This window comes from Vibrio sp. 1-Bac 57 (assembly GCF_037546855.1).
Lineage (GTDB): Bacteria > Pseudomonadota > Gammaproteobacteria > Enterobacterales > Psychromonadaceae > Psychromonas.
Map to the genome: position 1 here is coordinate 1 of NZ_JALAAC010000009.1, position 115,343 is coordinate 115,343.

Genomic DNA, 115,343 nt, shown 5'->3' on the forward strand with positions numbered 1-115,343 from the left:
CTTCCCTCTCAACCTACGAAATTAACACCTCATCACCACTAAGTTCACTTTTTAATACAAAAAAGCATCCTGTTGTAAACTACTTAAGCGCATCAATAAACTGTTCTGTAACTCACTTATAGGACAATAAAACTCACACTGATTTAATTCCACTAACTGCTCAAGTAACCATTGTTCAACCATTTGAATATTCGTCAGATATTCATAGCCAAAGAGTAAAGCGACAGCCCTTTCTTGTTCTTGAATATTTAAGTTTCGACAAAGTATTCGCGCATACTCATAAGTAGACTTTAACAATGCTTTAGTTTTAGCAATTCGCTCCGTCTGTAAATAAGCCAACTTCGCTTCACGATGAAGTATTTCATTATCAATTTGTTGTACTATTGGATGATCTTGGACACTAAGCATTGTCTTCTCCTTGTGTTTCAATATAACGGTCAAAAGCACTACCATCTTGGCGAGTAAGATTCGGCACATAACGCGAATAGACACGAAATAGCATTGTTGTGGTGCTATGGCCCATTTGTTGAGCGATCCACTCTGGTGATTCACCTGCGGCTAATAGTAGAGTCGCAAAAGTGTGACGAGTTTGATAAGGGTTACGATACTTAAACTTCAAACGTTGAAGCATTGGTTCCCAAATAACGCGACTGATGGTCTGATAATTGAAGTGTTTACCATCTTTTTTACAGAAGACAAATGGCCCTAAGTGCTTGGTCATTTTCATCTGTATTTTTAATGCCTCTACAACGCGGTCAGTTAATTGAATGGCACGATTGGACCCATCTGTTTTGGCTTCTGTCATCACTCCTTTTACAAGGCTTTGATCAATGTAGATTTGCTTTTTATCGAAATCGACTTTGTCCCAATGAAGTCCATCTATTTCCCCCGTTCGTAACCCAGTGAAGAACCGCACTGTGTAATAAGGTTTAAAATCCTCTGGTGCTGTTTTAATAAGTCGTTCAACTTCATTCAATGAGAATGGATTCACCTCTGTACGAGGAACTTTTAAGGCTTTTATATTTTTCCAAGGTGTCGTAAACTCATAGCGATCAGCGGCTTCGTTAAGCATCATTCTTAGTGGTGTCATGATATGATTGATACGAGAGGTCGACAGTGTTTTCTTTGTTCGAGTCTGGACTTTGGCGAGAGCAGCTCGAAACGTTAAGATATCTTGTTTTTTGATGACGCTGATCTTCATTTTTCCAAATGCAGGAAGAATGTGAGACTCTAAGATACCTTCGATAGATTCCTTATGGCTTTGACGCCATTCAATGGATTTTTCATTAAACCAAATGACAGAAAACTCTTTTACTGTTGGTGCATCAGCACTGTTGAAATAGTCCGATGCGGTTTGTTTACGTTCGTTTAGATCATTAAATAATTGAACCTTCTGACTATTAGGGAAATATTTGGCATATTGAAAATTCCCTAATAAAATCTCCGCTTCAATCGTTTTTAGTAAACGAGTTAACCGTTTACGATTAGCACTTGTATCATTTAATTGCGTTTGTTCTCGACATCGCTGATTCTGGTATCGGAAGTCTGCAACTAACTTTCCATTTCTTGTATTAATTGTTCCCATATTAACCTCACATTCCAACGATTAATGAATTTGATGAAACCCCATTTAACATCTCTTCTTCGATTCTTTCCCAAAGATATAGAATTTTTCTCCCACCAAATGGTCGAATATAATGAACACCTTCAAACAGAACAGAATCTTTTAACTGCTCACGAATGGTTCTTTGATCATATTTAATTCGTTTTGATAACTCCGAAGTTGTCATATATGTAATATCCATTGTACAATCTCCTAGTAGTTTAATTTGCACATTACAGACTCTAAAAGTCTGCTACAGAACAAATATAGCACAAAAAAAGACCTTTACAACCTTTTTAAGTCTACAGGAGACTTTTAATTACTGGAGAAGACTTTGCTTAAATGTCATTTGTCAAAAATCATGGGAGAACGACGCTTAAAAATGAGTGATGTTTCACGTGATACTGGAATTAATCCAGGCACCATTAGAAGAATATTTAATGAAACAGCGACAAGAGTGGAATTAAATGTTGTTGAAAGTTTATGTGAGTATTTAAAAATTGAGGTTGGAGAACTTTACGAACTCCCAAAGAAAGATTTAGAAAATAATGCAGAAGAAAAAATTTGAAGTCGCTGAGAGATTATTAACCTAGTTAGCATTAAAAATCAGTTTGGACACCAGATGGTCACCGTTTGGTCACCGAACTTTTTTTACTAGGAGCAAAAACAAAAAAACCAAGCACAAGTGCTTGGTTTTTAAGTATAAAACTTGGAGCGGGCAGCGGGAATCGAACCCGCATTATCAGCTTGGAAGGCTGGAGTAATAGCCATTATACGATGCCCGCAAACTGCATCTAGTAGCAAAAGCTACCAAGCAAAAAACAATGCTGTGCATTGTTATCTACTTACTCACTGTGACAAGTGAGATAAAAATATGGTGGAGGGAGGTGGATTCGAACCACCGAAGCTTTCGCGACAGATTTACAATCTGTTCCCTTTGGCCACTCGGGAACCCCTCCAGTACTTAGATGGTGCCGACTACCGGAGTCGAACTGGTGACCTACTGATTACAAGTCAGTTGCTCTACCTACTGAGCTAAGTCGGCGCTGTCTAAGTGCCGCGAATATTAAAGAACTTGAGCACACCTTGCAAGTGTTTCTTAGTAAAAAATTGGAGTTTTTTGATTGTTTGCTTAAAAACAAATCAATTTCTAACATTTAGCCTAATTATTCGCCAAACGTAACGAAATTTCTCCACCAATATACGCTTTCACTTGTTCATCTATTTCCAATAACAAAGCACCTTGATCATTAATTCCTCTGCAAATGCCTTTTTGCACCTTATCAGCCACCAGCAAATTCACTTGTTGGTTAATAAAGCAGTCCAATTCAAACCAACGCGCTAAAAATGGAGCTAGTCCTGTTTCTTCATAGGCATGCAATAGCGTATGCAACTCTTTAATTAATAACCCTGACAGTTTATTACGGTCAACCGGTTGGGTGCTGATGCTATTTAAATCAATCCAAGGCTGATCAATCAATTTACCTTGGGCTGCAGGCATTCTCACATTAATACCAATACCAATCACGGTATGGCAAACATCAGAAGCCTGCGCATTGAGTTCGATTAAGATACCCGCAAGCTTTTTACCTTGATAATAAAGATCGTTAGGCCACTTTAGCCCTACGCCTTGAATTCCTAACTTTTCCAATACATTAACGGTGGCAATACCGACCAGTAAACTTAAACCGGAAGCTTTGTCTATTCCTGCATCTAACCGCCAATACATTGAGAAGTAGAGGTGAGAAGCAAAGGGTGAGATCCACTCTCGTCCTCGTCGTCCTCGTCCAGCTGTTTGATATTCTGCGATACAGGTTTGGCCGTTATTAAGCGAAGAGATTTTATCTAATAAGTATTGGTTGGTTGACTCCAGAATTTGCTCTACATGTACATGCTCTGAGCCACTCACAAGCTTAATAGATTGTTCGTCTAATAATGCTAAGCGGGTGGCACTGCAATAACCTTTTCCAGTGACCTTATAAATATCTAACCCAATCTCTTGCAAGGCTTTGATATAGTTATTAACCGAGGTTCTTGACACCCCTAGTAGCTCACCGATTTTTTCACCGGAATGAAATTCACCGTCAGCTAATAGTGTTAATAACTTATTACCTTGCTCATTTAATTCAGACATTTTGGATCACCTGTTGTAGCGATGTTTCACCCTCGGCATCAATGAAGCGCACTTCATGCTCTAATAGCACCGCAAATTTTTGTAATACTTGCTCTCTGACAAACCATGCTAGTTCAATCACATCCTCTGCCGTTGCTTTTCCATTGTCATTAATAAGCACCAGAGCCTGCTGTAGATGTACTGCAGCGCCACCTACTTTTTTACCTTTTAAACCACATTGGTCTATTAACCAACCTGCCGCTAATTTAACGCTGCCATCGGGTTGTGGATAATGTGGCATATCTGAATGATGGGATAAAAGCTGTTGGCTTAAATGCTCACTGACAATTGGGTTTTTAAAGAAGCTACCGGCATTACCTAATATTTTAGGATCAGGTAATTTTTCGCTACGAATATGGCAGACACTATCAAATATCTGTTTTGCGCTAACTGACTCTTCAGTTTCATTGAGGCCTTGCAACAAACCATAACGACAATGTGCTTGCCATTGCTTAGGTAATTTTAAAGATACTGACGTAATTAAAGCCCGATCTTTTAACTCCCCCTTGAAAATACTATCACGATAGGTGAATAAGCACTGTTCATTGGAGAGTGTGTTGAGGCTGCCGTCAATAAGGTCAATATAATCAACACTGACACAGAAATCTTTAAGCTCAACACCGTAAGCGCCAATGTTTTGTACTGGCGCTGCGCCCACGACTCCCGGTATTAATGCCAGATTTTCTAAGCCATAAATACCTTGTTTGATGGTACTTTCAACTAGTTGATGCCAATCTTCACCTGCACTCACGTTGAGCAGATGATGAGTTTGATCTGCACTATGAGCCACGCCCATTAATTCTACTTTTATCACTAATCCGCTGAAATCGTCACAGAATAAAGTATTACTCCCTCCACCTAATACTAAGATAGGCTTCTCATTAGCACGCATCTCTTTGATCAATGCTAATAATTCGGGTAATTGCGAAAGCTGTTGAAAACGAAAAAGAAGATGCGCATGAGCATCAATTGAAAAGCTGTTAAAAGCCTTGAGTGAGCTGTTTTTTTCAATCATGATAATCCCTTATGGCATTAATATAGTCGCCCCTATTTATGATCTCTTTTTATCGTCACTTTTTATCGTTATTATAAAAATTAAATAGGCCACGGTGAGATAGTTTACCTTATCAATCACTTGAAACAAGTCACTCGGGATTTAGATGGACCTTAACTCACTGCAATTTTGTCAATTACAGAAACACCAAATACCTTTGGTCAATCAATTTTATAAGCAAGTCTATAAAAAAGGGCTTGCGAATAAAAGTGAACAAGTATTTGTTATAAAAAATCAACAAATACTGTGTGCAGCACGGCTAAAAACGGTACAAGGTGCAACACTCTTAACCGGTGTGGCTTGTTTACCTGCACTAAGAGGACAAGGTTTGACAAGTAACTTACTAACCCAATTGCTTAGCGCTCAAATGCAGACTATTTACTGTTTTCCCTATCCACATTTGCAGATATTTTATCAACGACTTGGTTTTCAAACGTTGGATGTATCAACACTACCGGAAAAACTCGGCATACAGTACCAACGTTATAACAGCCGAAAACCTTTACTTTGTATGATTTACGCTGGAAATAACGTTAATAAATCAGCATAACCTTCCTCTGCCATTTTTTCTTTTTCAATAAAGCGTAATGAAGCAGAATTAATACAATAACGTAAACCTGTTGGAGCAGGGCCATCGTCAAACACATGCCCTAGGTGTGAATCAGCTGCCACACTTCTTATTTCAGTGCGTTGTGAAAATAATTTGTTATCTACTTTTTCAGCTAGCTCTGTATCAGCAATCGGTTGTGTAAAACTTGGCCATCCACAGTGTGCATCGAATTTATCTAGTGAACTGAATAAAGGTTCGCCCGATACAATATCCACATAAATACCTTGTGCAGTATTGTCCCAATATAAATTATTAAAAGGAGGCTCAGTGCCCTCCTGTTGCGTCACTTGGTATTGCAGATCGCTTAATTGTTGTTTCAATTCATCTTGTGATGGTTTTTTAAATTCACTCATTATTTTTCCTCTTTGTTCAATGTATTCGATAATACGACTTTATTGACCAGAATAAAATGTTATACCTGTTATCATTCAAGATACAAAAATCAGCAGGTATTGAGATGTTCAAGCTGTGAATATCAAGATGAAGATCTAAAGGCGATAAACACTGCGTGCATTATCTCGGTTATGGTAATAAGCACTTGACGCACAATTTAAAAACCGTAATTATTCATGGCACTATCATATTTCGGGTGAATTGATGACCTTTCTAACTGCACTCCTGCCAAGTTTACTGCTGACGTATAATGCGTACGGGTTGTGAGTGTCTGAATCAATATCAGTTAAACTCTAAAAACCCGTGCACTGCGCGGGTTTTTTTATAGCCACGATAAACCACTATTTATAAGAGGGATTTCTATGTCTGAGCAAGTAATTATTTTCGATACCACTTTACGCGATGGTGAACAGGCGCTAAGTGCAAGCCTTACAGTAAAAGAAAAACTTCAGATTGCCTTTGCGCTTGAGCGTTTAGGGGTGGATATTATGGAGGTAGGTTTTCCTATTTCATCACCTGGTGATTTCGAATCTGTTCAAACCATCGCTAAAGAAATTAAAAATAGTCGCATCTGCGCCCTTTCTCGTGCGTTGCCTAAAGATATTGATGCAGCAGCACAGGCATTAAAAGTTGCTGATGCTTTCCGTATCCACACCTTTATTTCAACCTCTACTATCCATGTAGAAAGTAAATTAAAACGTTCATTTGATGATGTATTAGAGATGGCTGTGAAAGCTGTTAAGTACGCACGTAACTTTACCGATGACGTTGAGTTCTCCTGTGAAGATGCAGGCCGTACACCGATTGATAATTTATGCCGTATGGTTGAGCAAGCCATCAAAGCGGGTGCTAATACAATTAATATTCCAGATACAGTTGGTTACACTTATCCAAGTGAATTTGGCGGTATTATTAAAACCTTATTTGAGCGTGTACCAAATATCGACCAAGCTGTTATTTCTGTACATTGTCACGATGATTTAGGCATGTCGGTGGCGAACTCTATTACCGCCGTTGAAAATGGTGCGCGTCAGATTGAATGTACCATGAATGGTATCGGTGAACGTGCTGGTAACTGTTCATTGGAAGAAGTGGCGATGATTTTACATACACGTAAAGCTAAAATGGGCTACTCAACTAAGATTAATCCCGTTGAAATTGCACGCACTAGCCAATTAGTGAGCCAAATCTGTAATATGCCTATTCAATCTAATAAAGCGATTGTAGGGGCTAATGCCTTTTCTCATTCATCGGGCATTCATCAAGATGGTGTGTTAAAAGCACAGAATACCTATGAAATTATTACCCCTGAAAGCGTAGGTATTTTAACAAATAAATTAAACTTAACTTCTCGCTCTGGCCGCCACGTTATTCAACACCGTATGCAAGAGTTAGGTTACCGCGATACAGATTATGATTTAGAGGAGTTATACACTAGCTTTTTAGCGTTAGCGGATAAAAAAGGCCAAGTGTTTGACTACGATTTAGAAGCGTTAATGTTCTTTAACCAAATCGATAATGAACCTGAGCACTACAAACTTTCAAGCATCAACGTTCAATCTGGCTCTGGCTTAGTGGCGACTGCAACGGTTGTGATGCAAATTGGCGAAGAAAAACGAGTTGTAGAAGCTGCAACGGGTAACGGCCCAATCGATGCTACTTATCAATGTTTAATGCGCATCTCGGGTCTAGACATTAATATGGACTCTTATAAAATTAGCAGTAAAGGTAAAGGCAAAGATGCCTTAGGACAAGTGGATATTGTTGCTTCTTACAAGGAACAAAAATTCCATGGTATTGGTTTATCAACGGATATTATTGAATCTTCTGCCAAGGCATTAGTGCATGTAATGAACCATATTCACCTTGCTAAAGCCGTTGAAGTTAAGAAAAAGCATTTAGCACAAGTATAACCTGATAAAATGAGTTTGATAAAAAGGCAACCAAGTGTTGCCTTTTGCATTATTAAGGACTGAAAAATGAAAATAGTTGTTATTCCGGTTACACCTTATCAACAGAATTGTAGCTTGGTCATTTGTGAAACAACAAAAAAAGCAGCGGTCGTGGATCCCGGTGGTGAAGTAGAACGCATTATCAGCGCGATTAAAAACCATCAAGTGACCGTTGATAAAATTATCTTAACCCATGGGCATTTAGATCACGTGGGCGGCACTGAACCATTAATGCAACGCCTAAATGTACCCGTTATAGGCCCAGAAAAAGAGGATACTTTCTGGTTAGAAACACTCGAACAGCAAAGCCAAATGTTTTCTTTTCCTAAAACAAGCAGTTTTTTACCAACGCAATGGTTACAAGAAGGCGATGTAATTGAAGTAGGCGATATAAAACTCGACGTTTTACATGTACCAGGACACACACCAGGTCATGTCGCTTTATTTGATGCCAACAGCAAGCAAATTATCGTGGGTGATATTTTATTTAATGGATCGATTGGCCGTACTGATTTTCCACGTGGTGATCATGGGCAATTAATCTCAGGCATTAAGCAAAAAATACTCACTTTACCTGAAGAGACAGTGGTTTTTCCTGGGCATGGCCCAACCACTACCATTGGCAGAGAAAAAGTCAGCAATCCATACTTACGTTAGTTTTTACTAAAAAGCGTGAATAAGTATAAAGCGAGTGACACATTTTTTATTACAGTCTCTTCACTCGCTTTATAAACCTTAGCTTTTACATAGGAACAACTTGCCCGTTTACCTTCAGCTCACCTCTATCTAAACTCGAGGCTAGCGTTAACTGCTGATCCTGTTGTTTTAAGATACCACTAGCCATTCCCATTTGTATGAATCCGCCAACATTAGGTTGTTGTGCTAGCTTTTCCGGTAAACTCACATTTAATTCACCGTTGCTATAATCGATTAAAGCCAGTGGGTTATCCATTACTTCGGTGAGACCTGTACCACGCTGAATATTGAGATCAAGGTCAGCATTGACCTCTCCCCAAGGCGTATTTGAACGTAGTGTTTGTAAAGTAACTTTACCTCCTAAGCTCAAAACATGTCCCAATTGCTGCTTAATTAGGTGCGGCCTTTCTAAACTCGATTTTAAGTCTTGTAGCGCTGCCACATTAAGTCCTGATAACAATAGTTTAATATGATTATCAGTAAAGATTTCCTTCCCGTTTTTAAGCTCTTTTATGCGCCAGTCACTTACTGTATTAACTGTTTGTTGCTGTTGACCTATTTCACTTTTCCCTTCTAAACGTACCGATTTAAGATGTAGCTGTTGCTCTGCACGCTGGAAATTAAATTGAGCAAGATGCATCTGGTATTGGTAGTTAAATAAATCAGTATCTTTTACCTGTGAAAAAGTCGCTGATATCGCAATATTATCCGTAGCAAATTTTTCATCATGAATAGCGCCGCTAAATCCAGCCCAATCAATATCAAAAGAACCAGAATCATCTTTTAAATCATATTGATAGTTAAAGAATAACGGTGCGCTATTCAAACTTTCAACCTGATTATTAAATGCCCCTGCAACCAATGTTACTTTTCCTGTGACATTACCTAATAAATTGAGTTCTTCTGTCGAGAATAACCACTGATCAGTTTTGAAGTATTGTGTCAATTTTTGAGCTTGATGCGAATCTAATAACTTAATTTTACTATTCGCGATCGCTTTATATGGGTAATGGCGAATATTAGAATCAATCACGATATATTGCACACCTTGCCCTTCTACTGGGATCCTGATTTTAATTCTCGCATGTGCTGTTAAAAATGATTTCTCATAACTAATCAACTGTACTTGTGTTTGTTTGTTTTGTGACTGTATCACCTGCTTCTCAAATTCAGTTTGTACCATTTCACCAACAAAATAGGTACTCACTAATGAGATAAAAAAAAGTGCAAGTATTGAGATAAATAATTTTTTCATTGTGCCCTTATTAAAAAAATGGCGTCTAGTGAGATCCAAAATCGACCTGCCTAAGGAGTGTATTTACTTCATTATTTATTGAAAACATTGTAGATTACAATAGTTGAATCAAGTTTTTAGTCGATTCGACCAAAATAAATTCAAATTAAAACCACAATGGTATTTTAACCTCTATGCCTTGCACCTGTTCACCTCACGTCTTGCTGATTTTTGCATCTTGAATGGTAACAGGTATATTAATCCATCTATAGGCCTGAACCATTCAGGTCTATGTTCGTCACCTATTTAGTACAATAAGGAAAAAACATGGCTGCTGATAAAATTTCAGAAGAAAAGCATTTAAAAAAAATGAAAGCGGTAAAAGAAAAACAAGATCAAAAAATTGCAGCAGCACAGGAAGAGCGTGGTGTGAGTATCCTCTTAGCAGGCCCAGGTAAAGGTAAAAGTAGTTCTGCTTTTGGTATGTTAGCGCGTTCACTAGGCCATGGCCATAAAGTTGCGGTTGTACAGTTTTTAAAAGGTGCGATGTCTACCGGTGAGGAGAAATTTTTCACCAGCCACGACAATGTGGATTGGTTCACTATGGGTGACGGTTTCACGTGGGAAACTCAAAACAGACAAAAAGATATCGATAGTGCTAAAAAAGCCTGGGACAAGGCGGCTGAATTAATGGCTGATGAACAATATAATTTAGTTATATTAGATGAAATTACTTATATGTTTAAGTATGAATATCTTGAGATTCAACCAACTTTAGATGCGCTAAAAAATCGCCCTAAAAATATGAACGTGGTATTAACAGGCCGTGGTCCAAAGCAAGAATTAATCGATGCAGTTGATACTTATAGTCTTATCCTAGCTGAAAAGCATGCCTTTAAAGATGGCGTTAAAGCACAAGCTGGCATTGAGTGGTAAACACTAAGTGATATAAGAGTAATATAACACCTAGAAAAAGGGCTTGTAAGTGATTCACTTCAAGCCCTTTTTTATTACTCGTTTAAAGCGATTTAACGTTATTTAATACCAGAATGACGTAATAACGCATCAATTGATGGCTCGCGTCCCATAAAGGCTTTAAACAATTCCATTGGTGCTTCGCTACCGCCTTTTTCAAGGATATTAGTTAAAAACGAACGTCCCGTCTCTGCATTAAAAATACCCGTTTCTTCAAAGCGAGAGAAGGCATCTGCCGATAATACCTCAGCCCATTTATAGCTGTAATAACCTGCTGCATACCCCCCAGCAAAGATATGACTAAAACTATGTTGGAATCTATTAAAGTCAGGCGCATCAATGACTGCCACTTTAGAACGTACTTCTGCTAACACTCTTTCAACTTGACCTTTTTCACCCACTTGGTATTGATTATGTAGAATAAAATCAAATAATGAGAACTCAAGCTGACGTACCATTTGCAATGCACTATTATAGTTTTTGGCTTCTAGCATTTTTTGCAATAGATCTGCAGGCAATGTATCACCGGTATCAACATGGCCAGAAATCAAGGCTAACGCTTCAGGTTCCCAACACCAATTCTCTAAAAACTGACTTGGTAACTCGACTGCATCCCAAGGCACACCACTGATGCCCGAGACACCAGATGATTCAACTTTAGTTAACATATGGTGAATACCGTGACCAAATTCATGGAATAACGTAACCACTTCATTGTGTGTAAACAATGCTTCTTGATCACCAACTGGCTTATTAAAGTTACAGGTCAAATAAGCGACAGGCAGTTGCAAGCTACCATCCACTTTACGACGACGCCCACGGCAATCTTGCATCCAAGCACCGCCACGTTTGTGTGCACGCGCGTATAAATCTAAATAGAAACTACCAATATGCTCTTTTTGACGATTAAATATTTTAAAGAAACGCGCATCTTTATGCCAAGTATCAACATCTTTAAACTCTTTGATATTTAAATCAAAGAGACGATGTACAACATCAAATAACCCAGAGACAACTTTGCTCTCAGGGAAGTAAGGGCGTAATTGTTCGTCGGATATGTTGTAACGTTGCTGTTTTAATAACTCAGCGTAATAACTTAAGTCCCACGCTTGTAAATTATCTAATCCGTCTTTTTGTTGTGCAAAAGCAAATACTTGGTCACGCTCTTGTTTCGCCTGCAGTATTGATTTATCCGCCAGCTCTGTTAAAAAATCAATAACTTGAGATGGTTTTTCAGCCATTTTTGTTGCTAAGCTATATTCACCAAAGTCATTAAAATCTAATAATTGAGCAAGTTCATGTCGTAACGATAATATCTGTTCAATATTTTCACTATTATCAAATTCGTTGGCGTTAGGACCTTGATCAGAGGCGCGTGTAGCAAAGGCGGTGTAAACCTCTTTACGTAATTCACGATTTTCTGCATATGACATCACAGCTAAGTAACTTGGAAAATCTAATGTAAATAAATAGCCTTCTAGCTCTTTTTCTTGTGCGGCTTGTTTAGCTGCTGCTATCGCTGTTTTTGGTAGGCCTGCTAGAGTGTCTAGATCAGTAACCAATTTACTCCAAGCGATGGTGGCATCCATTACATTGTTGCTAAAAGAAGATTGTAACTGTGAAAGTTGTTGTTTAATTTCACCGTAACGTTGTTTCTTATCATCACTTAATGCAATACCTGCTAATTTAAAATCACGCAGTTCATTTTCAACTACTTTTTTCTGTTCATCTTTTAATTCAGCAAATTCTGCACTATTGGCTATGCTTAAATAAGCTTCATACAGACCTTGGTGTTGACCGACAAAAGTACCATACTCTGAAAATAGGCCGATACATGCATCATGTGCAGCACGTAACTCATCATTACTAACCACTGCATTCATATGTGACACTGGTGACCATAGTTTTCCAAGATGATCATCTGCTTCATCTAATACGGCTACAAAATTGTCCCAGGTATAAGTATCTAATTCTGCTAACTTTTGTTCGATTAATGCTTTATTATCTGCAATCGTTTGTTTGACAATGGGTTCGATTTCATCAATCTTCAACTGACTGAAAAAAGGAAGGCCATCGGTTTTTGTTAAGCTCGAGTCTTTTGTTATAGTCATAGAATTCATCTTATCTGAGAAGGAACTGATAATATGCGGTCACAAATGATAAAATTCAAGGTATTGAATTCAGGCTAACTGATATTTTTTACCCTCAACAGTAAAATTGCACCGCTCACAGTACGTAGACACTGTCAGATGACGATATAGATGTAACAAATATCGTAGAGTTCTCGACATACATTTAAGCAATGGATTGATATTAATGCCTATAAATAAAATAACTTCTTTAGCAGAGCAGCCTCCTCTTCAAATAAAAAGCAGCTTATCCATTCGTTTACTTTCTTATATTTTAATTTGTAGTACCGCCCTAGCCATTATAATCACCTTGTTACAATTATTATTAGATTATCAACAAGATAGAGCAAAAATAGAAGATAGTATTGAACAGGTCAGATCCAGCTTTATACAGCCGCTCGCGGTTAGCTTATGGAATTTTGATAAAGAACAAATAGATATTCAGAGTAAAGGCATTATGAACTTGCCTTATATACAATACATAAAAGTACAGGAAGTCGTTGGTAATACCGAAGTAGCGATTTCACATCAAGGTACTAGCCAAGAGCACTACGATATTAGTAAAAAGTTTGACCTAATACATCAAGGTCAAGTCGTTGGTACCTTGTTTGTAGCGGCTTCTTTAGACCAAGTTTACGATAATTTAATCGAGAAATCGTTATTGATCCTAGTTGGGCAAACCATTAAAACTATGGTCGTATCCATTTGTATATTAATGATTATTTATTACATGGTTATCCGCCATATTAATAAAATTGCCGTTTATACCCGCAATATTAAACTCAGTGCAAGTAATAGAGATTTAAGATTAGATGGACGCGACCGTTATATTTCATCGAAAAGTGATGAACTAGATGAACTTGTTTATTTACTAAATAAAATGAAAAAACGTATTGTGGCAGAACTCACCGACAAAGAAACAGCCATCAAAGAACTGCAACAAGAGCGAGACTTCTCAGCCACCATAATCAACTCATCAAGTACCATTATTTGCTGTCTAGATGCTAACTTTAAAATATCCACTATAAACCCTGCGGCGGTTATTCTGACGGGATATTCACAGGAAGAGTTAAACCAAAAGAATTGGTTAGATATTTTTGTATCAGAAAGCCGTAAACAAGAGCTACTAGACAAACTTGCAGAGAACGAACCCTTACAGGGTATTGAAATCGAGATGCACGATCAAATGGGTGAAGTTAATACGCTATTATGGACCTTTTCCGCTTTTTATGAAGGCATGGATATTAAGTATTTGATTGGATTCGGTCACGATATCACACCACAAAAACAAGTAGAGCAAGAGATGCTGCTGCTTAATGACCAACTTGAAGAAAAAGTCACTAAACGAACAGCGGCTTTAACCGCCAGTAATAGCCAAATGATCCAAACCGTTGAACAGCTAAAACGCACCCAACAGACATTAGTAGAATCTGAAAAAATGGCTTCTTTAGGTAGTTTGGTTGCCGGTGTCACCCATGAAATTAATACCCCAATTGGTATTAGCGTTACCACTGCAACTGCGCTACAGGAAGAGATTGCTGGTCTAAAAGGCAAACTTGCAGATGGTCAACTTTCAGACTTTTATTTACAAGGTTTGATTGAACGCTTTTCAGAATCGGGTCGGTTATTACACAGCAACTTAAAACGCGCGGCTGATTTGATTAATAGTTTTAAACAAGTGGCTGTGGATCAATCTTCAGAGGCTTGTTATACCTTTAAATTAAAAGAAAATATCGAACAGGTCGTTACTTCGTTAAAGTATAAAATCAAACAAAGCCAAACCACGATTACCATAACCTGTCCTGAAGACCTTGTTATTTATAGTTTCCCCGGAAGTTTTGTACAGATTTATTCTAATTTAATCATTAACTCTCTGATCCATGGTTTTCAGCAATGGGATGATCAACGTCAGATTTTTATTGATATTGAATTGCAGGAAACAACGCTTGTGATCGATTATCGAGATACTGGTAGAGGCATTCCCGAAGACATGACAGAGCGGATCTTTGACCCCTTTGTAACGACTAAAAAAGGATCTGGAGGAAGTGGTTTAGGCACGCATATTGTTTATAATATTGTGACTCAATTGTTTAAAGGAGAAATTGAATATATGCCCTCGTCGCCCGGCGCGCACTTTGTGATGAGAATACCTTATCGAGCTTGTATGAATTCTTAGTCAGTTTGGGTTATATAAAAACGACGATAAAGCACATGAAAACTGCCGAAGATAATCTAACGGCAGTGTTCGGATTTACTTCACTGTATCGAGCTTACTCAGTTATATCAGGTTTTACTCAACTATAGTTGTTGTCTGCTCTGAATCAAGTTCGGTATTTACTTCACTTTCTTCTGCTGTTGCCGTTAGTAAGTCATGCTCGCCATACCATTGCGCTATTTTACGCTCTAATACATCAACACCTAACCCTTTCAAAGATGAGAATAATTCAACTTGCACATCACCTTCAAAATTTTCAGCTTCTTCACGCATTTTTAACAATGTTGCTTTACGTGCGCCCTGTTTTAATTTATCTGCTTTAGTGAGCAACGCTAACACCGGAATATTCGCATCAATAGCCCAAAATATTAGCTGTTGATCTAAATCTTTAAAAGGATGGCGAATATCCATCAATACCACTAAGCCTTTTAGTGATTCTCTTTCTTGCAAGTACTCACCTAGCGATTTTTGCCATTTTAGCTTCATTGCTAACGGTACTTTTGCAAAACCATAACCAGGTAAATCGATCAGCCTTTTACCTTCTTCGATTTCAAATACGTTAATTAATTGCGTACGACCAGGTGTTTTACTGGTTCTTGCTAAACTTTTTTGACGAGTAAGGCGATTTAATGCACTAGATTTACCTGCATTAGAACGACCAGCAAACGCGACCTCGATACCACTTTCCACCGGTAAATGCTTATCTAAATGGCGAATATCAGGTGCACTAATTAAAAAATGTGCTTTTTGAAAATGTATTTTTGGAAATTCCACGATATGCCTCATATGTTTGTGTAGCAAAATTGTTACTTTACTGAAAACTTGTGTAAACTACACAAGCTTTATTTGCGCACATTGTAGCACGCCTGAAATAACAAACTTTAAGAATTAGATTGGATAGTTATGAATAAATTATTAGTAGCAGTCATCGCAGTATTGGGTTTTATTAACGTAGCTCAAGCACAAGGCGATATAGAAGCAGGGAAAACTAAATCAACGACGTGTGTAGCTTGTCACGGCGCTGACGGTAATAGTCCATCAAATCTATATCCAAAAATAGCAGGACAACATGCCTCTTATCTTGTAAAACAATTACAAGAGTTTAAAAGTGGTGATCGTGAAGACCCTATCATGGCAGGTATGGTAGCAGGGCTTTCAGAACAGGATATGGAAGATTTATCAGCCTATTTTGCTTCTCAAACAATGACGCCTGAAACCGTTTCTCCAGAAGTGGCAGAAGCAGCGAAGAAGTTTTACATGGGTGGTGATTTAGATCGCGGTATCCCAGGATGTACAGCTTGTCACGGCCCTAGAGGTAATGGTTTAGAGCTTGCTAAATTCCCTAAAATTTCAGGGCAACATCCAGCTTACTTAAAATCTCAACTTGAAAAATTCCGTAGTAATATTCGTCATAATGCACCCAATGGTATGATGAAAGATATCTCAGCTAAGTTAAGCGATACTGATATCGAATTATTATCTGAATATATTTCAGCATTACATTAATCATTTCTAATTAAATCGCTTAAAAAGGCATATCTTTAGAGATATGCCTTTTTTTATATGCTTTTTTAAGTTTTATAAACCTGCTATTCTGCGCAACACTAACATCCCCCATTTTGGTGCTAATAGCGCCGCTATCATTGATGTTGAAAAATGCTATCCGTAGCCATACATTATGATTGATATAAAAGGTAACTAAACATGTCTCGTACTAAAAAAAGCCGTAGCGCAGGTAACTCTGAGCCTAAATTTGATGGCAGCAGAAAAGAAACGTCATCACAAGCTCAGGCTTCACGTGATAAAAAACGTAAAGATAAATTAAAAGGTAATAAAGCCGGTAACCGTAATGCCGTTGAATCAAAGCAAAGCGCGCAAAAAAATCAGCGACAAGCCAATAACGACAAACGTATTGGCAGTAAAAAACCAATTGCTTTAACAAGTAATGATCAACCCCAAGAAGCTGTTAAGCCAAAGGTTCAATTACAACCCAAAGCGAAAGTCATTAAAAGCACAGTACAACAAGTTCCAGAAGCTCCTAAGTTATCACCGGAAAAAGAACTTTCAGAGCTTGAAAATAATGAACGCTTAAATGATTTATTAGAGCAAATGGAAACGGATCAAGCTTTATCAAAAGAAGACCAAACTTGGGTCGATAAACAGATGAAGCGCCACCAAGAGTTAATGAAGAAATTAGGTTGGATTGATGACCAAGGCGAAGAAGACTTGTTACAGCAATTTGAAGATGCAAGCTCAGCTTTAGATGAATTTAGATAGGCGAAACCCTACATGGACATGATGATGATATTAGCAACCTTAGCGGTTGTGATAGTACTTGCTCTGGCTTTTTATGCTGGCATGTTGCTCAATAAATTAAAAATGCAAAAAGTACAGGCTTTGAAACTTGAGCAACAGCAAGAGTTAACAAAGAAGCAGAAGATTGAAGATAGAAACAATAACATTGTTGAAAGTATTCGCTTTATCGCTAAAGCGACTACACAAAAGCAATGCAATGTATCGGAAGCTGCTATTCGTTTAACGGTATTATTAGAAACATTACAACTGTCAAAACCCATTGATATCGCGGCTACTTACCCAGCTTTGACGGCTATGTATGAAAAAGTAAAAGACATGCCAACCCATGATGAGCGGAAGAGTTATCCAGTAAAAGAAATTAAAATAATGGATATTAAACGCGAATTATTTGAAGTAGAAGTTGAAGAAGATATCATTAAAGAAAGTGCAAAATTAGCAGAGTTTACTATTCTATAGCCTTTACCATTCAAGGTGAGAAGTCACCTAGCCGAGAAATGAATAGACTCTTGGTATAAAGGTGTATCGCTAATGAGCATAGTATAAACAATAACTTAAATATACTTTTTGTCAGATGGACTGATATAACGCAATATAACTCGCTTCAAACGATGCTACTATTGCGTTTCTAACCTACAAAATAATAAAGAGAGTTGAAAATGCAGCAGCTTGTATGGGATCAGGCCCTAATTGAAAAGTATAATTATAGCGGTCCTCGTTATACTTCCTACCCAACAGCGTTGGAATTTTCTGAAAGCTTTGAATATGCGGATTTAATTCAAGCAACGGATACCTATCCCGACCGACCTTTATCTTTATATATCCATATCCCTTTTTGCCATAAACTTTGCTATTTTTGTGGTTGTAATAAAGTGATCACTCGTCACCAAGAAAAAGCAGACAAATACTTAGATTATTTAGAAAAAGAGATAGCAAACCAAGCAGTTCACTTCAAAAATCGCACAGTGAGCCAACTTCACTGGGGCGGTGGCACTCCCACTTTCTTATTACCACCGCAAATTACACGATTAATGACCTTATTACGCACTCATTTTACTTTCTCAGAACAAGCAGAGTTAAGTATTGAGGTTGATCCACGTGAAATTGAATTGAGTACTATCGACCACTTAGCAAAAGAGGGTTTTAATCGTCTTAGTTTAGGGGTTCAAGATTTTAATAAAGACGTTCAAAAAGTGATTAATCGTGAGCAAGATGAAGATTTCATTGAACAACTTTTAACTCGCGCTAAAGAACAAGGTTTTCAATCTACTAATCTCGATATGATTTATGGACTGCCGCTACAAACAAAAGAAACCTTTGCTTTCACGCTAGAGAAAGTCTTAGCCCTAGATCCTGCACGTTTATCCATTTTTAACTATGCACATATGCCAAGTCTTTTTGCGGCACAGCGAAAAATCAATGAAAATGATATGCCAAAACCTGCAGTGAAATTGGCCATGCTACAACATACTATCGAGTTTTTGACCGCATCAGGTTATCAATTTATTGGTATGGACCACTTTGCTAAACCCGATGATGAATTAGCTATCGCGCAGCAAAAAGGTGTTTTACATCGAAATTTTCAAGGATATACCACTCAAGAAGACGCCGATTTATTAGGGTTGGGTGTGTCCGCAATCAGTCAGATTGGCCACTGTTACTCGCAAAACCAGAAGAAGCTTAGTGATTATTATCAACAAGTTGAAGAATTAGGTCATGCACAATGGCGTGGTGTCGCACTGACTCAAGATGATTTAATTCGTCGTGAGGTGATCAAACAATTGATCTGTAATTTTAAATTAAATAAACGTGACATTGAAAAGCAATTTAATATCCAATTTGAAGACTATTTTGCAGAAGATATCATTTTATTACAGACCTTTATCGATGATCAGCTTGTGGTGATTGATACTGAAAAAATTCAAGTTTTATCAACCGGGCAATTATTGATACGTAACATCTGTATGTGTTTTGATGTTTACCTACGCAGTAAAGCACGTCAACAACAGTTCTCGCGTGTCATCTAACCCGCTAACATCTGTGCCAACACAGCCGATTTATTATATTGGTTTAATGTCTGGCACTAGCTTAGATGCCATCGATGTTGCTTTATGCCAGCGCCAAGGAACTCGCTTTGAACAAGTCGCCGGCACCGCGATAGCACTAGCGCCATCATTACGCGAAAAATTACTCACCATCTGTAACGAAAAAAAAGTGACCTTACAGACATTAGGTGAAGTCGATCATCAGTTTGCCTTAGCTTGTGCAGAAGCAGTGCTTGTACTGTTGAAAAGTCACAACATAGAAGCCAGTAATATCGCTGCTATTGGCAGCCATGGCCAAACTATTTTCCACTCTCCCGATACTCAATATGCCTTCACACAACAAATTGGTGATGCCAATTTAATTGCAGCTAAAACACAGATCCCCTGTGTAGCTGATTTCAGAAGAATGGACATGGCTTACGGGGGTCAAGGTGCGCCGTTAGTGCCTGCTTTTCATCAAGCTTTATTTGCACAGGAAAAGCAACAACGTGTGATCCTCAACATTGGTGGCATTGCTAATATTAGTATTCTCAATGGGACTGAACATGCTTTTGGCTATGATACCGGTCCAGGCAATATGTTGATGGATGCATGGATTCATTTACATCATCAACAAGCCTTTGATAAAGAAGCTTGGTTTGCCGTCACAGGTAAAGTTAATCAAAGCTTATTAAGTGCTTTATTAAACGATCCTTACTTTGTATTAAGCGCACCAAAAAGTACTGGCCGAGAAAAATTTAACCTAAACTGGTTACAACAAAAATTAACCTCGCACGTAGTAATTAAAGAAGATGTACAACGTACCCTATTAGAATTTACTGCGGTGACAATTTGTGACCAAATAAAGCAACAAAGTGATGTATGTAATGTTTACGTGTGTGGAGGTGGTGCACTTAACCCATTATTAATGCAGCGTTTAAAAGACTTAATGCCAGGTCATAAAGTACAAACGACACAGGCTTTAGCAATTGATCCTATGTATGTAGAAGCAGTAGCATTTGCTTGGTTAGCTGAACAGCGGATAACAGAAAAGACGGTAACTTTAAAAGCAGTGACTGGTGCACTACGAGATGCCATTTTAGGCTGTGTCTACTTACCTTAAAACCGCCTATCTTAAATACAGCTTAACTTAACAACTTGCTTACCTTAAAAACAGTTCACTTTAACAACTTTTTACATTAACAACTTTCCACCTTAACAACCATGACGCTATAAACGAAGTGCAGGGCGAAGTTATATAGCTATGTAGTTATGTAAATTATGTAGTTATGTAGTTATGTAGTTATGTAGTTATGTAGTTATGTAGTTATGTAGTTATGTAGTTATGTAGTTATGTAGTTATGTAAGTTATGTAGTTATGTAGTTATGTAAGTTATGTAGTTATGTAAGTTATGTAGTTATGTAAGTTATGTAAGTTATGTAAGTTATGTAGTTATGTAAGTTATGTAGTTATGTAGTTATGTAAGTTATGTAGTTATGTAAGTTATGTAGTTAAAGTTTTTTATCTCCTATGCGATTAAAGATCTTTACTGTCTTTCCAGCGATAGAAACTCCAAGCACTTAAATGCGCTAACATCAATAACACTAAGCTACCTAGAAACATGATTAAAGCAACACGTTGCACCGCTTGTAATGCACTAATATCAATCCAATAATAAATGCTTGCTGTCAGCGCCAACAATATAAAATTAATCCACATACATTGCTTACAACGACCTAGTTTTTGCTTAATCAGTGTTGTGGCACAAAATTCACAAGACATTTTTTACCTCTCTTTCAGTGACGTTATTAGTCGATACCCATTAACATCCATCAATGATAGCGAACTAAAATAAGCCCCCCTGTTATAGTTTTTATTCTAACACGTACGCCTAACGGTGAATCTGTATCTTGGTGTAGTTTAAGTATATACTCGTTATCCATTCAAATTTTAGGCGATTATTAATGAAGTACATTGGTGCGCATGTAAGCGCTGCAGGAGGGGTTTTTAACGCCCCAAAAAATGCCCATGATATCGGCGCAACAGCTTTTGCACTATTCACCAAGAACCAACGTCGCTGGGAAGCAAAACCTCTCGATGAAAATACCATTCGCAAATTTAAAGCGGCTTGCAAGCGTTATAACATTAATAGCAATAATATATTACCCCATGACTCATATCTTATTAATCTAGGTCACCCGGAAGCGGAAGCTTTGCAAAAATCTAGAGCTGCTTTCTTAGACGAAATGCAACGCTGTGAACAATTAGGATTAACATTATTAAACTTCCATCCAGGCAGCCATCTTAAAAAAGCGACGCCGGAAGACTGTTTAAAACGTATTGCAGAGTCAATCAATATTGTTCTACAACAAACAACCTCTGTTTCAGCTGTGATTGAAAACACTGCAGGGCAAGGCACAAACTTAGGCTACCGTTTCGAGCAACTTGCAACGATTATTGAGCAAGTAGAAGATAAGCAACGTGTTGGAGTATGCATAGATACTTGCCATACTTTTGCTTCGGGCTATGATTTACGTGGCCACCAAGCAACTGAAGCTACATTTAAAGCTTACTCTGATATTGTCGGATTTGAATATTTACGCGCGATGCATATTAATGACAGTAAAGTCCCTTTTGCTAGCAGAGTTGACCGCCACGCGCCTTTAGGTGCTGGAGAAATTGGTTGGGAATGCTTTGAATTTATTATGAAAGATCGTCGTTTTAACCACATACCATTAGTTTTAGAAACAACTGATGAAAGTTTATGGCCGCAAGAGATAAAGCAGTTAAAACTTTGGGCTGGTTGTATTTAAAAGCTATTTGTTACTTTATAGCATTAAACACTTTGAAACTCATTAAACAGCGATTATGCTACTAAAGTAGCACTAAAATTAAGGAAAGTGATATTTATGTTTCAAACACTAAAAGCGTCGATTCAAACCTATATGACAGAAGAGCAATGTGCCTTTGTCGAACGTGCATATCATTATGCATATGCAGCACATGATGGTGTGAAAAGAGCAAGTGGCGAACCTTATATTACTCACCCCGTTGCAGTGGCTGAAATACTTGCAGCTATGAAATTAGACTATGAGGCTATTTCAGCAGCATTAATGCACGATGTATTAGAAGATACTGATACCACCCATCAAGAACTTTCCGACGCATTTAATCCAAATGTCGCGCAACTGGTTGAAGGTGTTACTAAGCTAGATAAATTTAATTTTGAGAATCGCGAACAAGCACAAGCTGAAAACATCAGAAAAATGTTAATTGCGATGTCTAAAGATTTCCGAGTAATGTTGATAAAACTAGCGGATCGCGTACACAATATGCGTACACTGGATTCACTTCGGTTAGATAAACGTCAACGTATTGCCCAAGAAACCTTTGAAATATTTACACCTATTGCTAACCGCCTTGGTTTACATCACTTAAAAAATGAATTAGAAGAGTTAGCCTTCAAAGCACAAAATTCAGCACGTTATCATGTATTAAAACAAGCAATCACCAAAGCACGTGGTAATCGTAAAGATTTTATTGCCAGTATTTGTGATGAAATTTCTGAGCAACTTGAGTCGATGTCCATTGATGCACAAGTGATTGGGCGAGAAAAACATCTCTATAGTTTGTATAAGAAAATGCGTAAGAAAGGCTGTCAATTCCATGATGTAATGGATGTTTATGCATTTCGTATCATAGTTAAAGATTTAGATACTTGTTATCGTGTTTTAGGGCAAATACACCATTTGTACCAACCTAAATTAGAATATTTTGAAGATTATATTGCGCTGCCTAAAACCAATAGTTATCAATCATTGCATACTACGCTTATTACCCATGAAGGTGTGAATATAGAAATCCAAATTCGTACTGAAGATATGGATGCCGTTGCTAAGCATGGTATTGCAGCTCATTGGAGTTATAAAGAAAGCGCACAAAGTTCTAATATAGCCGCTCAATTACAAACGCGTAATTGGTTCCAAGGTTTAACAGAGCAAGAAGACCAGAATACTAACTCCGTTGTTTTATTAGAAAATATTAAACAAGAGTTAGGTAAAAATGATATTCATGTATTAACGCCACAGGGTAAAATCATTGTTTTACCGGCATTAGCCACCGCGGTTGATTTCGCCTATGCCTTGCATACAAACATAGGTCATCACTGTATTGGTGCAAAAGTGGACAATGAGTACTCATCATTAAGCCAAAAATTAGAAAGCGGACAAACAATTGAAATTATTACCGCTAAAAAGCCTAATCCAAGCCCTGAATGGTTAAATTTCGCAGCTACCCACAGAGCGCGAAACAGTGTGCGTAATTATCTTAAGCAATTACCACAATCAACCACTATTCCAATGGGCAGACGCTTATTAAAACAAGCGCTGAATGCGACCAACTTGACGGATATTCCACAGGAGAATATTGATAAAGTCATTGCCGATCATCATTTAGATGGTTTCAACGATCTATTACATGCTATCGGCAGTGGAAAACTGTTAAGTATTATCATCGCAAGGCGTTTACGTGGTAATGCCGACGAGTTAACTGAGTCTCATCATAAACAGCAAATTAGACAAAGTGCCATTAAGGGCGCTGAAGATATTATGCTGTCCTATGCCAACTGTTGTAAGCCATTGCCAGGCGATCAAATTGTTGCTCATACGAGCTCGGGTAAAGGTTTAGTTGTACATATTAAAAGTTGTCATAATGTAATTGGGTTTGAAAATGAACTAGATAAGTATATTGCTGTCGAATGGGACATGAACTTTATGAATCAATATGAATACTCAAGTGATTTGAGCATTCAAATGGTAAATCATAAAGCAGGTTTAGCAAGAATGTTTAATGTAATTGCCAAGAGTAATGCCAATGTAGTGGACTTACAGACAACTGCAGTCACTAATCAAATTTATTCGATTAATGTGACATTAACAGTTATTAACCGAGTACATTTGTCACGTATTATGCGACAAATTAAGAAACTAACTGGTGTTAAAAGTGTCAAACGAAGCAATAAAAAGTAATAAAAATAGTTAATTTTCAATTATCACCTACTGCGAGTTATAGGCTGCGTTCATTCCAGTAGGTTAGTTGATGTTATATCGTAAAAATTTATACCCACTGGATTACATAATTATGACAACCGTTAAAATGATGATACTAACTGCAAGTATCATGGCGCTTGGAGCTTGCTCTTCTGAGACTCAAATTGAACCACAAAAAGTAAACGTTGAACAACTACAGCATAATTGGAAGTTGACTCACGTTGATAACATTCAATTAGCCACCATTATTAACAGTTCATTACATATAGACAGTGCTAACAAAAGTTCTGGTAATTTAGGTTGTAATCAGTTTTTTGGAATGGCTGAATTTAGCAATAATCAATTACGTATTGGTGATATGGGTAATACACGAAAAATGTGTGAACCATTAAAAAATGATGTAGAGATGGATGTTAGTGAAGTATTAACTCACTGGGCAAATGTTATGATTGATGATGAAACATTAATTATTAGCAATAAAAAGCATTCATTAACTTATCAGCTAGCGGATCCCATCACAGAATAATGAAACATTAAGTAACTTCAATTGCGTGGTCTGTGAGTAATCACAACAGTGCAATTGTTGTCTGTTTTAAAGTCCTATTTTGTTAACCCGATTGACTGCGTGCCATACCGACCAATCGGGAAAAAAGGCGTTTTAGTAACAGAGGGACCGATTCAACTCCTTGCAACTCTACCGCTTCAGCAATTGAAATCCCTAAACCCGGCTTAGAATATTTGTGCACCGCTTTTTCAATCACCTTATTGGTATTTAGTCTCACTAAGTCTTGTTTAGTGTAATTTGCGGCTTTTAGGTAAACCTCTTCAAAACCATTTTCAAAAAATAGATGTTCAATATCATGCGCTGGCAATACGGTTAAACGAGTATGGATAGAATCCGATTCGCCTAACATGTCCTTGACTCGACTTGCATATTTTTGGCCTGCACCATCACCATCGGTTAGCACATGCCATTCAATATTTAAATCTTGTGCTAATTTAATCAGTGGTTTTAAGCCACATTGTGCGAATTCAATAACTTGTATCCCTTCAACTAATAAATGATGTCCGCATAACCTCGCTAAGTCAGTTAACAACCAAGTTTCAGTTTCCCCTTCAACTAATAACCAAGCACGTGCGAATAGACTTTGTGGGCGATTCATTCGCAAATGGAAGGCAATACGCCTTAGGTCATTATTAGAGTAATGTTTACGATTAACGGTATAGCTTTTTATCTTATCCGTTTTGCGCACTAAACGTTGAATGCGACTTAATGGGAAAAATGATAATAACTGTGCAGAATTAGTACTGACTAACTTCTGCATTGGTAACAAGGAAAAGAAACGCCATGTGATAGCTAAATTAACTGGGTGTAAGTTATTTTCAGGCTCTTCTAATAACAAAATAGGCGTCGCCCCACGACGAAATAAATGCTCTCCTCGCTCCTCTAAGAATTGTCCTAATACCAGCAGCAGCATGGCGCGATCTGTTTTATGCCCATCCTTTAATAGATCATTAAAACGCGTTAATGCGTTAAAGGAAAAGCTGTGATCCACATATCTTAGTTTTTCATCATTAGGGTAATTGGGTAAATCACCATAGCGCTTGCATAGATAATGATCAAAAAGATACACAATTGAATCACACCCTTTCTTTAATTCTACTTCGGATAATTGCTGTGACGAACTTGTAATACGCTGAAAAATTCGTTTAATACGCGCTTCAGAACGTGCTCTATGGCTATTTAACAAATGTTTAACTGGTCGGTAAGCTTGACCACTATCATTTTGCTCACTCCCTAATCTTAATACAGGCACAAAAGATATAAATTCATTCACCAAATTATTCAAATCACTTTGTGAGAAGTGTTTACGATGCCCCTCTTGGTCTAAAAAGTGTCTGTCCGTAAAGACTTCCCCGCTACTGTCCACACTCCCGTCTACTTGATAAATAATGTATTTATTTCGATCAGATAATGTTACCCAGGCATCGCTAATACTAGCAAAGTGACGTTGTAAAGATTCTTCAGGGTATTGCTCTTTAAAAGTAAAGATAAGATAAATATGGTTAATGATAGGTAGGTCGGAAATAGGGGGCCGATGAAAATCATCTAAGGTGAAGCGATAACTTTTTTTAGCTCCAGATAAAAATAGAGAGAGTGCTTCGAATAAACTCGATTTACCCCAGCTATTTTCACCTAATAACGCACTCAACTCATGCAAATTAATGGATAAGCGATTAATTCCACGAAACCCCACTACTTCAATGTGTTTCAATAGCATATCGACTCCTAATACCAACCAGAGTAATTAAGTGCTTTATTCTGTTTGTTAAATTTTGAGCACCTACTTAAGACAATCGGTATAAATCAAAAATTTTATGATTCAAAGTATCAGAAACTTACTATAAAACAATTAGTAATAGATCACACAAAAAACACAAAATAATAATCAAATTATTAGTATATCGTCATGAATCTATAAAAAATATCCTTTATACTTACTTCATAACCACTAAAAAATAGTGGATATAAGTTACCGTTATTAGCCTCGTATTGCTTATTAGTTTCTATTATATAGCGTTTTATTTTTTACATATTAAGCGAACGGCAAGTGTAGTGGCTCTGTAATAGGTGATTTCAGTAATAAAAATAATTGAATGTCCAATGAATAGAGGAGTCTACTATGAGCAATCTACATCAACTTAATATTTTACCTGAGCAAAGGACTATCAATTTAATTGCTTCTTACAGCAACGACTTTGAACGTGATAATTTTGATTATCACCAACTTCTGGAGAAACTACATAGCACTATGTCACGCAGCCATTTTATGGATGAGCAAGACAATGCAGCTTGGATGAACCATAGAGGTAATGATTATTTAGCGAATCCAAAACTATTTGCACATGCCCCTTTAACTTATTTATGTGCTTTTTTAAGTGAAATATTTAAAAATAATCAGTTAGATGACATTGAAAAAAACATAGAACCCAATATATTTGAAGCTATTTTAAAGCGTTTAAATGATTTTAAATAACACTTTTCACTTGAATTCAAACTTCAAAGAAGAGTAAAAAAACTGAAAAAGAATAGTGTAATTAAAGGTTCAAAAGGTTCAGAGGTTCAGAGGTAAATTAATTTATAATAAACAGTGCCGTTACTATTATGTTGATCAAAAAAGAATCGAAGCCGTCGTTAGCGATTGGCAAATGATTAAGTAGAAATACACGATAATAGCGGCGCTATTCTGATTTAGTGGTCAGGTTTAAAGTTAATACTTACAGAGTTTACTTAATAAAAGTTACTGGCTTAAAAGCTAAACTTGGATCCAAATAATAAACCCATCTCATTTTTTCAAAAATTAAACACTACCCAATTTGATTTGTTATTAGCCTCAGTTGCATTACACTGACTCTACGATGAACATGTAGAGTAATTATGGATTCCTTAACTCAAATAGCCCTAGGGGCAAGTGTTGCAGCTGCAGTTGGTTTCAAACCTTTTGGACGTAAGGTGCTGCTTGTTGGCGCTATCTTAGGTACACTGCCAGATTTAGATGTGTTAATCAGCTATCAAACGGCTATTGATAACTTTACTTTTCACCGTGGTTTCAGTCACTCCTTGATCGTATTAAGTGCTCTCAGCGTGCTTTTATATAGGCTCGCTTTATACTTTAGACCACAATGGAAAGCCTATAAAAAATCATTATTTCTGACCATATTATTACCTTTAATCACACACCCGTTATTAGATGCATTTACCAGTTATGGCACTCAATTGTGGTGGCCTATCCCGGTACAGCCCACCTCTTGGTCAAGTATTTTTATTATTGATCCTCTTTATACTTTGCCATTATTAATCGCAGTTTTAGGGCTTTGGTTGAAAAAAAATACATTAAAGTGGTACAAAATAAATAGCGTTGTTTTGTGTATTAGTTGCGCTTACTTAATACTAGGCCATGCACAATTTTGGTATTTAAAACAAAAGCTAACTATTGATCCGATAGTTAAAAATAGTCAGGTATTTATCTCACCAACACCCTTTAATATCTTTGTATGGCGGATTATTAGCTATCAAGATGATACATATTATGAAACCTTCAGCAGTGTTTTAAATATTCAAAACACTGAATGGCAAGCCTTTGCAACGGGCCGTTCACTGATCAAGCAGTTTAATTCAACAGAGTTACAACGCTTAGAATGGTTTAGTGATGGATTATTGAGCTTTAGCGAGCGCCAAGGTCGACTGATTGCGACGGACTTACGCATTGGTTTATCACTTTATTACCCATTTTCCTTTAGCATTGCAAAGCGAGAACAGGATCAGAACTGGTTAGTGATTCCATCGCAAAAAATGCCGGAACCAGAGGTGAGTTGGGAAATATTAATGGAAACACTGCAATAGAAAGCTTATTCAGGTGACACAATTAAAGATCTATTTCATGACTATAAAGTAATGATGTTACTGCAAATTATAGCTGATCAACATATTGTTTAATTTCAGCTAAAAAATCTTCTCCATATTTATCTAACTTAATATGGCCAACACCTGTGATTGATAAAAATTGCGAGTCATTAGTGGGCATTAACTCACTCATTTCAGACAAAGAAACGTCACTAAAAATAACATAGGGTGGTAAGTTTGCTTGATCAGCTATCTGCTTCCGTAGATGACGTAATTTAGCAAATAACTTATTATCTGCATTAACAGACACGCTACGTCGCTTTTGTTTGGCAGTGGTTTTCACTAGCTGTAACCTAGGAACAGCAAGCATCAAACTATTCTCTGATTTAAGCACTGAACGAGCAGCTTCTGTTAATTGTAAAGCAGAGCCACGAGTTAAGTTTTGCATCAATAATCCGCAATGGATCAATTGCCTAGCAATACTAAACCAATGTTCGGTTGACTTATCCTTACCAATAGCAAAAGTCGATAATTGATCGTGCCCAAGGCTTTTAACACGTGCAGTTTGCGCACCACGTAAGACTTCAACGACATGTGTGATCCCAAAGTATTGCCCAGTGCGATAAACACAGGATAGTATTTTTTGTGCATCCACCGTTGCATCGTAACTTTGCGGAGGATCTAAACAAATATCACAGTTACCACAGGCTTTAGGGCTGTACTCGCCAAAATAATTTAATACAACTCGACGACGACAGGTTTGTGCTTCCGCAAATGCAACCATTGTATTCAGTTTATGTAACTCAATACGCAGTTGCTCTTGATTTGGATTCTTTTCTAATAAGCTACGAATACGCGCAGGATCTGCTGGGTCATAAAATAACATCGCTTGAGCAGGCAAACCATCTCGCCCTGCTCGCCCTGTTTCTTGATAGTATGACTCAATATTCTTAGGTATTTCATAATGCACAACAAAACGCACATTGGGTTTATCAATACCCATACCAAAAGCAACCGTCGCAACTACGATTTCCACTTCATCTTTAATAAATAAATCTTGTACCGTTTGACGTTCTTCTAAGGGTAATCCAGCATGATAACAACGTGAATTTAATCCCTTTGCAGCTAATTTTTGTGCAATCTCTTCAGTACGCTTACGACTAGTGCAATAAATAATTCCACTTTCGTCTTTATGCTGATCTAAATAATTAAATAATTGTGATAATGGGCGATACTTTTCAATCAATAAATATTCAATATTAGGGCGGTCAAAACTGCGAATTTCTATTAAAGGTTGATTGAGCTGTAGGCGCTGTAAAATATCTTGCTGTGTTGCATGATCAGCCGTGGCAGTTAAAGCAACTAAAGGAGTATTAGGAAAATGCTCTTTAAGATTGCCTAATTGTGCATATTCAGGACGGAAGTCATGCCCCCAAGAAGAGATACAATGGGCTTCATCAATAGCAAATAAATTAATAGGCAAGTGTTGTAGTCGAGCAATAAAATCAGGCCGTAAAAGGCGCTCAGGCGCAACGTATAATAGTTTCAACTGCCCACGATGTAGGGAATTAATAATATCATTTTGTTGTTGATAGGAAAGGCTAGAATTTAAATAGGCCGCTGCAACACCACAAGCTTGTAGGGTATCCACTTGATCTTTCATGAGTGAGATCAAAGGTGATATAACGATGCATATCCCCTCTCTTACTAACGCAGGAATTTGAAAACATAAACTTTTACCACCACCCGTAGGCATCACCACCAACGCATCACGCCCTGCGATCAACTCGTTAATAACGGTTTCTTGGCCATCTCGAAATTGCTTGTAACCAAACACATCAAATAAGACGTCATATGCAGTACTAGTGATACTCTGGCTCAAAATATAGCAACCTATTGATAATCTAAGCGGTGAAACGGGCTCGTATTGTAAATCAGCGCCGACATTATTTCAGCCTAAATTTTCTTATGAGACAAACTAACGTGCTGCAAAGTCCTGAGCAAAAGAATCAACTTTTTCCCAATTGGTTAATTCTATGTCCTGTGTTTTATCCGTACTGCCGCCCGTCATTTTCATAATCAACTGAATTAACAGGGTTTGCCACCAATTATAACGTGAATACAACAGCGCTCCGGCAAACACACCTTTGAACTGTGGTTGCCATTGTGAAAGCTGATCAAATTTTTTCATATAGGCATTATTTTCTGGCACTGCTTTTTCTGGTTTACGTGCTGTTAAACAAACCACAAAAAAAGCATTACATACTGCATCTAATTGCGTTTTATGCTGATTAACGAACTTAATTATATTGGGACGAAAGTTGCCATAACGAATAGAGGCACCGATTAAGACTTTTTGGTACAAAGAAAAATCAATGGTCGGATTATCATCAACATTCAATACAATCACTTCGCCAGTAAGCGTTTGCTTAATACGATTAATTATTTTTAATGTTTGTCCATCGACAGAGGAATAAAGTACTAAAGTTTTGCTTACTACACTACTTTCAGTTTGCTTGGTTTCAGCTTGCTTAGCTTGAGTTTCATTAGACATAAGTTAATTTTTCCAGAATACAGGTGTAAATAACACCAACAATGTAAAGACTTCTAATCGACCAAATAGCATGGCAATAATCATCACCCATTTTGAAGCATCACTAACATCATTAAAATGTACCGCAACTTCACCTAAACCAGGCCCTAGATTATTAAGCATGGCTACCACAGAAGAAAACGCACTCAATTCGTCCATACCTGTCATTAATAATGCCAGCATACAAACAATAAAGACCAATGCATAGGTAGAGAAGAATCCCCACACAGCTTCAACAACACGGTCCGGTAAAGCTTTATCACCTAACTTAATTTTATACACGGCTTTAGGATGCACTAAACGCTTTAATTCACGTTGCCCTTGCAAGTTAAGTAATAATACACGAATCACTTTCAAACCACCGCCCGTGGAACCTGCACATCCTCCAATAAAACTTGAGAAAATAAGTAAAACAGGCAACAACAAAGGCCAATCAGAGAAAGAGGTAGTAGTAAAACCTGCCGTGGTTGAAATTGAAACGGATTGAAATAACGCATGGGAAAAGGTGGTTTCTATACTGTTATAAACATCGTGCCCCATTAACATCCAAAAGCAGATAATAGTTAGAATCACCTGAATAAAGATAAACGCGCGCACTTCAGGGTCGCGTCGATAGACGTCAAAACTGAGTTTTTTTGCAGAGAATACCGTGAAATGTAGTGCGTAGTTAATGCCTGAGATAATTAAGAAAACCACGGTGATGATATTGATCACTTCACTATCGAAGTGGCCCATACTGGCATCGTAAGTAGAAAACCCACCAATAGATACGGTTGAGAAGCTATGGCCAAGCGCATCAAACAAGCTCATACCCGCAATCCAAAATGCCAACATACAAGCAACCGTTAAGCATAAATAAACATACCACAGCGCTTTTGCTGTTTCGGCTATACGGGGGGTCATTTTTGAATCTTTCACTGGCCCCGGTGTTTCTGCTCGGTACAACTGCATGCCACCGATACCTAACATAGGCAGTACCGCAACGGCTAATACAATGATCCCCATGCCACCAAACCATTGCAGCATTTGTCGATAGAATAAAATTGATTTTGGCAAATCATCTAACTGAGCAATAGTGGTTGCGCCGGTGGTGGTTAACCCGGAAAAAGATTCAAAAAAGGCAGTCGCAAGATTCATGTCTACGCTGGAGCTCATTAGAAATGGAATTGCACCGACGCTGCCCAGTGTTGCCCAAAACAACACCACAATTAAGAAACCTTCACGTGCCTTTAATTCACCTTTGTGGCGTCGATTTGGGAGCCAAAAAACAAAGCCGATAAATAAAGTGACAAAAAATGCAGCTAAAAAGTCATTACCGCCACCATCTTGATAGATGAAAGCAACAAACACAGGTGGCAACATGGTCAGGCTGAATAGGCCGATCAACATCGCCACAATCCTGATAATTGAACGAATGGCCACTAGCTAGACCAACTAGTTAGCATTAGTTGAAGTATTAATTTGTTTCGCAATGATCTGTCCCTGCATCGATGATTGTAATTTTTGCTTAAACTGTATTATTTGTTCACTATTGACTTCAATTAATGCCACTACTTCTTGTTGATAATCGACATTAATGATTCTTCCTGAATGCGAAGCTAATATATGCTCTACCGTTGCCATTTGGGCATAGTTGCATTGTAACTTAAATTGTTGGAAAAAACGCTTCTCCATTGTAGGCATGGTTGGGCATAATTGCTGCAAACCATTACTGTAAGCACGTACTAAACCGCCCGTTCCTAATTTAATACCGCCTGAATACCTCACTACGACAGCAACAATTTCCCCTACATTAGTGCCTTGTAAAACAGCAAGCATCGGCTTTCCAGCAGTCCCTTTGGGTTCACCATCATCACTACACCCCATATTAACGCTATCTTTAGGGCTGCCTCCAATATAAGCCCAGCAATGATGACGTGCATCTTTATGCAAGGCTTTTATGTCAGCAAGGTATTGCATCGCAGCAGTCTTACCTTGAGCTGGACTGATGAAAGTTAAAAATCGACTTTTTTTAATTTCTTCTTGAAAAAAGACCGTTTTCTGTAAAATTAAATAGGGTTTATTCACTGTTAACTAAAAGACCTTGTGTTTGCATGTCATAGAACCATCAACAACGGAATAGACATTTTGATAAAGTATTTGTTGTCATAATTTTGTTGTCATAATATTGCAGCTAATATACTAGTGCGCCAGATAATAACTAAGCAGTGCTGTTCACTTGTGAGCGAAATCAGCCAACTCTATAGCATATTCACTTCTACTTCATTGATAAACAAGCTAACAACTCTTCAACTTGCTTAGGTTGTAATGTCTCTCTATCAAGTTGTTGAATAAAAACATTAATCACCTTGGCATCAAACGGTTCAATGCTACTGCCCAATAATCGTTTTTTACTGGCGGCTAATAATGTCTCATCGCTTTGATCAAAATCTGCAAATAACAAACTCAATACACAATGATAACGTAATCGAGTTTCGCTTAAATGCCTACTTAATGTCTGGATAAATGACAGATCGCTAAGCGTGATCACGTCATCGTCAACACGAACAAAGCTATTCTGTTGTAATTGTAGTAAAACACGAGTGACTCGCTGTTTAAGTGTTTCTGTTGAAGGCGCTAGGAAATATTCTGCATCGATAAAGCCTAATAAACTACCTACCAACTCGGTTAATGCGGCACAACTAATTTTATTGTTTTGATTGTTTAATTTAATTAAGCCATAACTCACCAATGAAGGCAGCGCAAATACGTGCACAATGGTATTACGGTAATAAGTTAAATGTGCGCTTTGTTTTTGATCACAACTCACCACATAATTAGACTCTGAAAACTTATTCATGGCTAACGCTTGTTGATAAATGAGTTCAACAGATTGTGTTGGATAAGTAATTCTAGAGTCTTGGCTGGTATTCGCTAATAACTGTTGATGTAATTGCAATAAAGCCAGCATGCGATGTTTACCTAGCTGATGATTAGTGCTTGCCAATAATATAGCTGCGCACAAAGGTAAAGCATTCACTGCCGTTGCTTGATTTATTCCCTGCATCACATTATTGGCCAAGTGGTTAACTTGTGTAGCAAATTGCTGCTCAGTAAGTGCTTGATGTCGCCAATTAGGTTGCTGTTGATCGAGATATTGCTTGAGATTAATAGGCTCTCCAAAGTTAACAAAAGCACGCCCAAAATTACGTAGTTTTTTAACAATACCTAGGACTTGCCACGCACTTTCTTGTTGTTTTTTCTGCCCCGACAACTCTTTCATATAAGTGCTTACTTCCATGATATGGTCATAACCAATATACACAGGCACAATCATCACATTACGTTCAGGTTGGTCTAAAAAGGTTTGTACACTCATTGCGAGTAACCCCGTTTTAGCGGGTAGTAACCGCCCAGTTCGACTGCGCCCTCCTTCGGTAAAGAACTCAATCGGATAGCCTTGTTTAAATAACATCGCAAAATAAGCTTTGAATGCTTTGCCATAGAGAGGATCATCTTTAAAACTACGACGTAAAAAGAACGCACCAGAGCGTCTAAAAATACCACCAGCAGGAAAAAAGTTAAGATTCACACCGGCTGCTACATGTGGTGGTACTAAACCTTCTCCAAACAATAAATAAGATAATAAGAGATAATCCATATGACTGCGGTGACAAGGCATATAAATAATTTCTGCCCCACTCTGTGTTGCATCACGCACCGCTTGTGCATGATTAACTTCGATACCTTGGTAAATACCATTCCAGACTTTAGACAAAATAGATCGGAAAAAACGCAAAAAACGATATGAAAAATTACTACTAATCTCTTCTAAATAAGCATGGCATTGCTGAGTAACCTGCAACTCACTTCGACCACTTTGCAGGGTTTCTTGTTGAATAGTTTGTTGCATCATAGGACTGGCGATAACACGTTTGATCATCGCTTTGCGATTAGGGATTTGAGGCCCACGACTAGAACGATTTTGAGTACTAAAATAGTGCAAGGCTACTCGTGCAAGTTTATGCGCTAAATGTTTTGAGTGTTTGTTTTTTTCTACTAATGATTGAACAGAGATGGGTACATTAAAACGTATTAAATGATCACTACCCGCAGTGAGAATAGACCATGCTTTTTGTAAGCTACTTACATTATGATGCCCCAGAAAAGCTTTTCGTGGATTGCTTTTACCTGGATTTCTACCCCAGAAAAATGTCACTGGTACTAATTGCACATCAAGCTCTGTATCCTGTTGATGCAACGATAATAAATGTTGGTATTGCGCTAAATAAGCAGACTGCTGTTGCTTTAGCGGTTTCTTTTTAAAGAAATACCAATCATGCAGGTAAATAACAGCGGGCAGGGTAATACCATGCAATTGCAAAGGCTGATAAGGGTCGGGTAAAGCTTGCTTAATACAGGCTTTTTGTAGTGCTAATAAATCGCTAGCACTATTTTGTTCCAACACATAAATAATAGGACGAGAGAGGTCTAACTTTAACTCAGTAACAGGGTTTTGTGGCACCACCACACTCTTCACCCAAAAACGACTGATCAGCTTAGACCAAAAAGAGCCTTTAACTAGCACATACTTTCCTTGTTATTGTCCATTATATTGGCTTTAGTTTAACATACAAAGCTAGTGCGTATAGGCGTTGACAAGCATTCTGAGACCGCTGGCAAATGATTCCTCTCAATCAACAGCTAAATGATGACCAAGTGATGTCTATTTGTTAAAGTGTGCGCTTCAATTAATGCACATGAGATTGCTTATTAATGCAAAAAAATACTGGAATAAAGCGAATATTTCTTGCTTTTGGTTATTCACTAAAAGGCATCAAAAGTGCTTTTAAATATGAAGCTGCTTTTCGTCAAGAGGTGTTACTAGCAATTATTTTAATCCCTATTGCCTTATTAGTAGATGTCACTAAAGTAGAGCGCATACTTTTAATTTCGCCAGTGATCTTGGTATTAATATTTGAAATAATTAATTCAGCCATTGAAGCCGTTGTAGATAGAATTGGCAGTGAGTTCCATGAACTTTCTGGGCGCGCTAAAGATATGGGCTCATCAGCTGTCTTAATTGGTTTGTTATTAACCGCATATATTTGGATTGAAATCCTGTTTATTTAACTTACTTCACTCATTAGGATTCTAATATGGCGGATAGACCTGCTTTTACTAAACAAAAAAATAAAACGCATTCACCAATAAAAACGGTTCCCCACTCTTTTGAAGCCGAACAAGCGGTCATTGGCGGTTTATTATTAGACAATGATACTTGGTCAGATGTTTCTGAGCGAGTGGTTGACCGTGACTTTTATACACGTGCACATCGCCTTATTTTTTCAACTATTGAAAAACTAAGCAGCAATGATATTCCCGTAGATATCGTTACACTGTCAGAAAAGCTTGAAGATACACAGGAATTAGAAGGTATTGGAGGCATTGCTTATTTAGCGGAACTATTACAAAACACGCCAAGTGCAGCTAACATCAATAACTATGCAGATATTGTTCGTGAACGCGCCATTGTTAGGGAGTTAATTGGTGTAGCCAATGATATTGCAGAGGCAGGCTATGATACCGAAGGTCGTGATAGTGCAGAGCTGCTAGATTTTGCAGAAACTAAAGTGTTCCAAATTGCAGAGGCTCGAAATAATCAAAATGAAGGCCCGCAAGCGATTAAAGATATCCTCAAAGAAACAGTCGCAAAAATTGATGATTTATGTAAAAACCCTCGCGATGGTATTACCGGGTTGTCCTCTGGTTACAATGATTTAGACCAAATGACCACGGGCTTCCAACCCGGTGATTTAATTATTGTAGCGGCGCGTCCATCAATGGGGAAAACTACCTTTGCCATGAACTTAGCGGAACATGCGGCCCTTAATGCAGACAAGCCAACCATTATTTTCTCATTAGAGATGCCTTCAGATCAGATCATGAATCGTATGTTGGCTTCTTTAGGACGTATAGACCAAGGTAAAATTCGTACCGGCCAATTAGATGAAAACGATTGGGCTTCATTATCTTCTACTATGTCTATTTTATTAGACCGCGGTAAAATGTTTATTGATGATAGCTCTGGTTTAACACCAACGGAATTACGTTCGCGCGCACGTCGTATTGCACGTGACCACGGCGGTGTTAGCATGATCATGGTCGATTATTTACAATTAATGCGTGTCCCTTCTTTGAGTGAAAACCGTACCTTAGAGATTTCAGAAATCTCACGTTCTTTAAAAGCATTAGCCAAAGAGTTACGTTGTCCTGTTATTGCCTTATCTCAGTTAAACCGTGGTCTTGAGCAACGTGCTGATAAGCGCCCTATTAACTCAGACTTACGTGAATCGGGTGCGATTGAGCAAGATGCTGATTTAATTATGTTTATTTATCGAGATGAAGTTTATCACGAAGATAGTGAGCACAAAGGCATTGCAGAAATCATCATTGGTAAGCAACGTAACGGACCAATTGGTAAGGTACGTTTAACGTTCCAAGGGCGTTACTCTCGTTTTGATGATTACACCGGTACTGCTTATCATGGTGATGAATAATAAAAGTTGATAGCGCCCATGACTACTCACTTGAGAAGCTACGGATACTCAAGTGGGATATGACTTACGCTACAATTAACGGCTAACTTAAATAATTTAGAAAAGGACAATGATGGACAAGTTTGATCAACTATTTGACTGCTCAAATAAAAAGTTAAGCTTGTACCGTTTCTCATTACCTTTAAAAAAAACCATTAATTTTAAAGGCCATCATTTAAGCACCCGCGAAGGACTATGGTTAATTGAGCACAGCCCACATGGGCAAGATTATATTGGTGAAGTATCGCCTCTGCCCGGTTTTAGCCAAGAAACACTTGCTGCATGTCAAACGCAACTAATCGATGCCTTACAAGCCGGAACGTTGACCAATCAATGCATAAGCAAGCAACAAGCAAACCATCAACAAGTAGATTTTACAGCGCCTTTTTTACCGAGTGTCAGCTTTGCTTTATTTTGCCTACAGCAACGTATTCCCTGGGCATTACAAACAAGTAATGTAGCGCAAGATATTGCTTTAATGACCATACCTTTATTGCAAGGTAGCCTGAACGAAATTATTAAGCGCTATAGAGAGTTAAATTATCCAGCAACAGTAAAATTGAAAGTAGCGCGTTTATCGGTGGCAGAGGATATTAAAGTCATACAAAGCCTTATTGAACTTAATCCCGCTGTTCAGCTACGCTTAGACGCCAATCAGCAGTGGACTGCAATTCAATATATCGACTTCCTAGATGCGATTGACAGAAAATGTATTGATTATATTGAAGAGCCAACGCTTTCTACTATGGATAATATATCCATTTCAACACAATTTAAGGTCTCCATCGCATTAGATGAGAGCTTATTAATATCCAATCTATTGCCTATCAGCAAATGTATTAAAGCGTTAATCATCAAACCTACATTGATTGGCTATTCTGCTCGTATTCAGGCTTTATTAACGCATGCACAACAGCAACAATTAAGTCTTAGCATGAGCGCGAGTTTTGAATCCCCAATCGCTCTACAGCAACTGGCTTATCTAGCAAAGCAATGGCAACAAAAAACTCAATTAAAGGTAAGCTTAGGCTTAGATACCTTACACGCTTTCCAACCTGAAATAAGTCATGCTATTAAGGATAATTCAGACTTACAAAGATTCATTACATCTCAGGCAATTTGTATATGGCACTCTTAATTAACCACTGCCCCGTTCGCTGGCATGCTATTTATCATAGTCACTGGACTGCGTTGCAATATGATCAGCAATCGATCACCTACCAGCAGTTAGATCAACTATTAAGCGCACTGCAAAGACAATTACTGACACAAATTAACCTAACTACTCCAATTTCAACTTCAACTCCACCGTCAATGGTCAGGCTTGCTTGTATCGCCAGTAATGGTATTGAATTGCTATTAATGCAATTATTATGCGTACGAGCAGGCTGGCTATTTTGTCCGCTAAACCCACGCTTTACCGCTATTGAGTTGTCGCAAAGATTGGCAGTATTAAATACGCCGTACTGTTGGATTGAGAATGAGCAAGATGCAGACTCCCTACCGACCTCGTCACCTCAATTACAAATAGATTTTGAATTGCTGTTATCAAACCTTCATGAGCAGGCTTCACCTTCTATTGCAGTAACTGCAAATATATCCACTTCCGCAATAACGCTCACGCCTTTATTGATTGAACCAGAACAAGCTTGCAATATTATTTTCACTTCTGGTAGCAGCGGTTTTCCTAAAGCGATTGTACATAATTATCGTAATCACTTTTTTAGTGCGCTGGGCTCACAAAGACTGATCCCTCTTGCTTCACAGGATCATAACTTATTGTCCCTACCACTATTTCATATTGGTGGATATGCAACGGTATTACGAACCGTTATTGCAGGAGCATGCATACACTTAACCACTTATCCATTGACTGTTGCCTTATTACAACAACACAGGATCACGCACTTATCCTTAGTTTCAACGCAATTGATCCGCTTATTAGCAGATCCTTTATTTAATGCGAAACAATCTGCCATTAAACATGTTTTATTGGGTGGGAGCGCTTTTTCAGAAGAGCACCTAACAGCGTTAGCTGCACGTGGATTTCACTATCACTTAAGTTACGGCAGTACTGAAATGGCCTCGCAAATTGCCACCTCTGATAACAGTAGTCAGCTACAGGTTTTACCGTATAGAGAAATAAAAACACACCGAGGTGAAATTTATATAACTGGCGAAACACGATTTATTGGGTATTTCCGAGATAATGCAATACATAAAATTGCAGCAGAAGAATGGGTTGCAAGTGGTGACTTGGGCACACTGAAACAACATCAATTATCTATTATAGGACGTAAAGACAGACAATTTATTAGTGGTGGCGAAAATATTCAGCCGGAGGAAATAGAGCGAGTATGTTTACAATATGGTCGTGTTAAACAAGCTTATATTTGTCCCACCAAGGATCAACAATATGGTCAGCGCATTGCGCTCTTTGTTTTATTTTCAGACTCAACTCAATTTGATCTAGATTGTCAGCAACTTAAACATTACCTTGGCCAACAACTGATCGGCTTTAAACAACCCGATCATTATCTTGCTTGGCCTTTGAAATTAGCAAATAACCAAGCATTAAAAGTGCCCAAACAAGTTTTCATAGACAGTTTAAGTAAGCAAGGACTAACCTAGGGTGCGTTTAATACTATGCTCATATACCAATTGTTCTGCATTATTAATCAAAGATAGTAAATCGGGATGACTTTCTTTTTTATACTCAACGATTCCGGTATCAATCACTAAACGACTTTTTCTAATGGAGCTTGAATTAAACTTTCGAACATTATTGTCTAAGCGAGGAAACAGCCCTGTATCGGTAATATGATATTCACTATCTGTCATTAAAATAACAAACTCATCCCCACCAATACGCGCCACTAAATCGGTTTCTCTAAAGGTATCAGTCAATATATTTGCAAAAGACATTAATAATTGATCTCCCTCTGCTTCACCATGGTCTAAATTAATCTTGGTTATACCAACAACATCAATATATAAGGCAAAGAAAGGTTTGTTAGCACGTTGGCTTAAACGGAAATAATTATCTCCGGCACTGACAATACCGCGATGGTTTAATAACCCAGTAAGCTCGTCGGTTAGCATCAATTCATTATTTTTATCTAATAATGATTTATCAACGGTAATATCGCGGGTGATTTCAATAATCCCCTGAATTTGTTTTTCTGTTGAATAATAGGGATGCTGAACAATCTCATAGGTTCGAGCCTCGCCTTTGGCGTTATATTTAATAGTTTCTATACGATGCACTTGCTCTGTATTCTTGGTTTTTAGTATAGGACACACACTTTTATTACATTGTAGGCACGTAAACAGAGTATCACAGTCTGTATCTAGTAAATCATCTACCTTATGACCGCTTAATTGTGCCAACACTTTATTGACAAAAGTAGTGCGTCCTTGAAGATTAAAAATACGCACACCTAATGGTAATAAATCCATAAATTGAGTTTGATCGAATATTGATGATTTTAAAGATTGATTGAGTGATTTACGGTCACTAATATCTTTAATGTAACCAATATAGCCAATCATTTCTCTACTCAATTGCGAATTTGCATAATAGAAAATTTTGGCTCTGTTCCAGAATCATGTTGTCCAATTTTTTCTATGCTTAACTCTTTGTAAATATTGAGATTACGGTTATTTCGAAGATTTTATAACATCTTGTAATTTATAAGATAATAAGGTCGACAACAGTAAAATGGAACAGAGCCAAAATTTTATAGCTTGAAGGATCATTTTCTTTTAATTTCTCGGGCTCTACTTCAATGCATCCACCAGCTTGATTAATATCCGCAATAGATATAGTTAATGCTTCAGGTTCAATGGCTGCACTGTGTTTTTTATCTAATAACTGCGCTCTAGTAACATTAAAGAAACGGTAAAACGCCTTATTAGCAACAATATATTCATTATTAAAACCTTTAACAAAAATAGGGAAAGGTAAACCATCTAAAAAACACTGATAACGCAATTGTAAACGACTCAACGTCATGTACTTTCTAAAGGTATACAGTAATGTTAATAGCACCATCAATAATAGAATAAGTGTGATCGCATATTTGTCAGATTGTGAAAGATACAACTTCATCATTGGAGAAAAAGTGAGTACACCACCTACCGCATAACCACGCGCATCATGAACGGGCATGAAAACAGCAATACCATCTTCTCCTGCAATACGAGTATTGACTGAAAAGCGTTTCAATTGCATTAATTTTGTTTCTTCAGCTAGGCCTAGGCTTTGTTTTAATTGCGCCAAATTAGCCGCACTTAGATCTCCTAATCTAGGGTTTAATTTGTTTTCGTTGATGCCAATATAAAAAGCATCGGAAAAAGCCGTTTCTTGATATAACTTGGCTTTTTGTTGGGTCGATAAGAGTGGTCTTTTTGCTAATAAATATTGCGATTTTACTGCGCTAGTTGACATTAATATTTTTTTCATTGCAGTTAATGGCATAGCGACTTCTACCACGGCGATAAAATTATTCTTGTGATTAAAAACAGGAAAAAAATAACTATACAGGTAACGGCCATTTTTCAATGACAAACCAAACGAGGTTTCTTTATTTTGTAGTACCTTTCTCAAGGCAGTATTGTCGACGTTATTTTTATTGGTTGGTTCTGTAATTTGTTGCAATGTTAACAATGATTCACCATTACTTAGATACACCTGTTGATGTTCAAAATTTTGGCTACTACTACGAAATGAAGGCTGCAATTTTTCATACAAACTTTGTTTAATCGAGGCTAAAACTTGCGGAGCATTTATATTGTTATTTGCCTTTTCTAGTAAAGGTAAGATAGCTTCATTATGATATTGTAAATCATACAATAAGCCAGCATTAGACTTCACTTGAGCTAGTGCAGAGACAAAACTATTGTATACTGCGCGCTCAACTAATTGACGTTGTTGTTTTTGGCTTTGATCATTGGACATGAACATAAAAATAAAAGTGATCAAGATGACAGTGAGTACAACAAAAATAAAGTCGGAAGAGTGAAAACGCTTTGCTCTCAACATTTTAAACCCAAATAAATATACAAAAAATATTAATGAGTATATATCAATTAGACTAGACACTGTTGATATTTTAAGGTTGTTTTTGAAGCGATTAAGCCACTGTGAGGTAATCACTCTTTATCGATAAGCGATAACGGCATCATTACAAAAAAGTAGAAATGCCTAAAAGTATTTCAACATTTTTAGCTAACAGCCTATTAAGTTTAGCCTTGAACAAAAGTAATAATAAAAGAGCAATCAACACAATAAGATTCAAAGACATAATAGGTATTTCTAATATTATTCGTTAGAATCATACCTCCCCGATAGCAGAGAGCAGTTTATGGATATATACAAATTAAAATCTAGCTTTATTCACCCAAGATATTGGTTAGCTTGGCTAGGGATCTTAATTCTCTTTTTATCGTCATTATTACCTTATTCAACAATATTAAATATTGGTAAATACTTAGGGCGACTAGCGATCCCTTTTGCTAAAAAACGTTTTCATACTGCACGTCGTAATATTGAATTATGCTTTCCTGAACTGACACCGGAACAAGTTGATCAGAAAGTAAAAGCGAACTTCGAAAATACGGGTATTGCTTTATTAGAAATGGGCATGGCTTGGTTTTGGCCAAGTTGGCGTGTACGTGGTTTACTAAGTGTGCGAGGCATTGAACATCTACAACAAGCCACCCGACAAGGCAACGGTATTATCTTTTTAGGTGCACATTTTTTAACTTTAGAGATGGGCGCGCGTGCATTAGGCTTGATTCACCCAAGTTATGCGGTGTATAGAAAAAATAGTAACGAAGTTTTAGATTATTGGTTCTACTGGGGACGTATGCGCGAGCATAAAGCGATGCTAGATCGCAAAGATTTTAAAGCGATGTTACGTGTATTAAAAACCGGACAAGCATTATGGTACGCACCCGACCATGATTATGGGCGACACAAAAGCAGTATATTTGCACCATTTTTCGATGTAGAGAGCGCTAACACAGTGTCTGGCACAAGTACTTTAGCGCGTGTTAAAGATAGTGTTGTTATTCCTGTGTTTTTAAAGCGTCTGCCTGGTTCAGAGGGCTATGAATTAATTTTTTATGAAGCGTTAAGTGATTTTCCAAGCCAGGATTTAAAGGCTGACACCACTTATACTAACCAACAGATAGAGCGCATGGTTAGTGAATGTGATGATCAATATATGTGGCTACACCGTCGCTTTAAGACCCGCCCAGAGGGAGAACCTTCGGTGTACCAATATCACTAATAAAGTTTGATTTAATGTGCATTAAAAACACAAACAAAGGCGAGTTGCGTTACAAAGCAGTCTCGCCTTTATTTTTATACCTCTTAGTTTGCCGACTCCGCTGCATCTTGATTTATTTAAAAACATTAGCGGAGCCTAAGCTAGGAACTGACTCAGTCTAAAAAAGCTGTTCCCATACTGCAATTACAGCATTACGGTCTTCAACTAACTGATCTGCCTGTGTAATGCGTTTCTTTTTACCCAAGCTTAAACGATGGGCGGCATCTCGAATATGACAGTAGGCATCAATCAATTGTTTTGCTTGCCGCTCAGTTAATAACCCAAGCTGCTCGCAAGCAGCAAAAATACGCAAATTATCCGACCACTCTGTTAAGCGCTCAGGGAATTCGTTGGCATGAGCTAGCACCAGGTACTGTGCAATAAACTCAATATCGACCATTCCCCCTGGAGACTGCTTAAGATCAAACTCCTGACTTTCAGCACGATTCAAGTGATCCCGCATTTTAGCGCGCATCTCCGATACGTCTTTTTTTAATAACTGTTGGTCTCGCGTTTGACTTAATATTTCTGCCCGTATTTGCGTAAACTCTTTTTGCATAATGCTATCAATAAATACTGGACGGGTGCGAACTAAAGCTTGATGCTCCCATGTCCATGCGTTTTCTTTTAAGTAGCGATGAAACCCAGCCATACCTGCGACAAGTGGCCCAGAATCACCCGATGGGCGTAAACGCATATCTATTTCATACAGAATGCCAGAGTTAGTACGCGAGCTAAATAGGTGAATAATACGTTGTGCTAAACGGAAATAAAATAACTGATTATCGATGCTACGAGTACCATTGGTTACACCTGATATATTAGTATCATGTAGAAATACCACATCGAGATCAGACTCATAACCAAGCTCTAAACCGCCCATTTTACCATAGCCGATCACCGCAAAACCTTTACGGTCAGTGCTCGCAACATTACTCGGTATACCAAATTTTTCAGTAATTTGAGCCCAAGCTATTTGTACCACATACTCAAGAATAGCCTCGCTTAAACAAGTTAAATGATCACTTACCTGAGGTAATTTAATACCCTTTGTAATATCGGCGGTGGCAATATGTAAAAATTGCATCTGTTTAAATTGACGCAACGCTTCCATTTGCTGCTCCATATCCTCTTCAGGAATACGTAGCATAAACTGCTGTAACTCGCTTCTATAATTACTTAACTCCGTTGGATGGTAGAGTTTTTGAGGGTCTAACAACTCATCGAGTAAAATAGGGTGACGAGCTAACTGCGCGGAGACTCGAGGACTAGCTGAACATAATTTTAATAGCTGATTTAGTGCCCCCTCATTTTCATTCAATAACTCCAAATAAGCGGTACGGCGCATAATATTTAAAATCAGATGATGAATACGCTCAAAAAGACTGTCCGGATGAGAAAAGGCACAAGTTAAAGCAATAATTCTTGGTAATAATTTATCAATTGTTGCTTGTCCTCGTGGGCCAATCGGACGGCGACTAATATCTTCTTTTAAAGAAACAATCATTTTTGAAAATGCAACAACCTGCTTATCGGCTTTGCTGCTTGGTTTAATATGTTTACTTAAAATAGGTTCAATTTCTTCACTAGAAAGCTGCAACTCCCACAATTCAACAAACTCTTCCTGCGGTTCATTTTGTTGCTCCTCAGATTCCCCAATAACCCAGTTGAATTCCTTGTGTACGTTTTCCATTACTTGATTTAAGCGCGTATAAAAACTTTCCCAGTCTTCAAATTTCATTACTTTAATTAAGCGTAGCTTATCTAATTCGTTATTCGGTAATGTCTGCGTTTGCTGGTCGCCAATTTGCTGCAATACATTTTCTACTGCGCGTAAAAAATGATATGAATCCAATAAACAAGTAACTCTATCCGCCGGTAAGACCTCTGTTTCTGCAATTACTTTTAAAGTTTGTTGTAACCCTTTGCATTGTAGTTGCAAATCCCTTCCACCATGAATAAGTTGAAAAGCTTGTGCAACAAATTCAATTTCACGGATCCCGCCCATACCCAATTTAATATTATCTTTCAAACCTTTACGGCGTACTTCAGCACTGATCATTGCTTTCATTTTTCGTAATGACTCAATGGCACTAAAATCAATATAACGTCTAAACACAAAGGGCCTAAGCATTCCTTCGAGCTCTTGCTTGTAAATCCCTTCCTTACCTAAAACACGCGCCTTAACCATCGCATAACGTTCCCATTCTCGACCATGAGTTTGGTAATAATCTTCAATAGAGTTAAAGGTTGTCACTAATGGCCCAGACTCACCAAAAGGACGTAAACGCATATCTACACGGTATACAAAACCATCAACGGTTATTTGGTGTAGTGCAGCAATTAAACGCTGCCCTAATTTAGTAAAAAATGCAGAGTTTTCAATAACGCGTCGCCCGCCTTCGGTTTGGCCGCGTTCAGGATAAGAAAAGATAAGATCAATATCAGAAGAGAAGTTGAGTTCTTTACCACCTAACTTACCCATGGCAAAAACATACATTGTTTGTTGCTCACCGGACTCTCCGATTGGCGTACCTTGCTCTTGGCATTGCAACTGATATAACCAATTTAAGCTTTGTAAAATTAACTGATCTGCTAATAACGAAATGTGGATAAAGCTTTCCTGCAAAGTACTTAGATTTAAGAGCTCTCGCCAAGCAATGACCACCATATGCTTACGCCTAAAAAAACGTAATGTTTGGTGTAATTGCGCTTCATTCTCAGTCTCTGACAGAGCGGTTTTTAGCTCTATTATCAATTGCTCAGTGCGATCGGTTGTGGTTAATAAGTTACTTTCAAATAAGCAGGGAATAAGAGTTGGCTGCTTTATTAAAGACTCTGCAACAAAATCACTTAATGCAAAAACGTCATATAATTGCTGAGAGTGATCATCACTTAAGCTCGATAAATCAAAACGTTCACCAAGTTGTTGCATATATTTTTGTGCTACTTCATTTAATAAAGACATACATTGCTCACAATAAGATTCGATAGTTGAGGAAGGCGCTACTCTTATAGAGTTTACCTTCCTTAAAATAAAAAGTGAGGTAAAAAAGCATCATAAGCAGATCCCTAGTCTTAAATGCATGATCCTACGCACAGAATAAAATATTACTAATGACGCACTAAGCACCACTAAAATCAGTCATGACACACAAGAATAACAAACCTGCTCTACATTTTTACAATGATGGTCATTGAAAAGTAATTTTGAAGCACCATTATTATGAGACTAGCAACAATTTAAAACCGATAAGTAGCTGACTAAGATAGTGACAACGAGTAGACTTTAATAACAGCATTCACACCGAGTTAAGTAAAACGACGAAAATAAACGCAGAAATCCATTGACATATAATGGCTTGGCTACTAAATTAATACTCACATGACATTTAATGTCAAACACGGTTAAGGAACACGATGAATATTCATACTATTGCTACCCATTTAAATAAATTAGCAGACGATACCGAAACGGGCTTCAATTTTGACTGTACGCCAATCAATGGTGAAATAGATGTACTACAAGTAGAAATTATTGACCGCGAAGAGATCCCCATTTTTGTTTCTATCAGTGATAACCAAATTTTATGTATTGCCTACTTATGGGGTGAAGATGAAATTAAATCAGAACTTAAAGCAAATATGATGGAAGCAATGTTAGAAATGAACATTCCTATGCCGCTTTCCTCTTTTGCTAAAGTCGAAGACAAATATGTTGTCTTTGGCGCGCTATCAATCAACTCAAGCTTAGAAGATATAGAGCTTGAATTAGTCACTCTCAGCGATAACAGCCTTGAAGTGATCAGTGAAATGGATAGCTACTTAAATTAATTCGGAGTTTAAAAATGAACATATTTAGAAAAATAATCACTGCAGTACGCGGTGGTGCAACAGAAGCTGGTGAAGCAATTGTAGATGCTAACTCGACTAGAATTTTTGCTCAAGAAATTCGTGACTCAGAAAAACATATCACAATTGCCAAGCGTGATTTGACTTCAGTGATGGCTAAACAAATGCAAACAGCTCGTGAATTAGCGCAATTACAAGCCAGCATCAAAGAGCATGAAGGTTATGCAATGCAAGCGCTAAACCAAGGCAATGAAGCATTAGCTATTGAAGTTGCTGAAAAAATAGCAGAACTTGAAAGTAATGCAGCAGATCAACAACAAGCAAATGAAAGCTTCTTAAATAGCATTGATCGCTTAAAAGAATTGATTAAAAAGAGTGAACGTAAGTTAACTGAATACAAACGCCAGTTGACCATGGTAAAAACCACAGAGAGTGTACAAAAAGCAACATCTGCAATCTCAGATAACTTTACTGCAAGCAACTCTAAATTATTAAATGCCAAAGATTCACTAGAACGAATCAAACAAAAACAAGCAATGTTTGATGATAAACTGCAAGCAGCAGAGCAATTAGCCTCTGAAAACTCAGACCAATCATTAAAAAATAAACTGCAAGATGCAGGTATTGGGGCTCAACAAAATAGTGCACAATCGGTATTAGATCGTTTAAAAAATAAATAAATTTTATTTTGAAACATCACTAATACGGTTACTATAACAATAAAGCACGACTTGCTTAGGCAGTCGTGTTTTTTTGCATCTAGCTAACGCTTACATCACATATTTGCTAAAGGATATTTATGCGTTTTTTAAAATCGTTATTTAGTAAACAAGCAACAACACCAACACGTGCTTTGAATCAACCAGATCAGCTATTAATCGGTGATATTTTTTGTTTCGATGATAGTTTTGCATTACCTGAAGTAATGCGTAAGCAACAGCTACAAGTTAACGATGTCATTACCATTGAATTTAAACATCAACATTATGTACAATTGATTGCGCAAGGTAGTAATCAAAAATTGGTTTATCTGAGTTTTCCTAAAAACCCTAAAAATCTTATACAGTGCAGCCTATTATTAACTCGTGCTGAAGTAGAAGCTTTATTTGATATGGATGCTTTTTCTGATATTTTTAATGCTCCTGGCAACGCACGTTTAACACCGACAGCAAAACAACACACTTATGCAGATATGTTAGCCACGGAATATATCCAGCAAGACTTTTCAACATCTGGCTACATTCATCAAGCCGATTATCGGGACAGTAAACCACCACAATATTCTGATCAGGAACATGGTCAAGAATTTGAATATTATTCACTTGAAGGCAATGAAGGTTTACGTAAGATAGAAATCTTTATTTTTGAGAATGGTGATACCGATGTATATTTATCAAGCTTGCGCCCTGCAAGTGATATTGCAGAATTATGGATCAAAGGAGAATAAACATGCCAATTGGTGAATTACCTAAAAAATGGCAGCAATCAGCAAAAGTTGTCAAAGCAGTGCAAATCGCTTTCGATATGGATAGCAAGCTGCAATATAGCATTCGCCGTAGCGCATTAGATGAAGGGATCAGCCCTTCAGAAAAGATCAGAGACTTATTAGAATTAACCACACACAAAAAGCCTAAACGCCCACGTTTAACAGTGAGTTTAAGTGCAGAAGATTATATGCAACTAGGGCAACGCTATAATATTTCATCTGAAAACCAATTAGATATTAAAAAGTGTGTGATCGAGGAGTTAACTAAATTTGCTTCTAACAGTGAATATTTTAAAGAAAAATAAATACAATACTCTTTACCAATCAAAAGGCTTTAGCTACTTGAATGGTAAAGGGTACATCACTACAGAGTAACAATGCTTGTTGGCAAGACCACCGGTTATAGATTTATAACGAGTGACTTTACGCTAAAAATAGAGTTGTCTACAAATAGCCCTATAAAGTATCTAGCAATATTAAACTTTGGTTAAAAGCACCGTATAACCATAAATTTCATCGGTCATATCAGTTACTTCTTTCAATACAACCACAGAGCCTTCTACTGTTTCTTTCACTTGTACCAAACTATTATTGATTTCTTCAGCAACTGTTGCCTGATCCTTAGCAGCAGAGGCTATTTGATAATTTAACTCAGAAATATGACTTACTTTACCAACGATGTCTGAAAGTTTAATACCCGCTTTGGTCACTTCTTTCACGCCAATTTCTGCTTCTTTAACACTACTATCCATTAAACCAACGGCTTGTTGCGCACTCTTTTGTAACTGTTCAATCATTGCTTGGATTTCAACTGTCGCATCTTGTGTGCGTTTAGCAAGGCTACGCACTTCATCAGCCACCACTGCAAAACCGCGTCCATATTCACCCGCGCGTGCAGCTTCAATCGCTGCATTTAAGGCTAATAAGTTGGTTTGGTCAGAAATACTGCGAATAGTATCGACTACACTGCCAATGCTCTCAACCTTACTTTCTACGTTATTAACGGCAATCGCTGAATCATCAATATTTTTAGACAATGAATTGATGGAAGTGATCGTCGCATCAACAGCACTGCGGCCTTCTTCAGCGACATTTGTCGCTTCCAAAGTAGAAGTTGAGGCACTTTCTGCATTACCTTCTACTTCTTTTACGGCAGTCGTCATTTGATTCATCGCCGTCGCTAGTAACTCTATTTGCTCAAACTCTTCGGCTACAGATTCATTAATAACTTCCATGCAGGCACCAAATTGCTCAGTCACTTCATGTAATTGAGTCAAAGTACTAGCTGTACTTTCACCATACTTTGTAGCTTCGGCGATCTGATCATTAGCAACGAGATAAAGCTGAGAGAATGCACCTTCTAATTGCTCTGGTTTTGAGGTGGTAGGGTCTTGAAGGTATCGTTGCAAAACGGCGAGTTGCTTATGATTACAGTGATGTTGCCATACCACGACTAAAACTAATAAAAATACAACAATAAAGGTAGCCACTAAATTAACCACAAAAAACTGATTAATCACTAATATAAACAGTGCACCAAGGAAAAATAGAATAATACCTTTGGTCAGAGGAGATGTATTAACTAATTGTTTTTCTAAGCTATTTAACTGTACTTGTGGCATATATTAACTCAATTCAATAAAAGGAAAATAAAGAGGAATAGTAATCTATCGACTGTCATCGAGAAATATTAGTTGAAATATTATTAAAATCTACTCAATTATAGTTAAAACCAACACATTTGTGATTATTTACCTACTCTTGACTTCTTATTGCGCATAATTGAAATATAAACAGAAAATTTGTATCTATTTCATACAAAAAGACATGGTTTTGAAAAGCACTGAGCGAAGCAATAACTATTTATTGCTTCGCTCAGTTAACCTAAAAATTAAAGAAGGTAATAATGGGAGTCCTTCAAGTTACCTTGAACTCGGGTTAATTATCAGGATCAATCCAATACATTTCGTTTAATAGTGCACGCTGTTTAGACTGCTCAATCGCGCTTAATAAAGAATATTGCTTACGCTTAACCCATTTAAGATATTCATTTTTCGCTTCGCTGTTTTCTTCATCAAGAGCTAACTCATATATAGTATCAAGCATCGATAACTCATGAATCCCCTGATAAATATCTAACCATGGATAACAATACTCAGCAATTCGTTCCGTGCTAAATAAATTACCAAAGCTAAACCCAGTCATTAAGTTTGCCGCTAGCAATCCTTGGTGTGCGAGTAGTTTATCAATACTTAATAAGGGTTCAGAAGATAATGCTATTTTTAATTTAGACCACCCATCGGTTAACGCGGTATCAGAAAATGAAAGTAATGATACTGGCGGCGCATCAGTTTGTGGTGTTTTTTCAAGCTGAATTAACCATTCTGTTAATCCTAAAACAAAGTGGCAATAGCGAGAACTGTGCAACATATTAAAAATATCTTCTTCACTCGGCAGCGCCTGATCAGCTAAGTGTAGTTTTTTCTGTAATTGCTTTAATCTCGGTAATTTTCGAATATAGTAAGCTTTATTCTCTAATAAATTTCTAAAAACTAAACGTTCATCTACCCATGAAAAGCTTCTAGCAAGCCATTGTAGGTCTTCAATCCAAGCACAACCGACAAAAGAAACGCCTGCTTCCTTAAAAAGATGAATATTTTGATGTAAAAACATAATACTTTTTTGCAACTCAACTAAGGCGCTAAAATCACCTCCTTCAAGGTAGCAATTTTCATGATACTGCAAATGTTTTAAACCATGTTGAAAATTTACTGACATCGCTTCTTGTAAATTCATATCATGATTTAAAGTAGAAAAGTCGATTGGTTTAACGACAAAATCAACCCCTTCTGTGAGCATATATCCACGTTGAGCTTTACTTACATTACCTAAACGTACCTGCGGTAATGAGGCAATATCTTGTCCTAAAACAAATAATTTAGATTCATCACCTTTCACTAATTCTAATTCGATTTCACAAATATCAGCTTCGCCTTGCGTCGCAATAATTTTTCCACAATCATAAGCGACTTCAATTAACGTCCCATCTGGCATTTCCAACAACCAATGTAAACGTTTGAAATCAGTACTAAATAAAGGAGATAACTGTGCTTGCAATTGATTTATATTACAATCTTCTGGCCAAATTTTACTGTTAAAGCGGGACAGTTCTGGTTGCAACCCCTCTATTGGTTCATTGTACTCAGGTCGTTGATGCAACCCCCCTATCACTCGACCAGAGGTTTTAATCGTTTGCGTACATTGGTCATCAATTCGACGTACTCTTAATCCCATATCCATGGTTCTTAGTGCACGCAGAGGCGTCTCAAAATAAACGTTGTATAGCATTTGGTTTTTATGAGAAATAACCGTGTATTGACTTATTTTAGCCAATAGTTCATCGGCAAAATGCGCATTAAAAAAGAACTTAATTTCTATCTCTGTTTCCATAATTTATACCTAAAATAGCCCTTCATTTAATAACCAAGATCATTTTTAATCGTAAAATTTTCTCAATTATACTAAATTGATGTTCTATTGTGTGCAAAAGAAAGTTAACATGCGCCGCATATTAGATGTTCTATTTGATCATTATGTGGTTACCAAACCATCAAAAATTAAGGTGAATCATGCCAGTTAATTCGATATTTGGAGTGTTTGCAAAATCTCCAATCAAACCGATCCAATTACACATGGACAAAGTTGCGACTTGTAGCGAATTGCTACTTCCATTTTTTGAAGCATGTTCAAAAAATGATTGGGTAGAAGCAGGAGTTGTGAGAAAGCAAATATCTCAATATGAGAAACAAGCCGATGAGCTGAAACGTGAATTACGTTTAACGCTGCCAAAGGGTTTGTTTATGCCTATTGACCGCGCTGATTTATTAGAGCTAGTTAATCGACAAGATAAAATTGCCAATACAGCAAAAGACATTGCTGGGCGTACTTTTGGGCGCCAATTACAGATCCCTAGTGAAATCTTCGTTGATTTTATGGCTTATGTACAACGTAGCCTAGATGCGATACAGCAAGCAAAAAATGCGATTAATGGGCTAGATGAATTACTTGAAGCGGGCTTTAAAGGTCGTGAAGTGGATATCGTCACTAAAATGATAGAAGTACTTGAAACGATTGAAGATGATACAGATTCATTGCAAATTAAACTTCGTCGTAACTTATTAGCCATTGAAGATAATTACAAACCTGTAGATGTCATGTTTTTATATAAAATTCTCGAATGGGTAGGTAGTCTTGCCGATCACTCAGAATTAATCGGCACCCAGTTAGAACTTATTCTAGCTAGATCGTAGCTCTAAGGACTTTTTATGGAAATTTTAAACACATACGGCAGCATGTTAGTTATATTTGCTGGTGCGGTAGGCTTTTTAATGGCTTGGGGCATCGGGGCAAATGATGTTGCTAATGCAATGGGTACCTCTGTTGGTTCAAAAGCGCTAACCATTAAACAAGCAATAATCATTGCAATGATTTTTGAATTTGCTGGTGCTTACCTAGCAGGCGGAGAAGTAACCTCGACAATCCGTAAAGGGATCATTGATGTCGCTTACTTTATTGACCAACCCGAGTTGCTCGTATTTGGTATGACAGCTGCGCTATTAGCCGCAGGTTTATGGCTAATTATAGCTTCTTACTTCGGCTGGCCAGTATCAACAACGCACTCTATCGTTGGTGCTATTGTTGGCTTTTCTGCTGTTGGTGTCGGTGTTGATAGTGTAACTTGGAGTAAAGTGGTCGGTATTATCGGTAGTTGGATAATCACTCCGCTGATTTCAGGGATTATTGCTTATTTCATTTTTATGAGTTCGCAAAAGCTAATATTTAATACCAAAGATCCTATTGCTAATGCAAAACGTTTTGTTCCTTTTTATATGTTTTTGGCTGGTTTTATCCTGTCATTAGTGACGATTACCAAAGGCCTTAAACATGTTGGGTTACATGTTAGTATTATCGAAGCAATAGTTTCTGCAGTGATCATTGGTTTCCTAGTGGCAATAACTGGCAAATTCTTTGTTAATCGCGTTAAAATTGATCCACAAGCTGATAAACATATGCACTTTGCTAATGTTGAAAAAATATTTGCGGTATTGATGATTGTAACGGCATGTGCGATGGCATTTGCACATGGTTCAAATGATGTTGCAAATGCTATTGGACCTCTTGCAGCGGTAGTAAGTATCGTTGAACATAATGGTCAAATTGCAGCAAAAGCAGAGCTTGCATGGTGGATTTTACCACTTGGTGGTGTTGGTATTGTATTGGGCCTTGCTATCTTTGGTAAGCGCGTGATGGCGACCATCGGCAATGGTATTACACATTTAACACCTAGCCGAGGTTTTGCCGCAGAATTAGCTGCTGCCTCAACGGTTGTAATTGCATCGGGTACCGGTTTACCTATTTCTACTACGCAAACTTTAGTTGGTGCAGTATTGGGTGTAGGTATGGCACGTGGTATCGCGGCATTAAACTTAGGCGTTGTTCGTAATATTGTAATCTCTTGGATAGTGACATTACCTATCGGTGCCGGCTTATCAATTGTATTTTTCTACATATTAAAGAGTATTTTTTCTTAATCGCCGCTCATTAAGTCATGTATTGATCGAAAAAAGAGAGCTTAGGCTCTCTTTTTACTTTTACTGAGCTTTAATAACTTTTAGAATGACCATTCAATTTATTTGCTAAAAAGGTATTTCTTTTGAAATCAATTAAGTTTTTCTTATGTTTGCTGTTCTCTTCAAGCAGTTTTGCAGCCACACAATATGTTAGTGATAATCTTTCAATTTATATGCATTCAGGTCCTAGTCTTGAGTACCGTATTATTGGTACGATCGAAGTCGGCACAGCGGTCAGCACTTTAAAATACAATAGCAAAACAAAATTCATGCAAGTCAAATCTTCGACTGGCAGAGTGGGTTGGGTAAAATCAGGTGAGATTCAAGAGCAACCTCCAGCAAAATCCTTATTACCTGAGCTACAAAAGAAGTATCAAGAAAGCCAAGACAAGTTAAAAACAATTAACGATGATAATAAACAAGCATTAACAGAAAGTGAGCAAGCTATTATCGATAAAGATAGTTTAATCGCTCAGCTTGATAGCGAAAAAAGAGCATTACGCGATACCATTGCTGATTTAGAAGAACGTAATATGGAATTAGATTTATTACAATCGACTAAAGATGAGCGCATTAAGATGGAATGGTTAATGTACGGCGGTAGTGTTTTATTCTTTGGTTTATTAATTGGCTTAATTATTCCGTTTTTACCGCGCCGTAAAAAACGTACTGATAATTGGTAATTCATAACTAATAATCGATAGCAGCTAATCATCACGCTTACTCTTAAAGGCATAAAGAGTAAGCGTTTTGCAGCTAACAAGTCATATCATAAAAACTAAAAGGTTTTAAAAGATAGTGTTTAAAAGTCACTGCAATATTTATTAGACTCTTTTTATTTTTTTATAACAAGTTTATTTAATATGTGGCCAATACTACGCATGAGAAACCAACCAATTTAACCTTTCCAATCCTTTAATGACTCTAGAGTAAAACGCTGTTTTCCTAAACGAAAGACACTCTGTTGAGGCATTATTTCTACCAGTTCAACCGCTCCAACATAATCACCCACTCGCATATCCACACCATTTATACGGATCCAACGATCATTGGCTTTAGTGGAATAAACATGGGAGTCATAACTCATCACAGGGACTTGATATTGGAACTGTGCGGACATTTGTGAAATATCTGACTCAAGAACAGGTTGGTCATTGGCAACTTGGTTCGGTATTGATTGCTGTCCTTGCTCAAGTTCAACAGCTAACGCAAAACGTTGCTGTAAATCACTTGGTACATCCGCTAGTGCAAGGCTATTTTCAACTTCATCACTTATTGGTGTAACAACCTCTAATTTCTCATTCTCTGTGTTTTTTTCTGCAGATATAAAAGTTTGCGTACTCGTCACTGGTACTTTTTTCTGTAACTTTGGTAAAGGTTTAGTTTTGAAATCGATTTCACTAACCGTATTAACAGGCTCTTTTACCTGCTTTGTCTGTGGCTGTTGTAATATTACAGGTGCAACTTGAAGACTAGTTGTTTGTGTAGGAGTTGCGGTCATGGTTACATTATTAGCATTTTCTATCACACGCTCTAGCGGTTTAAATAATAAGTATAAAACCAGCCCTAATAACAAGGCGATCACTAATAAAGCAGCAGCCACGACTAATTTCCAATTCTTATCCGTTGATTTATCTATCAGTAGCGTCTGGGGATGGTGCTTATTTTTTTCTAAAGCTTTTAATATCGTAGACATAATGATCCTATAACAACGATGGAATATTAGGTTCTGATTGTTGCACTAAGAACATCAAGGTACGTCGCCCTACAATGCCGTCAGCAACTAACCCATTATCATTTTGAAATTCAATTACTTGCTCCTTAAGCTTCCAATCAAAGCGCTGTTTATTAGCCACTGTCAGACCAGATAAATTATTTAATTGCGTGCTTAACCAAACAACTCGTTGACTTTTTTCACCAAACTTTAATGGCTTACTAATATCAAAGGGCGTTCTCCATAATAAAGTCAGGCCTCCATTCCAATACTCTTCTAACCATGCTTCGGATACGGATATTTTTTGCTTACCAATTAATACTTCATATTGCGCTTGATCTTGTTGCTGGGTTTTATAAAGCACCGCATATACAATATCTTGATCGCTAGCTAACTTAATCACAGCAGGATAATTTAACTGCTGTAGTTTTTGTAACGAAATATTATCAGAAAAGCATAACAATGAAGCAACTTCTCCCTGTTCACAGCTTGCATCGGCTAAATCAACTTGATAACCCCAAACCGCATATAGGGTTTGCAGCGCATTTGCAAAATAACCTTGGCTTAAGTCTAATTCAGGATAACTATCGAACCAGGTGAAAGTATCACTTTCTGAGTTGAGGTTATCTGTGATTGAAGATTGCAAGGGACTAACTTCTGAGTCTGTTTGCAACGGCTTTACTTTAACTTCTGCTACTTGCATTGATGGTGATGTAGGTGTAGATGAGTTAGAAAAACCGAGCTCACTAAGGGTTTCGATAGCTTGTTGAGGTTGATTAAAATGATGATATATTTTAGGTGCTTGCCAGACCGTGAACCCCGTTAATAGTAATAATAAAACAAAGCGCCAGAACAGCTTCACGGACTCAGTTGCATGACCATCATCTAGACTTAAATCAATTTCTTTTACCGCTAAATCGATCATTTTAGCCGTTACTTTAGGCGAACTTTGGCTATATGCACAGAGCATACTGCGATCACAAATAAGATTAATTAATCGTGGAATGCCTCGGCTATATTTAAATATACGTTTTAGTAATCGTGTTTCAAAAATAGGATAGCTTGCCCCCGCTACATTGAGGCGATGCTGTATATAATATTCACTTTCTTGCAAAGTCAGTGGCAACAAATGATAACGTGCAGTAATGCGTTGTGCTAATTGGCGTAATTGATTTTCTTTCAGTTTTTGTTGTAACTCCGTCTGTCCAATCAAAATAACTTGTAATGGTTTTTTATTGTTTGACTCAATATTAGTTAACAACCTTAATTGCTCTAGCACTGAGAAGCTCAAATGTTGTGCTTCATCAATCAACACAATTGCACTGCGTCCTTTCTCTAAATTGTGCAACATCCAACCACTGATCGCATCAAATAACGTTTTTAAGCTCGCTCTACTCTGTTCATATTCAATATTAAGTTGATCACAAATAGTAGCTAATAACTCAACTTCTGTTTGTGCAGGGTTCAGGATGAAAGCGATATCCGTTTCTGCAGGCATATCCTCTAATAGTGCTCGGCATACCGTGGTTTTACCTGTACCGACTTCTCCTGTTAATAAAACAAAACCACCATTGCCCTGTAAGCCATACATTAAGTGTGCAAGCGCTTCTTTATGGCGATCACTCAAAAATAAAAAGTCGGGATCCGGAGAAATTGAAAATGGTTGTTCTTTTAACGAAAAAAATTCTTGATACATTTTAAACCTTAAACAATGTGTTGAGCCCTATTGACGCAAGATCAGAGAGCTAGCTTGTCTTAATGAATATCATAAACGTTTTATAAAGCCATTACTGCTTCGACATTACTCAAGCTTAACAAGAGTTATATACCCGTTACCAATCGAGATGCTTTATTCAGCGAGATACCTGCTATTATTTTAGAAAGATGATGACAAGCTTCTGCATCTTCAGATAGTTTCAGTATAATAACCAAATAATTCATTAAGGGGGAAACTATGCGTGTATTTTTAGTTGGCGGCGCAGTTAGAGATCAACTATTAGGGCTCGAAGTTAAAGACCGTGACTTCGTGGTAATTAATAGTACCCCAGAGCACATGCTAGCACAGGGTTTCAATCAAGTAGGTAAAGACTTCCCAGTATTTTTACATCCTAAAACAGGAGAAGAATATGCACTGGCAAGAACAGAGCGCAAGCAAGGGATTGGTTATACAGGTTTTAGTTGTTACGCAGGTCAAGATGTCAGTTTAGAAGATGATCTCGCACGACGCGATCTCACGATCAATGCAATAGCTCAATCTACAGATCAACAATTAATTGACCCCTATGGTGGACAACAAGATTTAGAGAGAAAAATATTACGCCATATCAGTCCTGCATTTAGTGAAGATCCCTTAAGAGTATTACGGGTGGCTCGCTTCGCAGCACGTTTCGCTAAACTCGGTTTTAGTATCGCAGAAGAAACACTGCAATTAATGACGAATATTGCTGAAAGTGGTGAGCTACAGAGCTTAAGCCCAGAGCGAATTTGGACCGAAACAGAAAAAGCCTTACAAACCGATAGCCCACAAACATATTTTCAAGTGTTACGAGACTGTGGTGGTTTAGCGGCACTATTTCCTGAAGTTGATAACTTATATGGCGTCCCCGCTCCTAAACGCTGGCACCCAGAGATAGATACCGGAATTCATACCTTAATGGTGGTCGAGCAAGCGGCTCTACTCTCTGATTCTGTTGCCTTTCGGTTTGCTTGTTTAGTGCATGATTTAGGTAAAGCGTTAACTCCCAAGAGTGAATGGCCAAGTCATAAAGGTCATGGTATGAAAGGCTTATCAGTGATCAAAAAATTCTGTAAGCGCTTAAAAGTACCTAATGATTGTCGAGATTTGGCACTGTTAGTTAGCGAACACCACACCAATATCCACAGTGCTTTTGAATTAAGAGCAAGCACTATGGTTGGGATCATGGATAAATGTGATGCATGGCGTAAACCAGAACGATTCCAACAAATGTTACAATGTTGTGTTGCAGACTCAAAAGGACGCACCGGTTTTGAGCTATTACCTTATCCGACAGCCGATTATATGTGGCAAGCATTTCAACAAGCTCTAAAGGTTGATATCCAAGAGATTATCAAAGAAGGGTTTCAAGGGATGGAAATCAGGCACAAACTAAATGAACAGCGTATTCAGCAAGTACAAGCGTTCAAAGAGCAGCACTCACGTTAATTAAACCCGACTAAAGAACAGATAACGCAGTCTTTAGTCGGGGTTTAGTAAAAGTAAAAAGTTACCAAAAGTCGGCCTTTATTAAAAATCACGCTAATACATAAAATAAAGCAGCGCCTAATAATAAACGATAGATAACAAAAGGTAGCATACCGACCTTGTTCAGTAGTATTAAGAAAACATGAATGCATAAAATAGCACTAATAAATGATACACCTGCACCTAATAGTAGTGATGGCCAATCTACGTATTCATCGGATAAAATAAATTTTAATAAATCATAACCCGATGCCATAGAAATGATTGGAATTGACATTAAAAATGAAAAACGAGCCGCTGCATTACGTGTTAAACCTAACATCAAGCCAGCCGTAATAGTAATGCCTGAACGAGATGTACCAGGGATAAGTGCTAATGCTTGCGCAAAACCTAGAAAAATAGCCCCTTTTAATCCCGTTTGATATTCAGTTTTAACTTGTTTCGCTTTACTATCTGCCCACCACAGTAATAAACCGAATAAAATAGTGGTGACCGCTATCACGTAACCGCTACGCAAATACATTTCCACATAATCTTTGCCTAAAAAACCTATTACAGCAGCAGGAATGGTAGCAAGAATAATCCACCATGCTAACTTACTGTCTTGGCTATGATTTTTATTTTTAACTGAATCAACCCAAGCCACGGACATATTGGTCACTTCACGATAAAAATAGATAAGAACTGCCGCTAATGTGCCGATGTTTAATACTAAATCAAAGGCTAAGCCTTGATCTTGCCAGCCAAATAATACCGAAGGTAAAATTAAATGTGCTGAGCTAGAAATAGGTAAAAACTCAGTTAAACCTTGTATTAAGGCTAAGACTACAACTTCTAAAATACTCATTATGTTCTCATTTATTAAAATAGTGATGGTGCTATTAATCGAAAATAGGCGTGGTTACTTCCCATAATTTTTGTTTGTTTTTAGGGTACTGTGACCACAGCTGCTGATAGCTGATAGTCAATATAGGATGCTTTAAAGTAGGTGCTAGTTCAGCTAATGGCTGTAATACAAAGGCATTTTTAGTAATTTCAGCACGTGGGAGATCATTATTTGAGTCAACTTTTTGATCATATAATAATAAATCCAGATCTAAAGTTCTCGGTGCATATTTAATGGCTTTTTCTGGGCGTCCTAATTGTACTTCTATCCGTTTAAGAATTGTTATCACTTCTTTGACGGATAAATCGCTATTAAATTCAGCCACTAAATTATAAAAATTGCCACCGTCAAAGCCCACAGCTTCACTTTCATAAACAGTAGATAATTGCAGGTCTGAAAAATAGGTTTTTAATATTAAAACACCTTCACGAATATTTTCACCACGGTTGATACTTGAACCAATGCCAATAAAAATATGTGCCACTACTTACTGCCGCGTTCTATTTGCACACCTAAGCTTTGAGCATTAGCTAACGCACCAGGTTTATGCAACGTTAACTTAATCCATGGCACTGGAAATGATTGCATAATTAATGCCGCAACACGTTCAGCCATTGTTTCAATTAATTCAAACTGATTTTGCTGAGCAAACTGGGACACACATTCAGAGACACTGAAATAGTTCAGAGCAAGGTTGATATCGTCACTATCGGCAGCAGGACGGTTGTCAAAAGCCATTTCTAAATCAAAATACAGCTTTTGTTGTACTGACTTTTCCCAGCCATATACCCCAATCGTACTAATTACTTGTAGCTGTTTAATAAAAACAATATCCATTTTAAACCCCGTGATGTGTCTGTTTTTTAATCGCTGATGCTTTTTTTTATATCCCTTAACGCGTAAACTCGACACGTTAAATTAAATATTATAATAAGATACTCAAATTTTTATCTTGGTGTCTATTATAATGCGCCACATTTTACCTGATTGGGATTAAATAAGTACCATGATTATACTGGCTACACTTATTTTTAGCATATCTGCTTATTTTATTGGCGGGTTAAATGGCGCAATTTTATTATGTAAAATAAAAGGTTGGCCAGATCCTCGCTCACAGGGCTCGAAAAATCCTGGAGCAACTAATATCCTTCGCCTTCACAGTGCGCAAGCTGCCAGTTTAGTGTTCATTTTCGATCTTTTGAAAGGTGCTTTTCCTGTTTATTTTGCTTATTATCTGGGTATCCCACCTTTTGCTATCGGTTTTATTGGTATTGCGACTTGTTTAGGACATATTTTTCCACCTTATTTTGATTTTAAAGGGGGAAAAGGTGTAGCAACAGGATTAGGCATATTATTACCCTTAGGCATGGACATGACCGGATTAACACTAATTACTTGGCTAATAGTCGTTGCTCTGAGTGGCTACGCATCATTAGCGGCAATCATCACTGCTATTGCTGCTCCTGTCTTTGTCAATTATATTAAACCGGAGTTCACATTACCTGTTCTAATGTTGTCGTGTTTAATTATTGTTAGTCATATCAGTAATATTCGACGGCTACTGACCGGTAATGAAAAGAAAATAGTGAACTGGAAACAATAATATCCATAAAGAGATTGGTAGTTAATGGCAATCTCGTTATAATTAATACTTTAACAACAAGCTAACTTGAATATTAGTTTTTATTAACATTTACAGGAGTTCACGTGATCCTTATTAAACGTCTTAGCCTATTTATTGCTCTTTCATTGAGCCTATTTAGTGCACCAAGCTTTACACAAGATCTATCTGAAGAAGCGATTGCAAATCGTGTCGCCCCGATTGGTGACGTTTATATTGATGGTGAAATTGAAACTGCAAGTGCAGGGAACGATTCAAGTGAACCAGCAGGCCCTCGATCAGGTGAGAAAATTTACAATACATACTGTGTCGCATGTCATGCTACTGGTGCCGCTGGCGCACCTATCAAAGGTAACGCTGATGCATGGCAGCCTCGTGTTGCACAGGGTGAAGAAACTTTAATTACCCATGCAATACAAGGGTTTAATGCGATGCCTGCTCGAGGCACTTGTAGCGACTGTAGCGATGATGAAATCGCTTCAACAGTTAAGTTTTTAATTAAAGATTTATATTAATCAACTAATTAAACTGCTCCTTCAATAAAAAAGCGAATTGATATTCGCTTTTTTTGTTTTTATTTTATGAAAAGGAAATAGATTATGCGTTTATTGCACACTATGTTGCGTGTAGGTGATTTACAAAAGTCATTGGATTTCTATCAACAAGTATTGGATATGAAATTATTACGCCAATCCGAAAATGCTGAGTATAAATACACTCTTGCTTTCTTAGGTTACGGTGATGAGCTTAATACAACGGTTATCGAACTAACTTATAACTGGGGAACAGAGAGCTATGACTTAGGCAATGCTTACGGTCATATTGCTATCGAAACGGATGATATTTACCAAACTTGTGAAAAAATAAAAAGTTTAGGTGGTGTGATAACTCGTGAGCCTGGCCCAGTGAAAGGTGGTACAACAGTGATTGCATTCGTGAAAGACCCGGACGGTTATATGATTGAATTGATCAATAAAAAAGATGCAGGTAAAGGTTTGGGTGAATCCTCACTTTAAATTGCCATTTTTGACTAATTGAAAGCAAAAAGGCTGATTTTTAAATCAGCCTTTTATAACTATTAGCATTCAAGATATAAGCATTAGTCACTTATTTTGGTAAGAAACCCACTTTGTCATAAACTTTTGCAAGTGTTTCTGCGGCACGTTGACGTGCTTTTTCAGCGCCTACTCTTGCCATTGCTTGTAATGCCTGTTCATCTGCACGTAATGCTTTAAAACGTGATTGAATTGGCTCAAGTAATGTCACAACAGCATCCGCGGTATCAGATTTTAAATGCCCATACATTTTATCTTCATACTCCGGGATCAAGCTTTCTATACTTTTACCCGTAGAACATGACAGTAAGGTCAGTAGGTTAGACACGCCAGGTTTTTCAACTGTATCGAAATAGATACGTGCTTTTTCATCTGAGTCTGTTGCTGCACTTTTTATTTTTTTCATGATCTTTTTAGGATCTTCTAATAATGCAATAAAGTTCTTTTCATTATCATCGGACTTAGACATTTTTTTAGTCGGTTCTTGTAAACTCATAATGCGCGCTCCATGCTCTGGAATCGCAGGTTCAGGCACAACAAACGTATCGCCATAGGCATTATTAAAGCGGGAAGCAATATCTCGCGCTAGCTCAAGGTGTTGTTTTTGATCACTGCCTACAGGTACACTTTGTGGACCATATAAAAGAATATCCGCAGCCATTAATACAGGATAAGAGAATAATCCGGCAGTAATATTACTAACATTTCGCTGTGATTTTTCTTTGAATTGCGTCATGCGATTCAATTCACCCATTTGCGTATAGCAATTCAAAATCCATGCAAGCTCTGCATGCTCAGGGACTTGTGACTGAATAAACATAGTGCTTCTTTGTGGATCAATGCCCACTGCTTGGTACATTGCTAATCCATCATAGATAGCACTACGCAATGCTTTAGGGTCTTGACGTACAGTGATAGCATGCAAATCAACAAGGCAAAATAAGCAATCATGAGTTTCTTGCATAGCAACCCATTGACGTAGAGCGCCCATATAGTTGCCAATAGTTAAGCCACCTGAAGGCTGACAGCCACTTAATACAACTGGTTTAGTCATCTTTAATTTCCTTCATTACGTTTATAGTAATGTTAATAATTCATCGAAATGATTAATAATATAATCAGGGTTAATATCTGCGATGGGTTCACCATAGTTATAACCGTATGTTAGTGCGATTGTTTTTATCTTTGCATTTTGCCCAGCTAAAATATCATTACGTGAATCACCCACCATCACCGCTTGAGATAATGGTACATTAAAATATTCACAGGCATGGAATATTTGCATTGGGTCAGGTTTGTTTTTACTTAAGGTATCACCACCCAGTAGTAAATCAAAGCAACGATTAATCCCAAAGTAAGCCAGTAATTTAGGTAAAAATTGCTCCGCTTTGTTAGTGATTAACGCAATTTTGTAGCCTTTATCTTGGAGTGAAAATAAAGTGCTTCGAACCGCAGGATATAACCCAGATTCGGTATTTAAAAATTGCTGGTAATACTCTTCAAAAATAGACACTGCTTGGGTTAATTCAGCTTCAGAGCTTGCTTTACCTTGTACATGCAGCAAGCTACGCTCAACCATTTTAGGAATGCCATCACCAACCCACGTTTTAACCAATAGATCATTAACGTGAGGTAAAGCTAAGTCATCTAACATTGCATTTAATGCTAAACGTAAATCTGGCACACTGTTCACGAGAGTGCCATCAAGATCAAAGCAAATTATTTTAATATCAGTTAATTGAGACATAATAAAATTTCACTATTTTGCTTGTGCTAATTGCTCACGCATTTCGTCAATCACAGCTTTATAATCAGGTTGGTTAAAAATAGCTGAACCGGCAACAAACATATCAGCACCCGCTTCTGCGATCTCTTTAATATTGTCAGTTTTAACACCACCATCCACTTGTAAGCGAATATCGCGTCCACTTTGATCGATCAATTTTCGTACTTGACGTAATTTTTCAAGTGTATGGGGAATAAATGATTGTCCGCCAAAACCAGGGTTTACAGACATTAATAACACTACGTCTAATTTATCCATAACATGTGTTAATTCTTCTAAAGAGGTTGCAGGGTTTAATACTAACCCAGCTTTACAACCGTAAGATTTGATAAGTTGTAATGAGCGATCCACATGTTTTGATGCTTCAGGATGGAAAGTGATAATAGAGGCACCCGCTTCAGCAAACTGAACAATCATACTGTCTACTGGTTCAACCATTAGATGAACATCGATAGGTGCTGTGATCCCAAAATCACGTAATGCTTTACATACCATTGGACCGATCGTTAAGTTGGGTACGTAATGGTTGTCCATTACGTCAAAATGCACAACATCTGCACCATCATCAAGTACTTTTTGAACGTCATCACCTAAACGCGCAAAGTCTGCAGATAAAATTGAAGGTGCAATTAAATAATCAGTCATGGTAGTGCTTCCCTAAATAGAAATGAGCTAAATAATGAGTGCATTATTCTACCTAAGGCAGCTCTAACACACTAATTTTTATTTCCTATGTGGCGACTAAATAAGTTATTTTTGAAGTTTGTCTCTAGGATCCATTTTTAGCGGGGAAAAAGGCAAATAACTCTGCAACAGGTTTACGATCTGTAGACTTACTACTGATCGTTCGCGATACAAAAATTTTGTCACAATCAGCCTCTCTGTATAACTCTTGCGTTAACGTCGTATCATGATTACTCAATAATACTGCCGCTTTACTTTCCCGCGCCAATTTTGCTAGTTGAGCTTGATCATCTAAGCTAAAACCTTGCGTTGCATAACTAGTAAAAGAGGCACTTTTACTTAAAGGTACATAGGGAGGATCACAGTACAGCACGTCGCTATCACGTAAATACAAAAAGAGTTTTTGGTAGGGTTTACAGGTAAACGTAGCTTTTTTTGCTTTTTCAGAAAAAAATAATAACTCAGCCTCTGGAAAATAAGGTTGCTTATAACGTCCAAAAGGTACATTAAAACCACCACTTTTATTATAACGACATAAGCCATTGTAACCATGACGATTCATGTATAAGAATAATAATGAACGTAGATATACATCCTGACTGCAATTAAATTTATTTCGTAATTCATAATACACAGCCTCTTGATTATATTCAGGCTGAAAATAGACTTTTGCATCACGAATAAACTGCTTAGGTTTACGCTTAATAATCTTATACATTTCAATGAGATCAGGATTGATATCATTGAGTATATACTCATCATAATCACTGTTTAAAAACACAGAACCTGCACCAACAAAAGGCTCAATTAGGCGCTTTGCTGCAGGTAAGCGAGCATTAATTTGCTCCGTTAATGTGTATTTTCCACCAGCCCACTTTAAAAAAGCTCTATTTTTTTTATTCATTATTTAACCGCAAATCATTGTGTACTACTTGCCATTTTTTAACCCAAGAAGGCATGTTTCTAAATGCATTGGGTAAGTTTTTAGCCGCTAATTGGGCAGACTTTACTGAGTCATAATCACCATAAATAATGACATACCAAGGTTTCGCCTGACGAACTGTCTGATAGATATATATATTTTCCAACGATGAACGATATTGGTTTTGAAATTCAATTAAATATTCACGAGAAGCCATACCTGATAGTTGTAACGTGTAATGACTAGCATCCTTTGCAAACAGAGTATCTGAGTCGGTAAACAAGCTCTCTTGCTTAAAACTTGTGCTGATATTATTGACTGGTTGTACCGCGGTTTCTGCTGCAGCGGTATTTATATTCACTGGTAATTGCTCTGCGATACTTAACGGCAGAGCTTTACTCTCAAGCTCATTGTCGTTGACTAAATCTTCGCTGCTAGCGTCTGCAACTGTTTCAATAGTATCTTGTTTATCTAATACTGTTTCTTGTGCCGTAGTTGCAGTTTGCTCACTGTTTAACAGAGCCTTGGAGTCATTTAGATTATCTGTAATTGTTTCATTTTCAACTAGATTATTTTCGTTATCAACCGGAAGCCTTAACAATAACGGAACTTGTTGTTCATTCTCTGTTTGATTAACTTTACCGGTAGATGCTTCAACGCTAGTTTCAGTGGTAATTGAGGGAGCAGTTAAAGGAGTAGATGAATCATCCTCAAGCAATACTTGTTCATTTACATCGGCATCTTTTGCTTCAATCGCAACGGACAATTCTAATAGTTGTTGTCCAGAAATCACCACTCGCTTCTCTGTTGCATCAGATAAACCCACCTGGCTTTGGTTGTCGATAACATCAAGATCGAGATCTGCCCATGAAGCCGCTAGTTTTTCTGGTCCTTCATTTAGCGGAGCTTGAGTATCTGCAGCAGCAGTTTTTGAGTCTTCATTGTCTTCCTCGCTATCTTCTACAGCATTTACTTCAGAGCTATTGTGCTCTTCGGGCATTCCTTCTACTTCCTTAATTTCTTCTAAGGCAATATAAGTGCTATCAATTGGCGCCTGTGCATTTTCAGCTTCCGAGAGTGATTTGTTGGGAATAAATTTTGGGTATAAGTAAACTGCAATAGCACTCACAATAGCGACTAAAAAAAGCATCAAGGCAATAGCAGGTAATCGTGTTTGAACCCATGAAGTAGTAATAGGCTTTAACAACCCTTGGCTTAAATCATCAGCTAGTTTAATTATTTTTTGTGGATTGCCATTACATAACCTAAGTTGTTGATTTAGTGCGTCTTGATGTTGAAGTTTTGCATGGTAGTCGACTTGTTGAAAGTTATGTTGTAATAATGCATTCGCCTCCTGTGTGTTAAGCACTGGCAGCGTTAATTCAACGTGGTTTAAAAAGTCTTTGGTTCGACTGGCTAGATGTGTATCTATATAGTCTAAATACTGCTCTGTAGCTGCTTGTTCAGTAAGTAACAGGACATTAAGTGTATTGTCTTGGGCAAGGCTGTTATCTGAAAATAGCTCGCATAATTCGGCGATAAAGTCAGTAGGTAAATGATCTGCATTATCAATAATAATGAGTCTATTAAGGGACCGGTTTTCAGCCTGTTGTAAACGTAAAATACTATCCAACAACTTATCTTCTGCATTGAATAATGCTTTATCAAATAATTGAGAAATTATTTGCTGACGCAATTTAGCAGCTGTTGGCTCATTAACCAATGAAACATAAACCTGTTTTAAATCAGTAGGTAATGTATTAGATAAGTTTTCTGTCAGTGTGCTTTTCCCAGCGCCAGCTTCGCCAGACACAAAGATAAGAGAAGAAGATAAGTAAATCAGATGTTGCAGCCTTTCTATCAGCTGCAACTGAGAAGGGAGCGAAATTAATGTCCTTTCGACCATGATTGATTATGATTCTATAACGTCACGAAGAACAACATCACTCACATTATCAAATAATGCACTAGTACCGATTGATGTCGGCAGCACTAAACGTAATTGCCCGTTAAGGACTTTTTTATCCAGTTGCATATGCTCTGCAAAATGTTGGTATTGCATTTCAGGTGGTGCGGCTAATGGTAAATCAAAGGCTTCAATAAGATCAATGATTTGCTCTACTTCTGTATGTTCGATTAAGCCTAAAACATAAGAAGTTTCCGCAGCTAACACCATTCCCACAGCAACAGCTTCACCATGTAACCAGTTGCCATAACCTTGCTCAGCTTCAATGGCATGACCAAAAGTATGGCCAAGATTTAATAGCGCTCGTATACCGTGTTCTTTTTCATCTAAGGCCACTACTTCTGCTTTAATCGCACAACAACGTTTAATCATATAAGTGATGGCTGTTGCATCAAGTGACTTAATCGCTTCAATATTGTTTTCTAACCAAATAAAGAAGTCTTGATCGTAAATAATGCCATATTTAATCACTTCGGCCATGCCCGCCGCAAACTCACGTGCAGGTAGTGTTTTTAAACATTCAATATCAATTACAACAGCTTGTGGTTGATAGAAAGCCCCAATCATGTTTTTACCTAGAGGATGATTAACAGCTGTTTTACCGCCCACAGATGAATCAACTTGTGATAACAAAGTGGTTGGAATTTGTATAAAAGCAATACCACGCTGATAACATGCAGCAGCAAAACCTGCCATATCTCCAATAACACCGCCACCTAATGCAACAATAGTAGTATCTCGAGCATGTTTTTTTGCTAACAGCTCACTTAATATCGTCTCAAATGTGCTCAGATTTTTATATTGCTCGCCATCAGGTAAAATGACTTCATCTATTTGATAATCTTTTAATGTGTTTTTACACGCTTCTAAATAAAGCGGAGCAACCACATCATTAGTCACAATCATGACCTTTTTACCGCTAATAGCACTACTAAACAATGAAGTATCAGCTAATAAGTCTGGTCCAATAGAGATAGGGTAACTACGATCACCTAGATCAACGAGTAATTTTTCCATTAAAAATCCAATAAAGCGATAATTTGACTTGCAACAACTTTTGCACTTTGCTCGTCAGTTTCGATAACATAATCTGCAGCTTCTTCATACAGTGTGTTGCGATTTTCTGCCAATGTTTCCAGTACTGATTGAGGATCATCTGTTTGTAAAAGAGGTCTACGTTTATCTTTTAACGTTCTTGCTAACTGTTTTTGCACGCTTGTTTTTAAATAAACGACAATGCCACGAGCAGATAGGTGAGTTCTGTTTTCTTGACGAATAACCGCTCCACCGCCTGTCGCTAAAACAATGCCATGCTTTTTAGTTAGTTCATCTAACATTTCTTGCTCGCGGTTTCTAAAACCTTCTTCACCTTCCACGTCAAATACCCAGGCAATATCTGCGCCGGTTTTACGTTCAATTTCACTATCTGAATCAAGAAAGTCTAAGTGCAGCATTTGTGCTAGTTGACGGCCAATTGTGCTTTTACCAGCCCCCATTGGGCCAATTAGAAATATATTACGCTGTTCTGCCATGTTGAATGTTTACTCAAGTGGTTGATTACTGGGAAGCCCCTTAAAAATTAAAGAGAAGTGCCTTATTATCGCAATTGTTAATAAGGTATTGCAAGCCATAAAAAAATAAGCCTGAAGATAAACCTCAGGCTGATAGTAAATATCGGTATCTAATTAATATTTTGTTTGCATTACAATACGCGGTGTAACAAAAATTAATAACTCAGCTTTCTTATTATCCTGGCTAGTGCTTCTAAAGAAATAACCTAAGTAAGGAATATCTCCTAAAAAAGGAACTTTCTTAGTCGAAGATGTAACTTCTTGCTGGTAAATACCTCCCAATACTAAGGTTTCCCCATTATCAACTAATACCTGAGTTGCAATTTCTTGGGTGTTGATTGAAACGACTTCACCTGTACCCGTAGAGATAGTGTCCCCAACAGAGTCTTGAGTGATCACCAAATCCAAGATGAGTTTATTATCGGGTGTAATTTGTGGCGTCACTTCTAAGCTGAGTACCGCTTTTTTGAAGCTCACCGAGGTAGCGCCTGACGACGATGATTCCACATAAGGCACTTCGGTACCCTGTTCAATATAAGCCGTTTGTTGATTTAACGTGGTAATACGTGGACTAGCAATGATTTCCGCTTTATTTTCTTGCTCTAATGCTGATAGCTCTAAATCCAAAATATCGCCATTTGCAAACCTAGCGACTTGAAACGCAATAGAACCGGCAACCGATGCTGAAGGCAGATTAACGTTTAAACGATCATTAACATCACCCGTTGTGCCTCCTTCAATACCAGCAATAGTTCCTGAAGTAGATAGCGTAGTACTAGATGAAGGATCCGTTGCATTGCCTGAAACTCCCCATTGAATACCTAAATCTTCCCCTACGGAATCACTCACGGTGACCATGCGCGCTTCGATAACAACTTGGCGCACAGCAATATCCAATACTTCAACCATTTCTTTGACTGAATCAATCACGGATGCAGTATCTTTAATTAATAACGTATTGGTACGTGCATCAATACTGACATTACCACGTTCAGAAAGCAGGCTTGCGCTATTGCCCGATAACATAGCCGCGATATCCGATGCTTTTGCATAATTAATTTGAATAAATTCTGAATATAAAGGAGCTAAATCTTCTACTTGTTTATTAGTTTCTAGTTGTTCACGCTCTTTAGCGGCTAATTCAGTGGCAGGTGCGATCATCAGCACGTTACCGTCCATGCGTTTACCTAAACCTCTTACTTTTAAGATGATGTCTAAAGCTTGCTCCCAAGGAACGTCATCAAGACGTAATGTGATATTACCGCTTACAGAGTCCGTGATCACCAAGTTAAGGCCATTAAAGTCAGCAATCAACTGTAATACCGTACGTACAGGAATATCTTGGAAGTTAAGCGAAATAGCTTTTCCTTCGTAAACGGTTTCTTTTTTATCTTTTGGTTTTTCAGATACTTCAATCATAAATAATGTATCTAACTGATCGTAGCGGTAGTTGTACTCGTCTTTGATATTAAAAACAAACCGTGTTTTACCGTCTTCTCTGAAGGTTTCGACCTTCTCTACGATTGTAGAGAAATCAACCACATCCATTATGTATAATAATTCGTTAGGAATATAAGTACTTTGAAACTCTGCAATTAACTGTTGATCACGGCGTCTAATATCCACAGCAACACTTGAGTTATCTAAATAAACAAACAGTTTACCTTGACCTTCTGAACCACGTTTAAAATCGATATCTGAAATAGTGTTAACATAACCCTTAGGTTTCTCAACTGCTACTGTGGCTGACTTTTCTTTAGCAGATTTAGTGACAGTATTTTGCGAGGTTTGAACACCTGTATTTTGTAAAATCGCAGCAGCAATGCTTGCTTCTGATTGCGTTGTGATCGATTTTTGTACCGCATCACCAAAACGAACCGTCAAATAATTCCCCTGTTGAAAAATACGATATGGTAATAATCCTTCAAGGTTAATCACTAAACGTAGGCCGCCTGAGGTTCGACTAGTTTCAACATCATTGATACCGTTTTTATTGATAGCGACAGGATTCTTCTCAAGCACTGAACTCGCATTTTTAATATCAATAACCAATTTATTTGGGCGATAATGAAGCTTATCTACGTAGTTATTAATCAACGCATTAAACCCAAATTTTAGTTCTAACCTGCCATCAGTCATCGGGTTGACATCAAGCTTATTAAGTTGTGGCTCGGCAGCCGCAATAGAAGACAACAAAAACAATGTAAGTCCAATACATGACAGCATTGTTTGTTTAATATTTCTAAATTTCATGATTTAAATTTCATCCCTGATTAAATTCATTCTGACTGTAAAGTAAGCTGAGTAATACGTTCTTGCCAACAACCGCTGCTATCTGATGCTAGCTCTAATAAATCAATTTGTGAGGAGGTCACTTTTAATACTTTCCCATGATTTAATCCTAAATAATATCCAGGTTTAACTCTATGTATTTCATTGCCTGAAACTTGTACCAATGCCCACAGTTGATCATTAATCTCTAAGGTCCCTCGCATTCTCATATTGCTAAGAGAGAACATTTCTAATGCCTCTTTCTTGCGCTCAAAGTTAGGTTGAGGACAACTTTTAGGTGTATTTCTGACTTCTGTAGCAACTTCAGCTTGAGGCTGAGAAAAAGGGCTTCTGGCTTCTTCCTGAGTGTAAGTCAGCGTATCAATTTTTTTCAACACTGGAATGTCATCATTTAGCGGATAGACTTTAGATTTGCTATCAGCAACAAACACCTCTAGATCATCAACCTGTACATCAACACAAGCAAACAAAGAAAAGCTCATTAATAAAGGTAATAATTTTTTCACTAAGGCTCCTCTTTATAACGATAGCTTTTAGCAACTATCTCTAACAGTAGAGTATTTTTATCATTATGTTTTAAACGCAAGTTATCCAATATCACAATACGAGGAAGTGCTGCAATATCCGCTGAAAATTTACCTAATTGTTCATAAGTACCTACCACTTTAATACTAATCGGCACTTCTTCAGCAAGCTCTAATTGCTTTTTAACTCCCCAATTTAAACTATTAAATTGAAGACCATTATTGGAACCAATAAAGCTAATATCATCTAACAAGCTTGCAAGTTCTTTTTTACTCGGTAGCTTATTCACTAAGCCATCCAAAATCACTTCGATCTCTTTCATTTGTTCGCGATAGGCTTCAAGATTTGAAGAAATCGCCGCTTTAACAGTAAATTCTTTTTTAAGTGCAATTTCTTTTGCTTCTACTTGTGCCAATTTTTTTAGTTGATCATCAATGACGTAATAATAGAAGCCACCAACGAAAAGAATACAAACGATTAAAATGGTAATTGCTTTATGTAGATTAGGCCAACTGCCGATAGTTTCTAAATCCAACTCATTAATATTCATTATTTTAATCCTTTTTCAGGAAGAACAATAAAATTCATGGCAAACTTATAAAGCTTAATCGGTTTATCAGGACCACTAACAATAGAAGGCAATGATGCATCGCCTAACCAACCAGAATTATCAACATTTCGGACCATATTGCTAACTCGACCATTAGACTCAGTAAGACCTTTCACATCGATACGTCCATCTTTAAAGGTCACTGAATCAACATAAACACCCGCGGGAGTCACTACGGGCAAGGTATTAAAAAAACGCGTGATCAAATTACGACGCTCCTCCAATTCTTGAATCAAATTAATACGTCGCACTAATTCTGCTTTTTCTTTTTTAATGTTACGTATTTCTGCAATACGGCGATCTAAAATAATTGTCTGAGTTTGTAAAAATTGGTTACGTGAATTCTGTGCTCCAATTAACTCATCAACATATATTTTACCTAAATAACATATACTTAATGTAACTAGACAACACATGCCTAGCAATACAAAGAAGGCTATTTTTTTCTTCCTTTTGTACTCTTCACGCCAGGGTAATAAGTTTATATTTGACACTATATAACTCCTCTTAATGCCAAACCTAGCGCCATCATATACTTACTACCTGATTGCGTTAATGCTCCTTTATCAGCCTTGTTTTTGAATTCAAAACCTAGATAAGGATCTGCAACTTCCACTTCAATATCTAATTCAGCTCTTAACTGCTCGACTAACTCAGGCATTAACACACCTCCTCCAGTTAATATTAACTTAGTAATAGCAACGTTATTAGGAGAGTTAGTAAACATACGCAAATCAAAGCGAAGGTGATTGACCGTCATACTCACAAACGGAGCGATGACATCAGATTGGCAATCGACGGGTAAATCATTTTCTAATTTTGCTTTTTCTGCATCCTGAAATGAAAGTGTATAACGATCCGCAATCATTTGGGTACACACTGCACCACCATGATTTTTGTTACGAGTAAAAATAACATTACCTTGGTATAAAACACTCAACATCATTTGTGAGGTACCAATATCTACGACAGCAATACCATGATTATAATCTTCAGGAGTAAATACTAATTCAGAGGCTCGAGCAAGAGCATGGCTTGCCACATCAACAATAGTAGTAGTTAAGCCGCTTTCATCAACACACTGTGCCTGTGATAAAACACGCTCTTTTCGAGCTGCACTGACCAGAATATCATTTAAAGCACTATCCGCTTCATTAGGTCCCATTATTTCAAAATCTATAAATATTTCATCTAATGGGAAAGGAATAATGGTTTCTGCTTCTAATTCAATACGCGCTTCTAAATCTAATTCATTTAAATCGGAACTCATGGTTATAACTTTTGTCATAACATCTGCGCCCATTACTGCAATGGCTGCATTTTTATAATTACTAGGAAAGGATTTTCTTAAACGTTTAATAATTAAGGTTACTTTATCAATATCTTCTAAGCGGTTATCAACAATCAATCCTTTTGGGACAGCAGCTTCTGCGGCACCATCAATTTGATAGGTTCCTTGCCCCTTAGAGAGTGCGATAGCTTTGATTGAATGTGAGCCAAAATCAATGCCAATGACACCGCTAGGACCTAGTCTTTTAAATCCAGAGAACATAACTTCCTTGCTGCAGTAAGTGCTAATAAAATAGTTAATTGAAATAAAATATGAGCTTGAGTCTCAATTAGATAACGTTCAAATTGAATAAGTCTCAGTTCCCTCTTTAACTCATGATTTATAACTATATACTACATATCCAATATATCTAATATTAAATAAAAAAAGTGACATGCTCACAACATAGATGGAATGATTCGAATATGATGAAATGGATAAAGCGACTTTTCATAGTAGCTATTTTCTTGGGTGTTATAGGTGTTGCTGCGATAACATTTATCTACTTCCAACTAAAAGCAGATTTACCAGATGTAACAAGTATTCAAGAAATCCCTTTGCAAGTACCAATGAAAGTACTCAGCAAAGACGGTGAACTGATCTCTCAATTTGGTGAGAAAAGACGTATCCCGTTAATACGTAAAGAGATACCAGATCAACTTGTTAATGCCTTTATTGCCACCGAAGATAGTCGTTTTTATCAACATATTGGTATGGATCCGATTGGTATCATGCGTGCAGCTAGTGTTTATATATTATCTGGCAGCGCAAAGCAGGGGGCGAGTACAATCACCCAGCAAGTGGCACGAAACTTTTTCTTAACCAATGAAAAAACTATTTTGCGTAAAGTCCGTGAAATATTCCTTGCCATACAGATAGAACAAATATTAACCAAAGATGAAATTTTAATGCTATATCTCAATAAGATAGCATTAGGACATCGTTCATTTGGTGTGGGCGCAGCTGCCCAAGTTTATTTTGGTAAAACAGTTTCAGAATTAACGCTTTCTGAGATGGCTGTATTAGCAGGCCTTCCCAAGGCGCCTTCACGTTTAAACCCTATCTATTCAGTTGAAAACGCAACGGAACGTCGCAACATTGTTTTACTGCGTATGTTAGATGAAAACTATATTACTCAAGAAGAGTATCAAAGTGCACGTGATGAAGTTGTTTTAAGCCGCTACCATGGTGCAGAAATTACGCTATCAGCACACTACGTTGCTGAAATTGCACGTAATAAATTAATTGAGTTATACGGAGAAGAGCGAAGCTATAACGAAGGCTTCAATGTATACACCACGATCACTAAAAAAACACAGCAAGCCGCAAATAAAGCAGTCATGGAAAACCTGCATAATTACGACATGCGCCATGGTTACCGTGGTGCAACTAAGGTGTTATGGACTGAAGATGAAACTCCGTGGACAACAGAAAAGATAGAGGAAGCACTAGCACAAGAAGCCAGCGATGTTGATTTAAAACCAGCGGTAGTCGTTGCTGTTAATGACAAAAGTATTGATGTCATCATCAAAGGTGATAAGGAAAAAGTATCAACCATTGATTGGGACGGTTTAAGTTGGGCTCGCTCATTTAGATCCGATTCAAGACAGGGTAATCCTCCCAAAAAAGCAAAAGACATTGTCAGCGTAGGTGAGCAAATTTTGACTCGAGAAGTCGATATTGAAGTCAAAGACAAAAAACAAACGACTTCCGTGAAACAATTACAACTATCACAATACCCTGCAGTGAGTGCTGCCTTTGTTTCGCTAAACCCTCAAGATGGCGCAATTACATCACTAGTCGGCGGTTTTAGTTTTGCGCAAAGTAAATTTAATCGTGCGCTTCAGGCTAAACGTCAGGTTGGTTCTAATATCAAACCATTTATTTACTCTGCCGCCCTTGATAACGGCTACACCTTAGCGACTTTAGTAAATGACACACCAATTAATGAATGGAGTGGAAATGAAGCTTGGCGTCCAAAAAATTCACCAAATATTTATTTAGGTCCCATTAGATTGCGTCGAGCATTAGGACAATCAAAAAACGTTGTATCAGTTCGATTAGTGCAAGACTTAGGTATTGATAAAATTATTGATCAACTCACTAAATTTGGCTTTAAACCAGAAGACATGCCAAGAAGTAACTCTATTGCACTGGGATCAGCATCAATGACACCGTTAGAATTAGCTACGGGTTATGCAATCATTGCTAATGGCGGATACAAGATTGAACCTTATGTGATTGAACGTATTGAAGATGCATACGGCACTGTTTTATACCAAGCAGAACCTAAAATTGTTTGTCCAGAATGCATTAAAACATACCAAGGTAAAGCAGAAAAAACAGATCCCTTAGCGATTGAAACAATGATAGACGGTGATGCTAAGGTGTGTGTTATTGCGGCAGTCGATGAAACACAAATAGCACCTTCAGCGATCTCTCCTGCTACTGCATTTTTAACCCGTGAACTATTGCGTACCGCAGTTTGGGGTGGTGGCGACTGGGCGCATAAGACTCGTTGGAATGGCACCGGGGCACGAGCAGGAAAAGCAGTTAAGCGCCAAGATATGGGCGGCAAAACAGGTACCACCAATGACTCCAAAGATGCTTGGTTCTCTGGCTTTGTTGGTAATAGTGTTGCCACTTCATGGGTTGGTTTCGATGACTTTAATCGTGAATTAGGTCGTGCAGCTTACAATAGCAACTTAGGTAAAAGTCAATCTTCAGGCGGTGAGTATGGATCAAGCACTGCCTTGCCAGCCTGGAATGCATTTATGGTTGAAACCATGGCAGGAGAGCCAACTTTTTCACCTCCACGACCAGATAATATTGTTAACGCGCGAATAGATAGAGCAACAGGGTTCCTATCGACGGTCACTGATCACACAACACTGATTGAATACTTTAAATCAGGCACAGTGCCTATTTACTATGCACCTGAGCAAAGTAATTACAATCAAAGTAGTGACTCTTCAACAGAAGGATATGATGAAGAGCTATTTTAATAGCTGATAGTGAGGTTGAAAAAACTCCTGAAATTCAGTAATAGTTGAAAAGCTTTGCATCGCTTGTGCGGGCTTTTCACTATCCGGTTTGTTAATACCGACTAGATATTCAACACCAGCAGACTGAGCAGCAACTAAAATTTTCTCGCTATCATCAATAAAAATGGAGCGAGAAAAGTCTGTATTGAGTTGCTTCTTTACTGCTTCCCAAAAAAATGCACTTTCTTTTTCATGGCCGATTTCATGGCTAGAAATAGCGAGGTCAACATGAGACAACAGTTGCGTTTGTTGATCTTTCAGCGCAATACCACTTGGATGAGCATTGGTTAAGATAACAATTTTCTTACCTAATTTTTTTAACTTTTTCAAAAACCAAAGCGTATCTTCTCGCCATTTAATCTTATGCTTATTAGCATGTTGTAAATGATGGATATCCAAGCCTAAGGTTTCAGTCCAATAATCATAGCTGTACCAAGATAACGTTCCCCACACGGCTTTGTATTGGTCAAAAACATAAGTAGTGGCTTGTTCAATAGATAAACGATGCAATAATGCATATTGGCTGGGTACAAACTCTAGCCAAAAGTGAGAGTCATAATGTAAATCTAATAATGTACCATCCATGTCTAGTAAGACTAAATCTACATCTTTCTCTAAAAACATATTATTCCTAATGCAGTGTACTCAAAGTAAAATAGATTAAATGAATACAGTATCGTAAATAAGATAAGCATTGTAAGATAACATTTATATTAACTAATGATAGTCATGGGGTCTCTATGAGCAATTCTTTACCAACCTTACCTGAAATATTACATAAAAGTGTTGTCGCTTGTAGTCGATTTTTCAAGATAGAAACATTACAGCTTAAATTTAGTAATGGTGAACAGCGTGAGTTCGAACGTATGAAGGGAGGTAATCAAGGAGCCGTATTAGTGGTGCCTTTTTATGATAAAGATACCTTGCTGTTAATACGAGAATATGCGGCTGGAACACATAGCTACGAGCTAGGTTTCCCAAAAGGCTTGATTGACCCAGGCGAAAGCGATCTAGAAGCTGCGAATAGAGAATTAAAAGAAGAGGTCGGCTTTGGGGCTAAAAATTTCACTGCATTGAAAAAAGTAGTGATGGCTCCTAGCTACTTTAGTAGTACGATGACTTTATTTATGGCTGAAAATTTATATCCTGAAAGTTTACCAGGTGATGAGCCTGAGCCTTTAGAAGTGATAAAATGGCCAATCGCCAAAGCAGATGAATTATTAGCACGGGATGATTTTCAAGAAGCGCGTAGCATTAGTGCGTTATTGCTAGTGATGAAAAACCATCGTTAACTTAATCACCATATATAGTTTCAAAAAAGTACTAATTCGTGAGTAGTAAAATATAACTACTCACACTTTTCTTTCCCTTTTAAAACAATCGATTCAAACCGTTTAATGCTGCAACTCGATACGCTTCAGCCATGGTTGGATAATTGAACGTCGTATTAGCAAAATATTCAATCGTATTACCAGGGCCTTCTTGCTCCATAATAGCTTGACCGATATGAATAATCTCTGCAGCTCGCTCACCAAAACAATGAATACCTAATATTTCTTTAGTATCGCGATGAAATAGGATCTTCAAACTACCCACATCTGAACCAAGAATCTGAGAGCGGGCTAAATCTTTGAATTGTGCGCGCCCTACTTCATAAGGCACTTTTTGTTGCGTCAAAATTTGTTCTGTTTTACCCACTGAACTGATTTCAGGAATAGTATAAATACCAGTAGGAATATCTTTGATCAGTTTTCTTTTTCCTTCACGGGTAATAATTAAATTAGCCGCTATTCGACCTTGATCATAAGCTGCACTGGCTAAACTAGGGTAACCAATAACATCACCTACAGCATAAATATTATCCACAGATGTTTGATAGTTTTCATTAATAGCTAGTTGCCCACGACCATCTGGTTTTAAACCAATTGCTTCTAAGTTTAATAGGTCAGTATTACCTGTACGCCCATTTGCATAGAGTAAGCAGTCTGCCTTCATTTTTTTACCTGATTTAAAATGAATAACGACCCCTTCTGAAGAATGTTCAACTTTTTGATATTCCTCATCATGACGTAAAATCATGCCAGAATTTCTGAAGTGATAAGACAATGCATCTGACATTTCAGCATCTAAAAACGATAACAACCTATCCCGAGTGTTAACCAAGTCAGTTTTAACACCCAACCCTCTAAAAATAGAAGCATATTCACAGCCAATAACACCTGCGCCATAAATGACAATATGTTGTGGTTGATAATCTAGAGAAAGAATTGTGTCACTGTCATAAACATTCGGAGAATTAAAGTCGATATCAGCAGGATGATATGGTCGAGATCCAGTCGCGATAATAATATCTTGTGCTGTGATCGTTTCTAGGGAGCCATCTACACTTTTAATTCGAATCGAATGATTATCAATAAAAGATGCTTCACCAAAATGTAAAGTGCAATTATTACGATTATAGAAACTACTACGCATTTTAACTTGTTTACTGATCACTTGTTCCGTATGACGTAATACATCAGCAAAAGTAAATGACTGTTTTTGAGGATAATTATTTGTAAATAAGGCGTTGTTTTTAAGCTCAATCAGCTGTGTAACACTATGGCGAAGTGCTTTTGATGGTATGGTTCCCCAGTGTGTACACCCCCCACCTATATCACGATATTTTTCAATCACAGCGACACGTTTACCAGCTTTAGCAAGCTTCATCGCTGAGCCTTCTCCGCCTGGTCCGGTGCCAATAACAATTGCATCATAATCATAACTTACAGGTACTTTTTTTGGATTTTTTGGTGTAGACATGACTCAACCTTCAGTGATAAATAATAGTGATATTAACAATCTAACAGTATTTGTCACACATTCCTGTAACAAAGCGTGCTCTCTAAGGGTATTAAACATACATTATAAATATGAAAATATCTTTAACTTCTCACATCGTTACAAAAAAGGAGAAATAGAGGTTAGTTCATGTTATTTTTAGGTTTTAAATTTAAATTAATAGATAGGAGTTAGTGTAATGCAAGATAGTAATATCTCAGTAAAATGGTTAATTCATGCTTTTTTAATAGGGTTGTCCATTAACGCATGTTTTTCTATTTTAACAATCTCACAAATAACATTTTCACTGTTTCCATTTTTTACGCTGTACTTTGCAACGAGCCGCTTTTACCAGCTGTATATTAGTGAAGCAGATAATGAAGCCAGTGTTCGTCCGGCATGGGCAGCCTTTTTTATTGGTTTATTCTCCTACGCAGCTTTTATTGGAGCATTACACCCAGAACTAGGATCAAATTTCATCTCCATCACTATTACTTTAATTCTAGCTATCTGGTTAATGTATAAAATGATGTTTGGTGATAAGCATTACCCTGCATAAGGACAATACTGATAGTAAATTTTAAATTAACCTAACTGGTTATAAATCAATAATATGGTGGATTTGATCAACACCTTGTATTTGGTGTTGCGCAATTCCCTCATTTTCTAGATGATATTAAATCACCCTTTAGGGTGATTAGTGTTACTCTTTAGAAGGGCAAATAATGGATTATACTACCCGCAATATTCCCGCTTCAAAGCAAATAGCTTTAGTTGCACATGATGATATGAAATATCAGCTAATTAAATGGGTTGCTAAACGCGCAGAGCAATTAAAACAACATCATATATTCTCTACTGGCACGACGGGCACTTTGTTGGCAAAACAAACAGGCTTACCTATTGAATGTCTTTTATCAGGACCAATGGGTGGGGATCAGCAGTTAGGTGCTAAGCTTGCGGAAGGTAAAATTGACTTACTTATTTTCTTTTGGGATCCAATGAGTTCAGTCCCCCACGAACCAGATGTAAAAGCATTATTACGTTTGGCGGCGGTATGGAACATTCCAATGGCAACTAATATATCAACCGCAGATTTTATCATTGACTCATATTATATGGATAAAATTTATACAACACGTATCCCTGACTATCAAAAATATTTAATTCGACGCACACAATAAAGTTTGGAGTTCATCTTGCAAAGCTTAACTGACATTTATATCTACCCGATCAAGTCCACTAAGGGCATTCAATTACCGCAAGCATTAGTGGAAGAAAAAGGTTTAGAAAATGATCGGCGCTACATGTTAGTTGACATGCAAGGACAGTTTATTACAGGTCGAACACATCCTCAATTAACGCAAATCAGTATTGAATTTTCTAAAAAAGGCTTATTTGTTAGCGCACCCGATCAACCTAGTTTCTATATTCAACAGGAGCAGTTTTCGGAGCAATCATTAGCGGTTGAGATTTGGGCAGATACAGTACAAGCGCAACACTGTCATAGCGATTATGATCAATGGTTTTCAAATTTTTTGAAACAACCGTGTCAGCTTGTTTACTTTGCTGATAGCAGTGTACGCTGTGTTAAAAACAAGCAAACACAGGTTGGTTTTGCTGACGGTTACCCGCTATTACTCATTAATCAAGCCTCCGTCGAGCAACTTAATACACTGCTTGATAACCCAGTCAGTGCATTGCATTTTCGCCCTAATATATTAATCAAGGGAGATAGTGCCTTCGTTGAAGATAGCTGGTCTCGTATTAAAATTGGAGAAGTAGAGTTTGAGGTAAGTAAACCCTGCTCTCGCTGTATTTTTACTAATGTAGATCCTAAAACTGGCAAAGCAGACCTTGAACAACCTCTTAAAACATTATCACAATACAGGTTCCACCAAGGTAACATCGACTTTGGCCAAAACTTAATTCCTTTAAACCAAGGAATTATTCGTAGTGGAGATCAAGTTCAAGTTATAGCTTCACAGCAAGCGCCAATTTATGAGTCGATGTTAGCAACTGAAGAAAGTAATAAAAAAGCACTACAGATAAACTTTGCAAATACCGGCTTAGAAGTCACAGGCGATAATCAGCAGTTGCTATTAAATCAAGCAGAACAGGCTGGAATTAATATTCCCTATTCGTGCAGAGGTGGCAAATGTGGACGTTGCAAAACAAAATTATTATCCGGGGAAGTTGATGTATTAAATGACCAAGGTTTATTTAAAGAAGAAATAGAAGCAGGTTATATATTAGCCTGTAGCTGTATACCCTTATCAAATATTAGTATTGATCACTAAGGATAAATACTTAGATACTCACTGAAATGCTTATCAATGAACATTAAATGATTCATGGTAACTAACAACATGAATCATTTTTTAATAGAACTAAATAGTTGCATCAACCGGGCAGCCACTATGAAATCTAAAGTCTTCATCTGGCGAGGTAATTAACTGCCCTTCTAGCTGGCCAAAATATTCAATTCGATCACTAATATCTTTCCCCGCTATTTGCTCTGCTAATACTAAATAATCTTGATAATGACGTGCTTCCGAACGAAGTAAAGAAACATAGAATTTATTTAAGATAGGGTCTAAGTGAGGTGCTATTTTAGCAAACCGCTCGCAGGATCTGGCTTCAATATATGCACTGCAGATAAGTTTATCAATCAGCATATTAGGCTCATGTGTTGTGACATGGCTTAATAGCTCTTTGGCATAACGACTTGAGCCAATAAAACCAAAAGTAATATCGCGTGCGTGCATTATCTCCACTACTTGATAGAAATGATGTAACTCTTCTTTGATCAACAAGATCATTTTATCAATTAAATCCTGTCCATAAAGCGTATTACCTTTTGCGACAATTTTTTTAGATAAACTATTGTTGGCTAATGCTTTCCAATCACCTTGTTTACGATATACAAAATCATTATAAGGGGTCAGCCAAGCCATCAGAGCATCACCGCTTTGTTTGTCTACCGCATAACGGCGAATCAATAACATCGCCGTCTGCGCAGCTTTTAACTCGCAAATCATATGATCAATTAATAGCGCAGATTGATTCTCCACCAGTTTTGCTTTATCTATCCAAGCTTGTGGTGTCTGCGTATGAAGGAATTCTTTTATCGGCGCTAATAATTGCTCATCTACGAGCATCTAATAACGCTCAAATAGTTTTAATAACGCATCGCTATTATCCGGCGCAAAGTTTTCTTCTTGCTCTTTACCGTACACACTATCAGCAAGCTTCTGCTTACGAGATTGCAACGCTAACACACGCTCCTCAACTGTTTGCTCACAAATCAGTTTATACACAAACACAGGCTTATCTTGGCCAATACGATATGCTCGGTCAGTGGCTTGGTTTTCTACCGCAGGATTCCACCATGGGTCATAATGAATAACCGTATCAGCAGCGGTTAAGTTAAGGCCAACACCACCAGCTTTCAAGGAGATCAGGAAGACTGGCACATCACCACCTTGGAACTTCTCGATAATTTCACTACGGTTACGGGTTTGCCCTGTTAATTTAACAAAATCAATACCGGTTTCCTGCAAGGCTTCTTCAATCAAGCCTAACATTTGTGCAAATTGTGAGAAGATAAGAATACGTCTGCCCTCTTCTACCATTTCAGGCACAATTTCCATTAAGAAATCTAACTTAGCTGAACTTTTTATTTGCTGAGCATGCTCTAATTTTACTAAACGAGGATCACAACAAGCCTGACGTAATTTCAATAATGCATCTAAAAATTCAATACGACTTCTTGCCATACCTTTTTCACGCAGTAAATCACGTACTTTTGCTTCCATCGTTATACGAATGCTTTCATACAGAGTACGTTGATCGTTTTGTAGTGCAATTGTATGGATGATTTCTGTTTTAGCAGGTAACTCTTTAGCCACCTCATCCTTGGTGCGTCGCAATAAGAAAGGTCTAGTTTTTTGAATTAACCATTGTTGAATTTGATGATTCCCCTCACCTTCAATGCCTTTACGGTATACACGATTAAAGGTGCTGTAAGAACCTAAGAAACCAGGCATCAAGAAATCAAACAAAGACCATAATTCGCCAAGATGATTTTCCATTGGCGTACCCGTTAAACACAGGCGCTGTTTAGCATCAATTTGTTTAATACTCTTAGTCATTTTAGCAAGTGGATTTTTAATGGTTTGCGCTTCATCCAAGATAAGATCAGAGAATGAAAATTCAGCAAACTCTTTAAAATCACGAGCAATCAAAGGATAAGTAGTGATCACTAAATCATAGTTATTAATATCTTTAAAAAATTGATGACGACTAACGCCATGCAAGACTAATACTTTCAAATCTGGAGTGAATTTAGTCGCTTCATTTAACCAGTTACCGACTAAGGAAGTAGGACAAATCACCATCGCAGGTAACGACAACAACTGCTGTTGTTTTTTGTATAATAAGTAAGCTAACGTTTGTACCGTTTTACCCAAGCCCATATCATCGGCTAACACACCAGAAAACCCATATTCATTCAAGAACATAAGCCAGTTTAAACCTTCCTTCTGATAGTCTCGTAAGTCGGCAGCTAGTCCCTGCGGAGCAGGTACGTCTTGAATGCCGCTAAAGTTAGCTAATTTTTTAGCTAACGCTTGCACATGTTCACCACCAACCCAACGATTAATTTCAGGAAGTTGTGCTAATAACGCAGCCTGATTTTGAGGTAAATTTATTTTACTGTCGTTAACTTCACCTAGCTCTTGCAAAATAGATAAAATAGGTTGAATAGATTCGCGTTTAACACGCAGTGGACGACCATTACCTTGCGCTAATAAGATATCGTAATCATTCTGCTGCCAGTCTTCATTACTACGCAACCACTCTAATAACAACGGTAATAGTTCAATACGCTTGCCTTCCACTTCAATGGAAACACCTAAGTCAAACCAGTTACCTTTTTCATCAATATCAATATCGATGCTATCAACTTGCTGACTTTGTAATGCTAAGTCCTTAGCAATATCAAACTGCCAGCCTAAGACTTCTAAGCGAGCTTTATGTGCTGTTAATAGTGATAACCACTGAAACTCTTGAGAACCTCCTAATTCAGGTGGCAAAATACCTTGGGTATCCTTACTAACCGCATATTTAGGGTCATACATATACACATCAAGCAAACATAATTCATTAAATTCATTTAAAGCAGCTAACTCTGCGTCAATATCTCTTGTAACACTGACAATTTGCCCTTTGTGCATATATTGATTACGTTGTTTATCTTCTAAGATGCTTGGTGTTAATAACAACACGCCATATTTAAAATACAAACGTCCTAAAAATAGACTTTGTCCTTTAATCTGTTGTACATCTAATTTAAAGATAACCTGTAAGGTCTCATCAATATGCTGAATGTCGTAATGCTGCGGGTTAGGCAATACATCTTGTGCAAAACCCAGTGATACTTCTTGAGTAAAGTGCGCACACTGTTCTTCACCTAATGGTGGAGTTTGTAACAGAGAAAGTAACCAATCACGATTAAAGTGGGTATCAAGTAGGCCAAATTGATGACTATCAAGGTCATAAAAATAAGGTTTAGGTGTTGGGATCAACAGCCAGTTTTCACTGCCTTCAAGGTTGACCATTAACTGTTTCAAGCCATCTTCTACCGTTAACCATTCCAGCGTTACCGGACGAGAAGCTGATAATGTTATTTTTTGGTCAAGGTGCTCCCAGAAGCATCGACCAGTTTCTAGTATTTTTTGTAAAGCTAATAAGTCGAGATCAGTTTTGATATAGGTTTTGCCTAACTTAGTCGCTCGTCCTTCTTTAGTGAGCAATAAACGTAAGATTTCAACATCTTCATCCTCTACCCATTTAAAGCTTTCCATCCAGCTTTCGTTGTCAGCAACAGACACTAAGTCTTTTTCACTAAAAACATGAGTATTTTCACTTTTCAAAAAGCGCACGCTGCCATATTCAACTTTGATATAACGGTGTTCATGATTGAGGACTTTTTTATCAAACGAAAAGCGGAAGTATCCTTGATAAGCAGAGGCACGTACTTTTTCTGGTTGCCCTACTTTACCGTTTAACATTTCATACCAAGTTTGATAGCTGTTTTCGATATTATAATTCGGCGTATCGGCTTGGTAAGCTAACAGTAAAGCAACAGCGTGCTTACAATTCCACCCAACTGGGCAAGAACAAGTGCTGTGAATAATATAACCGCCTTTATTAGACGGTTTAATGGATGCTTTAGTCTTATAAGGCGTGTCATTGGTCCCTTTGACCAATCCAACAAGTGAATTACTCGATTCATCGTAATCGCACGCTAATACACGACTTTCTTTAAAATAGAGGGTACCTCGGTCAATAATATTACGACCAAAACTTGTTGATATATCTTGCTGAGTCACTTTAGGCATCGGAAAAAACCATCTAAAAAACGGATCGTTAATGATAAAGAGATAGTGAGCAGAAATAAAGGACTAATAATGGAATTACATAATTCCTGCGATTAACACCTTCATTTATTTACTAAAAAACACAATTATAGTAGGTTATACAAAAATATTTATTTATCATCAATATTAACTAAACTAGATCATCATATAATTATAAGAGATAAAAATTAATTGATAAAAAATAAAGCCCTCAATCCACTGTATTTTTTTGTTATCGCATATATAGCCTTACAAGCGTGGATGTTTCCTACTGTTTATAAAATAGACTTTTATGATATATTCTTTAAATCTGTTATTGCTATTACGCTATTCTTATTATTGATTCAATTAAATAAAGTTAAGCATAATCGTGACGTACACAAATACTTAATGAGCGGATTTTTCTTTCTTTTTGTCACTCTACTAACAACAACCCTCGATGAAATATTTACTCAACCTTGGTTGTTAAAAGTCTTATTCAAAGATATAGCACAAATGATCGGCTTTATATTAGTGTCTATAGGCATTAACACTTGGATAATACAAAATAGCGATCAAAGCTCTAAATTAAAACAGTTATCAGAGACTGACGAATTAACCAACTTATACACGCGACGCCATTTTAATGAGCTACTCTCTAATGTACTTGTTACCCAACGTGTAGAAAAAGAATCCTTCTCTGTTTTATTAATTAATATCGACAATTTTAAACTTATTAATGAGCAACATACCCAGACAGGGGGTGATGTAGTCCTCAAAAAGCTTGCTAATAAGCTGACCGACTGTATCCGTAAAACCGATACCGTTGCGCGCTGGGGCGGAGAGGAGTTTATTATATTATTAAACAACAGTAATGACGTCATTGCTAAGCAAGTCGCTGAGATGATCCGTGCTAAAAGTGAGTTATTATGTGTTGAATATAACAAAGACATTATTAATATCACTGTCAGTATTGGGGTAGCAACTTACCAAAATGAAGTGAAAAGCAGTGCATTAATTAACCGAGTAGAGCAATGTTTATCAGAAGCGAAAAAAAGCGGGAAAAACAAAGTATTAGTGAGCTGTAATAAGATACAAAGTGCATAGTTTTTAATAGCCATGACTCAATTAAATATGTATCTTCAAATTAGCATTAAGTAGCTTATTTTGTTAATGCGTTTACATTTTAAAACATCACAGCTATAAAATATAAACGCTAAACATCGCTATAAATAAGTTATAAATAGTTATAAATAATTATAAATAATTATAAATAATTATGTTTTGTATCCATTAGGGTTATTTGACTGCCAGCGCCAAGTATCTTGCATCATCTCATCTAAGCCACGTTCAGCTTGCCAGTTTAACTCTGCTAATGCTTTTTCAGGCGCAGCATAACAGGCTGCAATATCGCCTTCTCGACGTGGTGAAACATTGTATGGAATAGTCTTACCGCTAGCTGCTTCAAACGCGTTGATCATATCAAATACAGAATAGCCATTGCCAGTACCTAGATTATAAATGAATACACCTGTGTCACTTTGTATCCGATGCAATGCTTTTAAGTGCCCCAACGCTAAGTCTACAACATGAATATAATCACGAACACCTGTCCCATCCGGCGTGTCATAATCATCACCAAATACAGCCAAGGCTTTCAGTTTTCCTACCCCAACCTGTGAAATATAAGGCAATAGATTGTTTGGGATTCCATTCGGGTCTTCACCTATTAAACCAGATAGGTGAGCACCAACAGGATTAAAGTAACGTAAAATAACAAACGCCCAGCGAGGATCTGACTTGGCAACATCTGCTAAAACCATTTCAACCATTAATTTTGACGTACCGTATGGATTAGTAGTTCCGCCGACTCTAAAGTCTTCTCTGATCGGTAAAGAAGCAGGATCACCATAAACGGTTGCTGAAGAGCTAAACACTAATTTAAATACACCTGCATCCTTCATTGCATCTAATAAAGTCAAGGTACCCTGTACATTAGTTTGATAATAAGAAATAGGTTTTGCGACTGACTCCCCTACTGCTTTCAAGCCTGCGAAATGAATAACAGAATCAATAGCGTGTTGACGGAATACACCATCCAAAAAATCTTTATCTAATATATCCCCTTGATAAAATATAGGTGCTTTACCTGTGATTTTTTCAACTCGATTCAATGATTCTTGCGAAGAATTACATAAGTTATCTACAATAATAACTTGTTGATCTTTCTCTAACAGCTCAACCACGGTATGTGAGCCAATATAACCTGCACCGCCGGTGACTAAAATTGTCATAAACTACCTACTATAAAGTCATTAAAAATAAAACGAAAGGGGTTAATCTGATTTCAAGGTGCTTTATCAGCATAAAGTTACCTGCTAACTTTACCATCTTGAATGATAAAAGGTATAAATCGTAACACCCTTGTTACAATTTATACCTTATCGATGAGTGATAAATAGAGGAGTTATTAATTGAGGGGCTATAAGCTTACATAAGGCATAACTTTTTTTAATGTTGCTACACCAATACCTTTAACATTGACTAAATCTTTTACATTAGTGAAATCACCATTTTTTTTACGGTAATCAACAATAGCTTGTGCTGTTTTATCACCTATTCCATTAAGCGTTGTTAATTGTTCAACACTGGCACTATTAAGATCTATTTTTGATATCTTACCAACGGCAGCAGTTGAAGTTATTTTTTTCTTTTCACTAGCAACCGTTGTTTTTGCTTTTTGAGTTACTGCACTACTCTTATCAAGACTAGATGACACCTTACTATTAAGATCGGCAGCTAACACAGATTGAAAACTAGCCGGTAATAAAAACAATGATGCAGCAAGAAGTAAACCACGTGTATATTTTTTCTTCATCATATTATCCTTTTTTTATTAGGGGTATCATTCAATTTAGCTTGTTCTGTCATTAAATCAATAAAAAATCACAAAATCAACTAACAAAAAAATCCTTACTTAATTCATTCGATCCAGTGTGTTATATCCGTTATGCTAAAAGCTTGGATTTTAGAGGACTTATTATGATTGAGTTACACCGTTTTGAGCATTTACGCATTGCGCAGGCATTTTCTGATTTTTTAAGCAGCCAAAATATTACGAATATTATTGAACAAAGTGAATTCCAATATCCAATAATGATTAAAAATGAAAATCAATTAGCACAAGCAAAACTTGAACTTGCATTATTTTTGGATAACCCAAATCAAAGCAAATACTTATCAGCAAGTTGGAAAACCGGTAAAACCGAACCCGCATCATCACAGTTAGTTTATGCCAATGCTAGCTTGTTATCCAACTTCAAAAGTCATGGTGGACTATTCACTCATGGTATTTTTATAACCTGTATAATTATCTATGCGCTTACTGCGTTTAATGTTTTTAATCCAATGAACTCTCTTTTTGCCTTCTTCAGACAACAGCCTTTTGACTATATTGAAAGCTGGCGATTTATTACCCCAGCTTTTTTACACTTCAGTCTATTGCACATAGTGTTCAATTTATTATGGTGGTGGCAACTCGCTGGCTTAATAGAAAAACAACAGGGTAAACAACGTTTAATTTTATTATTTTTGTTTTCAGCCATTGCATCAAATTTGGCTCAATTCTTTTTAGTTGGACCTTACTTTGGAGGCTTAAGTGGTGTGGTTTATGGGCTAGTAGGTTACTGTTGGTTAACTGGACAATTAAACAAACAAAGTCAGGTACATTTACCAAACAGCATGTTTGTTTTTTTAATAGGCTGGTTAATCTTAGGCTTTGTGGACTTATTACCCGCTAATGTTGCAAATTATGCACACTTAATAGGTCTATTAGCAGGACTTATATTGGCCGCTGTTTGTCATAAACTAAAACTATAAACACACGGCTAAAGGAAATGTTAGATTAGATAGTCAATTTATTGATCTAAATATTTAGTAAAGAGTAGGTTTTCAACGGGTCTTGTACCAATAAATTCAAACAACACATCGTTTACCTCTGTTAAACAACGTTGTCTGATCGCGTCACGTTCGGTATTAGATTTTATTTGGCTTTCATTTTGTTCGCCAAAAATAGTAATAATGCGATCCCGAATTAATGGTGCATTCATTTCTACCTGCTCATAAGCGCTGCTCGATTTAACCATCAAATCAACACGTAAGCGTACGTAACCTAAACGTTTTCCGGGTTTAATATAATTAGTAATAATATCTGGGCTTAATGCAAAATATTGGTAATCAGGAGCTTGCTGCCCTTCTTCCTCTTCAGCAACTACAGAGGTAAGCGGTGAAAGTAGTGCAAAATAAAGCACACAAAAAAACACTTTTTTAAGCATAGTTAATTCCTTCAAGGAAAGATGTTAATATTTTTGAGTGGTATAATAGCTCAATACTAAAGTGTTTGCTTGATGTGGGCAGATAAAATAACTGGTTTTTTAAATTAAAGGTTTGTATGTTTAATCAAATGCTTAACATTGCGTCATCAACTCAATGGCAAGAAAATAGTAAATCGAAAAATTGCACTAACTACATTCTGTCATGGTTATTAGATGAAGCATCTTTGACTAAGAAACTTGAACAAAAATGTCAAAATTTTTCGGTAGAAGTTAAGCAACAGCTTAATACGAATGCAGAGCAAGCAACACTTTCCCCACATTTCCCCGCGCCAGAACAAGTCTTAGTACGTGAAGTACTTTTATATTGTGATGGTATTCCTAATGTGTTCGCTCAAACTGAAATCCCTTACAGTACACTCTCTAACAAACAACAAAACTTAGCGAATATTGGCTCTGAATCCTTAGGAAGAATTCTATTTCAAGACAAAACTCTGCAGCGTAGTAATATTGAAATTGCTGAGTTTACAGTCGGTTCTCCATTACATCTGTATAGTGCTTCACTACAACAGCCATGCGAACATTCATTATGGGCAAGACGATCTATTTTTTATATAGAAAATAAACCTTTATTAGTCAGCGAAGTGTTTTTACCTGCTTCAGGAATTTACCAATGATCATTTATTTAGACGCCACTAAACGGCAAGCTTTTTTGGAGTTAATGCGTGTTGATAAACCGATCGGCACCTTACTTCTGTTGTGGCCTACTTTATGGGCATTATGGATAGCGGCACAAGGTTTCCCTGATATCGATGTCTTGATTGTCTTTTGTCTGGGTGTGTTTTTTATGCGTAGTGCAGGTTGTGTGATTAATGACTTCGCCGATAGAAAAGTGGATGGATTTGTTAATCGAACTAAAAATCGGCCATTACCCTCAGGAAGAGCCACCAGCAAAGAAGCCGTATATTTATTTTTATTTTTATCTTTATGCTCTTTTTTATTGGTATTAACGCAAAATAACCTGACCATTCAATTGTCTGTTATAGGGCTGTTCCTAGCGTTTGTTTATCCCTTTATGAAACGATTTACCCATTTACCACAGTTTGTTTTAGGTATTGCTTTTAGTTGGTCAATTCCAATGGCCTACGCAGCACAAGCTAATATACTATCGAGTAGTGTCTGGTTATTATTTATTGCTAATATTACATGGACTATCGCTTATGACACTATGTACGGCATGGTTGATAAAGAAGATGATCTTAAAATTGGGATAAAATCTACCGCTATCTTATTTGGGAAATATGACAAGTTAATTATTGCTCTATTACAATTTATAACCTTAGTTTTGTTAGTGATTGTCGGTCTCATTGAGAATTTAAATTGGCTTTATTATGGTGCTTTAGCAGTGGCAGGTTTACTCTTTTTACAGCAACAAAAAAGTATTAAAAGTCGCGACGAAAAAGCCTGTTTTAAAGCTTTTCTAGATAATAACTATGTGGGTTTAGTGATATTTATCGGTTTTATCCTAACTTACTTATACCCGTAAATCAGCAAAGCTAAATGGCTAAAGATTAAAGGTTATCTCAGCTACCCCCACAAAAAAACGGTTAGTTTTCACTAACCGTCTTATCGCTAAAAATTAATATTACTGGTTATTGTCAATTAACAACCTGGACCACATTCCATACACTCGTTGATCATTGCTGAGCCTAATTTTAATTTAGCATTCAAATCACGTAATGCGGTTCTAACACCTTCTTCAATAACCGGATGGTAGAAAGGCATATCTAACATTTGCGAAATAGTCATACGGTTCTGGTGTGCCCAAGCTAAAAGATGTGCAAGATGTTCAGCTTGTGGTCCAATAATTTCAGCCCCTAAAAAACGCCCTGTGCCTTGCTCACCGTAAAGGTTTAATAACCCTTTGTTTTTTAACATCACCCGGCTGCGGCCTTGGTTTTCAAAGGAAACACTACCAGTTTCAAAACACCCACAACCAGAAAACTTCTCTGTTATCTGTTTATGGCTAAGACCAACCATCGCTAATTGTGGATCGGTAAATACAGCAGCAATCGATGAACGGCGTAATCCAACACGAATATTTGGGTAAACTCCCGCATTACTGCCCGCGATTTTACCTTGGTCAGCTGCTTCGTGTAATAATGGAATTTGATTACTCGCATCACCAGCAATAAAAATAGTCGATACTGAAGTTTGCATTGTATATGGGTCGGCAATTGGAACACCGCGATCATCACTTTCTAATTTAACACTCTCTATATTTAAATTATCAATATTTGGACGACGCCCCGTTGCCGCTAATACATATTCAACTTCTTTAATTTGTTCAACGCCCTGTTTATCAATATAAGTAATTTCAACTAAATCACCTTTGCGTTGCATATTTTTTACGTTGGCATCTGCATCCAAATAAAACTCATCACTAAATGCTTTTTCTGCGTAAGCCATCACTTCAGGGTCAGTAAATGGGCCGACTTGTCCACCCATACCAAACATTAAAACTTCAACACCTAAACGGTGCAACGATTGCCCGAGCTCTAATCCAATCACTCCAGGACCAAATACGGCTACAGACTTGGGTAAATCCATCCAATCAAACACATCATCATTAACAACAAGTCGATCACCGAGATCATTCCATACTCCTGGATAACTTGGACGAGACCCTGTCGCAATAACAATGCGCTGCGCATTAACAAGCGTATGCTCATCTATCTTTAATTGTGTTTCAGATACAAATGTCGCTTTACCAATTAATTTATCATTCTCGTCAATTTCATCTACCGCTTCAACAACAAAACCCACAAAACGGTCACGTTCATCACGTACTCGTTGCATCACTTTTTTGCCATCAACTCGCACATCACCATCAACAAAAACACCAAAGGGTTCAGTATGTGCAGCACTATGCGCCGCTTCAGCTGCGGCAATTAATAGTTTGCTTGGCATACAACCAACACGAGCGCAGGTAGTACCAAATTTTCCACCTTCAATTAATACCACTGAGTCTGTTTTTTCTTTAGCTGCTCGGTAAGCGGCTAAACCAGCAGTTCCACCACCGATCACGGCAACTTGTACATTAATTTGCTTCATATTGTTTCCCAATTTTGTTGATTTCTTGAATTTTGGATTTAAAAAAAGCGTATGTCTTATCAAAGAACATACGCTTTTGATGATAATCGAGCAGTTAAAACTGTTCTAATTAGCTATTTGCGTAAGCGATAGCTGCTTCACTGTCACCAATATGTTTACCATCGGCAAAAATTTGTGGCACTGTAGTTTGCCCTGATACCGCTCTTAAGCTTACAGTCGTTGCATCTGTACCCAATACGATTTCTTCAAAGCCGATATTATTATCTTTCAGTGCAGCCTTCGCTTTTGCACAGAAAGGACAACCTGGCTTAGTAAAGATAGTTACCGCAGCTGGTGCTTTAGCATTTGGATTAATGTAGTTAAGCATTGTATCAGCGTCAGATACTTCAAACGGGTCACCCGGTTGGTTTGGTTCGATGAACATTTTTTCAATCACGCCATCTTTAACCAACATACTGTAACGCCAGCTACGCTTACCAAAACCAATATCACTTTTGTCAACTAGCATGCCCATACCTTCAGCAAATGCACCAGTACCATCTGGTACAACTGTAATATTTTCAGCTTCTTGGTCTGCAAGCCATGCGTTCATTACAAAAGTATCATTCACACTTAGACAAACAATATCGTCTACGCCATTCTTTTTAAATACACCCGCTAACTCGTTGTAACGTGGTAAATGTGTAGAAGAACATGTTGGAGTGAAGGCACCTGGCAATGCAAATACAACAACTGTTTTACCTTTGAATAATTGATCAGTTGAAACATTTACCCATTCATCACCTTGACGAGTTGGGAAAGTAACATTTGGTACGCTTTGACCTTCGATATTATCTAACATTTGTAGCTCCTAATAATTATCAATTGTAGTTTTAAGTTTGCTAACAAGCTGCTGCTTGCTGCGATGGAGTTATTATGCAAAATAAACGACAATAGTTAAAATCGTTTATTATTTGCAAAGTGATAGTTAAAACCTATTTAAAATAGTTTTTAACTATCAAATTTCATTTTTTTTATTATATAGACTATTAATCAAATAATGCTTTCAAACTCGCAATGCCTTTATCGGACAATTGCTTTTTTTGCTCATCAGTACGTTTTTTAGGGCCACTTTCCCATTCCACATCTTCCTGTGGTAATTCATTTAAAAAACGACTCGGTGTTGGTTTAATGACCTCACCATACTGACTTCGTTCCTTAGCTAGCGTAAAAGTTAATTCTTTTTGTGCTCGCGTGATACCGACATACGCTAAACGCCGTTCCTCTTCTACATTGTCTTCATCGATACTGACCTGATGAGGTAATAACCCTTCTTCCATACCAATCATATATACGTAAGGAAACTCTAACCCTTTAGATGCATGCAAGGTCATCAACTGCACTTGATCTAATTCTTCTTCACTTTCATTACGAGATAACATATCACGTAGAGTGAGACGTGCAACCACTTGCTCTAATGTCATCTCTTCATCAAGATCATCACCCTTGAGCATTTCAGTGACCCATTTGAATAATGTCGATACGTTTTTCATTTGCATCTCAGCAGCCTTCGGGCTTGGGCTACTTTCGTACAACCAGTCTTCGTAACCTATATCGCGAATTAAGTCGCGAACGACATCAATATCATCCTCTGTCTTCAAGCGATGATTTAATTCAACTAACCATCTTGTAAAAGCTTGTACAGACTGAAGCCCCTTGCCATTTAAGGTTTGCTCTAAACCAATTTCGAAGCTGGCAGCAAACATACTGATATGACGTAAATTAGCATAATTACCTAACTTTTCACGACTCACAGCACCAATGCCTCTGGGTGGTTTATTGACCACACGAATAAAGGCATTTTCATCATCATGATTAACTAGCAGCTTTAAATACGCCATGATGTCTTTCACTTCACTGCGCGCAAAAAAGGAGGTACCACCGCTTATTTTGTAAGGAATACGGTTTTCCATCATCACTTTTTCTAATAAACGACTTTGGTGATTACCACGGTACAATACGGCATAGTCTTTAAAGTTAGCGCCGTTCATAAATTTATGGCCCGACAGTTCCATCACCACACGTTCAGCCTCATGTTGTTCATTTTTAGCAAATAAAACTTTGATTGACTCTCCGTAGGCTAATTCGCTAAATAAGCGTTTATCAAATTCATGCGGATTATTAGCAATTAATACATTAGCCGCTTTTAACACCCGTTGGCTAGAGCGATAGTTTTGTTCTAGTTTAATCACTTTTAACTGTGGAAAATCTCGTTGCAGCAATACCAAGTTCTCTGGTCGAGCACCACGCCAAGAATAGATAGATTGATCATCATCCCCTACCACGGTGAAGCGAGCACGCTCACCCACCAAGGATTTAATTAATTCATACTGGCTAGTATTTGTATCTTGGTATTCATCCACTAATAAATAGCGAATTTTTTTCTGCCAACGTAAGCGCACCTCTTCTTTATGTTTCAACAATAAAGTCGGTAAAACAATAAGATCATCAAAGTCTAAGGCATTGTAAGCTTTTAGCTGACGTTGATATAAATCGTAGCAATGAGCAAAAATAACATCACGCTCACCTTTTGCTTGTTTAATCGCTTGAGGTGGCAATATTAATGCATTCTTCCAATTTGAGATTTGTGTCACTAACGCTTTTAAAAGGTCAGTATCTTCTTTGAGTTGTTTTTCAGTCAGTTCTTTTAATAAAGCGAACGTATCTTGATCATCAAACAAGGTGAAACCGGCTTTCATACCCAGAGTTTTCACTTCACGTTTAATAATTTCTAGGCCCAATGAATGGAAAGTAGACACCATCAATCCACGCGACTCTTTTCGTCCTAAGGTTTGACTAACGCGCTCTTTCATTTCTCGAGCCGCTTTATTAGTGAAAGTAACAGCCACAATATTTTTTGCATGGTAATCACAGTGCTGTACTAAATAAGCTATTTTATTGGTTATAACACGGGTTTTACCACTACCTGCACCGGCGAGTACCAAGCAAGGTCCCGAGATCATTTTCACTGCGGCATCTTGTCCAGGATTTAATTTCATGACATGTCCTAAAAAATAAAAAAACAGTTTGATTCTACTTATCTTTTAACTGAAAGCTAGTGCAACAAAGTAGCAGAGCATTAATTCAACACTTTAGAAGTTAATGTAACCATACTTTTATTTCAGATTGTTAGATTATAAGGTCAAAGGTAATTAACCACGAAGACACAAAGGAAAAGAAGATTAAAATAAATCCATTTATGATTAAGGTTTGTCTTTTCTTTTCAAACAGGATTATTCACGATATAAGAGATATAAAAAAAGTCTCTCTTATAACTCACAATAATATTTTAAATTATTTACAGTTTAAGATTGCAATCCACTATCATTAAACGATAATGAACGTTCATTCATTTTAAAGTGAACTCATGGATAAGCGAACTCAAATTTTAGTCGCTGTAGAAACAGTCTTAGCGCAGCGAGGATTTTATGCATTTTCAATGCAAAATTTAGCGAATACTGCGGGCGTTGCAGCGGGGACTATCTATCGCTACTTTGCTAGTAAAGAAGCGTTAATGAACGAACTACAAAAGTTCATTCGAGAAGAGTCAGCTAATAATGTGTTATTGGGCTGGAAAGATAGCTTAACTGATAAACAAAAATATGATCTCATTTGGCAAAATGCTTTTGACTGTGTACTAGCAAATCCAAGACGTCTTACTTTAATCGAAATGCTGCATTTTGTACCTAATATGGCTCAAGCTGAAATAGCAGCATTTGAGTATGATATTTTCAAACCAATTACTGATTTTTACCAACATGGCATTGATACAAAAAAATTCTTAGACTGGCAACTGTTTGCATTAATGGCAGCGAGTCTAGACTCCTCAATTTCTTTAGCAAAACAAGTAATTCAAGGGCGGCTCATACCTGATCAAAAACAATTAGATCAAGTACGAGATGCTTCATGGGCAATCATTCAAAACCCAAATTTTAATCAACAGGACTAACTCAATGAAAAAATGGATAGCTTCGGCAATCATCTTGGCAATACTCGTATTCGGCAGTGTCATTGGCTTTAACATGTTTAAGGCACAAAAAATTAAAGAGTTTCTTGCCTCTCGCCCTATTCCTGAGTTTCCAGTCACATCCACAACGGTTAAATTGGAAGATTGGACTCCTCATTTACGTGCGATTGGATTTATTGAGCCTATCCAAGGTGTAACGGTTGCCAATGAAGTGGCCGGTAAAGTGACTAAAATTAGCTTCACATCAGGTCAAAACCTACAAAAAGATGATCCTATCATCTACCTAAATAGCGAAGTAGAACAAGCTAACTTAAAAGCTGCAAAAGGTCGTATGCCCGCAGTTGAACGTAACTACAAACGAATGAAATCATTATCAACAAGAGGTTCTGTTTCACAGGGGCAAGTGGATGACGCTGAAGCTGAATTCCTTGCTTTACAGGGTGAAATAGAAAGTTATCAAGCAACTATCAGCCTTCGTACCGTTCGAGCACCTTTTTCCGGCATTGCAGGGTTACGTAATGTATTTTTAGGCCAATATCTTGCGAGTGGTACAGATATTGTGCGTTTAGAAAATATTAGTCGCATGCAAATGCGTTTTACTATTGCTCAAAATGACCTCAATAAAGTGCATATTGGTCAAGCAATGAATGTATTTGTTGATGCACGTCCTGATACTTCTTTTACCGGTGTGATTTCTGCTATTGAACCTGCCGTAAACTACCAAAGTGGTGTCATTCAAATACAAGCATCAATTCCAAATGATGAACAAATACTGCGTTCGGGTATGTTTGCTAAAGCGAATATCATTTTACCCACCGTTGAAAAGCAAATAATCATCCCTTCAACTGCCATTAATTACACACTTTACGGTGAAACTGTTTATGTCATAACAGAACAAACAACAGACGATGGAAAAACGTTCTTACAAGCGAAACAACAAATCGTAACACTAGGTAAAAGTAAAGAAGACAAAGTACATGTTTTAACGGGTTTAAAAGAAAACGATGTGATTGCAACTAGCGGTCAAGTTCGTTTAAGTAATGGCTCACGAGTTAAAATCGTTGAATCACAAGCCCTTAATACTCCCTCTGTTCTTCCAGCATTGTAGGTGATGGCATGAAATTTACAGATATTTTTATAAAGCGTCCCGTTTTAGCCATCTCGCTGAGTTTGCTTCTTGTGTTATTAGGTATTCAAGCACTGACTAAAATGCAGGTACGCGAATACCCAAATATGACCAATACTGTGGTTAAAGTAACCACCAGCTACTATGGCGCAAATGCAGACTTAATACAGGGCTTTATTACTCAACCTATTGAACAAGCTATTGCACAGGCCGATAATATCGATTTTATCAGCTCACAAAGTTTTATGGGTAGTTCCACTATTACAGTGAATATGAAACTTAATACTGAACCTAGTGGCGCTGTGGCGGATATTCTAGCAAAGGTAAACAGTGTAAGTTCACAACTACCTAGTGAAGCTGAAGATCCGACTATTGACGTCAGTACTGGCTCTACGACTTCAGTTATCTACATTGCTTTCTCAAGCGATCATTTAAACTCTAGTCAAATCACCGATTACCTAGAACGCGTTGTTAAGCCGCAATTATTTAGTATTAATGGTGTTGCTAAAGTTAATTTATATGGCGGTACTAAATTTGCTTTACGAATTTGGTTAGATCCTGAACGCATGGCCGGTTTTGGGTTAAGTACCGCTGATGTTGTGACCATCTTACAGGCTAATAATATTCAGTCGGCCTCTGGGCAGGCGATGGGTTATTTCACTCTATTTAACGGTAGCTCTGAAACTCAAGTTAAAAACGCAGCCGAGCTAGAAAACCTAATCATTGCAACACGTGAAAATGGAAAAACCATTCATTTACAAGATATAGCGCGCGTATCACTTGAAAAAAGTCACGATACTTACCGTGCAATGGCCAATGGCGATGATGCGGTAGTCGTTGCGATTGACGCTGCACCCACAGCAAACCCACTTGATATCACAGCAGATGTAAGGCTCATGTTACCGGCTTTAGATGCCAGCAACCCAAGCTCAATTAAAATGAAAGTTTTATATGACTCTACCATTGCCATCGAAGAATCAATTAATGAAGTAATAAAAACTATCGCTGAAGCAGGCTTAATTGTATTGATCGTAATGATCTTATTCTTAGGTTCTTGGCGTGCCGTTATCATTCCAATCATTACCATTCCGCTATCGCTAATTGGTGTTGCTGTTGTAATGCAACTATTTGGTTTTACCATCAATCTCATGACGCTATTAGCTATGGTATTAGCCATTGGTTTGGTGGTCGACGATGCGATTGTGGTAGTAGAAAATATTGACCGTCATATCAAAGCAGGTGAAGAACCTTTCCGTGCAGCAATTATTGGTACGCGTGAAATTGCGGTTCCGGTTATTTCTATGACTATTACATTAGCCGCAGTATATGCACCTATCGCTTTAATGGGTGGGATAACAGGTTCGTTATTTACTGAATTTGCTTTGACTTTGGCTGGCGCGGTATTTGTTTCGGGCATCGTGGCACTCACATTATCACCCATGATGTGTAGTAAAATGTTGAAAATTAATCATCAGCCAAATCGTTTTGAGCGTACTGTTGATTCTGTATTAACGGGGTTAACTAATAAATATAGCCGCGCATTAAACATCCTGATGTTGCGTCGCCCTGCTGTAATTATTTTTGCATTACTGGTTTTTGCTTCACTGCCAATGCTATTTAAATATATTCCTTCTGAACTAGCACCAACTGAAGATAAAGGTGCATTGATGATGATGTCTAAAGCACCCGCGAATGCGAATTTAGACTTTATTGAAAATAGTATGCGTTTAGTCACTGATATAATTTCAGATCAACCAGAGGTAGAGAGTAGCTTAGCCATGTCTGGTATTCCTAATGCTAACCAAGCATTTGGTATCGCTATCATGAAAACATGGAGTCAACGCGACAAGGATCCAAAACAACTTTCAGCGACCATGACACCTGCATTCAACGCTATTCCATCAATGGCGACAACGGCGTTTCAAATGCCTGAATTACCAGGTTCATCAGGTGGTTTACCAGTACAATTTGTAATAACAACGTCTAATCCATTCCAAAGTTTAGTGAGTATTGCCAGCGATGTATTAGCAGCAACACAAGCTAACTCTACTTTTGTTTACTCAGAGCTCGACCTTGCCTTTGACTCAGCGACGATGAATATTAGTATGGACCGTGATAAAGCTGGAGCCTACGGGATTACGATGCAGGATATTGGTATCACATTGGGCACCTTATTAAGTGATGGTTATTTAAATCGTATCGATTTAGATGGACGAAGCTATGAAGTGATTGCACAAGTTGAGCGTAAGTATCGTTTATCACCAGATAAACTAGGTGACTTTTTTGTTCGAGCACAAAATAATGACATGGTACCGTTAAGTGAGTTGATTAGTATTGATATCACGGCAGAACCGCGTTCTTTACCGCACTTTAATCAACTTAATAGTGCAACAATCGGTGCTGTATTAGCCCCTGGTAGCACTATGGGTGAAGCGATAGACTTCTTTGAAGAGTTATCGACCACTAAACTGCCGCAGGGTTATCGCCACGATTACCTCGGTGAAGCACGTCAGTTTGTAACTGAAGGCGGCGCTTTATATGTCACTTTCTTACTTGCTTTATTCATCATTTTCTTAGTACTTGCAAGTCAATTTGAAAGTATTCGAGACCCATTAGTGATTCTAATGACGGTTCCGTTAGCAATTAGTGGTGCGCTTGTTGTGCTTGCTTGGGGCGCCGCTACAATGAACATCTATACTCAGGTAGGTTTGATAACCTTAGTTGGCTTGATAACTAAACATGGTATTTTAATTGCTGAAGTCGCAAAAGAAGAGCAATTACACCATGGTTTAAATAAGATAGAGGCTGTAAAAACGGCCGCGGCTGTTCGTTTACGTCCTATTTTAATGACCACCGCCGCAATGGTAGCTGGATTGGTTCCACTTTTATTTGCAACCGGTGCAGGTGCAGTTAGCCGCTTCGGTATTGGTGTTGTAATTGTGGCCGGTTTATCGATCGGTACCTTATTTACGCTGTTTATTTTACCGGTAATTTATTCCTTCATTGCCAGCGAACATGAAAAGGTTCCTGAATTTGACGAAGAAAAAGCATTAAAGGTAAATGCGACCAAAGCTTAATCACTAATTAATAAATCAAACGATTACGTTTATTTATTCTTCAACGCCACTGATAATTTTTTCTCAGTGGCGTTTTTTATTACTTGGATTCAGATCATAAGTGCATAACTTGAATTAGTAGAAAAAGAATTGAGTTTAAGGCAATTATTGAGTCAAATGGTTGTTCGTTTTATAAAGTTCCTTACACGTTTCATACACATAAGTGATGTATTTTAACTAACAACATCAATCAACTATTTTATGAAATTATTACTATTAGTTAGCAAACCCCACCTACCTCTTTCTTGTTGTTATATTGTTATTATATTGTTATATTTTTTGACTGATATGTGGAAAAATTTACTTTTTACCCTACTGTTACTACATACTTTTTAAGCTAGGATAAAACATGCTCACTTTTATCAATAATATTTCAATTCGCGGTAAGCTTTTAGCCCTCACATTATTACCCCTAATGGGCTTTATCAGCTTTGCAGGTAGTAACTATATACAAGCCTACCAAGAAAAAGTAATGCTAGAGAAAATGTTAATACTTACAAATTCTGCAGCAGTAAGCTCGCTCTTGGTTCATGAACTACAAAAAGAACGTGGTGCCTCGGCTGGTTACCTATCTTCAAAAGGTGAAAAATTTCAAAAAGCAATCGAACAGCATCGTCAAACCACGGATCAAAAAAATAAAGACTTACAAGCTTTTATAACTTCAGCATCACTTACACCACAATTAACGACTCTCTTTACCAAAGTGAACCAACAATTAGATAAACTACCTAGTTTACGCCAACAGGTTGATAACTTATCTATCAGCGTTAGCGATGAAGTCGCTTTCTATTCAAACCTGAATGCGCTACTGCTATCCATTATCAATAACACAGCCAATGAAAATCAAAGTTCGAAACTGGCTATATCAGCGGTTACGGTTGGTAGTTTTTTACAACATAAAGAACGTGCGGGTATCGAACGGGCAGTACTCAGTAACGTTTTCTCTATCGATCGCTTTACCCCTGCATTATTACAAAAATTTATTAGTTTATTAGCTGAGCAGGCAGTTTATCTCGATAAATTCAAAGCACATGCAACAAAAGAACAGTTCGCTATTTACCAAAAAAATCTCACAGAGCAAGCTTTAAACAATGTAAAAGACTATGAAAACCTTGCACTAGATAACCTTGATAAAGGTACCTTTAAGACTGACCCAAAGGTTTGGTTTGATACGATCACTCAAAAAATAAACTTATTAAAAGCTGTCGAAGTAGCACTACTTGATAATTTACGTGAAAATAATCAACAACTTATATCAGAGAAAGAAACTTACTTAATTTCACTTACGATCATTATTTTAATTTCATTTGCACTGATACTGTTATTGTCTTTTTATATTGCTAACCAATTACATAAAGGCATCCATGAAATCACTAGTAAACTAATCAGTATTACAACAGATAATGACCTCACCCTGCGTATCGACGTTAATAGTAAAGATGAATTAGGCGATATCAGCTCAACAATCAACAAGTTGGTTGAACATCTGCAAGGGCTGGTCAATAAGATTCAACATACCTCTAATGCACTCAAGAATAATTTAGCTGAAAACATTAAAAACAATCATATTATTGAAGGAAAAATAAATAGTGGTACCGAGCAAGTAACACAAGTTGTTACTGCCACCACTGAAATGAACAGTACCGTTAATGATATTGCGCGTAATGCAATACATGCTTCAACTGAAACAGAAAAAGCCAATACACAGAGCCAACATGGTAATCATGAAGTTGAAGAAACGATTGAAAATATCAGTAACTTATCCATCGAGTTACGTAATGCATCAGCGGTGATCGACAAGTTAAATGGCTCTGTTATCAACATTGGAAAATTCTTAAGTGTAATTAATGAGGTTTCAGAGAAAACAAACCTATTAGCTCTCAACGCTGCAATTGAAGCTGCACGAGCAGGTGATTATGGAAGAGGCTTCTCAGTGGTTGCCGATGAAGTACGTAGTTTGGCCTTACAAACAAAAGAATCCACCAATGAGATAGAGATGATGATCACAGAGCTGCAATCAAGCTCTAAGGATGCACAAAAGGCAATGAGTAACGGTATCGACATGGTTAATAAAAGTGTTGATGATGCTAAGCAAGCAGGACAGGATATCTTACTGATCACTCATAGCATTCAAGAAATTAGCCAAATGAATGAGCAAATAGCAACTGCAGCTGAGGAACAAAGTAGTGTTACAGAAGAGATAAACCGCAATATGTTACATATACAAGATGGTTATACTGAAATGCAGTTAAGCTATGGCAACATTGATAAATGCAGTGAGATGGTCGACTCATTAGCCACTGAGCTAGAGAAAATAGTGAATCAATTTAAGATTTAGCATTTAATATTTAACATTTAACATTTACGACAGATAAGATAGAAAAGGGGCTAAACAAAAATAAAGGCAGGGTAATTGATTACCTTGCCTTTATTTTTAGTGTTTTTTCTAGATATGAATCAATAACTAAGCTAATAACTAAGCTAAGAATTAAATACCATATTTAACACGGTAAGCTTGTACAGATTGTAAGTGTTGTTGCATTTCAGGCAAGGTTTCAAGGTAGTTCACCACATCCGCAAGTTGTACAATTGAAATCACTTTTGCATCATAATCACGCTCAACCTCTTGAATTGCTGATAACTCAGCTTTGCCTTTTTCTTGACGATCCAATGCAATTAACACCCCTGCTAGTTGCGCGTGATTGGCATTAATAATGTCCATTGACTCGCGAATAGCAGTCCCGGCAGTGATCACATCATCCACCAACATAATCTTACCGGATAACTCAGAACCAACTAAACTACCGCCTTCTCCATGTGTTTTTGCTTCTTTACGATTAAAACAATAAGGAATATCTAAATCATAATCATTAGATAAGGCAACCGCCGTTGTTGTCGCGATTGGGATCCCTTTGTAAGCAGGTCCAAATAATAGATCATAAGCAATGCCAGAGTCTTGTAATGCAGCGGCATAAAAACGCCCTAAACGCGCAAGATCTCGGCCTGTATTGAATAAACCTGCATTAAAGAAATACGGACTAATACGCCCAGATTTTAGGGTAAATTCACCAAATTTTAGTACTTGTTTCTCAATTGCAAATTCAATAAATTCTTTTTGATAATCTTTCATTTTCTACTCCATGTTTAATGCTTGTTTTTGTTCCATCACTAATTGTTCAATACCGCCTTTAGCTAAGCTTAACATAGCTAATAACTGTTCATGACTAAATGCACCATCTTCAGCAGTACCTTGAATTTCTATCATGCCACCGGTTTCTGTCATCACAACATTCATATCAGTTTCTGCATTAGTATCTTCCGCATAATCTAAATCACATACGGGTAAACCCTTATAAATACCAACAGAGATTGCTGCTATCATCTGTTTTAACGGGCTTTTTTTCAGCTTACCTTGAGCAACCATCCAATTAAGTGCGTCAGCTAAAGCAATACAAGCCCCTGTAATTGAAGCGGTACGAGTTCCACCATCGGCCTGAATAACATCACAATCAACGGTGATCATGTTTTCTCCCAAAGCTTTTAAGTTTACTGCTGCTCGTAGAGAACGTGCAATTAAACGTTGTATCTCTAATGTACGACCAGCTTGCTTTCCCTGCGCAGCTTCACGATTATTACGGTTATGTGTCGCACGTGGCAACATAGCATATTCAGCGGTCACCCAGCCCTTACCTTTACCTTTTAAAAAGCGCGGTACAGAACTTGAAACAGTCGCATTACATAACACCTTAGTATTACCTACTTCAATTAGCACTGAGCCTTCCGCATAATTGGTATAGTGACGCGTAATTTTGATGTCACGATGTTGCTCGGGTGCTCGATTACTTGGGCGCATAGATAAAAACCTTATGGATGAAATGAACGCAGAGTATACCCGTTCTATAACAAGGAAAAAACGTCAGCTATAAGAAAAATAAAAGGAAAAATAATAATAGAGGTGCTAATAATTGCAGAAAAAAAGCCTATAAAAAGAGAAAGCTAGCAATGCTAACCTCTCAATTAAAATTCATTAAAATGGTGATGTGGCTGTTAGAATGCGTACAATAATGTCATATTCGTTTCAGTATCAGTACTCTTTTTATCATCCAACGGTTTGCTGTTATAACGAACAATAATGGCAAACTTCATTGCTAATGCACCAATAATATTAGCGGTTAATGAAGTATCTGAACGCCCTTTTATTTTACTTCCCCAGTCAGCAACAAATTTTTGTTGGAATTTAGAAGAATTACTAATTTTCATTTGAAAATCAACTACACCATGTGCAACAGCATTTGCTTCACTATCATGCCCTTCCTCCAATGCTGACTCGCGATCAAGTTTTTGGTAAATATAACCAGGACCTAATTCTGCTTTCAAAGTCATGGTATTGTTATCAATAAAGCGATATCCGTAACCAACTGCAGTAGTTGAAGTAAAATCATAGCCAGTAAAAGGGTCAACTTCATAATTGCTACTAGCAAATAAATAACTCACGTCATCAAGTTGATAACCACCTTGCGCACCCAATAAATAACGTTTTGCCGTTACTTCGTCTTCGTCTTCTTTGTATAACCCTTCAAATAGATAATCATTTTCCCAGTTTCCTAATTCTTGCTTCAACGCTAGACGACCTTTAAACGAAGCAGTATCCGTATTACCCGTAGTCAAAGTTGCACCTAATTCAGCTTCCCCAGCAAGCGTTGCATCACCTTCAACAAACTCACTTCGAGCTTGTGCGGCAAATGGTATCGTTATAGTGATGGCTGCAGTAAGTAGCAATTTTTTCATTTTTCTATCCTTCTTTGTCATTTATTTATTTTTCGTTTAATTTAATTACTCTCGACTCGGTATCACAATATCAATTCGCACTGTAAAGTTTCAAGTTCAACTTGTTGATATAAATAACTTTAATTATCTCTAACCGATATCCCTAGTCGAGGTTAAGTCATATTGAGAGGCGGACTTTAACAATTGATCTGCACTATTTATAAATCCAACATGTGAATAGGTTTAGCAGAGAATTAAAGGCAACAGAGCCCGTATCAAATACGTTGTATGTGGGGAAGAAGATCTGTAAAAAAATAAAAAGCATCAATAACTAACGATCGATGCTTTTTATGAATTTTTATTGCTTAGGGAGTTGATCTACATTAGTGATCAGTACTTGCGGTGTTAAGTCTAACGCTTTATCTTGACTGAATTTTTTACCTTTTATCTGTACCACAATTTGTTGTGTTTGTGCCTCATCAAAGAATAAATCAGCATAATATTGTTGTACTTGTTGTAATGTCACTGACTCCAACATAGCAACATGTAAGCGTTTTGTATCAATAGCTTCTTTATTGCTCATCCATTCATTAATAAGATAAGAAAACTCTCCACTTAAATTACTTGGTTTAGCTAAGTAGTTAGCTATATGCGCTTTTTTAATGTCCTCAAAGTCACTTTCGTCCGTTGCAGCTAACGTTGTTTTAAAGCTTTCTAAAAAGGCCTTAAAACGTTCATATAAAGCGGCACTTCCAATCGCTGGACTTTGTGTGAACAACCCAAAAGCAACACTATCATTCACTTCGAAACTGGCAGTAAAGGGTGAGTACGTCAACTGCTCTTGAGTTCGAATTTGGTCATAAAAAGCAGGTTTAAGTAGTTTATTCAATAACTCTGCTTTTGCTAATGAAGTAGGATCTTGGTTTTTTGCTAAATACACACTAACCAAGGCATCATCTTCTAATGCAGACTCTCGTATAAAGTTTAATGCTCCTTTTTCAGGATCTGCATTAACACGTTTGATTTGATAAAAAGCATTAGGCTGAATTTTTATTTTCAGCTTCAATTTTGCTGTCAATTGCAATACATCTAATGTTGAAAAATTACCTAGGGCTAATAAACGCACACTAGATTGAGAAAACATTTGTTTAGCTAAAGTAACTAGTTGCTCGCTGGTTACTGTATCGATTTGAGATAATAGAGTCTGGTCAGACCAAGATGGTTGACGAATAATTTTTCTAAATCCATCTAAGCCCAAGTCCATTGCCTTTGTTTTAGATTTATTATTGAAACGACGTGTCAGCTCTTGTTTTGCAAGACGCAGAGATTGCTGATCAACTGACATCTCTTTAATATGATCTAATAACATCAGTAATAATTTAATTTGTTTGTCGCTATAACCACTGGTAGTAATCAATAAACCTTCATTACTACTAATGGAAAAGCTTAAGCCAGCTTCTTGCGTAACAAAACTCAATTCAGAGAGCTGTTTCTGCAAAATATTTAACAATAAACTCATTTCTACTCTGGCTTGAGGACTTTGATCATTCAGGTTGTTATTGAGTTGTAGGTTTAAAATGCCTTTTGGCTCTTTTAATTGGCTTTGCTTAAACCACACCGATAAACCCGACTCCTTCACTAGTGCTATCGCTTGATTATTACTTTGTTCGTTAACTAAACTTAAATTTTCAGGTAACCAATCATTGCTAATCGGTAATATCATTTTTGATTGAATTTTTTTCGCTGAGGTTAACCATTGCTGCAAACGCGATTTTTTTATCTTCGCCTGTGCATACTGACCTTGGTAGAAAGGGATCGGTGTGTTAACAATTGCATTCGGTGACATGACAAAAATACGACTATTTTCTGGCGTTAAGTAGTCTACTAATTGCTTAATGAATTTAGGATTGAATCCATCTAAACGAAACGAATAAGAAAGTAAATCTTGCAATGGATAGTGCTGCATATTAGCAGACAGAGACATTACGTAATTAAAACCAGCCCTTTTTGGCAAAAATTTAAAGTAATTATCTAAGCTCTTTTTCTGCTCTGAATATTGTAATTCATTGATCCCCTGTTCTTTGATCAGGTTGATATAAGCAAATAAACTCGCCAGCACAATATCTTGATCCTGAAGACCTTTTTCCGTAAGTTTAAAGCTCATAGTAAACTGAGAATACTGCTCACTATGGCCTGCATAGAAACCTGCGCTCACCGACTCTACTAAACCAATATTTTTTAAATAGTCCGATAAACCACCCTTATGATCAGAACCCAATAATCGGCTAATATAACCACCAGGTTGATACATATATTCATCTTTCACACTCGGTACTAAAAAGTTAACTTGTAACAATTTCAGATCCGCAGTTGGTTTCATTTGCACTTCTAACGCTAATTGCTTATCTGTTAATAAAGGTGTGATCAGTACAGGTTTAGTTACATTGTTATTAGGAATTTGAGTTAAATATTTAACCGCAATTTTCTGCATATTAGCTAATGAACGCGGGCTAGTCATTGCCACTTTCATGGTATTAGCAGAATAATTTTGCTTAAAAAACAGCTCTAGTTCTTGTTGTAAATTACTACCTGGTTTATCGCTAAGGGTACTCAAATCACCAGTACTAAAACGCGCCATGGGATGTTCAGGGTTTAATGAATAACGCTGTAACGCATACAACTTTCTCATGTCGTTATCAAAATAGGTTTTATGCTCTGCATTAACCGTATGACGCTCTTTTTCAGCATATTTTTCATCAAGCAGTGGAGCACGCATAACATCACCTAGCCTGTCTAATGCCTCTGGCAATGCACTATCATTAACCTCAAAACCATACACAGTTGCATCCTGTGCGGTATAAGCGTTGGTATAGCCTCCATTTTGGCTCATAAACTTGCTGTACTCATTAATCACCGGATATTTTTCAGAGCCGAGGAACAGCATATGCTCTAAATAATGTGCTAAACCAAGCTGATTCTCTGGGTTATGCATACTGCCAATTGGCACTGATAAAGATGCAGCACTGTTTTCCAAATCAGGATCAGAAATCAGTAATACTTGTAATTGATTGGCCAGACGAATCACTTGATATTGGCGCGTATCATTGGGACTTTTAGTAATGGACTGTTCGAGCACCTCAAATGAATTCATATTATTCTCAGCGGCTTGCGCTTGTAAGGAAGTTAAAAAAGTACAGATCAATAAAGATATAAATCGGATAAATATTTTGCTTATCATTAACAACTCTCTTTATAGCGACAACTCTAGCTGGAACCCTATAGACATAACAGAGCGTATATAGTTTCAAGTAGATACCATTCGCACCATTACTCCAGCACAAAAGTCATGCCTAAATTATGTTTAAATATCGACTAAATTTGTAGCCAAAACGTGGTGGGACCATCATTAGTGGAGGTCACTTGCATATCAGCGGCAAAAATACCATTTTCAACATGGCAGCCCAATTCGGTGCATTGTTGACTAAACAGCTGATATAAACGATCCGCTTCTTCAGGTTCTGCACCGTTGGTGAATCCAGGTCGATTACCTTTTTTTGTTTCTGCCGCTAACGTAAACTGTGAAATAACTAATAAATCCCCCTTCGCTTGTTGCACGTTAAGATTCATTTTTCCATTAGCATCAGCAAAAATACGATACGCTAAAACCTTTTGAGCTAAGCGCAGACATTGTTTATCGGTGTCACCCTTTTCTACTCCTAAAAGTACTAATAAACCGCTTTTAATTGCACCTACCGTTTGTCCTTCAACGGTCACCGACGCGTTAGTAACACGTTGAATCATTGCAATCATTGTTCATTCTCCGCTAATGTTTTGTCTGTTTCTTGCATCTCTTTTTCAGATACAGATAAAAATTCTTCTAGGGTAGAGGTCACTTCTGCACCAATCAATACAATCAACCAACTAAAATAGATCCAAACAAACATGATCGGGATAACCGCTAATGCACCATAAATAATTTGCTGTGAAGGAAAATTAGTGATGTATAAAGTAAATAGATCCGTTGCAAAATTAAATAATAAGGCAGCGATCAGGCCACCCGTTAGTGCATAACGAAAGCTGACACGTTGATGCGGCACTAATGTATATACACCGGCAAATGCTAACCAAGAAAAAACAAAAGGGATAATGCTTAAAATTTGTTGTCCAAGCGATAAAAAACCACCGGTTTGAACAATAGAAAAGAGGTAAGAACTGAGGGCAATGCTGCCACCAATAATAATTGGACCTAAACTTAAAATAGTCCAATAAATAGTAAAGGCCTGCACTACTGATCGTTTGTTAGTACAACGCCAAATACGATTGATAGTTTGATCTATCGTTGAGATCAATAACAAGGCAATCACAATTAATGACGCGATCCCCATCATGCTCATTTTTTTAGTATTTTCAATAAATCCGGTCATATGCTCTTTGACTGCATTACCTGCTGTTGGCACAAAATTATTATAGATAAGATCTTCAATAATTTTATTCAACTCCGAAAACATCGGGAAGGCCGACAGCATATAAAATATAACCGCCAGAAAAGGCACAATAGATAAAAGAGTAACGTAAGCAAGATGGCCGGCAGGGACTTTAATATTATCTTCTTGGCTGCGCTTCCATAAAAAAATACTGTAGCTGTAAACCAATTTGACTTTCTGTACTAATACTTGCTTTTGTAATGGCAACATAGTTTTCCTAGATGAGTTTTAAGCAATGGGAAAAACAGCTTTAGATTCTATGGACTGCATAATGTATTTAACCTCAGTTCTGGACAGCCAAAAATATAAGCTTATGATTTTAAATTTGATTTTTCTTTCATTAACCAGAATTGAGGTTATTTAATATTAAAGAGTCGATATCGCTTAACTACAAATTGTAAACAAAAAAAAGGCCTTACGATAGTAAGACCTTAATATTAGGTTTTTTAGTCGTTTAAGTAAACGAATTAACCTTTAGTTGGACGTGCAGCACGTTTACGCTCATTCTCACCCAGTAATTTCTTACGGATACGAATGCTTAATGGCGTTACTTCTACTAACTCATCAACATCGATAAACTCAAGCGCTTGCTCAAGTGTCAAGATGATTGCAGGTGAAAGTGTTTGTGCTTCATCAGTACCTGAAGAACGAACGTTAGTAAGCTGTTTACCACGAATACAGTTAACTGTTAAATCATTTGAACGGTTATGAATACCGATGATTTGACCTTCATAAACTTCAGTAGCGTGACCTAGGAATAAACGACCACGATCTTGTAAGAAGAATAATGAGTAAGTAACCGCTTTACCAGTTTGATTACAAACCATTACACCATTTTGGCGTTGACCAATTGTACCGCCTTTGTGCGGACCGTAATGGTCGAAGCTATGGTATAAAAGACCAGAACCAGATGTAATTGTCATGAATTCAGTTTGGAAACCGATTAAACCACGACTTGGGATCATAAAGTCTAAACGTACACGGCCTTTACCATCAGGGATCATATTAGTTAGTTCCGCTTTACGGATACCTAATTGTTCCATGATTGAACCTTGATGTTGCTCTTCACAGTCAACTGTCAATGTTTCCATTGGCTCATGTAACTGACCATCGATCATTTTTTCAATAACTTCTGGACGAGATACTGCTAGCTCAAAACCTTCACGACGCATGTTTTCAATTAAGATACCTAAATGTAGCTCACCACGACCAGATACTTTGAATTTATCAGGATCGGCAGTTTCTTCTACTTTTAACGCAACGTTATGTACAAGCTCTTTATTCAAACGGTCAAGGATGTTACGTGATGTAACGAATTTACCTTCTTTACCACAGAATGGAGAGTTGTTTACTTGGAAAGTCATTGTTACCGTTGGTTCATCAACAGTTAATGGCGTCATCGCTTCAACATTATTTTGTGCACAGATAGTGTCAGAGATTTTAAGCTCGCCTAGACCACTGATTGCAATAATGTCGCCAGCTTCACCATATTCAATATCATGACGTTCTAGACCTAAGTAACCTAATACTTGACCTACTTTGCCTTTACGTTCTTTGCCGTCAGCACCAATGATAGTTACCGCTTGGTTTACTTTAACATGACCACGTGTAATACGACCAACACCGATAACACCTACGTAAGAGTTGTAATCAAGTTGAGATATTTGCATTTGGAAGTCGCCATCGCGGTCAGCTTCTGGTGGAGCAACAGTATCAACGATAGTTTGGAATAAATCTTCCATGTTATCTTTTTTAGTGTCCATATCAGTACTTGCCCAACCGTTTAATGCAGAAGCATAAACAACTTGGAAGTCTAATTGCTCATCAGTAGCACCTAGGTTATCAAACAAATCAAATACTTGATCCATTACCCATTCAGGACGTGCACCAGGCTTATCGATTTTATTAATAACAACAATTGGTTTTAAACCATGAGCAAATGCTTTTTGTGTTACGAAGCGAGTTTGTGGCATAGGACCATCAACAGCATCAACGATCAAACAAACACTGTCTACCATAGATAGAATACGTTCTACTTCACCACCGAAATCGGCATGCCCAGGAGTATCTACGATATTGATATGGTAATCGTTCCATACAATCGCTGTATTTTTTGCAAGAATGGTAATACCACGTTCTTTTTCAAGATCGTTAGAATCCATTACACGTTCTTCATTATCACCACGTGAATCCAAAGTACCAGATTGCTCTAACAGTTTATCAACCAATGTTGTTTTACCATGGTCAACGTGAGCAATGATGGCTATATTTCTTAATTTATCTAACGACATGATGTGCCTCAAAAATAACTACTATAAAAATACCAATTAAATAAAAATAGATTATCCACTTTTATTTAATTGGTATGAAAAAATTTAGGCTATGAAAACACTTAAAGTGAGATAGCCAAATGTGCGCACATTGTAAACATAATTTCAAAAATAGAAAGTTTTAAGTCGGTCACAGTTAGCTTAAATGCTGAAAAGTTTAAAAAATGCAAGCAACTGAGCACTCAAACACAAAACGCACCAAAAAAGATCTGCACAGCACCATATTGGTGCACAAGATCACATTATATGGGCTGTAGCAGCAGAAAAAGCGAGGTATAATGGGCTTTGCCAAGTTGGCATAGTTTTAGCTACTTGTATCA

99 protein-coding genes, 3 tRNA genes and 1 pseudogene are annotated in these 115,343 nt (G+C 37.4%); 45 read left to right on the top strand and 58 right to left on the bottom strand.

The annotated features are described in order from the left end of the window. Positions 1-51: 51 nt before the first annotated feature. Genes MT391_RS07740 through MT391_RS07750 form a run of 3 tightly spaced genes read right to left on the bottom strand, consistent with a single transcriptional unit; the run spans position 52 to position 1,805 of the window. The gene (locus MT391_RS07740) at positions 52-408 is read right to left on the bottom strand and encodes a hypothetical protein (RefSeq protein ID WP_499497428.1); all 357 of its coding nucleotides are present in this window, start codon (positions 406-408) and stop codon (positions 52-54) included. After that, positions 401-1,585, bottom strand: coding sequence for an Arm DNA-binding domain-containing protein (locus MT391_RS07745; protein WP_499497430.1), 1,185 nt, complete (start codon positions 1,583-1,585; stop codon positions 401-403). The genes MT391_RS07740 and MT391_RS07745 overlap by 8 nt, the downstream gene beginning before the upstream one ends. 7 nt (positions 1,586-1,592) lie before the next feature. Then, complete coding sequence (locus MT391_RS07750) at positions 1,593-1,805, bottom strand: hypothetical protein (RefSeq protein ID WP_499497432.1); 213 nt, start codon at positions 1,803-1,805, stop codon at positions 1,593-1,595. A 147-nt stretch (positions 1,806-1,952) separates the two neighbouring features. Between MT391_RS07750 and MT391_RS07755 the strand changes: the two genes are divergently transcribed. Beyond that, positions 1,953-2,171: a helix-turn-helix domain-containing protein gene (locus MT391_RS07755; protein WP_499497562.1), complete on the top strand. Its 219-nt coding sequence runs from the start codon at positions 1,953-1,955 to the stop codon at positions 2,169-2,171. Positions 2,172-2,313: 142 nt separating this feature from the next. Here the strand turns inward: MT391_RS07755 and MT391_RS07760 are convergent. From MT391_RS07760 to murB, 5 genes are all read right to left on the bottom strand, one after another. Further along, a tRNA-Gly gene (locus tag MT391_RS07760) sits at positions 2,314-2,388 on the bottom strand. Positions 2,389-2,478: 90 nt separating this feature from the next. Continuing rightward, positions 2,479-2,562 (bottom strand) — tRNA-Tyr (locus MT391_RS07765). Between the two features lie 10 nt (positions 2,563-2,572). After that, positions 2,573-2,648: transfer RNA gene (locus tag MT391_RS07770), tRNA-Thr, on the bottom strand. A gap of 117 nt (positions 2,649-2,765) precedes the next feature. Then, positions 2,766-3,737 carry a bifunctional biotin--[acetyl-CoA-carboxylase] ligase/biotin operon repressor BirA gene (gene birA, locus MT391_RS07775; RefSeq protein WP_499497433.1) on the bottom strand — a complete coding sequence of 324 codons (972 nt, stop codon included), beginning with the start codon at positions 3,735-3,737 and terminating at the stop codon, positions 2,766-2,768. Beyond that, positions 3,730-4,791: a UDP-N-acetylmuramate dehydrogenase gene (murB, locus tag MT391_RS07780; RefSeq protein ID WP_499497435.1), complete on the bottom strand. Its 1,062-nt coding sequence runs from the start codon at positions 4,789-4,791 to the stop codon at positions 3,730-3,732. The genes birA and murB overlap by 8 nt, the downstream gene beginning before the upstream one ends. A gap of 145 nt (positions 4,792-4,936) precedes the next feature. Between murB and MT391_RS07785 the strand changes: the two genes are divergently transcribed. Continuing rightward, positions 4,937-5,380 (top strand): GNAT family N-acetyltransferase, encoded by a 444-nt coding sequence (locus tag MT391_RS07785; protein WP_499497437.1) that lies wholly within the window; start codon positions 4,937-4,939, stop codon positions 5,378-5,380. Here the strand turns inward: MT391_RS07785 and msrB are convergent. Further along, a pseudogene (gene msrB, locus MT391_RS07790) lies at positions 5,347-5,784 on the bottom strand (peptide-methionine (R)-S-oxide reductase MsrB); the annotation flags it as partial. The gene MT391_RS07785 and the pseudogene msrB overlap by 34 nt on opposite strands. Before the next feature lie 411 nt (positions 5,785-6,195). Between msrB and leuA the strand changes: the two are divergent. Together leuA and MT391_RS07800 are read left to right on the top strand one after the other, a co-directional pair. Next, positions 6,196-7,746, top strand: a complete 1,551-nt coding sequence (gene leuA / locus MT391_RS07795) for a 2-isopropylmalate synthase (RefSeq protein WP_499497439.1) — start codon at positions 6,196-6,198, stop codon at positions 7,744-7,746. Between the two features lie 66 nt (positions 7,747-7,812). Beyond that, positions 7,813-8,442 carry an MBL fold metallo-hydrolase gene (locus tag MT391_RS07800; protein ID WP_499439407.1) on the top strand — a complete coding sequence of 210 codons (630 nt, stop codon included), beginning with the start codon at positions 7,813-7,815 and terminating at the stop codon, positions 8,440-8,442. Between the two features lie 85 nt (positions 8,443-8,527). Here MT391_RS07800 and MT391_RS07805 read toward each other — a convergent pair whose 3' ends face one another. Then, positions 8,528-9,736 carry a DUF945 family protein gene (locus MT391_RS07805; protein WP_499497440.1) on the bottom strand — a complete coding sequence of 403 codons (1,209 nt, stop codon included), beginning with the start codon at positions 9,734-9,736 and terminating at the stop codon, positions 8,528-8,530. Between the two features lie 306 nt (positions 9,737-10,042). On the opposite strand from MT391_RS07805, the gene cobO reads away from it, so the two are divergent. Further along, on the top strand, positions 10,043-10,651 hold the full coding sequence (gene cobO / locus MT391_RS07810) for a cob(I)yrinic acid a,c-diamide adenosyltransferase (RefSeq protein WP_166368770.1): 609 nt from the start codon (positions 10,043-10,045) through the stop codon (positions 10,649-10,651). A 98-nt stretch (positions 10,652-10,749) separates the two neighbouring features. Here the strand turns inward: cobO and prlC are convergent, their stop codons facing one another. Further along, positions 10,750-12,801, bottom strand: a complete 2,052-nt coding sequence (prlC, locus tag MT391_RS07815; protein WP_166368772.1) for an oligopeptidase A — start codon at positions 12,799-12,801, stop codon at positions 10,750-10,752. Between the two features lie 205 nt (positions 12,802-13,006). On the opposite strand from prlC, the gene MT391_RS07820 reads away from it, so the two are divergent. Beyond that, positions 13,007-14,995 carry an ATP-binding protein gene (locus MT391_RS07820; RefSeq protein ID WP_499497441.1) on the top strand — a complete coding sequence of 663 codons (1,989 nt, stop codon included), beginning with the start codon at positions 13,007-13,009 and terminating at the stop codon, positions 14,993-14,995. Between the two features lie 114 nt (positions 14,996-15,109). Here the strand turns inward: MT391_RS07820 and yihA are convergent, their stop codons facing one another. After that, complete coding sequence (yihA, locus tag MT391_RS07825) at positions 15,110-15,820, bottom strand: ribosome biogenesis GTP-binding protein YihA/YsxC (protein WP_499497563.1); 711 nt, start codon at positions 15,818-15,820, stop codon at positions 15,110-15,112. 117 nt (positions 15,821-15,937) lie between these two features. Between yihA and MT391_RS07830 the strand changes: the two genes are divergently transcribed. From MT391_RS07830 to MT391_RS07850, 5 genes are all read left to right on the top strand, one after another. Then, positions 15,938-16,540, top strand: a complete 603-nt coding sequence (locus tag MT391_RS07830; RefSeq protein WP_499497443.1) for a c-type cytochrome — start codon at positions 15,938-15,940, stop codon at positions 16,538-16,540. Between the two features lie 198 nt (positions 16,541-16,738). After that, positions 16,739-17,311 (top strand): Der GTPase-activating protein YihI, encoded by a 573-nt coding sequence (yihI, locus tag MT391_RS07835; RefSeq protein WP_499497445.1) that lies wholly within the window; start codon positions 16,739-16,741, stop codon positions 17,309-17,311. 12 nt (positions 17,312-17,323) lie between these two features. Next, positions 17,324-17,806, top strand: coding sequence for a DUF2489 domain-containing protein (locus MT391_RS07840; protein ID WP_166368780.1), 483 nt, complete (start codon positions 17,324-17,326; stop codon positions 17,804-17,806). Between the two features lie 200 nt (positions 17,807-18,006). Further along, positions 18,007-19,374, top strand: coding sequence for an oxygen-independent coproporphyrinogen III oxidase (gene hemN / locus MT391_RS07845; RefSeq protein WP_499497447.1), 1,368 nt, complete (start codon positions 18,007-18,009; stop codon positions 19,372-19,374). Then, the gene (locus MT391_RS07850; RefSeq protein WP_499497449.1) at positions 19,364-20,494 is read left to right on the top strand and encodes an anhydro-N-acetylmuramic acid kinase; all 1,131 of its coding nucleotides are present in this window, start codon (positions 19,364-19,366) and stop codon (positions 20,492-20,494) included. Before hemN ends, MT391_RS07850 begins: the two co-directional genes overlap by 11 nt. A gap of 414 nt (positions 20,495-20,908) precedes the next feature. Here the strand turns inward: MT391_RS07850 and MT391_RS07855 are convergent, their stop codons facing one another. Next, positions 20,909-21,154 carry a DUF3624 family protein gene (locus MT391_RS07855; RefSeq protein WP_499439415.1) on the bottom strand — a complete coding sequence of 82 codons (246 nt, stop codon included), beginning with the start codon at positions 21,152-21,154 and terminating at the stop codon, positions 20,909-20,911. A 182-nt stretch (positions 21,155-21,336) separates the two neighbouring features. On the opposite strand from MT391_RS07855, the gene nfo reads away from it, so the two are divergent. The 3 genes from nfo (at position 21,337) to MT391_RS07870 (ending at position 24,946) form a co-directional block, all read left to right on the top strand. Next, entirely contained in the window at positions 21,337-22,185 is an 849-nt protein-coding gene (gene nfo / locus MT391_RS07860) for a deoxyribonuclease IV (protein ID WP_499497451.1), read from the top strand. 90 nt (positions 22,186-22,275) lie between these two features. After that, positions 22,276-24,399 carry a RelA/SpoT family protein gene (locus MT391_RS07865; protein WP_166369013.1) on the top strand — a complete coding sequence of 708 codons (2,124 nt, stop codon included), beginning with the start codon at positions 22,276-22,278 and terminating at the stop codon, positions 24,397-24,399. Between the two features lie 112 nt (positions 24,400-24,511). Beyond that, positions 24,512-24,946, top strand: a complete 435-nt coding sequence (locus tag MT391_RS07870) for an META domain-containing protein (protein ID WP_299663733.1) — start codon at positions 24,512-24,514, stop codon at positions 24,944-24,946. An 82-nt stretch (positions 24,947-25,028) separates the two neighbouring features. Here MT391_RS07870 and MT391_RS07875 read toward each other — a convergent pair whose 3' ends face one another. Next, a complete protein-coding gene (locus tag MT391_RS07875; protein ID WP_499497453.1) occupies positions 25,029-26,702 on the bottom strand; it encodes a DUF2813 domain-containing protein in 1,674 nt (557 codons plus the stop codon). 402 nt (positions 26,703-27,104) lie between these two features. Here MT391_RS07875 and MT391_RS07880 point away from each other — a divergent pair, with 402 nt between their 5' ends. Continuing rightward, positions 27,105-27,458: a hypothetical protein gene (locus tag MT391_RS07880; protein WP_499497455.1), complete on the top strand. Its 354-nt coding sequence runs from the start codon at positions 27,105-27,107 to the stop codon at positions 27,456-27,458. 401 nt (positions 27,459-27,859) lie between these two features. Beyond that, positions 27,860-28,825, top strand: a complete 966-nt coding sequence (locus MT391_RS07885; RefSeq protein WP_499497457.1) for a metal-dependent hydrolase — start codon at positions 27,860-27,862, stop codon at positions 28,823-28,825. 67 nt (positions 28,826-28,892) lie between these two features. Here the strand turns inward: MT391_RS07885 and recQ are convergent, their stop codons facing one another. The 5 genes from recQ to plsB all read right to left on the bottom strand — a co-directional run bounded on the left by recQ (position 28,893) and on the right by plsB (position 35,985). Then, positions 28,893-30,722 carry a DNA helicase RecQ gene (gene recQ, locus MT391_RS07890; protein WP_499497565.1) on the bottom strand — a complete coding sequence of 610 codons (1,830 nt, stop codon included), beginning with the start codon at positions 30,720-30,722 and terminating at the stop codon, positions 28,893-28,895. An 81-nt stretch (positions 30,723-30,803) separates the two neighbouring features. Next, on the bottom strand, positions 30,804-31,379 hold the full coding sequence (gene hemG, locus MT391_RS07895) for a menaquinone-dependent protoporphyrinogen IX dehydrogenase (RefSeq protein ID WP_299663723.1): 576 nt from the start codon (positions 31,377-31,379) through the stop codon (positions 30,804-30,806). A gap of 3 nt (positions 31,380-31,382) precedes the next feature. Further along, the gene (locus tag MT391_RS07900; protein ID WP_299663721.1) at positions 31,383-32,840 is read right to left on the bottom strand and encodes a TrkH family potassium uptake protein; all 1,458 of its coding nucleotides are present in this window, start codon (positions 32,838-32,840) and stop codon (positions 31,383-31,385) included. 12 nt (positions 32,841-32,852) lie between these two features. Beyond that, positions 32,853-33,485 carry a YigZ family protein gene (locus tag MT391_RS07905; RefSeq protein WP_499497459.1) on the bottom strand — a complete coding sequence of 211 codons (633 nt, stop codon included), beginning with the start codon at positions 33,483-33,485 and terminating at the stop codon, positions 32,853-32,855. Between the two features lie 190 nt (positions 33,486-33,675). Further along, positions 33,676-35,985 (bottom strand): glycerol-3-phosphate 1-O-acyltransferase PlsB, encoded by a 2,310-nt coding sequence (plsB, locus tag MT391_RS07910; protein ID WP_499497461.1) that lies wholly within the window; start codon positions 35,983-35,985, stop codon positions 33,676-33,678. Positions 35,986-36,173: 188 nt separating this feature from the next. On the opposite strand from plsB, the gene MT391_RS07915 reads away from it, so the two are divergent. The 4 genes from MT391_RS07915 (at position 36,174) to MT391_RS07930 (ending at position 40,627) form a co-directional block, all read left to right on the top strand. Next, positions 36,174-36,530, top strand: a complete 357-nt coding sequence (locus tag MT391_RS07915) for a diacylglycerol kinase (RefSeq protein WP_499497463.1) — start codon at positions 36,174-36,176, stop codon at positions 36,528-36,530. 26 nt (positions 36,531-36,556) lie between these two features. Next, the gene (gene dnaB / locus MT391_RS07920; protein WP_166368806.1) at positions 36,557-37,957 is read left to right on the top strand and encodes a replicative DNA helicase; all 1,401 of its coding nucleotides are present in this window, start codon (positions 36,557-36,559) and stop codon (positions 37,955-37,957) included. A 112-nt stretch (positions 37,958-38,069) separates the two neighbouring features. Then, positions 38,070-39,134, top strand: a complete 1,065-nt coding sequence (menC, locus tag MT391_RS07925; protein WP_499497465.1) for an o-succinylbenzoate synthase — start codon at positions 38,070-38,072, stop codon at positions 39,132-39,134. Then, on the top strand, positions 39,122-40,627 hold the full coding sequence (locus tag MT391_RS07930) for an AMP-binding protein (RefSeq protein WP_499497466.1): 1,506 nt from the start codon (positions 39,122-39,124) through the stop codon (positions 40,625-40,627). Before menC ends, MT391_RS07930 begins: the two co-directional genes overlap by 13 nt. Here the strand turns inward: MT391_RS07930 and MT391_RS07935 are convergent. Both MT391_RS07935 and MT391_RS07940 read right to left on the bottom strand, forming a co-directional pair. Further along, positions 40,619-41,548, bottom strand: coding sequence for a diguanylate cyclase domain-containing protein (locus MT391_RS07935; RefSeq protein ID WP_499497467.1), 930 nt, complete (start codon positions 41,546-41,548; stop codon positions 40,619-40,621). The genes MT391_RS07930 and MT391_RS07935 overlap by 9 nt on opposite strands. A gap of 139 nt (positions 41,549-41,687) precedes the next feature. Beyond that, positions 41,688-43,040 (bottom strand): hypothetical protein, encoded by a 1,353-nt coding sequence (locus MT391_RS07940; protein ID WP_499497469.1) that lies wholly within the window; start codon positions 43,038-43,040, stop codon positions 41,688-41,690. Positions 43,041-43,362: 322 nt separating this feature from the next. Here MT391_RS07940 and lpxL point away from each other — a divergent pair, with 322 nt between their 5' ends. Beyond that, complete coding sequence (gene lpxL, locus MT391_RS07945) at positions 43,363-44,292, top strand: LpxL/LpxP family Kdo(2)-lipid IV(A) lauroyl/palmitoleoyl acyltransferase (RefSeq protein ID WP_499497471.1); 930 nt, start codon at positions 43,363-43,365, stop codon at positions 44,290-44,292. A 157-nt stretch (positions 44,293-44,449) separates the two neighbouring features. On the opposite strand, the gene glnE is transcribed toward lpxL, so the two are convergent. After that, positions 44,450-47,299 (bottom strand): bifunctional [glutamate--ammonia ligase]-adenylyl-L-tyrosine phosphorylase/[glutamate--ammonia-ligase] adenylyltransferase, encoded by a 2,850-nt coding sequence (gene glnE / locus MT391_RS07950; protein ID WP_499497473.1) that lies wholly within the window; start codon positions 47,297-47,299, stop codon positions 44,450-44,452. 452 nt (positions 47,300-47,751) lie between these two features. On the opposite strand from glnE, the gene MT391_RS07955 reads away from it, so the two are divergent. The 4 genes from MT391_RS07955 (at position 47,752) to MT391_RS07970 (ending at position 49,974) form a co-directional block, all read left to right on the top strand. Then, a complete protein-coding gene (locus MT391_RS07955) occupies positions 47,752-48,165 on the top strand; it encodes a YjfI family protein (RefSeq protein WP_166368818.1) in 414 nt (137 codons plus the stop codon). 14 nt (positions 48,166-48,179) lie between these two features. Further along, positions 48,180-48,863: a PspA/IM30 family protein gene (locus MT391_RS07960; protein ID WP_166368820.1), complete on the top strand. Its 684-nt coding sequence runs from the start codon at positions 48,180-48,182 to the stop codon at positions 48,861-48,863. A gap of 119 nt (positions 48,864-48,982) precedes the next feature. Further along, positions 48,983-49,630 carry a hypothetical protein gene (locus MT391_RS07965; protein ID WP_499497474.1) on the top strand — a complete coding sequence of 216 codons (648 nt, stop codon included), beginning with the start codon at positions 48,983-48,985 and terminating at the stop codon, positions 49,628-49,630. A 2-nt stretch (positions 49,631-49,632) separates the two neighbouring features. Beyond that, a complete protein-coding gene (locus tag MT391_RS07970; protein WP_166368824.1) occupies positions 49,633-49,974 on the top strand; it encodes a hypothetical protein in 342 nt (113 codons plus the stop codon). Positions 49,975-50,145: 171 nt separating this feature from the next. Here the strand turns inward: MT391_RS07970 and MT391_RS07975 are convergent, their stop codons facing one another. Further along, entirely contained in the window at positions 50,146-51,291 is a 1,146-nt protein-coding gene (locus MT391_RS07975) for a methyl-accepting chemotaxis protein (protein ID WP_499497476.1), read from the bottom strand. A gap of 316 nt (positions 51,292-51,607) precedes the next feature. Beyond that, a complete protein-coding gene (locus MT391_RS07980; RefSeq protein ID WP_499497477.1) occupies positions 51,608-53,119 on the bottom strand; it encodes a CYTH and CHAD domain-containing protein in 1,512 nt (503 codons plus the stop codon). 179 nt (positions 53,120-53,298) lie between these two features. Here MT391_RS07980 and MT391_RS07985 point away from each other — a divergent pair, with 179 nt between their 5' ends. From MT391_RS07985 to MT391_RS07995, 3 genes are all read left to right on the top strand, one after another. Further along, positions 53,299-53,979, top strand: coding sequence for a TIGR00153 family protein (locus MT391_RS07985; RefSeq protein WP_166368830.1), 681 nt, complete (start codon positions 53,299-53,301; stop codon positions 53,977-53,979). A gap of 15 nt (positions 53,980-53,994) precedes the next feature. Next, on the top strand, positions 53,995-55,260 hold the full coding sequence (locus MT391_RS07990; RefSeq protein WP_499497479.1) for an inorganic phosphate transporter: 1,266 nt from the start codon (positions 53,995-53,997) through the stop codon (positions 55,258-55,260). 122 nt (positions 55,261-55,382) lie between these two features. Beyond that, positions 55,383-55,982, top strand: coding sequence for a TIGR04211 family SH3 domain-containing protein (locus MT391_RS07995; RefSeq protein WP_299663693.1), 600 nt, complete (start codon positions 55,383-55,385; stop codon positions 55,980-55,982). A gap of 215 nt (positions 55,983-56,197) precedes the next feature. Here MT391_RS07995 and MT391_RS08000 read toward each other — a convergent pair whose 3' ends face one another. Together MT391_RS08000 and MT391_RS08005 are read right to left on the bottom strand one after the other, a co-directional pair. Beyond that, positions 56,198-56,995: a general secretion pathway protein GspB gene (locus MT391_RS08000; protein WP_499497481.1), complete on the bottom strand. Its 798-nt coding sequence runs from the start codon at positions 56,993-56,995 to the stop codon at positions 56,198-56,200. Between the two features lie 7 nt (positions 56,996-57,002). After that, positions 57,003-58,709 carry an ExeA family protein gene (locus tag MT391_RS08005; RefSeq protein ID WP_499497483.1) on the bottom strand — a complete coding sequence of 569 codons (1,707 nt, stop codon included), beginning with the start codon at positions 58,707-58,709 and terminating at the stop codon, positions 57,003-57,005. Between the two features lie 258 nt (positions 58,710-58,967). On the opposite strand from MT391_RS08005, the gene MT391_RS08010 reads away from it, so the two are divergent. Beyond that, positions 58,968-60,197: a multifunctional CCA addition/repair protein gene (locus MT391_RS08010; protein WP_499497485.1), complete on the top strand. Its 1,230-nt coding sequence runs from the start codon at positions 58,968-58,970 to the stop codon at positions 60,195-60,197. Positions 60,198-60,285: 88 nt separating this feature from the next. Here the strand turns inward: MT391_RS08010 and MT391_RS08015 are convergent, their stop codons facing one another. Genes MT391_RS08015 through folB form a run of 3 tightly spaced genes read right to left on the bottom strand, consistent with a single transcriptional unit; the run spans position 60,286 to position 61,959 of the window. Then, positions 60,286-61,083 (bottom strand): undecaprenyl-diphosphate phosphatase, encoded by a 798-nt coding sequence (locus tag MT391_RS08015; protein WP_166368842.1) that lies wholly within the window; start codon positions 61,081-61,083, stop codon positions 60,286-60,288. A 34-nt stretch (positions 61,084-61,117) separates the two neighbouring features. Further along, positions 61,118-61,606 (bottom strand): 2-amino-4-hydroxy-6-hydroxymethyldihydropteridine diphosphokinase, encoded by a 489-nt coding sequence (folK, locus tag MT391_RS08020; protein WP_166368844.1) that lies wholly within the window; start codon positions 61,604-61,606, stop codon positions 61,118-61,120. Continuing rightward, entirely contained in the window at positions 61,606-61,959 is a 354-nt protein-coding gene (gene folB / locus MT391_RS08025; protein ID WP_166368846.1) for a dihydroneopterin aldolase, read from the bottom strand. The genes folK and folB overlap by 1 nt, the downstream gene beginning before the upstream one ends. A gap of 169 nt (positions 61,960-62,128) precedes the next feature. On the opposite strand from folB, the gene plsY reads away from it, so the two are divergent. The 3 genes from plsY (at position 62,129) to gloA (ending at position 63,759) form a co-directional block, all read left to right on the top strand. Further along, positions 62,129-62,725 (top strand): glycerol-3-phosphate 1-O-acyltransferase PlsY, encoded by a 597-nt coding sequence (gene plsY, locus MT391_RS08030; protein WP_299663682.1) that lies wholly within the window; start codon positions 62,129-62,131, stop codon positions 62,723-62,725. 104 nt (positions 62,726-62,829) lie between these two features. Then, a complete protein-coding gene (locus tag MT391_RS08035) occupies positions 62,830-63,258 on the top strand; it encodes a c-type cytochrome (protein WP_166368850.1) in 429 nt (142 codons plus the stop codon). Positions 63,259-63,342: 84 nt separating this feature from the next. Then, a complete protein-coding gene (gene gloA / locus MT391_RS08040) occupies positions 63,343-63,759 on the top strand; it encodes a lactoylglutathione lyase (RefSeq protein ID WP_166368852.1) in 417 nt (138 codons plus the stop codon). A 91-nt stretch (positions 63,760-63,850) separates the two neighbouring features. Here the strand turns inward: gloA and trpS are convergent, their stop codons facing one another. The 12 genes from trpS to pilM all read right to left on the bottom strand — a co-directional run bounded on the left by trpS (position 63,851) and on the right by pilM (position 75,706). Next, positions 63,851-64,852, bottom strand: coding sequence for a tryptophan--tRNA ligase (gene trpS, locus MT391_RS08045; protein ID WP_166368854.1), 1,002 nt, complete (start codon positions 64,850-64,852; stop codon positions 63,851-63,853). A 21-nt stretch (positions 64,853-64,873) separates the two neighbouring features. Then, entirely contained in the window at positions 64,874-65,545 is a 672-nt protein-coding gene (locus MT391_RS08050) for a phosphoglycolate phosphatase (RefSeq protein ID WP_166368856.1), read from the bottom strand. 12 nt (positions 65,546-65,557) lie between these two features. Next, positions 65,558-66,229: a ribulose-phosphate 3-epimerase gene (rpe, locus tag MT391_RS08055; protein ID WP_299663675.1), complete on the bottom strand. Its 672-nt coding sequence runs from the start codon at positions 66,227-66,229 to the stop codon at positions 65,558-65,560. A gap of 124 nt (positions 66,230-66,353) precedes the next feature. Further along, positions 66,354-67,172, bottom strand: a complete 819-nt coding sequence (locus MT391_RS08060; protein ID WP_166368860.1) for a Dam family site-specific DNA-(adenine-N6)-methyltransferase — start codon at positions 67,170-67,172, stop codon at positions 66,354-66,356. Next, positions 67,165-69,096 carry an AAA family ATPase gene (locus MT391_RS08065; RefSeq protein WP_499497487.1) on the bottom strand — a complete coding sequence of 644 codons (1,932 nt, stop codon included), beginning with the start codon at positions 69,094-69,096 and terminating at the stop codon, positions 67,165-67,167. Before MT391_RS08065 ends, MT391_RS08060 begins: the two co-directional genes overlap by 8 nt. 6 nt (positions 69,097-69,102) lie before the next feature. Further along, positions 69,103-70,173 (bottom strand): 3-dehydroquinate synthase, encoded by a 1,071-nt coding sequence (gene aroB, locus MT391_RS08070; protein ID WP_166368864.1) that lies wholly within the window; start codon positions 70,171-70,173, stop codon positions 69,103-69,105. After that, complete coding sequence (gene aroK, locus MT391_RS08075; protein WP_166368866.1) at positions 70,173-70,688, bottom strand: shikimate kinase AroK; 516 nt, start codon at positions 70,686-70,688, stop codon at positions 70,173-70,175. The genes aroB and aroK overlap by 1 nt, the downstream gene beginning before the upstream one ends. Positions 70,689-70,841: 153 nt before the next feature. Continuing rightward, positions 70,842-72,980 (bottom strand): type IV pilus secretin PilQ, encoded by a 2,139-nt coding sequence (locus MT391_RS08080; protein WP_499497489.1) that lies wholly within the window; start codon positions 72,978-72,980, stop codon positions 70,842-70,844. A gap of 26 nt (positions 72,981-73,006) precedes the next feature. Next, positions 73,007-73,525 carry a pilus assembly protein PilP gene (locus MT391_RS08085; RefSeq protein WP_166368870.1) on the bottom strand — a complete coding sequence of 173 codons (519 nt, stop codon included), beginning with the start codon at positions 73,523-73,525 and terminating at the stop codon, positions 73,007-73,009. Further along, entirely contained in the window at positions 73,525-74,094 is a 570-nt protein-coding gene (locus tag MT391_RS08090; protein WP_499497491.1) for a type IV pilus inner membrane component PilO, read from the bottom strand. Before MT391_RS08090 ends, MT391_RS08085 begins: the two co-directional genes overlap by 1 nt. Beyond that, the gene (locus MT391_RS08095) at positions 74,094-74,648 is read right to left on the bottom strand and encodes a PilN domain-containing protein (RefSeq protein WP_166368872.1); all 555 of its coding nucleotides are present in this window, start codon (positions 74,646-74,648) and stop codon (positions 74,094-74,096) included. Before MT391_RS08095 ends, MT391_RS08090 begins: the two co-directional genes overlap by 1 nt. Further along, positions 74,648-75,706 (bottom strand): type IV pilus assembly protein PilM, encoded by a 1,059-nt coding sequence (gene pilM, locus MT391_RS08100; RefSeq protein WP_499497493.1) that lies wholly within the window; start codon positions 75,704-75,706, stop codon positions 74,648-74,650. The genes MT391_RS08095 and pilM overlap by 1 nt, the downstream gene beginning before the upstream one ends. A gap of 206 nt (positions 75,707-75,912) precedes the next feature. Here pilM and MT391_RS08105 point away from each other — a divergent pair, with 206 nt between their 5' ends. After that, positions 75,913-78,489, top strand: a complete 2,577-nt coding sequence (locus tag MT391_RS08105) for a penicillin-binding protein 1A (RefSeq protein ID WP_499497567.1) — start codon at positions 75,913-75,915, stop codon at positions 78,487-78,489. On the opposite strand, the gene yrfG is transcribed toward MT391_RS08105, so the two are convergent. Beyond that, positions 78,481-79,152, bottom strand: a complete 672-nt coding sequence (gene yrfG, locus MT391_RS08110) for a GMP/IMP nucleotidase (protein WP_499497495.1) — start codon at positions 79,150-79,152, stop codon at positions 78,481-78,483. The two genes, MT391_RS08105 and yrfG, sit on opposite strands and share 9 nt — an antisense overlap. A 116-nt stretch (positions 79,153-79,268) precedes the next feature. Here yrfG and nudE point away from each other — a divergent pair, with 116 nt between their 5' ends. Continuing rightward, positions 79,269-79,820: an ADP compounds hydrolase NudE gene (gene nudE / locus MT391_RS08115; protein ID WP_166368878.1), complete on the top strand. Its 552-nt coding sequence runs from the start codon at positions 79,269-79,271 to the stop codon at positions 79,818-79,820. A 79-nt stretch (positions 79,821-79,899) separates the two neighbouring features. Here nudE and sthA read toward each other — a convergent pair whose 3' ends face one another. Beyond that, positions 79,900-81,330, bottom strand: a complete 1,431-nt coding sequence (gene sthA / locus MT391_RS08120; protein WP_499497497.1) for a Si-specific NAD(P)(+) transhydrogenase — start codon at positions 81,328-81,330, stop codon at positions 79,900-79,902. Between the two features lie 217 nt (positions 81,331-81,547). Here sthA and MT391_RS08125 point away from each other — a divergent pair, with 217 nt between their 5' ends. The 3 genes from MT391_RS08125 to MT391_RS08135 all read left to right on the top strand — a co-directional run bounded on the left by MT391_RS08125 (position 81,548) and on the right by MT391_RS08135 (position 83,648). Then, positions 81,548-81,907: a DUF1422 family protein gene (locus tag MT391_RS08125; RefSeq protein ID WP_166368882.1), complete on the top strand. Its 360-nt coding sequence runs from the start codon at positions 81,548-81,550 to the stop codon at positions 81,905-81,907. 166 nt (positions 81,908-82,073) lie between these two features. Then, positions 82,074-82,532 carry a methylglyoxal synthase gene (locus tag MT391_RS08130; RefSeq protein WP_166368884.1) on the top strand — a complete coding sequence of 153 codons (459 nt, stop codon included), beginning with the start codon at positions 82,074-82,076 and terminating at the stop codon, positions 82,530-82,532. A 15-nt stretch (positions 82,533-82,547) separates the two neighbouring features. Beyond that, positions 82,548-83,648, top strand: coding sequence for a YcbX family protein (locus MT391_RS08135; RefSeq protein WP_166368886.1), 1,101 nt, complete (start codon positions 82,548-82,550; stop codon positions 83,646-83,648). A 90-nt stretch (positions 83,649-83,738) separates the two neighbouring features. On the opposite strand, the gene miaE is transcribed toward MT391_RS08135, so the two are convergent. After that, the gene (gene miaE, locus MT391_RS08140; RefSeq protein WP_499497500.1) at positions 83,739-84,509 is read right to left on the bottom strand and encodes a tRNA isopentenyl-2-thiomethyl-A-37 hydroxylase MiaE; all 771 of its coding nucleotides are present in this window, start codon (positions 84,507-84,509) and stop codon (positions 83,739-83,741) included. Beyond that, positions 84,510-87,752: a DEAD/DEAH box helicase gene (locus tag MT391_RS08145; RefSeq protein ID WP_499497502.1), complete on the bottom strand. Its 3,243-nt coding sequence runs from the start codon at positions 87,750-87,752 to the stop codon at positions 84,510-84,512. It lies immediately after the preceding gene. Positions 87,753-87,962: 210 nt separating this feature from the next. Between MT391_RS08145 and MT391_RS08150 the strand changes: the two genes are divergently transcribed. Next, positions 87,963-88,856, top strand: coding sequence for a GGDEF domain-containing protein (locus MT391_RS08150; protein WP_299663633.1), 894 nt, complete (start codon positions 87,963-87,965; stop codon positions 88,854-88,856). A 170-nt stretch (positions 88,857-89,026) separates the two neighbouring features. Here the strand turns inward: MT391_RS08150 and galE are convergent, their stop codons facing one another. Together galE and MT391_RS08160 are read right to left on the bottom strand one after the other, a co-directional pair. Continuing rightward, positions 89,027-90,043 (bottom strand): UDP-glucose 4-epimerase GalE, encoded by a 1,017-nt coding sequence (gene galE / locus MT391_RS08155; protein ID WP_499497503.1) that lies wholly within the window; start codon positions 90,041-90,043, stop codon positions 89,027-89,029. A 188-nt stretch (positions 90,044-90,231) separates the two neighbouring features. After that, positions 90,232-90,630 carry a ComEA family DNA-binding protein gene (locus MT391_RS08160; RefSeq protein WP_499497505.1) on the bottom strand — a complete coding sequence of 133 codons (399 nt, stop codon included), beginning with the start codon at positions 90,628-90,630 and terminating at the stop codon, positions 90,232-90,234. A 161-nt stretch (positions 90,631-90,791) separates the two neighbouring features. On the opposite strand from MT391_RS08160, the gene glpG reads away from it, so the two are divergent. Further along, entirely contained in the window at positions 90,792-91,628 is an 837-nt protein-coding gene (glpG, locus tag MT391_RS08165; RefSeq protein ID WP_499497507.1) for a rhomboid family intramembrane serine protease GlpG, read from the top strand. Between the two features lie 38 nt (positions 91,629-91,666). Here the strand turns inward: glpG and MT391_RS08170 are convergent, their stop codons facing one another. Then, positions 91,667-92,083 carry a flagellar basal body-associated FliL family protein gene (locus MT391_RS08170; protein WP_166368900.1) on the bottom strand — a complete coding sequence of 139 codons (417 nt, stop codon included), beginning with the start codon at positions 92,081-92,083 and terminating at the stop codon, positions 91,667-91,669. Positions 92,084-92,199: 116 nt separating this feature from the next. On the opposite strand from MT391_RS08170, the gene MT391_RS08175 reads away from it, so the two are divergent. Beyond that, on the top strand, positions 92,200-92,757 hold the full coding sequence (locus tag MT391_RS08175) for a chorismate--pyruvate lyase family protein (protein ID WP_166368901.1): 558 nt from the start codon (positions 92,200-92,202) through the stop codon (positions 92,755-92,757). After that, positions 92,754-93,626 carry a 4-hydroxybenzoate octaprenyltransferase gene (gene ubiA, locus MT391_RS08180; RefSeq protein WP_166368903.1) on the top strand — a complete coding sequence of 291 codons (873 nt, stop codon included), beginning with the start codon at positions 92,754-92,756 and terminating at the stop codon, positions 93,624-93,626. The genes MT391_RS08175 and ubiA overlap by 4 nt, the downstream gene beginning before the upstream one ends. A gap of 116 nt (positions 93,627-93,742) precedes the next feature. Here ubiA and MT391_RS08185 read toward each other — a convergent pair whose 3' ends face one another. The 3 genes from MT391_RS08185 to rep form a co-directional block, all read right to left on the bottom strand. Then, on the bottom strand, positions 93,743-95,194 hold the full coding sequence (locus MT391_RS08185; RefSeq protein WP_499497512.1) for a dihydrolipoyl dehydrogenase: 1,452 nt from the start codon (positions 95,192-95,194) through the stop codon (positions 93,743-93,745). 109 nt (positions 95,195-95,303) lie between these two features. Beyond that, the gene (locus tag MT391_RS08190) at positions 95,304-96,035 is read right to left on the bottom strand and encodes a glutathione peroxidase (protein ID WP_166368907.1); all 732 of its coding nucleotides are present in this window, start codon (positions 96,033-96,035) and stop codon (positions 95,304-95,306) included. Between the two features lie 187 nt (positions 96,036-96,222). Next, positions 96,223-98,232 carry a DNA helicase Rep gene (rep, locus tag MT391_RS08195; RefSeq protein ID WP_499497513.1) on the bottom strand — a complete coding sequence of 670 codons (2,010 nt, stop codon included), beginning with the start codon at positions 98,230-98,232 and terminating at the stop codon, positions 96,223-96,225. A gap of 368 nt (positions 98,233-98,600) precedes the next feature. On the opposite strand from rep, the gene MT391_RS08200 reads away from it, so the two are divergent. From MT391_RS08200 to MT391_RS08215, 4 genes are all read left to right on the top strand, one after another. Further along, the gene (locus MT391_RS08200) at positions 98,601-99,182 is read left to right on the top strand and encodes a TetR/AcrR family transcriptional regulator (RefSeq protein ID WP_499497515.1); all 582 of its coding nucleotides are present in this window, start codon (positions 98,601-98,603) and stop codon (positions 99,180-99,182) included. A 4-nt stretch (positions 99,183-99,186) separates the two neighbouring features. After that, complete coding sequence (locus MT391_RS08205) at positions 99,187-100,308, top strand: efflux RND transporter periplasmic adaptor subunit (protein WP_499497517.1); 1,122 nt, start codon at positions 99,187-99,189, stop codon at positions 100,306-100,308. 8 nt (positions 100,309-100,316) lie between these two features. Beyond that, positions 100,317-103,403, top strand: a complete 3,087-nt coding sequence (locus MT391_RS08210; RefSeq protein WP_499497519.1) for a multidrug efflux RND transporter permease subunit — start codon at positions 100,317-100,319, stop codon at positions 103,401-103,403. 388 nt (positions 103,404-103,791) lie between these two features. Beyond that, complete coding sequence (locus tag MT391_RS08215) at positions 103,792-105,780, top strand: methyl-accepting chemotaxis protein (RefSeq protein ID WP_499439470.1); 1,989 nt, start codon at positions 103,792-103,794, stop codon at positions 105,778-105,780. Between the two features lie 150 nt (positions 105,781-105,930). On the opposite strand, the gene pyrE is transcribed toward MT391_RS08215, so the two are convergent. From pyrE to typA, 7 genes are all read right to left on the bottom strand, one after another. Continuing rightward, positions 105,931-106,572 carry an orotate phosphoribosyltransferase gene (gene pyrE / locus MT391_RS08220; protein ID WP_166368919.1) on the bottom strand — a complete coding sequence of 214 codons (642 nt, stop codon included), beginning with the start codon at positions 106,570-106,572 and terminating at the stop codon, positions 105,931-105,933. A gap of 3 nt (positions 106,573-106,575) precedes the next feature. Then, positions 106,576-107,295, bottom strand: a complete 720-nt coding sequence (rph, locus tag MT391_RS08225; protein ID WP_028869270.1) for a ribonuclease PH — start codon at positions 107,293-107,295, stop codon at positions 106,576-106,578. Between the two features lie 194 nt (positions 107,296-107,489). Next, positions 107,490-108,230 carry a DUF481 domain-containing protein gene (locus MT391_RS08230; protein ID WP_166368921.1) on the bottom strand — a complete coding sequence of 247 codons (741 nt, stop codon included), beginning with the start codon at positions 108,228-108,230 and terminating at the stop codon, positions 107,490-107,492. A gap of 337 nt (positions 108,231-108,567) precedes the next feature. Next, the gene (locus tag MT391_RS08235; protein ID WP_499497521.1) at positions 108,568-111,447 is read right to left on the bottom strand and encodes an insulinase family protein; all 2,880 of its coding nucleotides are present in this window, start codon (positions 111,445-111,447) and stop codon (positions 108,568-108,570) included. Between the two features lie 134 nt (positions 111,448-111,581). Beyond that, on the bottom strand, positions 111,582-112,019 hold the full coding sequence (gene dtd, locus MT391_RS08240; RefSeq protein WP_166368925.1) for a D-aminoacyl-tRNA deacylase: 438 nt from the start codon (positions 112,017-112,019) through the stop codon (positions 111,582-111,584). Further along, positions 112,016-112,903 (bottom strand): virulence factor BrkB family protein, encoded by an 888-nt coding sequence (locus tag MT391_RS08245; RefSeq protein WP_166368927.1) that lies wholly within the window; start codon positions 112,901-112,903, stop codon positions 112,016-112,018. The genes dtd and MT391_RS08245 overlap by 4 nt, the downstream gene beginning before the upstream one ends. Before the next feature lie 257 nt (positions 112,904-113,160). Next, positions 113,161-114,984 (bottom strand): translational GTPase TypA, encoded by a 1,824-nt coding sequence (typA, locus tag MT391_RS08250; protein WP_499497522.1) that lies wholly within the window; start codon positions 114,982-114,984, stop codon positions 113,161-113,163. Between the last annotated feature and the right edge of the window lie 359 nt (positions 114,985-115,343).

Bases quoted from the DNA above. Each gene is read 5' to 3' on its own strand.
- MT391_RS07740 (WP_499497428.1), bottom strand. From the start codon at position 408: ATGCTTAGTGTCCAAGATCATCCAATAGTACAACAAATTGATAATGAA.
- MT391_RS07745 (WP_499497430.1), bottom strand. From the start codon at position 1,585: ATGGGAACAATTAATACAAGAAATGGAAAGTTAGTTGCAGACTTCCGA.
- MT391_RS07750 (WP_499497432.1), bottom strand. From the start codon at position 1,805: ATGGATATTACATATATGACAACTTCGGAGTTATCAAAACGAATTAAA.
- birA (WP_499497433.1), bottom strand. From the start codon at position 3,737: ATGTCTGAATTAAATGAGCAAGGTAATAAGTTATTAACACTATTAGCT.
- murB (WP_499497435.1), bottom strand. From the start codon at position 4,791: ATGATTGAAAAAAACAGCTCACTCAAGGCTTTTAACAGCTTTTCAATT.
- MT391_RS07785 (WP_499497437.1), top strand. From the start codon at position 4,937: ATGGACCTTAACTCACTGCAATTTTGTCAATTACAGAAACACCAAATA.
- leuA (WP_499497439.1), top strand. From the start codon at position 6,196: ATGTCTGAGCAAGTAATTATTTTCGATACCACTTTACGCGATGGTGAA.
- MT391_RS07800 (WP_499439407.1), top strand. From the start codon at position 7,813: ATGAAAATAGTTGTTATTCCGGTTACACCTTATCAACAGAATTGTAGC.
- MT391_RS07805 (WP_499497440.1), bottom strand. From the start codon at position 9,736: ATGAAAAAATTATTTATCTCAATACTTGCACTTTTTTTTATCTCATTA.
- cobO (WP_166368770.1), top strand. From the start codon at position 10,043: ATGGCTGCTGATAAAATTTCAGAAGAAAAGCATTTAAAAAAAATGAAA.
- prlC (WP_166368772.1), bottom strand. From the start codon at position 12,801: ATGACTATAACAAAAGACTCGAGCTTAACAAAAACCGATGGCCTTCCT.
- MT391_RS07820 (WP_499497441.1), top strand. From the start codon at position 13,007: ATGCCTATAAATAAAATAACTTCTTTAGCAGAGCAGCCTCCTCTTCAA.
- yihA (WP_499497563.1), bottom strand. From the start codon at position 15,820: ATGAGGCATATCGTGGAATTTCCAAAAATACATTTTCAAAAAGCACAT.
- MT391_RS07830 (WP_499497443.1), top strand. From the start codon at position 15,938: ATGAATAAATTATTAGTAGCAGTCATCGCAGTATTGGGTTTTATTAAC.
- yihI (WP_499497445.1), top strand. From the start codon at position 16,739: ATGTCTCGTACTAAAAAAAGCCGTAGCGCAGGTAACTCTGAGCCTAAA.
- MT391_RS07840 (WP_166368780.1), top strand. From the start codon at position 17,324: ATGGACATGATGATGATATTAGCAACCTTAGCGGTTGTGATAGTACTT.
- hemN (WP_499497447.1), top strand. From the start codon at position 18,007: ATGCAGCAGCTTGTATGGGATCAGGCCCTAATTGAAAAGTATAATTAT.
- MT391_RS07855 (WP_499439415.1), bottom strand. From the start codon at position 21,154: ATGTCTTGTGAATTTTGTGCCACAACACTGATTAAGCAAAAACTAGGT.
- nfo (WP_499497451.1), top strand. From the start codon at position 21,337: ATGAAGTACATTGGTGCGCATGTAAGCGCTGCAGGAGGGGTTTTTAAC.
- MT391_RS07870 (WP_299663733.1), top strand. From the start codon at position 24,512: ATGACAACCGTTAAAATGATGATACTAACTGCAAGTATCATGGCGCTT.
- MT391_RS07875 (WP_499497453.1), bottom strand. From the start codon at position 26,702: ATGCTATTGAAACACATTGAAGTAGTGGGGTTTCGTGGAATTAATCGC.
- MT391_RS07880 (WP_499497455.1), top strand. From the start codon at position 27,105: ATGAGCAATCTACATCAACTTAATATTTTACCTGAGCAAAGGACTATC.
- MT391_RS07885 (WP_499497457.1), top strand. From the start codon at position 27,860: ATGGATTCCTTAACTCAAATAGCCCTAGGGGCAAGTGTTGCAGCTGCA.
- hemG (WP_299663723.1), bottom strand. From the start codon at position 31,379: ATGTCTAATGAAACTCAAGCTAAGCAAGCTGAAACCAAGCAAACTGAA.
- MT391_RS07915 (WP_499497463.1), top strand. From the start codon at position 36,174: ATGCAAAAAAATACTGGAATAAAGCGAATATTTCTTGCTTTTGGTTAT.
- dnaB (WP_166368806.1), top strand. From the start codon at position 36,557: ATGGCGGATAGACCTGCTTTTACTAAACAAAAAAATAAAACGCATTCA.
- menC (WP_499497465.1), top strand. From the start codon at position 38,070: ATGGACAAGTTTGATCAACTATTTGACTGCTCAAATAAAAAGTTAAGC.
- MT391_RS07930 (WP_499497466.1), top strand. From the start codon at position 39,122: ATGGCACTCTTAATTAACCACTGCCCCGTTCGCTGGCATGCTATTTAT.
- MT391_RS07935 (WP_499497467.1), bottom strand. From the start codon at position 41,548: ATGATTGGCTATATTGGTTACATTAAAGATATTAGTGACCGTAAATCA.
- MT391_RS07940 (WP_499497469.1), bottom strand. From the start codon at position 43,040: ATGTTGAGAGCAAAGCGTTTTCACTCTTCCGACTTTATTTTTGTTGTA.
- lpxL (WP_499497471.1), top strand. From the start codon at position 43,363: ATGGATATATACAAATTAAAATCTAGCTTTATTCACCCAAGATATTGG.
- glnE (WP_499497473.1), bottom strand. From the start codon at position 47,299: ATGTCTTTATTAAATGAAGTAGCACAAAAATATATGCAACAACTTGGT.
- MT391_RS07955 (WP_166368818.1), top strand. From the start codon at position 47,752: ATGAATATTCATACTATTGCTACCCATTTAAATAAATTAGCAGACGAT.
- MT391_RS07960 (WP_166368820.1), top strand. From the start codon at position 48,180: ATGAACATATTTAGAAAAATAATCACTGCAGTACGCGGTGGTGCAACA.
- MT391_RS07965 (WP_499497474.1), top strand. From the start codon at position 48,983: ATGCGTTTTTTAAAATCGTTATTTAGTAAACAAGCAACAACACCAACA.
- MT391_RS07970 (WP_166368824.1), top strand. From the start codon at position 49,633: ATGCCAATTGGTGAATTACCTAAAAAATGGCAGCAATCAGCAAAAGTT.
- MT391_RS07975 (WP_499497476.1), bottom strand. From the start codon at position 51,291: ATGCCACAAGTACAGTTAAATAGCTTAGAAAAACAATTAGTTAATACA.
- MT391_RS07980 (WP_499497477.1), bottom strand. From the start codon at position 53,119: ATGGAAACAGAGATAGAAATTAAGTTCTTTTTTAATGCGCATTTTGCC.
- MT391_RS07985 (WP_166368830.1), top strand. From the start codon at position 53,299: ATGCCAGTTAATTCGATATTTGGAGTGTTTGCAAAATCTCCAATCAAA.
- MT391_RS07990 (WP_499497479.1), top strand. From the start codon at position 53,995: ATGGAAATTTTAAACACATACGGCAGCATGTTAGTTATATTTGCTGGT.
- MT391_RS08000 (WP_499497481.1), bottom strand. From the start codon at position 56,995: ATGTCTACGATATTAAAAGCTTTAGAAAAAAATAAGCACCATCCCCAG.
- MT391_RS08005 (WP_499497483.1), bottom strand. From the start codon at position 58,709: ATGTATCAAGAATTTTTTTCGTTAAAAGAACAACCATTTTCAATTTCT.
- MT391_RS08010 (WP_499497485.1), top strand. From the start codon at position 58,968: ATGCGTGTATTTTTAGTTGGCGGCGCAGTTAGAGATCAACTATTAGGG.
- MT391_RS08015 (WP_166368842.1), bottom strand. From the start codon at position 61,083: ATGAGTATTTTAGAAGTTGTAGTCTTAGCCTTAATACAAGGTTTAACT.
- folB (WP_166368846.1), bottom strand. From the start codon at position 61,959: ATGGATATTGTTTTTATTAAACAGCTACAAGTAATTAGTACGATTGGG.
- plsY (WP_299663682.1), top strand. From the start codon at position 62,129: ATGATTATACTGGCTACACTTATTTTTAGCATATCTGCTTATTTTATT.
- gloA (WP_166368852.1), top strand. From the start codon at position 63,343: ATGCGTTTATTGCACACTATGTTGCGTGTAGGTGATTTACAAAAGTCA.
- trpS (WP_166368854.1), bottom strand. From the start codon at position 64,852: ATGACTAAACCAGTTGTATTAAGTGGCTGTCAGCCTTCAGGTGGCTTA.
- MT391_RS08050 (WP_166368856.1), bottom strand. From the start codon at position 65,545: ATGTCTCAATTAACTGATATTAAAATAATTTGCTTTGATCTTGATGGC.
- rpe (WP_299663675.1), bottom strand. From the start codon at position 66,229: ATGACTGATTATTTAATTGCACCTTCAATTTTATCTGCAGACTTTGCG.
- MT391_RS08060 (WP_166368860.1), bottom strand. From the start codon at position 67,172: ATGAATAAAAAAAATAGAGCTTTTTTAAAGTGGGCTGGTGGAAAATAC.
- MT391_RS08065 (WP_499497487.1), bottom strand. From the start codon at position 69,096: ATGGTCGAAAGGACATTAATTTCGCTCCCTTCTCAGTTGCAGCTGATA.
- aroB (WP_166368864.1), bottom strand. From the start codon at position 70,173: ATGGAAAAATTACTCGTTGATCTAGGTGATCGTAGTTACCCTATCTCT.
- aroK (WP_166368866.1), bottom strand. From the start codon at position 70,688: ATGGCAGAACAGCGTAATATATTTCTAATTGGCCCAATGGGGGCTGGT.
- MT391_RS08080 (WP_499497489.1), bottom strand. From the start codon at position 72,980: ATGAAATTTAGAAATATTAAACAAACAATGCTGTCATGTATTGGACTT.
- MT391_RS08090 (WP_499497491.1), bottom strand. From the start codon at position 74,094: ATGAATATTAATGAGTTGGATTTAGAAACTATCGGCAGTTGGCCTAAT.
- pilM (WP_499497493.1), bottom strand. From the start codon at position 75,706: ATGTTCTCTGGATTTAAAAGACTAGGTCCTAGCGGTGTCATTGGCATT.
- MT391_RS08105 (WP_499497567.1), top strand. From the start codon at position 75,913: ATGAAATGGATAAAGCGACTTTTCATAGTAGCTATTTTCTTGGGTGTT.
- yrfG (WP_499497495.1), bottom strand. From the start codon at position 79,152: ATGTTTTTAGAGAAAGATGTAGATTTAGTCTTACTAGACATGGATGGT.
- nudE (WP_166368878.1), top strand. From the start codon at position 79,269: ATGAGCAATTCTTTACCAACCTTACCTGAAATATTACATAAAAGTGTT.
- sthA (WP_499497497.1), bottom strand. From the start codon at position 81,330: ATGTCTACACCAAAAAATCCAAAAAAAGTACCTGTAAGTTATGATTAT.
- MT391_RS08125 (WP_166368882.1), top strand. From the start codon at position 81,548: ATGCAAGATAGTAATATCTCAGTAAAATGGTTAATTCATGCTTTTTTA.
- MT391_RS08130 (WP_166368884.1), top strand. From the start codon at position 82,074: ATGGATTATACTACCCGCAATATTCCCGCTTCAAAGCAAATAGCTTTA.
- miaE (WP_499497500.1), bottom strand. From the start codon at position 84,509: ATGCTCGTAGATGAGCAATTATTAGCGCCGATAAAAGAATTCCTTCAT.
- MT391_RS08145 (WP_499497502.1), bottom strand. From the start codon at position 87,752: ATGCCTAAAGTGACTCAGCAAGATATATCAACAAGTTTTGGTCGTAAT.
- galE (WP_499497503.1), bottom strand. From the start codon at position 90,043: ATGACAATTTTAGTCACCGGCGGTGCAGGTTATATTGGCTCACATACC.
- MT391_RS08160 (WP_499497505.1), bottom strand. From the start codon at position 90,630: ATGATGAAGAAAAAATATACACGTGGTTTACTTCTTGCTGCATCATTG.
- glpG (WP_499497507.1), top strand. From the start codon at position 90,792: ATGATTGAGTTACACCGTTTTGAGCATTTACGCATTGCGCAGGCATTT.
- MT391_RS08170 (WP_166368900.1), bottom strand. From the start codon at position 92,083: ATGCTTAAAAAAGTGTTTTTTTGTGTGCTTTATTTTGCACTACTTTCA.
- MT391_RS08175 (WP_166368901.1), top strand. From the start codon at position 92,200: ATGTTTAATCAAATGCTTAACATTGCGTCATCAACTCAATGGCAAGAA.
- ubiA (WP_166368903.1), top strand. From the start codon at position 92,754: ATGATCATTTATTTAGACGCCACTAAACGGCAAGCTTTTTTGGAGTTA.
- MT391_RS08185 (WP_499497512.1), bottom strand. From the start codon at position 95,194: ATGAAGCAAATTAATGTACAAGTTGCCGTGATCGGTGGTGGAACTGCT.
- MT391_RS08190 (WP_166368907.1), bottom strand. From the start codon at position 96,035: ATGTTAGATAATATCGAAGGTCAAAGCGTACCAAATGTTACTTTCCCA.
- rep (WP_499497513.1), bottom strand. From the start codon at position 98,232: ATGAAATTAAATCCTGGACAAGATGCCGCAGTGAAAATGATCTCGGGA.
- MT391_RS08200 (WP_499497515.1), top strand. From the start codon at position 98,601: ATGGATAAGCGAACTCAAATTTTAGTCGCTGTAGAAACAGTCTTAGCG.
- MT391_RS08205 (WP_499497517.1), top strand. From the start codon at position 99,187: ATGAAAAAATGGATAGCTTCGGCAATCATCTTGGCAATACTCGTATTC.
- MT391_RS08210 (WP_499497519.1), top strand. From the start codon at position 100,317: ATGAAATTTACAGATATTTTTATAAAGCGTCCCGTTTTAGCCATCTCG.
- MT391_RS08215 (WP_499439470.1), top strand. From the start codon at position 103,792: ATGCTCACTTTTATCAATAATATTTCAATTCGCGGTAAGCTTTTAGCC.
- pyrE (WP_166368919.1), bottom strand. From the start codon at position 106,572: ATGAAAGATTATCAAAAAGAATTTATTGAATTTGCAATTGAGAAACAA.
- rph (WP_028869270.1), bottom strand. From the start codon at position 107,295: ATGCGCCCAAGTAATCGAGCACCCGAGCAACATCGTGACATCAAAATT.
- MT391_RS08230 (WP_166368921.1), bottom strand. From the start codon at position 108,230: ATGAAAAAATTGCTACTTACTGCAGCCATCACTATAACGATACCATTT.
- MT391_RS08235 (WP_499497521.1), bottom strand. From the start codon at position 111,447: ATGATAAGCAAAATATTTATCCGATTTATATCTTTATTGATCTGTACT.
- dtd (WP_166368925.1), bottom strand. From the start codon at position 112,019: ATGATTGCAATGATTCAACGTGTTACTAACGCGTCGGTGACCGTTGAA.
- MT391_RS08245 (WP_166368927.1), bottom strand. From the start codon at position 112,903: ATGTTGCCATTACAAAAGCAAGTATTAGTACAGAAAGTCAAATTGGTT.
- typA (WP_499497522.1), bottom strand. From the start codon at position 114,984: ATGTCGTTAGATAAATTAAGAAATATAGCCATCATTGCTCACGTTGAC.